Genomic DNA, 112,382 nt, shown 5'->3' with positions numbered 1-112,382 from the left:
TGCGCGCAGCATCGCTAAATCCCAACCGTTCACGACCAAAATGCTGGACACGATTGCCCCCATAGCAATGCCGAACCACACCACCCCAGCGTCAAACCACCCATTGCCCTTGGGCAGGATGTCGACGAAATAATGGGCGCCTTTGCGAAGCCCGATTGCGGCCCCGATGAAGATCAGCCACGAAAACAAAAGTTGCGCCACATCGCTGGTCCAGAGCATGGGCAGGGACAGGACGTTGCGCGCAATGACTTGCATTGCAACGGATACGATCATTCCGAAGAACATAACGCCGGTCAGGACTTCGGACGCCCTCATGACCCGGCGGGACACCAGTTCCAACATCGGTTTCGCCTTGGTTCAGGGGTGTTCTCCGACCCGGGTGGGAGGCTTGGGGTGGGCCGGAGAACGGGACATTATTTGCCTTTCAGCAAATTGTACTCGTTAATCAGGTCAAGACGCGTCGCCAAGTCGGTCTGGATCGGTTCAAGTTTCGCAATAAAGGCGTCTTTGTTTGGAATCGACACCGTGACGCCGTGATCGGTTTTCAACGTTTCGACCAAGTCCATGTCGTATTCTTTGGACTTTTCTGCGCCGTAAGTATTGGCGTCGATCGCGGTTTGCATGACGATGGCTTGGAAGTCATCGGGCAGCTTGTTCCAGGTGCGTTGTGAGATCGAGATGTGGTTGATCTGCACAATGTGCTCGGTCAATGAGAGCATCGGCGCAACTTCGTACAGTTTCGAGCCGGTATAGCCGGGCAACGAGCTTTCCATGGCGTCGGCGACCCCGGTTTGCATGGCGGCATACAATTCGCCCCACGCGACCGAGACCGGAAGCATGCCCAACGCGGCCCAAGTTTCGGCATCCATTGGCGATTGGGTGGTGCGCATCCGCATCCCTTCGAGGTCCGAAGGTTCGGTCACGGCTTTGTCGGTGGTGGACAAGTTTCGAGTGCCCGAGACGCCAAGCGCCAACAGTTTCAGTCCGGTGCCACGATCCGCAAAGATCTGTTCGAAGTAAGCTTGAACCGGAGTGCCGGGTTCGACGGTGGCCAAGGCTTCATCCATACCGGAAAAAAGATAAGGCATGGTAAAGATGGCCAGCTCTGGCACTTCTCCGGCGGCGTTGCTGACGGTGGAGATCATCATGTCGATGGTGCCGAGACCAACTTCGCCGATCACGGCGGGATCCTGACCCAACTGACCAGAGTCGAAAATCTTGACCGCGATCTTGTCGCCGCTTCGGGCTTCAAGTTCGGTTTTCATGAATTCGGCCATGTCGTTATAGGGATGCGGGGATTTGACAAGCGTATGAATGCGCAAGTTGTAATCAGCCGCCAGAGCCGCTGATGTGCCAAATAAAGTTGTTGCAAGCGAAAGTGCTAGTGTTGCGCGACGTGTCAAAATCATCCGTTTATCTCCGTGATCAACTGGCCCATCTTTCGATTAGGCCTTTGCTCGGGGATAAAATCAAATACAAAAAGATACCGACTTCATGCATAAGATTTATGACATCAGGTTTCTCAAGGGATTGTGGCCGTGAATGAACGACAGATTAACGCGTTCCGACAGGTGATTCGGCTTGGGTCGGTCACTGCCGCTGCCCGGTCGTTGTCAGTCTCTCAACCGGCTATCAGCCGGTTGATCAGGGATCTTGAGGCCGATCTGGGTTTCGATCTTTTCGAGCGGCGGGCAGGTAAGGTGTTTCCGACCCCGGAAGCGCGCGCCTTCGCGTCCGAGGTGGAGCGGATGTATTATGGCATGGCGCGCCTGTCGCAATTTGCCGAAGAAATGCGGGACATGCATCATGGGGCGTTGAGTATTGCGACCCTGCCGATGGTCAGTTTCCAGATCCTTCCCCAAGCGTTGTCGCAATTCCTGACCACGTTCAATCGGATGCGGGTCACCCACAACGTGCATAACTCGCCGCGGGTGTTGGATATGGTGGCGGCGGGGCAGGCGGATATCGGACTGGCCCAGTCCATGCCCGGGCGGCATGATGTGCGGCGGCTGGCCTCGTGGCGGACCGATTGCGTTGTTGCCCTACCAACGGCACATGCTTTGGCGGGACGCGACGCCCTTGGTCCGACTGACCTGGTGGGGGTGCCGATGGTCGCGCTGTCGCATCAGACCGTGACCGCAGGCTATGTCGCAGAACGTTTCGCCACCGCAGGCGCAGCCCAAACCATTGCGGTAGAAAGTCAGCCGTCTTATTCGGCTTGCGCCCTTGTTTCACAGGGGATTGGGGCCGCGATCGTGGATCCGTTCACGCCGCGCGCCTTTCCGAAAGAGCAGTTGGTTGTGGTGCCGTTCGAGCCGGCGATCCCGTTCGATCTGCATCTGTTGGGCCATGCCGAACAGGCCCCGTCCCGATCTGCGGCGGCGTTTGCCGAGGTCCTGATCGCTGTGATGGACGCAACCCCGGGGGTGCGCCGATTGGATTAGGCGGTGGGGGCCAGTCCAAGATGCTGGGTCAAAGTGGTCACGATCAGATCGTGATCCTCGGCCGAGGTCAGGCCGGAGACCGTGATTGCCCCCACCATCAACCCGCCGGTCAGCCGGATGGGAAAACTGCCGCCGTGATCGGCAAAATCCATCGGATCGATGCCGCGCTCGGGTCCAAGGCTGCCGCCTTTCCGGCGCAGGGATTCGCCCACTTGCATCGACGATTTGTGCAGCCTTAACACGGTGTTGGACTTGCGTCGCGCCCAATGGTCATTGTCGGGGCTGGCTCCGGGCAGGGCGGCGTGAAACAGCACCCGGTCGGGGGTGCGAATGTTGATCACCACCGGCGCCGAGGCGGCCTGCGCCGCAGAGGTCAGGGCGACGCCGATTTGCCAAGCGTCGGCCTCGGTGAAGTCGGGAAAGCGCAGCTGCGTTTCTTGCGCGATGAGGCGGGCGAGCAAGTCGCCAGAAGGGGTCTGTGTCATGCGGGCACCGTGGCGGATTCAGACGCCAAGTCAAGACCATTCCGCGGCCAAAGAACGGGGCGTACGCTGGCTGGGCGAATCGATGGTTAACAACCTGATTTTAGGTCAAAAACCAGTGTCGGACTTTTGTCGGACTTACGTCGGATTTTCGTCGGGCTTACATCCGCCGTTTTCAGGGATAAACCCAACGGGCGCTGTGAGGGCCGCGCGGCTGCAATCGCCGCGCCGGGCACAATTTTTCTGGGCCGGGCACCAAGCAAATTGACCGCAACGTGGCGGGATGGAAAGATTGGCCCGAGGTGCTAAGGACGACGGCAATTGCGAATTCCGCCGCGCGCTGTGCGCTTGCCCTAAACTGAACAAAGGACTGCATTCATGCTGAACGAATTTAAGAACTTCATCGCACGCGGCAATGTCATGGATATGGCGGTGGGGATTATCGTCGGGGCGGCGTTCACGACGGTGGTCGGATCGCTGGTTGAGGACATGATCAACCCGATCATCGGGCTGTTCACCGGCGGCGTCGACTTTTCCGGACTGGGCGTTCGGTTGGGTGAGGGCGAAGGCGCGGCAACCTTTGCTTATGGCAATTTCATCATGGCGGTGATCAATTTTCTGATCGTAGCGTGGGTGGTGTTCTTGCTGGTTAAGGGCGTGAACCGGCTGAAAGAGGCGGCGATGGGCAAGGATGAGGCGAAGCCGGTCGAAGTTCCCGGTCCGACCGAGAAAGACCTGCTGATCGAGATTCGCGACGCCCTGACCTCGCGGCCGCTGTAAGGGCAGGAACAGTCTGAGACAAAGGAAATGACCGTGGAGCGCGGCGTGGCGGGTGGCACCCGATCTGACGGGGCGACCGCATTCGGGCTGGTCGTGGTCTTGTGGATGGCTGGGCTGGGGGCGTCGGGACAGTTCGCCAAAATCTCGGTGATTTTTCCGATGGTGCAGGCGGCCTATCCCGGGTCCGGGGCAAGCTTGGGCTTTGTGGTCTCGGCGCTGAGCCTGCTTGGGGTCGGTCTGGGGCTGGTTGCGGGACTGATCGCGGTGCAGATCGGTTATCGCCGGATGCTATTGGGCGGGCTGATGCTGGGGGCGGCGATGTCGCTGCTTCAGTCGCTGATGCTGCCGCTGCCGGTGATGCTGGTCAGCCGGGTGGTGGAAGGGCTGTCGCATCTGGCCATCATCGTGGCCGCCCCGACCTTGATCGCGGAGGTCACGGCCCTGCGCCATCGTCCGGCAGCGATGACCCTATGGAGCACATTTTTTGCGGTGTCCTTTGCGGCGGTGGCCGTGTTGGGGGTGCCGCTGGCGCGGGCTTATGGTCCGGGGGCGGTGTTTGCGGCGCATGGCCTGTATATGCTGGTGATTGCGGCCCTGCTGTCGGGGCGGTTGCCGCGCCGCAGCCGCACCGCCGATCGGCAGCCCTTGCGGCTGGCCACGGTGCTGGCGCGGCATGTGCAGGTGTACCGGTCGCCCTTTGTGGCGGCCCCGGCTATCGGCTGGTTGTTTTACACGCTGGCTTTTGTGTCACTGCTGACCGTGTTGCCGGGCTTTTTTGCCGCCGAAATCCAATCCTTGGCCGCGGGCACCCTGCCGCTGGCCAGCATCGCGATCTCAATGACGGTGGGGGTTGCCCTGATGCGGATGGTGCCGCCGATCCATGTCGTGGTCTTGGGCTTTGGTCTGGCCTTGGCGGCGGTGATCGCGATGGCGATCTGGCCGGGGGTGCTATGGCCCTGCGTGGCGTTGATGGGGGCGCTGGGGCTGGTGCAGGGGGCAAGCTTTGCCGCCGTGCCGCAGTTGAACCCGTCGGCCGAGGCGCGGGCGCTGGGCAATGGCGCCATGGCGCAGACCGGCAATCTGGGCAATACGCTGGGCACGCCGGTGGTGCTTTTGGCGATTGAGGCGTTCGGTTATGGCGGGCTGATCGGCTTTGCCGCGGCCTGTTTTGGCGCCGGGATCGCGGTGCATCTGCTGTTGATGCGGGCGCGGCGACGGGCCTGAGCGGAGGCGGGCGCAACGGGGTCACGCGCCGGTCACGGCAATACGATCAGACGTGTTCGCGGGGATGCTTCTGTCGGCGGGCGCCGTGACCTAGACGCTGATGGGTTGCGGTTTCACCTGAAAGGACCCCGTTTTATGCTCCATCCTCCCGCCATGCGCCTGTCGCCGGTGCTGCTGTCCATCGCCCTTGCCGGTCTGACCGGAGAAGTTTTGTTCGAGGTCTATGCGTGGGTGATCTCGCCCGCCCTGTTCGGCTTTGCGCTGCAGCCGTCCAATCTGGTGATCGCCATGACTGCGAAGCTGACCGGGATCAGCCTGAGCCATAGCGCGGCCTTCGTGCTGCATGCCCTGATCGGCAGTGTCGGCTTCGGCGCGGTGGTCTATCTGACGCGGCGAGGCTTGGGATTGCCGGTCTGGGCGACGGGTTTGGTGGCGGGGGTGGCCCTGTGGTTCATCGCCCAAGGCCTGCTGGCGCCGTTTATCGGGCGCAGCTTTATGATGGATTTCGGCCCCTACACCCAGTCGTCATTTATCGGTCACGTGGGGATGACGTTGATCATGGCCTATGCTCTGGATGCCCTGCTGACGCGGATGCCGCGCCAGACTGCCTAACGGGGCAGGCCTGAAAAACCACAAAACCCCCGGGCGTGGCCACGGGGGTTTTCAAGGGCGGCAAGCGCCGTAGGCTATCAAGTTTGATCTCAGACGAGACCTTCGCGCTGAAGCTTCTTCCGCGCGAGCTTGCGCGCACGGCGAATCGCCTCGGCCTTTTCGCGCGCTTTTTTCTCGGACGGTTTTTCGAAATGTTGCTTAAGCTTCATTTCGCGGAACACGCCCTCGCGCTGCAATTTCTTCTTGAGCGCACGAAGCGCCTGGTCGACATTGTTATCGCGAACACTGACCTGCATTGTGGTGTCACCACCTTCCTTGTTAGAGTTTCAGTTCTGCAGGAGGTGGCCATATAGCAAAGCGATGGTCGGTTGTCTACCTGCGAAACCAACTTGAACGGAGCCCCCATGGCTGACCAAAAGTCCCTTCCGCCATCCGATGCCGCAGAGGCCTTGTTGCAGGCGATCGTGCCGCATGTGCCCTTTGATGGCTGGACCGAGGCCGCGTTTCAGGCCGCGCTGGCCGATAGCGGGGTGAACCCGGTGGTGGCGCGTGGGGTCTGTCCGCGCGGGGCGCTGGATCTGGCCGTATTGGCGCATCGGCGCGGCGATGACGCGATGGTGGCGCGGCTGGAGGCCGAGGATCTGTCGGCGCGAAAGTTCCGCGACCGGATTGCATTGGCGGTGCGGTATCGGCTGGAAGCGGCGGGCGATCAGGATGTGGTGCGCCGCGCGAGCGCGCTGTTTGCGCTGCCAAATCATGCGCCAGAGGGGGCTAAGCTGGTCTGGGACACCGCGGGCCGGATCTGGACGGCATTGGGCGACACGTCGGATGATGTGAATTGGTACACAAAACGGGCAACCTTGTCAGGGGTTTACGCATCCACGCTGCTGTATTGGCTGGGCGATGACAGTGACGGTCAGGCCCGGACGTGGGATTTTCTGGACCGTCGGATTGCCGATGTCATGCAGATCGAAAAACTGAAGGCGCAGGTGCGCGACAGCAAGGTTCTCAAGCCGTTTCTGGCCGGGCCAAGCTGGGCTTTGAGCAAGATCAAGGCCCCGGCCCGCACCACGAGAAACGACATGCCGGGCCGTTGGAGGACAAGCCAATGAGCGTGGTGCAAGCAATGCCGCAGACCATGCGGGCGGTGGAAATTTCGGCCCCGGGTGGGCCAGAGATGTTGCAATTGACCGAGCGTCCGGTGCCACAGCCGGGACCGGATGAGATTGTGATCAAGCTGGCCTATGCCGGGGTGAACCGGCCGGACGCGCTGCAACGGGCTGGGGCGTATAATCCGCCGCCGGGTGCATCGGACCTGCCCGGGTTGGAGGGGGCAGGCACGGTTGTGGCTGTGGGTGATTCGGTAACCACTTGGGCGGTGGGCGACATGGTGTGCGCCCTGCTGCCCGGTGGTGGCTACGCGGAATATGTGGCGACACCGGCGGCCCATGCCTTGCCGGTGCCAGCCGGCATGGCGCTGGATCAGGCGGCCTGCCTGCCGGAAACCTGCTTCACGGTCTGGTCGAATGTGTTTCAACGGGGCGCTCTGACGGCAGGCGAGGTCTTTCTGGTGCACGGCGGCTCGTCCGGCATCGGAACGATGGCGATCCAGCTGGCAACGGCGTTCGGGGCGCGGGTGTTTGCCACCGCCGGATCGGATGAGAAATGCGCCGCCTGTACCCGCTTGGGTGCCGAGCGGGCGATCAATTACCGGACCGAGGATTTCGTGGAGGTGTTGCGTGCCGAAGGCGGCGCGCATCTGATCCTAGATATGGTCGGTGGCAGTTATATCCCGCGCAACATCAAGACATTGCGCGATGATGGCCGGTTGGTTCAAATCGCGTTTCTGGAAAGCCCGAAGGTGGAATTGAACTTTGCCCAGATCATGATGCGGCGGTTGATGCTGACCGGATCGACCCTGCGCCCGCAATCGACCGAGGCCAAGGCTCGGATCGGCGCGGCCTTGGCGGATCAGGTCTGGCCCTTGCTGGCCGCCGGGACAGTTGCGCCGGTGATGGACAGCGAATTTGCGCTGGCCGATGCCGCCAAGGCCCATACCCGGATGGAAAGTTCGGCCCATATCGGGAAAATTGTTCTGAAAATGTAGGGGAAGGGTGGCCTGCGGGCCGCGTTCACCCAATGTCTAAGGGGCGCGGAAATTTCCGCGCCCCTTAGACTTGATCGGTGGCTGCGCCTTGCGGCGCAACCGGTCGAGATCGACCTTAGAACTGGTAGCTGACGCGCGCCGACACCGTGGTGCCGTCGAGGTCGTAGCCGGAGCCGTCGATGTCATCGAACTGCTGGTACAGAACTTCGCCACCAACAGCGACGTTCTCGCTGACCAAGTACTTAACGCCGCCACCGGCGACCCAGCCCCAATCGTCTCTGCCGCGACCGTTCAGGTCGGTGTCAGCGTAAGCGCCACCTGCGGTTGCGTAGACAAGGGTGCGACCCATGTCATAACCGGCGATGGCTTTGATGCGGCCAATGCCGTTCACTTTGCCAACGTCGTTGTCCAGCTCAATGTCGGCCCAGTCGTAATCGACTTCAGCACCGTAAACGAACTGACCCGAGCTCATCAGGTAACCGGCGTGGACACCGCCCATGACGTCATCGCCCGAGCCTTTTTGGCCGCTTTTGGGGTCAGCGTCCATCCAGCCCCAGCCAAGCTGGGCACCGGCATAACCGCCATCCCAGTTGCCACCGCTAAAGGTGGGAGCGGCGACGACCGGCACGGGGGCTGGTGCGACGGCGGGCTCGGCCATGCTGCCGGCGAATGCCGATCCAGCGAAAATGACAGGGCTTGCGATCAATGCGGTGAAGGCCGCTGCGGAAAGATGCTTCATAACTGTTCTCCGTATCCATGGAACCCGGGCCGGTCGATTGTACGCCAGTCCCGTTGGTGTAGCGCAGATAGGGGTGGGATTATAAAATTGTTAGGCCTTCAACAAAACGTGAGCAGATTCTGTATCATTTCCGCCGAAAACCCTTGTTTTGTGGGCGAAAATCCGCCGGTTCCCTGTCTTTTTGGGTTGTGACGTGAGGTTATTTTTATGTGGTTCCAAGCTGGGCCACGGTCAGCGGATCGGATCGAAAAGGGCATCTTGCAGCCCGCAGTCGCGCCGGACATCTGCGCCGCAGACCCGGGGCGTCAGATCTTTGGTCAAGCAGATCCGCGCCTCTCCGATCCGATTGCTGTCGCAGGTGATGGTGATCATGTCGGCGGTCAGGGTCGGGTTGACCTCAAGGAAGGCGTCTTCGATCACGGTGGCCGGCAAGCTGACGCTGTGGTCAAGCTGGCGCAGCAGGGGGGGGCGCGTGATGCTGTCATAGGCGCGGCGCGACAGGGCGTAATAATTGGGTCCGGTCAGGCCGGAACAGCGGCCATGCTTTTTCCACTGATACCACGCCAGCCCCCCGGACCCCATGATGTCGGCCATGGCATCACTTTGCCGCCGCGACGGGTCGGTTTCGCGCGACACGGTGCAATAATCGGGATAGCCGGATTCATACTGTGGCCAGAGACCGTGCAGGCTCCATCCGGTTTGCTGCCCGGCGGCGCATTGCGGCGCGTCGCGGTCATCGCCTTCCAGCGCACACCATGTCGGGGACCACGACAAGGACAGGACATAATAGTCGAACGCGCCGGGCGCATCGGCCCGTGTCACGGCGGGCAGAAGCGATAGCAGGCAGGACAATGATAAGGCGCGGATCATTTCCTCTTTCCTCCGGTGGGTGCTGAGCGTATATACCATCCATTATTCCCCACAGCGAGAATAGGCGCCACCCCTCCGGCGCAGCCGATTTTCCGGCACGGGGGAGATTTGCGCCGCTCGCAAGGTGCCGAACGTCAAGAAGGAGATGCGACAATGATGGGTAAGCCGATCATGGCCAAGGCGACTGCCGTCTGGCTGGTGGATAATACCACTCTGAGCTTTAAGCAAATCGCGGATTTCTGTGGCTATCACGAGCTTGAGATCCAAGGCATTGCCGATGGTGATGTTGCCGCCGGGGTCAAAGGCTTTGATCCGGTGGCCAACAATCAGTTGGAGCAGTCCGAAATCGATGCCGGCGAGAAAAGCCCAATTCACCGCTTGAAGCTAAAGTTCAATCCGGCGGCGACAGGCGAGGAAAAGCGTCGCGGACCGCGTTATACGCCATTGAGCAAGCGTCAGGATCGTCCGGCGTCCATTCTGTGGTTGGTCAAGTTCCACCCGGAACTGAGCGACGGGCAGATCAGCAAGCTGGTGGGCACCACCAAGCCGACGATTCAGGCCATTCGCGAACGCACCCACTGGAATATCGGCGCGATCCAACCGATCGACCCGGTGGCCTTGGGGCTGTGCCGTCAGTCCGAACTGGATGACGCCGTGCAGAAGGCTGCGGCCAAGAAAGCCCGCGAAGGCGGGGTGATGACCGATGACGAGCGGCGCAAGTTGGTCTCGACCCAGCAATCGCTGGAAATGGACACTGTACCGAAAATGCCGTCGGGCATTGCCGGGCTGGAAACCTTCAGCCTGTCGGATGACAAGTCTGACGACGAGGACGAGGATCGTCATAGCCGCGGGCCGGTGGATGCGGACAGCTTCTTCAACCTGCCCGGCGGCAACGCCGATGACGACGAGTCCCGCAGCTAATCACAGCAGCTTCGGGCGGAAGAATGGCGGCGTGGGCACAACAGCCCGCGCCGCCATTTTTGTCAGCAGGCCCGGTTGCGGCGGGCGCGCACTGCGCCAAGACCGCCAAGGGCACCGATCAGCAGAATGCCAGCCGCAGGCAGAGGAACCGGGGCGGGGGGCGACGCGGTGGTCATGGTGAACCGCGACCGGGCATCAAAATTCAGCCCGGCATTGATCAGCGAATTGGTCGTGATAGCAATCGAATTGTCAGTCCAAGAAATGCCACCAGGATTGACAATAATTCCACCATTATTGACCTGAGTGACGCCGGTAATAATTGCGGTCGGGTCGTCAAAGACCAAGTCGGACAGAACCCAGTTGACCGTAGGCACCACGCTTAGGCTAAGTTCGACTAAGCCCCCGAGTAGCGAGATCCCTTCAAGGCCGAAGACCAGATCAAAGGTATTCTGATCGACCCATTCCACGCCAAGGATACCAAGATTGACGGAGGTCTCCCCAAGAATGGGCAGGTCGAGGCTGACGCCAGCAACGGCCAAGGCAACGTCAGGATCCGCGGCAGTGAGGGCATCGCCCGATTGGTCGAGGGTCAGATTGACCGCCAAGAGGTTTCCGACCTGAAGACCAAGAAGCTCGGTCTCCACATCGAAATTGCTGCCGACTGTGACAGCCTGGGCTGGCTGCATCAAACAAAAAGCCAAACCGGCAGATGCAGATAGAGTTTTCAAGAAAGAGACGGGTGACGTCATAGGCTTTTCTCCATGTTTTATGGAACAAAACTGCTTTCAATCGTTACTTGTAGACACTTAGAAATCAGTGCTCCGGAGCAATTACTCGCACTTAAAGGTCGCCAGAAATCAGAAGATTTCTGTCGGAATTTACTAATAATTCTGGGCCAGTGAGTTAATTGTTAATAATACGTATACAGATCGTCAACATCTGTCAGTCGTTTCTGTCGATTTAAAAACGTGGAAAGATTCAGCAATTTCTGAATCTTGCAGAAATTCTTGAAATGCCACCACCTTGGCGCTGAGGCCCAAATGGCCCATCTTCAGAAGTATGTTCGAATTTGTTTTTGGAAAAAGGGCGCGGACCGGCCTTGAAATAGGCAGTGTCCCGCGCTGATGGGCTTTGTTTTAAAGCGCCCTGCGGGCTTTCAGCGCCGCAGAGATGGTGCCGTCGTCGAGGTAATCCAACTCGCCGCCGATCGGCACGCCCTGCGCCAGCGAGGTCACTGAGACCAGATTGGCCAGCAGGTCTGCGATGTAATGTGCGGTGGTCTGGCCATCGACTGTTGCGTTCAACGCGAGGATGACTTCGGTGATCCCTTCGTCGTCGATCCGGGCGGCAAGGCGGGGCAGGCCCAGATCTTCGGGGCCGACCGCATCGAGGGCCGATAGGGTGCCGCCCAGCACGTGATACCGGCCCTTGAAGGCGGCGCCCCGTTCCATGGCCCACAGGTCGGCCACGTCTTCGACCACACAGAGGATGCCATTGGCGCGGCGCGGATCGGCGCAGATCGGGCAGTGCGGGTCGGTCGCGATATTGCCGCAGGTCACACAATCGCGGACCGTGGCCGCAACCTCGGTCATCGCCTCGGCCAGTGGGGCCAGCAAAGGCCCGCGCTTGCGGACCAGATGCAGGACCGCACGCCGGGCCGAGCGCGGCCCCAAGCCGGGCAGCCGCGCCATCAGGTCGATCAGGGCATCAACGGCTGTGGGCGTCATGGTCATGGCCGCCCGTGCCCGCCCGGATCGGACGGGCCGTTTATCGGGTCGCGTTTCAGAACGGCAGCTTCATATCGGCGGGCAAGCCCAGGCCTTCGGTCAGCTTGCGCATTTCTGCTTGCGAGCGGTCGGCGGCGCGGGCTTGTGCGTCCTTGATCGCGGCAAGGATCAGATCCTCGACCACTTCCTTGTCGTCGGCATTGAACAGCGACGGATCGATGGTCAGCCCGGTCAGATCGCCCTTGGCGGTGGCCTTGGCCTTTACCAGTCCGGCGCCGCTTTCGCCTTCGACGATGATCGCATGCAGTTCTTCCTGCATTTCGGCCATCTTGCCCTGCAAATCCTGCGCGGCTTTCATCATCTTGCCCATATCGCCAAGACCTCCGAGACCGCCTAAACCTTTCAGCATCGTGTCATTCCTTTTGTTATTCGTCGTCAAATGGATCCCAATCGTCGGCGTTGCCATCGGCATCATCGGCGTCGGGAATTTCGGGCAGGGCTTCAGCCGCGGCGCGGGCGTTCAGCTCGGCCTCGGTGCGGATGGTGGAAAGCTGCGCACCGGGAAAGGCCAGAAGCACCGCCGCCACCAGCGGGTGCCGCGCGGCTTGTTGTTTCAGCGCCGTCATTTCGGCATCGCGGGTTTCGGTGATTGTTGGCGCACCGCCGGTGGCGGCAACCGAAATCGCCCACCGAGATCCGGTCCAGCTTTGCAGGCGCGCGCCCAGACGCTGGGCCAGATCGGCGGGGGCCAAGGGACCGGGTTCAAACGCGATCCGGCCCGGGCTGTACGAGATCAGGCGCAGGCTGGATTCGACCTCGACCAGCAGTTTGATGTCGCGCTGACTGCGAATCAGGGCCACCACGGCGTCGAAATTTGGAAAGCGGTCGAGGGCGGAATCCGCGGCGGCCTGCGTGGCCAACGCCGGTCCGGCGGATCGGGGCGCAAAGGAGCGCGGCGCGGCGGCGGGCACCGGCTGGGGCGCAGTTGCCCGCGCGGTGGCACCGGACCCGGACGGGCCTGACGGGGCCGGAGCGCCTGTGCCCGACGGCGATGGTGCCGTGCCGAACTTGCGCATCAATTCTTCCGGGCTGGGCAGGTCGGCCACATGGGTCATCCGGATCACAGCCATTTCCGCTGCCATCATCGGGTTCGGCGCGGTGCCGACTTCGTCCAAGGCTTTCAACAGCATCTGCCATGCCCGGCCCAAAACCCGCTGCGAAAGATGGCTGGCCATTTCGGTGCCGCGCACCCGGGTGTCATGGGGCAGGGTCGGGTCATCGGCCGCATCGGGGGTGACTTTCATCACCGCCAACCAATGGGCAATCTCGGCCAAATCGCGCAGAACGGATTGGGGATCGGCACCATCGGCGTATTGCGCGCCAAGTTCGTCCAGCGCGCCTGCTGCATCGCCGCGCATGATCCGGTCGAACAGATCCAGCACCCGGCCCCGGTCGGCCAGACCCAGCATGGCGCGGACCTGATCGGCGGTGGTTTCGCCGGCACCATGGCTAATGGCTTGATCCAGCAGGGAAGTTGCGTCGCGGGCGGAGCCTTCGGCGGCGCGGGTGATCAGTGACAAGGCGGCGTCTTCGATTTGGGCGGTTTCGGCGTCGGCAATCCGGCGCAGCAGGGCGATCATGTCTTCGGGTTCGATCCGGCGCAGATCGAAGCGTTGACAGCGCGACAGAACGGTCACCGGCACCTTGCGGATCTCGGTGGTGGCGAAGATGAATTTGACGTGGGCGGGCGGCTCTTCCAAGGTTTTCAGAAGGGCGTTGAACGCCGAGGTGCTGAGCATGTGCACTTCGTCGATGATGTAGATCTTAAAGCGCGACGAGGTCGGCGCGTAGGAAATATTGTCGATGATATTGCTGCGGATGTTGTCGACGCCGGTGTTCGATGCGCCGTCCATCTCAATCACGTCCACATGGGTTCCGGCAGCAATTCCAACGCATTGCGGGCAGGTGCCGCAGGGATCGGTGGTGGGTTTGCCGGTGCCATCCGTCCCGGTGCAGTTCATGCCTTTGGCAATGATCCGCGCCGTGGTGGTTTTGCCGGTGCCCCGGATGCCGGTCATGATGAAGGCCTGCGCGATGCGGTCGGCTTCGAACGCGTTGCGCAAGGTGCGAACCATCGCGTCCTGCCCCACCAGATCGGCGAAAGTGTCGGGCCGGTATTTCCGGGCCAGAACCCGATATCCGCCTTGTTCGCTCACGCCTGTTTCCCCCGGATTCGATGCCTTCAAGAACCTAGTCGCTGTGGGGGCCGAGGTCCAGCCATCGCCGCCCAATGCAAGCTGACACTGGCGTCGGAATTGTTTCGGACTTTCGTCGGACTTTTGTCGGACCGTGCGGGTGGGCTGCAAAGGCGCGTCTGCGCCGCCAAGGGCGCACCATTTTCGTCCCGGGGCGGGGCATTGGCTGCATTTAGAAAAGGGGGGGTAAGGTGAGAGGCTGGACAACGACCCAAGCGGGGCTCGTTACGGCTGCTTCCTTCCGGATCTGACCGGGTTGGCGAGGTGCCTGCCCGCGCCAACCTCTCACCCCTCAGATAGACCGAGCGGCGGCAGGTTGCAAGGGGGTGGTCTGGAGGTGGCCTAGACGGCGGCTGTGGCCTCTGCCAAAGACCGGTGATGGACCTTTGGATTATCGCCACATTAGCCGCCGCCCTGTTTCAGACCGCGCGGTTTGCCCTGCAAAAACATCTCAAGACCGCCGGGTTGTCGTCGGTGGGCGCAACATGGGCGCGATTCGTCTGGTCGGCGCCGGTGCTGGGGGCGGCGGTGCTGGGCTATATCGTGACGACGGGCATCGCGGTGCCGCCCTTTACCGGGCGGTTCTGGGGCTTTGCCATGGCGGGCGGCGTGGCGCAGATATTGGCCACCGTCTGCGTGGTGGCCCTGTTTTCGCGGCGCAACTTTGCGGTGGGGATTACCTTCAAGAAATCCGAGGTGTTGCAGACCGTCTTTGTCGGCTGGGCCTTGTTGGGCGAGGGGGTGTCGGACTTGGGCTTTGTCGCGCTGGTCATCGGCTTTTGCGCGCTGTTGGTGCTGTCGGATGTGCCGGGTGATGCGGCGCGGCCCGGCTGGCGCCGGTTTTTATCGCCGAGCGTTGGCTTGGGGCTGACCAGCGGCGCATTTTTTGCGCTGGCGGGAGTGGGCTATCGCGGCGCGGTGCTGGCACTGGGCGATGGTCCTGTGGGGTTTCGGGCCGCCTTGGCCTTGGCGGTGGTGACGTTGGCGCAGTCGGTCGGGATGATGCTGTGGCTTTTGCTGCGCGACCGGCCCCAGATCGGGCGGGTCTTGGCGGCGTGGCGGCCCGGTCTGGCGGTGGGTGCGACCAGCGTGGCGGGCAGCTTTTGCTGGTTCGTGGCCTTTGCGTTGCAGACGGCGGCCTATGTCTATGCGCTGGGTCAGGTGGAGTTGCTGTTCAGTATCGCGGGCGGGGCGCTGTTCTTCCGCGAGCGGCTATCGCGGCGCGAATGGCTGGGGATCGGGTTGCTGATGGCCAGCCTTGTGGTGCTGGTCGCCGTCGCGTGACGGCAGCGATTGCGGAACCCGCATGGCCTGAGCTAAGTTATCAAAGAACAGCCGGAGATGACCGCCATGCGCCTGAGAAACACCCGACGCAGCAGCAATATTGATGACCGACGGGGCCGCGGTGGCGGGGGCGGTCGGATTGGCGGGATCGGCGGACTTGGTCTGCTGGCGGTGTTGGCGATCGGGTATTTCACCGGCATCGACGTGACGCCGCTGTTGCAGGGCACGCAGACTTCGCAGACCAGTGGCGCGCCGGTGGCGTTGTCGCCGCAGGAACAACAAGCCGGAGATTTCGCCGCCCAAGTCTTGGCCACGACCGAAGATGTCTGGGGCGAGGTCTTTCCGCAGTCCACCGGCCAACCCTATCAACCGCCGCAGATGGTTCTGTTCAGTCAGGTCACCCAGAGTGCTTGTGGCGGTGCCTCAGGGGCGACGGGGCCGTTTTATTGCCCCGAGGACAAAAGCGCCTATCTGGATACGGCGTTTTTCGCGGTGCTGTCTGAGCAACTGGGGGCGGAGGGCGATTTCGCTTCGGCCTATGTGATTGCCCATGAAGTGGCGCATCACGTGCAGAACGAAGTGGGAATCCTCGCGCAGGCGCAGGCGCTTCAGGCGGGGGCGCGGGCGCAAGGGATGGAGGCCGACGCCAATTCGATCTCGGTTCGGGTGGAATTGCAGGCCGATTGTTTGGCCGGGGTCTGGGCCGCGCATGTGGACGGGTTGTTGGAGCCGGGCGATCTGGACGAGGCACTGAACGCGGCCCGCAAGATCGGTGACGATTACCTGCAGCGCAATGCCGGACGGGTGCCCAATCCGCACAGCTTTACCCACGGCACCAGCGAACAGCGGGAAAGTTGGTTCGCGCGCGGCTATCGGAATGGCCAGATGGCCGATTGCGACACGTTCAGCGCCGAGACGCTGTAAGCGGCGGCTGATTTTACAAGAACAGACGGAATTGGCGGCCACCATTGGGCTGCAGGTCCAGCGCTTCGATCAGGCGGTCGGGGTCGCCGTGACTTTGCAGTGAGCCGTGCTGCGGGCCGTGGAACAGGGCGGTGGCACCAAGCGGGGAAAACCCCCAGACCGGGGTCAGCTGGATCTGAATGGGGTTGGCGGCACGGGTATAGGCGGTCAGGTTCTCGCGCAGCGAGGCGTCCGAGCGGGCAATGACCGGGGCCGTGCGCACCATGTCGAAATTGCCGCCACCTGCGGTGCGGTAACTGGTGGTGGCGACCAGCACGCGGTCCTCTGGACCGAGGGGCCTGCCGTTCAGGGTCAGGTCCCGGATCCGACTGGGCGGGCTGGTGTCGAGGCGGCGTCCATCCGTCGCCCGATAGCGGGGCGGCTGGCTGAGGTCGATCCGATAGCGCAGGCCGTAGATTTGATCGAAGTTATAGCACGGCGCATCGGGCATCAGCAGCGGCACGTCGCGGGCACCCGGCGCGATGGTCTGAAACAGGGCCGCTGACCGGTCCAGCCACGCGCGAATCTGGGCACCGGTGACCGCGACCACGTCCAGATGGTTTGGGAAGGGCGACAGTTCCGTCAGATGCCCCATGCGCAAGGGGCCCGCTGGGATGTCGGTATAGGCATCACCGCCCGCATGGCCGCCCGCGCGATAAGGCGAGACTGCCGTCAGCAATGGCAGCGCCGCCTCGGGCAGGTCCGCCACCAATTGGCGGGCGCGCCAGAGTTGGGCCTCGGCGGTGAATTGCAGCGCGGGGGAATGCGCGGCGAGGGCGAAGACCCCGTGCAGCCGGGTCAGGCTTTCCCCCAACACCGCGCCACTGTTGCGGCGGGTGGCGTTGTGGGCGGCCAAACTCAGGGCCAGAAGCCGGGGGTCGGCGGCGTCATGGTCGTCGGGCACCCGGCGCAGCGTCGATTGTGACGCCACGGGCCGCCAGCGCCCGCCGCGCTGAACCAGATCAAGGTCGATCAGGCCAAGATACTGCCCCATGGCACCGGCCATCACCGCCGGGATATTGCCGAGACGTCCGCTGTTGCTGTCGATGCCGGGCCGCGCGGCGTGGCCGGGGCCGGGAAAGACCTTGTGGCTGTGGCCGGCAATGATCGCATCAAGACCGGGCAGTGCTGCAAGCGACAGGCAGGCATCCTCGGCCTCGTCCCCCGCATCGGGCGGGCCCAGACCGGAATGGGCCAAGGCCACGATCAGATCGGCCCCGGCGGCGCGCAGGGCGGGCAGTTCGGCCGCGATTGCAGCGCGGATGCCGCAGGCCTGCACCTGTCCGGCCAGTACGGCGCTGTCCCATTCCACGGTTTGCGGCGGCGCGGCCCCGATCACGCCGATCCGCACCAGATGGCGGCTGCCATCGGTGGCCAGCATCTCACGCTCTAGCAACGCTGTGGCCGGAAAGATCCGGTTCGGGGCCGGGTTTTGATCGGTCGGCGGGGCCACCAGATTGGCCGAGAGCACCGGAAACTCGGCCCCGGACAGGGCGGTGTGCAGCGCGGCGAGGCCAAAGTTGAAATCGTGATTGCCAAGCGCGGCAGCGTCATAGCCAAGCGCGTTCATCGCCGCGATCATCGGGTGACGGGGGGCGGCGGGATCGGCTGTGGCAAAGAGATCGGCCAGCGCCGTGCCTTGCAAGAAATCGCCATTGTCCAGCAGCAGCGCATTGTCGGCTTCGGTTCGGGCCGCTGCGATCAGCGGCGCCAGCGCGGCCAATCCGATCCCCGGCCGCGACCGGTCGGCGGCATAGTCAAAGGGCCAGATGGTGCAATGCAGGTCGGTTGTGGCCAGCAAGCGGAGACGGATGAGACGCGGCGCATCCATCGACGGTTGAACTTCGGCTGCGGCTAAAATGACTGGGCCTCCTGAAGCGGTAATGGATCAAGCGTGGCCGGTTGCGCCGTCAGTGGCAACGGACCTGATGCGCAGGGCTGGGGAAATCTGGCAGGTGTTGCGAAATGGTTCGGGCCGCGGGGGCGGGTTTGCATTGGCCGGGGCGCTATGTCATTCGATGAGCCAGCAACAATCGGAGTATATCATGGCGTTCATCCCGGCGACTTCGGTCACGTTTGGCGATAGTGGGCTGGATCGGGCGGGCCATCTGCGTGGCGACGCGGCCCGGCAGGCTGACCTGTGGGCGGATCCGTCCGCGCGGGTATTGCCGCTGTGGAAGAACAAGCCGCTGGTCCGCGGCGAGGACGGTAACGCGCTGGGCTGGCTGGTGCCGGGACATGCCGGTCTGGACAGTGCCCTTGATCCGCCGGTGTTTCTGGGGCTGGACGACGCTGGGCCGCGCTTTGCGCTGGACCTGTCGGGATGGGCGCCGCCCGCCACCGAAGCCGCGCCGGAAGATGGCTTTCGCGATCTGTCGGAACAGGTCCATCCCGATTTCCCGCAGGGCGACCGGTTCATGGAGCTGCGCAATTGTATGACCCAGTTGGATGCGCGCAGCGCCGAACTGGCCGCGGTGGCGCGGGGCATCTTGGGCTGGCATGACCGGCACCGGTTCTGCGCCAATTGCGGATCGCGCTCTGACATGGCGATGGCGGGCTGGCAGCGCGATTGCCCGGCCTGTGCCGCCCATCACTTTCCGCGCACCGACCCGGTGGCGATTATGCTGATTACGCACGGAAATTCGATCTTGCTGGGGCGGTCGCCGCTTTGGCCAGAGAAAATGTTTTCGTTGCTGGCGGGCTTTATTGAGCCGGGCGAGACGGTCGAGGCCGCGGTGCGCCGCGAGGTATTTGAAGAGGCCGGCGTGCGGGTGGGGGCGGTGTCCTATCTGGTCAGTCAGCCATGGCCATTTCCGGCCTCGTTGATGCTGGCCTGCCGGGGCGAGGCTGTCAGCACCGACATCACCGTGGATCCGGTCGAGATCGAGGAGGCCCGTTGGGTCAGCCGCGAGGAAATGATCGAGGTCTTCGAGGGCATCCATCCCGAGATCGCGCCGTCGCGCCCGGGGGCGATTGCGCGCTTCGTGATTGAGCGCTGGCTGGCGGATCGGCTGGACGAGCCGATGGCATGAAGCTGACAGTGTCCGAAGAGGTCGCGGCCTCGCGTCAGGACGTGTTCCAACAGGTGACCGATTTCGACCGGCTTCTCGGTCGCCCTGCTGACGCGAAAACCCAGATCACCCGGTTGGACCATCCGGCCCCGGTGTCAGAGGGCAGCCGTTGGCAGGGGCACTTCGTGCTGCGCGGGCTGCGCCGTGACGGGACGGCGGAACTGGTGTCGTTGCAGGCCCCGGACGGGTACGAGATTCACGGTGAAGCGGATGGGATGCGGGGCCAGTTGACGGTGGCACTGAGTGGCCCGCCAGAGGGGCCGACCCGGTTGGACGTGACGGTTCAGCTTCGTCCCACCAGCCTGACCGGCCGGATGATCGTGCAATCCCTGTCGCTGGTGCGCCAGACCGTTGCCGCGCGCTGCCGCGACCGTCTGCAACACTTCGCCCGCGAGATCGAAAGCCGCCGGACGGGTCCGGCGGTGACGGCGCGCCCGAGCGGCGAGGCCTCAGGTGTGACGACGGGGATCAGCGGGGTAGGTGCCCAGAATCGTCAGGGTTGAGGTGAAATAGGTCAGTTCCTCTAGGGCGCGGGCGACATCCGCGTCATCGGGGTGGCCTTCGATCTCGGCAAAGAACTGGGTCGCGGTGAACGAGCCGTTGATCATATAGCTTTCCAGCTTGGTCATGTTGACGCCATTGGTGGCAAAGCCGCCCATGGCTTTGTACAGCGCCGCCGGAATGTTGCGGACCCGGAACACGAACGAGGTCATCATCCCCGATGTGCCCCGGCGCGAATGGTCGGGCGTGGCGGACATGATCAAAAAGCGGGTGGTGTTGCGGTCGTGATCCTCAATATGGCGGGCCAGCACCTCTAGCCCGTAAATCTCGCCGGCCAGTTCCGACGCCAGCGCCGCCCGCGCGGGAATTCCATCCGCGGCCACCTGCCGGGCCGAACCAGCGGTATCGGCTGCGGTCAGGGTCGTGATGCTGCGGCTGCGCAGAAAGTCCCGGCATTGGCCGAGCAGCACCGTGTGACTCATTGCCTCGGTGATTTGCTCAATTGGAGTGCCGGGCAGAGCCAGTAGATTGATATGCACCCGGACGAACGCTTCGTCGACGATGTGCAGGCCGCTTTCGGGCAGCAGGCTGTGAATGTCGGCCACCCGGCCATAGGTCGAATTTTCCACTGGGAGCATCGCCAGATCGGCCTCGCCGGATCGCACCGCATCAATGGCGTCTTCAAATGTCCGGCACGGCACGGCTTCATAGGTCGGGCGGGCTTCGCGGCAGGCCTGGTGCGAATAGGCGCCGGGTTCGCCTTGAAATGCGATCCGTGTCATGTGTCTGGACTTCCCATCTGGCAGATTGCGTGATTTGGTGACCGCAACGGTCGTTTGGTCGCGGCATCTACACCTTGATGCAGTCAGGGGGAAGCCGCTACACACGGGCAACTGCGATCTGAGAGGCAACCTGATGCTTGATACGATGACTGTGACGAAAGTTGTGGCCGCGCTGTGCGGGTCCCTGCTTGTGTTTCTGCTGGGCGGATGGGTCGGGCAAAGCCTGTTCACGATCGGCGGCGGCCATGGGGACCATGTTCAGGCTTATTTGATCGATACCGGCGACGAGAACGGCGCGGAAACCGCCGAAGAAGAAGTCGATTTTGCGGCTTTGGTGGCTGCGGCTGACGTCGAGGGTGGCGCGCGCGTGTTCGGTAAATGTGCGGCTTGTCACAAGGTTAACGGCGAAAACGCAACCGGTCCGCATCTGGACGGTGTTGTCGGACGTCACATCGGATCGGTCGGGGACTTCGCTTATTCCGACGCTCTGGCCGATCTGTCGGCAGAAACCTGGACCCCGGAACATCTGAGCGATTTCTTGGAAAACCCCAAAGGTTGGGCCAAGGGCACGAAGATGAGCTTTGCGGGTCTGAAAAAGGACAGCGACCGGGCCGATGTTGTGGCCTATCTGATCTCAGAATCGCCTGATTTCGTGTTCGACGCTTCGGCGGTGGATGCCGATGATGCGGCCGATTCTGCGGTGGTGCCGGAAGCGGAAGCCGCGGAAGAAGAGGCCAATGCGATTGACGAGGAAGCCCCCAAGCAGGCAACCGGCGAAACCGCGGAACAAGCTGAAGACGAAAATCTTGACGGCGCTGCGGAAGAGGCCCCCCAGCAATAGGGGGCACTGACGCGATCCAAGTTTTGGGCCGTGCAAACGATCAGGACCGCTCCTTCGGGGGCGGTTTTTTGTTGGGTGCAAGCTCACAGGCAATCACAGCTTTGCAATCGCGGCTTGAATGTCCCATGACGCAGGCCGTAGCCTGTCGGAACTTCGACCGACGCCTTATCCAGACCGGAGACACAGATGACGCCACCCCGTGCCGCCCGCGCCGTCACCGCACCCCTTGCGCCCCTGTCCCATTGGGGGATTGGCGCGCTGTTGATCCCAGGCCTTGTGCTGCTGGCCTCGGCCCTGCCGGTGAAGTCTCAGGATGCGGACGTGCCGACCGTGGTCAGCCATGGCTATTCCAATTTCGGCACCCTGAAATACCCGGCGGATGCGGCACATCTGGACTATGTGAACCCGGACGCCCCCAAGGGCGGCGAGATTTCGATCTGGGCGCAGGGCAATTTCGACAGCTTCAACCAATATGCTCGGGCCGGGGTGCCCGCCGCACTGAACACGATCGGCACAGAAAGCATCCTAACCGGCACCGCCGATGACCCGTTTGGTGCCTACTGCTTCTTGTGCACGACGCTGGAATATCCCGAGGACCTGTCTTGGGTGATCTTCAATCTGCGCGATGACGTCACCTTTCAAGACGGCACCCCGATGACCGCCGAGGACGTCGCGTTTTCGCACAACCTGTTCCTGACCCAAGGAATCGTCGAGTACCGCAGTCTGGTTGAAGCCTATTATGGCGAGGTCGAGATTCTTGGCCCCTACCGGATCAAGTTCAATTTCAAGGATGAGGCCCCGTTGCGCGACCGGATCGGGTTTGCCGGTGGCACCCCCGCTTTTTCCAAGGCGTGGTTCGAGGAGACGGGCGCGCGGCTGGATCAAAGCACCAAGACGCCGTTCATGTCGACCGGGCCCTATGTGCTGGACAGCTTCGATTACAACCGCCGCGTGGTCTATGCCCGCAACCCCGATTATTGGGGCGCGGACATTCCGCTTAATGTCGGGCGCAACAATTTTGACCGCATCCGGGTGGAATATTTTTCAGATTCCACCGCCGCTTTTGAAGGGTTCAAATCCGGGGCTTATACCTTCCGCAACGAGACCTCATCGCAGACTTGGGCGCAACAATATGACTTCCCCGGCGTCGAGAAGGGCTATGTGGTGCTGGAAGACATTCCCGATGGATCTGTCGGCACACATCTGTCGTGGGTGTTCAATCTGGACAAGCCAAAGTGGCAGGACCCGCGCACCCGGCAAGCCATCGAGATGATGTTCAACTTCGCTTGGTCGAACCGGACGTTGTTCTATGATTTCTACAAGCAGCCCGCGTCGTTCTGGCCGGGCACCGATCTGGCCGCCAGCGGTGTGCCCTCCGAGGCCGAAGTGGCGCTGTTGCAGCCTTTGGTGAACGAAGGCCTGCTTGAGGCGTCGATCCTGACCGATGAGGTGGCGATGCCGGCGCAACATGACGCCGAGCGGAACCGGCCCGCACGGCAGATCGTGCGGCAGGCCACCCAGTTGTTGAACGATGCCGGATGGATTGCGGGCGATGACGGGATGCGGCGCAAGGATGGGCAGCTTTTGGATCTGGTCATCATTCAGCGCGATCCGCTGTACGACCGGGCGATCAATCCGTTCATCGAGAATCTGAAAGGCATTGGCGTCGAAGGCCGTCTGGAACGGGTCGATACCGCGCAATATGTGGAACGTCGTCGGGCTGGCACCTTTGATTTGGCCAATCAGGGCTTCCAGATGGATTTCGAACCGTCCAGCGGGTTGGAACAGTGGTTTGGCTCAAAAACCGCCGATAACAGCTCGCGCAATCTGATGCGGCTGCGCAGCCCGGCGGTGGACCGGCTGATTGCGTCGGTGGTGGCGGCGGACACGCTGGACGACTTGACCAGTTCGGTGCATGCGCTGGACCGGGTGATGCGGGCGAACCGTTTTGATATCCCGCTGTGGTACAACGACGCCACTTGGGTCGCCTATTACGACATGTTCCGCCACCCCGAGACATTGCCGCCGCTGTCGGTGGGCGAGTTGGATTTCTGGTGGTACGATGCCGAGGCTGCGGCGCAACTGAAATCCGAAGGGGCGCTCTGAGCCATGGGCGCCTATATCCTGCGGCGGATTGCACTGATCATCCCGACCCTGATCGGGATCATGTTGATCAACTTCGTCATGATCCAGTTTGTGCCCGGTGGCCCGGTCGAACAGGTTCTGGCCCGCATGGAGGGGCAGGGCGATGTCTTTGACACCATCTCGGGCGGCGGCGGCGACATGGGCAGCAGTTCCATGGGGCAGGGCGGCGGCAATGACAAATATCTGGGCGCACGCGGCCTGCCGCCAGAATTCATCGCCGAGTTGGAAAAAGAATTCGGCTTCGACAAACCACCGGTGGAACGGTTTCTGATCATGATCTGGAACTATGCCCGGTTCGATTTCGGTGACAGCTATTTCCGGTCAATCTCGGTCGTGGATCTGGTGCTGGAAAAGATGCCGGTCTCGATCAGTCTGGGCCTGTGGTCGACCCTGATCGCCTATTTGATCTCGATTCCCTTGGGCATTCGCAAGGCGGTGAAAGACGGCTCGCGGTTTGATACATGGACTAGCGGTGCCATCATCGTCGGCTATGCCATTCCCGGCTTTTTGTTCGCGATTCTGCTGCTGGTGCTGTTCGCGGGGGGATCCTACTGGCAAATCTTTCCGTTGCGCGGGCTGTATTCGGATAATTGGGCCGAGATGAGCATCCCGATGCGGATCGTCGATTACTTCTGGCATATTGCCCTGCCGGTGCTGGCGTCGACCATTTCGGCATTTGCGACCCTGACTTTGCTGACCAAGAACAGCTTTCTGGAAGAGATCAAAAAGCAATATGTGATGACCGCCAAGGCCAAGGGGTTGACCGAAAGCCGGGTGCTGTATGGCCATGTCTTCCGCAACGCCATGCTGATCGTGATCGCGGGCTTTCCGGCGGTGTTCGTGTCGGTGTTCTTTGGCGGGTCCTTGATCATCGAGACGATCTTTTCGCTGGACGGGCTGGGGCGTTTGGGTTTTGAGGCCGCCGTCAGTCGCGACTATCCGGTGATCTTCGGCACGCTCTATGTCTTTGGGTTGATTGGCTTGCTGATGGGGCTGGTGTCGGATCTGATGTATGTGTGGATCGATCCGCGGATCGATTTTGAGACCCGGGAGACGTAAGCCATGTCCGTCACAGAAAACCTCATGACGGCCGCGCCGCTGCGCAAGGCGTTTTTGTCACCGTTGAACACGCGGCGGCTGCGGAACTTCCGCGCCAATACCCGTGCGGCGTGGTCGCTGGTGATCTTTTCGATCCTGTTCGGCCTGTCGCTGTTTGCCGAGTTTCTGGCAAATGACAAACCGATCCTGATTGAATATCGCGGCAGCTATTTCACCCCGATCTTCAACTTTTACCCCGAAACCGCCTTTGGCGGCGATTTCCAGACCGAGGCGGTGTACCGGGATATTGAGGTACAATGTTTGATTGTCAGCGGTGGGCTTGAGGCCTGCTGGGACGATCCTGAGGGCATTCTGGTGCAGGCCAAGACCGGCATGGTCGATGGTGAGCCGATTGAGAAGGGCTGGATGATCTGGCCGCCGATTCCCTACAGCTATACCACCGTGAACGACATTGACGGCACCGCGCCGTCGGCCCCTGATGCCAACCATTGGCTCGGCACCGACGATACGGCGCGCGATGTGCTGGCGCGGGTGATCTATGGCTTCCGCTTGTCTGTGCTGTTCGCGCTGGTGGTGACGGCACTGACCAGCGTCATCGGCATTGCGGCCGGGGCGGTGCAGGGGTTCTTTGGCGGCTGGGTTGATCTGATCTTTCAGCGCGTGATCGAGTTGTGGGGTTCAACCCCCAGCCTCTATATCATCATCATTATCGCGGCGGTGTTCCAGATGAATTTTTGGCTGCTGGTGTTCCTGATGACCCTGTTTGGTTGGACGGCGCTGGTGGGCGTGGTCCGGGCCGAATTCCTGCGGGCGCGCAACTTTGAATACGTTCGGGCGGCGCGGGCTTTGGGCGTTGGCAACGGCACGATCATGATCCGCCACGTTCTGCCCAATGCGATGGTGGCGACCCTGACCATGTTGCCGTTTGTGATCACCGGCACGTTGGGATCGCTGGCGGCACTGGATTTTCTCGGCTTCGGTCTGCCGTCGTCCGCCCCCAGTCTGGGCGAGCTGACCTTGCAGGCCAAGCAGAACCTGCAAGCGCCGTGGCTGGGCTTTACCGCGTTTTTCACCTTTGCGATCATGCTGTCGCTGTTGGTGTTCATCTTTGAAGGGGTGCGCGACGCGTTCGACCCCAGAAAGACCTTCGCATGAGCGCCGACCTCAGCAAAACCGTTTTGGAGATCGACAACCTTTGCGTCAATTTCCGGCAGGAAGGCAAACTTGTGCAGGCGGTGCGCAATGTGTCGTTCACCGTCGCCAAGGGTGAAACCGTGGCCATTGTTGGCGAAAGCGGCTCGGGCAAGTCGGTGACCGCGCTGAGCACGGTGTCGCTGCTGCCCGACAGCGCCGAGGTCAGCGGCTCGGTCAAATATGCCGGGCGTGAGATGGTGGGGGCCCCCGAGGCCCGGCTGCGCGACATTCGCGGCAACGACATCAGCTTTATCTTTCAAGAGCCGATGACCTCGCTCAATCCGTTGCATCCGATCGAAAAGCAAATCGGCGAAAGTCTGGCGCTGCATCAGGGGCTGACCGGTGACACGGCCAAGGCGCGGATCATCGATCTGCTGGAAAAGGTCGGTATCCGCGATGCGCAAAGTCGCCTCAGCGCCTATCCGCACCAGTTGTCGGGCGGGCAGCGGCAGCGGGTGATGATCGCCATGGCGCTGGCCAATGGGCCGGACCTGTTGGTGGCGGACGAGCCGACCACGGCGCTGGATGTGACCATTCAGGCGCAAATCCTTGAATTGCTGGCCGAGTTGAAGGCGTCCGAGGGGATGAGCATGCTGTTCATCACCCATGATCTGGGCATCGTGCGGCGGATTGCCGACCGGGTCTGCGTCATGAAGGGCGGCGAGATCGTCGAGCAGGGCCCCGCAGCGTCCTTGTTCGCTGATCCGCAGCACCCCTATACCAAGATTCTGCTGGCCGCCGAACCCAAGGGCCGCCCCGATCCGGTTCCCGAGGGCGCACAAGAGGTGATCTCTTGTGAGGACCTGCGGGTCTGGTTCCCGATCACCGCCGGATTGCTGCGCAAGACGGTGGGCCATGTGAAGGCGGTCAACGCGGCCACCTTGTCGGTGCGGCAGGGCGAAACCCTTGGCATCGTCGGCGAAAGCGGGTCGGGCAAGACCACGTTGGCGCTGGCGCTGATGCGGCTGGTGTCGTCCGAGGGGCCGATCAACTTTGAGGGCCACAATATCCACGGTTGGAAGTCGCGGCAGTTGCGCCCTCTGCGCCAACACATGCAGATCGTGTTTCAGGATCCGTTCGGGTCGCTCAGCCCGCGGATGAATGTCGGGCAGATCATCGCCGAAGGGCTGGGGGTGCATGGCACGCCCAAGGGTCAGACGGCGGATCAGATGGTTGCCGATATCCTGACCGAGGTCGGGCTGGATCCGTCGGTGGCGGCCCGCTACCCGCACGAGTTTTCCGGCGGACAGCGGCAACGGATCGCCATTGCCCGGGCGATGATCTTGCGGCCCAAGCTGGTGGTTCTGGACGAGCCGACATCGGCGCTGGATATGACGGTGCAGGTTCAGATCGTCGATTTACTGCGCCATCTGCAACAGAAGTACGGGCTGGCCTATCTGTTCATTAGCCATGATCTGCGGGTGGTGCGGGCGCTGAGCCATAAAGTGGTGGTGATGAAGCAGGGCGACATTGTCGAGGCCGGAACCGGGGCCGAGATTTTCGACAATCCGCAGACCGAGTATACCCGGACCCTGTTGCAAGCAGCGCTGAACATCACGCCGGACGGAGCCAGCGGTGGCCCGGGTGGCGATGCGGTTGCGCCGATCCGGCAAGGCGCCTAGCCTGCGTGCCGTTCAGATCGCTGAACTGTGCCCGGTGTCGGGGGCGGCATAGGCATCAAGGCCATGGGCGATCAGCCGGGTCAGAGGGCGGCCTTCGCGCCGGATGGTGAGACTGCCATCAGGGCCAAGATCGACCACCGCCGCAAAGGTCTGAGCCAGCCCCCGCAGCAGCGGGGTGATTTGACCCAGCGGTGCGCCGGTCTCGGCGCTGATCCGGGCGGGATCAATGGCGAAATTGCACATCAGGCTTTCGATCATCCGGCTGCGCATGCGGTCGTCGGGCGACAGTCGATGGCCCCGGCTGGTGGCCAGCGCTCCGGTTCTGATCTGACGGGTGTAATCGCCCGTGGCGGCGGCATTCTGGGCATAGCCAGCCGGGAATTGCGAAATCGCCGATGCGCCAAGCCCGATCAAGACCGGCGCAGCGTCGTCGGTATAGCCTTGGAAATTGCGCCGCAACTGGCCTTGGCGGGCGGCCTCGGCCAGAGTGTCATGCGGTCTGGCGAAGTGATCAATGCCGATCTCCTCATAGCCGTCCCAGCGAAACAGGCGGCGGGCGGTGTCGAACAGATGCAGCCGGGCCTTGGGGTCGGGCAGGGTATCGGGGTCGATCATCGCCTGTCGCCGGGCCATCCACGGCACATGGGCATAGCCATACAGTGCCACCCGATCCGGGTTCAGGGCCAGCAACTTTTGCACGGTGTCGGTGATGCGGGCCGAAGTTTGGTGCGGCAAGCCGAACAGGATATCGGCATTCAGGCTGGCAATGCCGTGGGCGCGCAGGGCGGCGGCGACATCGCGAGTCAGCTCAAACCCTTGATCGCGGCCAATGGCGCGTTGGATGGCTGGATCAAAATCCTGCACGCCGATGCTGGCGCGGGTCATTCCGGCGGCTTTCAGCGCGGCCATACGGGCGGTGTCGATTTCATTCGGGTCAATCTCAACCGAAAATTCGCCGCCCGGTGCCATTGGCGCAAGATCAGCCAGCGTGGCGGCCAGTTCGGCAATCATCTCGGGGGGCAACAGGGTTGGGGTGCCACCGCCCCAATGCAGGCGCGATAGCCGAATGCCCGGGGCAAGGTGCTGTTTTACCAGCGCGATCTCTGCCTTCAGGGTCTCAAGATAGGCGCGGACCGTGGCCATGTTGCGGGTGCCTTGGGTGCGGCAGGCGCAGAACCAGCATAAGCGGCGGCAGAACGGCACGTGGATATACAGCGAAACCGCACTGCCGGGCGGCACCGCTGCGATCCAACGCGCCATGTCAGCACCGCCGACCCGGTCTGAAAACTGCGGTGCGGTCGGATAACTGGTATAGCGGGGCACCTTGCGGTCGAAAAGTCCCAGCTGAGAGAGTTGCGTTGTGTGGGTCATGACCTTATTTTGAGACCGATGGTTGGTTGGGACTTTGATCCGGATCAAATCGCACACAACTTAGAGGTTCCCCCAATGGCCCAGGCCGCGCAGACCGGCCAATGTGCCGATTGTCCCATCCGGCATCGGGCGGTGTGTTCGAAATGCGATGCCGACGAATTGCGCGAGTTGGAGGCGATCAAGTACTACCGCACCTTCGAGGCCGGGCAGGCGGTGATCTGGGCCGGGGATGACATGGGCTTTGTGGCCTCGGTGGTGAGCGGTGTTGCGACCCTGACCCAAACCATGGAAGACGGCCGGCGTCAGATGGTCGGCTTGTTGCTGCCATCGGATTTCATTGGTCGCCCCGGCCGAACGCGCGCGGCCTATGACGTCACTGCGACCACGCAGGTCATCTTGTGCTGTTTTCGCCGCAAGCCCTTCGAAGCCCTGATGGTGGACACGCCGCATATCGGCCAGCGCCTGTTGGAAATGACGCTGGACGAGTTGGATGTGGCCCGCGAATGGATGCTGCTTTTGGGCCGCAAGACCGCGCGCGAGAAGATCGCGACGCTGCTGGCCATTTTCTTGCGCCGGGGCGGTGGGATCCCGGGCCCGTCGCTGACGTCACGGGAATTCGACCTGCCGCTAACCCGCGAAGCGATGTCGGATTATCTGGGCCTGACCTTGGAAACGGTCAGCCGCCAGATGTCGGCACTGCGCAAAGCTGGGGTAATCGAACTGGTGGGAAGCCGCCATGTGCGCATTCCTGACATCGCCCGTTTGATGGAAGAAACCGGCGATGATTCCGATGGCGGAATGCTGGTCTGACGCATTCCGCCACGGTGGCGGCCATCGTGGTCGCGATCAGTGCGCCATCAGCACAGGAACCGTCGCTTTTTCAAGGATCTCGCGGGTGGCACCGCCAAGGATCGCCTGCCGGAATCGGGAATGGCCGTAAGCGCCGGTGACCATCAGGGTGGCATCGATATCGCGGACATGGGTCAACAGCACATCCGAGACCCGGGGCTGTGTCTTGGCCAGCAAGGCGATCTCGGGTTTGACGCCGTGCCGGGCTAGCATCGTCGATAGTGCCTGACCCGGATCGACCTGTTGCGCCGAGTGTTCGGCTGTATCGACAATCGCGATGCTGGTTCTGTCGGCATCGCACAGCAGCGGCATCGCGGCGCGGATGGCATTCAGTGCCTCTGTCCCGTCATTCCAGCCAATCACAATCCGGCTGCCGAACCCGTCCGGTATGCCGGTTTCCGGCAGCACAAGAACTGGGGATTGGCCCGAGAACAGGGCGGCTTCGAGGATTGCGGCATCCTCAAACCGGGCGGATTCGCCCTGAGGCTTGCCCAGAACCACCAGATCGGCAAATCGGGACATGCTGGAAATGATTTCGCCCAAAGCGCCGATTTGCACCACCACTTCGCGGGCAGACCACCGAATGTCTTCCACCTCAAGCAGCGCTTTTGCCCGGGCCATGGTGGCATCGGCCAGTTTGCGGGTGTTGTCATAGGTGGATTGCTGGACGATTGCGTCAGCCCCGGCGAAATAATAGCCGACCTGCACCGGATCGATCCCCAGACACATCACTTCAAGATGGGCGTCGAATCGTCGGGCCAATTCAATGGCCGAACTGATCATCGACTCGGCCTGATCTTCGCTGCGCAGTACCGTGAGAAGAGTTTTATACGCCATTATCGTTCCTCCTGATCCGCCTCCGTCGCAAAAGCCTGCGACCAACGGTCCGTTACACCATCGTATCCCTGTCACCGGCCCCGCGTACTTGACTTGGATCAAGGTCGCCCTGCCTAAAGTCAGGATAACGCATGGCATAATGCGCGCATCAGTTTAAAAGCTGGGGTTGGCCAGCGCCAAGATCAAGAGCCCGGGTTCGGGATTGTTAAGGGAACCAAGAATGACGGATATTTTCAAGCTCATCCTGCTGGGGGGTGTCACCCTCTGCGCAATGATCGCGGCAAATTATGCCCATGATCCTGCGTATAACCTTCACGCTCTGATCATCATGATGCTGGCCGGGCTCGGGTTCCTGTACACGCTGCGCCACATGGACGAGCCCAAAGCCGTGCCGGATACCTCGGGCTATATGGACGAGGTAATCCGCTATGGCGTGGTCGCGACAGTGATCTGGGGGCTGGTTGGGTTCCTTGCCGGTACCTTCATCGCCATGCAACTGGCATTTCCCGTGCTCAATTTCGAATGGGCCCAACCCTATCTGAATTTCGGACGGCTGCGGCCGCTGCACACCTCGGCGGTGATTTTTGCCTTCGGCGGCAATGCGTTGATCGCCACGTCGTTCTACGTGGTCCAGCGCACCAGCGCGGCGCGCCTTTGGGGCGGAAATCTGGCGTGGTACGTGTTCTGGGGCTATCAGCTGTTCATCGTGATGGCGGCCACGGGCTATGTTCTGGGCGGCACCCAATCCAAGGAATACGCTGAACCTGAATGGTATGTGGATATCTTGCTGACGGTGGTTTGGCTGGCGTATCTGGCCATCTTTGTCGGCACGCTGGTGAACCGGCGCGAAAAGCACATCTATGTGGCGAACTGGTTCTATCTGGCCTTCATCATCACGGTGGCGATGCTGCATGTGATCAACAACATCTCGATTCCGGTGTCGATCTTCGGCTCGAAATCGGTGCAGCTCTTTTCGGGTGTGCAGGATGCCATGACCCAGTGGTGGTACGGCCACAACGCGGTGGGCTTCTTCCTGACGGCCGGCTTCCTTGGGATGATGTATTACTTCGTGCCGAAACAGGCCGAGCGTCCGGTCTATAGCTATAAACTGTCGATCATCCACTTCTGGGCGCTGATCTTTCTCTATATCTGGGCCGGTCCGCACCACCTGCATTACACCGCGCTGCCCGACTGGGCCTCGACCCTTGGGATGGTGTTCTCGATCATGCTATGGATGCCCAGCTGGGGCGGCATGATCAACGGTCTGATGACGCTGTCGGGCGCGTGGGACAAGCTGCGCACCGATCCGGTCATTCGGATGATGGTGGTCTCCATCGGCTTTTACGGCATGTCCACCTTCGAGGGGCCGATGATGTCGATCCGGGCGGTCAACTCGCTTAGCCACTATACCGACTGGACCATTGGTCACGTGCATTCCGGGGCGCTTGGCTGGAACGGCATGATCACCTTTGGCGCGCTCTATTACCTTGTGCCCGCGTTGTGGAAGCGTAAGGCGCTGTATTCGCTGCCAATGGTGTCTTGGCACTTCTGGTTGGCGACAATCGGGATCGTGCTTTACGCGGCGTCGATGTGGGTCACCGGGATCATGGAAGGTCTGATGTGGCGCGAGGTCGATTCAAACGGCTTCCTCGTCAACTCTTTTGCAGACACCGTGGCGGCAAAGCATCCGATGTATGTGGTGCGGGCGTTGGGTGGACTGATGTATGTGGCCGGTGGCGTGATCATGGCCTGGAACCTCTGGTTGACGGTGACCCGTGGCGAGGCGAAAGCCGAAACCTCTGCCGCTGTCGCCGCCGAATAAGGATTTTTGACCATGGCTTTTCTCGACAAACACAAAATCCTTGAAACCAATGTCACCCTTCTGGCGGTGTTCAGCTTCGTTGTCGTTGCCATCGGCGGCATCGTGGAAATCGCGCCGCTGTTCTACTTGCAGAACACCATCGAAAAGGTCGAGGGCATGCGCCCCTACTCGCCGTTGGAACTGACCGGGCGCGACATCTATGTCCGTGAGGGCTGCTATGTCTGTCACAGCCAGATGATCCGCCCGATGCGCGACGAGGTGGAGCGGTATGGCCATTACAGCCTTGCCGCGGAATCGATGTATGACCATCCGTTCCAATGGGGCTCAAAGCGAACCGGGCCAGATCTGGCCCGGGTGGGAGGGCGCTATTCGGATGAATGGCATGTGGCCCACCTGCGCGATCCGGAATCCGTGGTGCCGGAATCGATCATGCCGAAATACGCCTTCTTGGGAAATACGCGGATTGAGGCGACTCATGTGCAGGATCTGCTGAAAACTCACCGGTTGGTGGGGGTTCCCTACACCGATGAGATGATCCAGAACGCCGCCGTCGATTTCCGCAATCAGGCCAACCCGGACAGCGATTATGATGCGCTGCTGGAACGCTATCCGGGGGCGCAGGTTCGCAATTTCGACAATGAGCCGGGCATCTCGGAAATGGATGCCTTGATCGCCTACCTGCAAATGCTGGGCACGCTGGTCGATTTTTCGACCTTCACGCCTGACGACAGCCGATAGGGGGCAGGATGGACACCTATTCCCTTTTACGGCAATTCGCGGACAGCTGGATGCTGCTCTTCATGACGGTGATCTTTGTCGGCATCCTGATCTGGGTGCTGACAGGCCGCAAGCAAAGCTATCGCGACACCGCTAATATCATCTTCCGGCACGATGACGGCCCGGCCGAAACCGCGCCGCAACCCGCTGTGCAGGATCGCGACAAGGAGACCCGGTTATGACTGGCCCCAAAGACACCGGCCCCAAAGACCTCGAGGGCGACGTTCCCACCACCGGCCACAGCTGGGACGGGATCGAAGAATATGACAATCCGATGCCGCGTTGGTGGCTTTATACCTTCTATGCCTGCATCGTCTGGGCGATTGGCTATTCCATCGCCTATCCGGCTTGGCCGCTGATTTCCGGGGCGACCTCTGGTTTGCTGGGCTATTCGACCCGGGGGCAGGTGGCCGATGAAATGGCCAGCGCCGAGGCGGCGAATGCCGAGATCAACGCACAACTGGCGGCGGTGGACCTGCCGGGGATTCTCGAGACCCCGGAATTGCAGCAATACGCCTTCAGCAAGGGCGCTGCGGTGTTCCGGACCAACTGTTCCCAGTGTCACGGTTCGGGCGCGGCCGGAGCCAAGGGCTTTCCCAACCTGCTGGATGACGATTGGCTTTGGGGCGGCACGATGGAGGATATTCACGCCACCGTCACCCATGGCATTCGCAACACCACCGATCCTGAGGCGCGCTATTCCGAGATGCCCGCTTTTGGCGATTTGCTTAGCCGATCGGAAATCGCGGAAGCGGCCAATTACGTGCAAAGCCTGTCGGGGCCGGCAAATGATCCCACGCTGGTCGCGGCCGGTCAGACCGTGTTCGAAGAAAACTGCACCGCCTGCCACATGGATGGCGGCATCGGCAGCCGGGAGTTGGGCGCGCCGAACCTGTCCGACGCGGTCTGGCTGTATGGCGGCGATTACGACACGTTGGTCGCCACCATCACCAACAGCCGTTTTGGCGTCATGCCGGACTGGGGTTCGCGCCTGACCGAGGCCGACATCCGCGCCGTGACGACCTATGTCCACCAACTTGGCGGTGGCGAATAGGCGCAAGCCCTCAGGCGGGTCCCGGTTTGATACAGATCAGGGCCCGTCCTATATGGCGTATGTACCATACGCCATAAATCCCCCCAAAGACCGGACCCCGCCCGATGAGTTCTTCTGATGGCCTTTACGCCGCCCGCGAACCGATTTTCCCGAAACGTGTCTCGGGGCGTTTCCGTCGTCTGAAATGGGCGATTATGGCGGTGACACTGGCGATCTATTACGTGACGCCGTGGATCAGATGGGATCGCGGCCCGGAATTGCCCGATCAAGCGGTTCTGATCGATCTTGCCGGGCGGCGGTTCTTTTTCTTCTGGATCGAGATCTGGCCGCACGAATTTTACTTCGTCGCCGGATTGCTGATCATGGCCGGCTTGGGCCTATTCCTGTTTACGGCGGCCTTGGGGCGGGTGTGGTGCGGCTATACCTGTCCGCAAACCGTCTGGACCGACCTGTTCATTCTGGTCGAGCGTTGGATCGAAGGCGATCGCAATGCCCGCATCCGGCTTTGGCGCGCCGATTGGGATGGCAAGAAGGTCCGCCTGCGGGTGACCAAATGGATCGTCTGGATTCTGATCGCGGTGGCGACCGGCGGCGCGTGGGTGTTCTATTTCGCCGATGCGCCGACACTGTTGCATGATCTCGTCACCCTGACTGCGCATCCTGTGGCCTATACCACCGTAGCTTTGCTGACCGCGACCACCTTTGTTTTCGGCGGGCTGATGCGGGAACAGGTCTGCATCTATATGTGTCCGTGGCCGCGGATTCAGGCGGCGATGATGGATGAAGATACCATCACCGTGGCCTATCGCGATTGGCGGGGCGAGCCGCGCGGACGGCACCGCAAGCGCGACGTTCTGGTGGCCGAAACCACCCGCACCGCCACCCCGGCGGCCCTCAGCCCGGCACCAGTTCTGGCCGAGCCGGGCGATTGCATCGACTGCATGGCCTGCGTCAATGTCTGCCCCATGGGGATCGACATTCGCGACGGCCAGCAAATGGAATGCATCACCTGCGCCCTGTGTATCGATGCCTGCGATGAAATCATGGACAAGGTCGGCAAGCCGCGTGGCTTGATTGATTATATGGCCCTGACCGACGAAGCCCATGAACGGACCGGCGCACCCAGCATTCCGGTCTGGAAACATATCTTCCGCCTGCGCACGATCATCTACACCGCGCTCTGGGGCGGGATCGGGGTCGGCTTGGTGGTGGCGCTGTTCGTTCGGCCAGACCTCAGCTTTACCGTCGCGCCGATCCGCAACCCGGTCTATGTCACCATGTCCGATGGAACGATCCGCAACGCCTATGACCTGCGCCTGCGCAACAAACAGGGCGAGGACCGGCCGTTCCGCATTTCGATCACCTCGGATGCGGCGCTGCGCGTGCAGGCCGAAGGGTCGGATGATGCCATTGTGTCGGTCCCGGCGGACACCACCAAGCAACAGCGGATTTATATCATGGCGCCTCCGGGGGCACCGGCGGCCCTGCGTGACAGCACCGATGTGCGGATCTGGGTACAGGATATGGTCAGCGACGAGCGGGCCGAGAAAGAAACCATCTTCAACGGAACGGGACAGAACTGATGCGCGAGATTACTGGTCGTAAGGTTTTGATTTTCACCGTTGCCGCGTTCGGGATCATCATCGCCGTGAACCTGACCCTTGCCTTTCAGGCCGTGCGGACTTTTCCCGGGCTTGAGGTGAAAAACTCGTATGTCGCCAGTCAGTCCTTCGATGTGGACCGGGCCGCGCAAGAAGCTTTGGGTTGGGATGTTTGGGCTGAGTTCGATGACGAGCAGTTGACCGTGTCCTTCACCCAAGCGGATGGCAGCCCCGCTGATGTGGTCGGGCTGACAGCGCTGGTGGGCTGGGCGACCAGCACCCATGACGACTTCACGCCGGAATTTTCGCGCCGCGATGCCGGGACCTTTGTGGCCCCAGCGGACATGGCCCGGGGAAACTGGAACATCCGGCTCGAGGCGCAGGCCCCGGACGGGACCGTCTTTCGACAGCGGGTCGTTCTGCATGTCGGCATGACCAAGGCCTGACGCCGATGGTTATGGCCTGCCCTGGCTGCGTCGGTGCCGAGGCCGCCGAAAGCCTCGCCCGCCACGGGCTGGGAACGGGCAGCGGCACCGCCCATGTCCTGTCGCTGCCGAGCATCCATTGCGGTGGGTGTATTTCGGCGGTGGAGCGGGCTTTGCTGGCCAGTCCGGGGGTGCGTGAGGCCCGGGTCAATCTGACCTTGAAACGGGCCAGCATCACCGCCGAAGACGACGTGACGGCGGATGCGCTGATCGATGTGCTGAGCCGGGCCGGGTTCGAGGCGCATGAGCTGGATGCGGACACTTTGGGCCAAAGCGGACTTGACCGAGATGGCCGCGAATTGCTGATGCGTCTGGGGGTTGCCGGTTTTGCGGCCATGAACGTGATGCTGCTCTCGGTGGCGGTCTGGTCCGGGGCCGAAGATGCCACCCGCGATCTGTTCCACTGGCTAAGCGCTGTCATCGCCTTGCCCGCCATCGCGTTTTCGGCCCAGCCATTCTTTCGCAACGCCCTGTCGGCCCTCACGCATCGGCGCCTCAATATGGATGTGCCGATCTCGTTGGCCATCTTGCTGGCGGCGGGGACATCGCTGTCGGAAACCATGCAGGGCGGGGCCCATGCTTATTTCGACGCGGCCCTGACCCTGACCTTCTTTCTGCTGGCCGGGCGCTATCTGGATCACCGGACCCGTGCGGTGGCGCGGTCGGCGGCCCGGGAACTGGCGGCGCTGGAACTGCCTCGCGCCACCCGGATCACCGGCGAGCAGGCGGAAACCGTGCCGCTGGGCGATCTGGTGGTGGGTGATCTGGTGCGGGTGCTGCCGGGCAATCGCATGCCGGTGGACGGGATCATCACCGATGGTCATAGCGAATTGGACCGCTCGCTGTTGACCGGTGAGACCCTGCCGGTGCCTGTCGCCCCGGGCGATGCTGTCCGCGCGGGCGAGATCACCTTGACCGGCCCGCTGGTCCTGCGCGCCACCGCGATCGGACGGGACAGCACCTTGCATGCCCTGACCGAACTGGTCGCCGTGGCCGAAGCCGGACGGGCCAATTATTCGCCGCTGGCCGATCAGGCGGCACGGCTTTACGCGCCCTTCGTCCATATCTTAGCGGCACTGTCGTTTCTGGGCTGGTATCTGGCCACCGGCGATACCCGGGTGGCGCTGAACATCGCGGCGGCGGTGCTGATTATCACCTGTCCCTGCGCGCTGGGGCTGGCGGTGCCTGCTGTGACCACGGCGGCCTCAGGGCGGCTGTTCCGGCAAGGATTGCTGGTCAAACATCCCACCGCGCTGGAACGGTTGGCCGAGGTGGACACCGTGGTTTTCGACAAGACCGGCACTTTGACCACCGGAACGCCAGTCCTGTTGGACCCGGCAGGGACGGTGCCGCTGCATCTGGCTTTGGCCGCTGGGGTCGGTGCCGGATCGGCGCACCCGTTGGCGCGGGCGCTGGTCGCCGCCGCCCGGGATGCCGGGATCACGCCCGAAGTGGTGGACGATCTGACCGAGGTGCCGGGCTTTGGGGTGCAGGCAACTTGGCAGGGGCGTGCAGTTGCGCTGGGACGCGCGGACTGGCTGGATGCGGCCGAGCATAGCGACGGCAGCCCCGCGACGTGGCTGCGGATTGGCACAGACCCGGCGGTGCCGTTTGTCTTCGCCGACCGTCTGCGCCCCGGTGCGGCCGCCGCCGTAGCCGCCTTGCAAGCCCAAGGGCTGACGGTGCGCCTGCTGTCGGGCGATACTGAGGCGGTGGTGGCGCGCATGGCGGCGCGGGTCGGAATCGTGGATTGGCAGTCGCGGGCGACACCCGCCGACAAGGCCGCCCAGATTGCCGCGATCACTGCCGCAGGGCACCGGGTTCTGATGGTGGGCGACGGTTTGAATGACACCGCCGCCTTGCGCGCGGCCCATATCTCCATCGCGCCGGCTGCGGGGTTGGATGCCGCGCGGGTGGCCGCCGATATCGTCCTGTTGGGCAACGATCTGTCCACCCTTGCGCCCGCCCGGCAGACCGCTCGGCTGGCGACCCGGCGCATCAAACAGAATTTCCAGATTGCCACCGCCTATAACATCATCGCTGTGCCCCTTGCCGTGGCAGGGCTGGCCACGCCGCTGGTGGCGGCGCTGGCCATGTCGATCTCGTCGCTGACGGTGTCGCTGAACGCGCTGCGCCTTGGGCGGCGAACCGTGCCGACGGCTAAGGCGGCCGGGGCAGGGGAGGGGCAGCGCCAGAGCGCCGATGCCGGAAAGGCAACGACATGGATGTCCTGAGGTTCCTGATCCCGGCGTCGCTGGCCTTGGGCGGGGTCGGGCTGCTGGCCTTCATCTGGACCTTGCGCGGCGATCAGTATGACGATCCCGATGGCGATAGTCGCCGGATTCTGTCTGGGGATTGGGACGATCAGCCCAAGCCAAAACGCGGCGAGGCCCCCGCAACGGCGGAGGCCCCAAACGTGTCGTCAAATTCCGACCCTAACCCGAAAGCGTGACAGGCCGCACGCTGGGACCGGCCCTTGTCGGTTACGGACCGAAGGTGGTGCAGGTCTGGCTGCGGGCTTGCAAGCGCTGGCAGGCCAGCGATGCGCTGCGTTCGTCCAGTCCCACGAAATCTGCAGAATAGCCCTTCTTGGTCTGCACGACCTTGCGCAGGGCCTTGTCTAACGTGCCGATCTCGACCAGCGCGGTTTGCAACAGCACCCGCTCGGCCTCATAGCGGCTGTTATAGTTGCCGACGGTGATGCCCCAATGGCGATCGCCAGAGGTCGAGACCCGCGGCACCACGGTTGCCGCCGGCTGGGCTGCGGCCACTTCGGTGATCGCGGCGCCGCCGCTGGTGCTGCCCATGGTGTCAGAGGACGAGAAGGTGATGATCGCTGGACGTGGCAGCGGCGGCGTGACGGTGGCCACGGCGTATTCCGTTGCGGTTAGCGGCGTCTCGTCCGGGGTGCTTGCCGGGCTGGAGGTCACATCTGGCCGGGCGACCGGCACAACCGCCGCGAGGCTGGCCAGTTGGGTGCCGGTTTGTGCCGGAACTGATGCGGGGACCGCGGCTGTCGAGGCTGCCGTGGCCACCGCGAGATCCTGCAAGCTGTCCTCGATGCTGTCTTGAAGCCCGGCGATGACCGGGGCGCTTGGGGCTGGACTGCGCGACGGGCGCGACACGGGCCGGGTGCTGACGACGACAACCGCAAGGGTGGATGATTTGACCGTAGCGGGTGCAGTACTGCCCGAAGACTTGGACGAGGCCACCAGCATCGGCCCCAGATTGGGTCGGCCGGGGGCGCGGACGCTGGCGCGTTTTGGCGCCTTTTTAAAGCCGACGTCCAGCAGTTCTGCCACCCGGGCATTGCGGGCCGCGCTTGAGGACCCGCCGAACATGGTGGCGATCACGCGCACGTTGCCCCGCTGGGCCGATGCCACCAGGTTGAAGCCCGCCGCCACCGTATAGCCGGTCTTGATGCCGTCAGCGCCTGAATAGGCATCCAACAACCGTCGGTTGGTGTTGTAGACGGTCTTGCCGCCAGCATCGGTGCTGCGGCGCGAGAACAGATTATAATATTCGGGGTAATGATAGAACAGCGCGCGCCCCAAGGTCGTCATGTCCCGCGCCGTGGAATAATGCCCGGTTTGGGTCAGGCCGTGCGGGTTTTTGAAGTTGGTGTTCTTCATGCCAAGGGCTTGGGCCGTCTGTGTCATCCGCTCGGTAAAGGCGGCTTCGGACCCAGAGATAGCTTCGGCCATGGTCAGCGCTGCGTCATTGGCTGATTTCACTGCCGAGGCCCGAATCAGATAGCGCAGCGCGATCTTCTGCCCCGATTTGAGGTACAGTTTCGATGGCGGCTGCGATGCCGCCTTTTTCGAAACGGTCACCTTGGTATCGAGTGAGATTTCGCCGCGCTGGACCGCATCAAAGACGACATAGAGCGTCATCATCTTGGTCAGCGATGCCGGGTGCAACCGGGTGTCGGCGTTCTTGGAATGCAGCACCTCGCCGGTCCGTGCATCGATCACCATCGCCGCATAGGGCGCAGCCTGCGCCGGACCTGATGGCAGTGTCATCGCCAAAATTAAAACCGAAAAACACACCGCCCACAGTGTGGCGACTTGCCTAAGACGTTGCATCACGTCACCTGCCTCTTATTTTCTGCTCACTGCCGATGTTTCGGTCAGTATGGTTGCCTGTGGGTTAACCGTAGCACAGAAAGTAGAAATTCACAGACCTATTGAGCGGAGTTTCCGTCATGGAAGGCAGTGCGCAGATGTAGAAGGCCGTCTCGGGCGCGGCCCTAGATTTGCCTCAGACCTGTTGCAAAAGTGCCGCAAGTCCACCGAGATCGGGCAATTCGAAATAGCGCCGTTGGTCGGTCGGTGGCTCGGCGTGTTCCAAGGCCCAGATCTGGCCTTGCGGCACGAAAACCCCGGTCGCCCCGGCGGCGATGGCGGGCAGAACGTCGGATTTCATCGAATTTCCCACCATCACCGCCTGATCCGTCTGGGCGCCGTGGCGCGCAAAGATGCCGCGATAGACATCGGGCGTCTTGTTGCTGACAATCTCAACGCCGTGGAACAATTCGCCCAAGCCCGATTGGGCCAATTTGCGTTCCTGATCCAGCAGATCGCCCTTGGTAATCAGGACCACCTGACAGGTCTCTGCGGCGGCAATGACCGCTTCCCGGGCATGGGGCAGCAGGTCGATCGGGTGCGACAGCATCTCTTTTCCGGCCTCGACGATCTCGCGGATGATCCGGGCGGGGACGCGATCATCGGTGATCTCGATGGCGGTTTCGATCATCGACAGCACAAAGCCTTTGACGCCAAATCCGTATTGGCCGAGATTGCGTCGTTCGGCTGCAAGCAGGCGTTCGGCCAAGTGGTCGGGGTCGGCATGATCGCGCAATAGATCGGCGAATCGCTGTTCGGTCAGGCGAAAGAATTGCTCGTTGTGCCACAACGTGTCATCCGCATCGAAGCCGACAATGGTTACTGTCACACTGAAGAATCCTTACATTTTTTTCGGAACCCTTCTGGCATTGTCCGCGTAGGCACGTCACCCCCCCTTTTCACTGGCCCATAAGCGCCTATATGCTGATGCCAGACCTTTTGGACCACGACCCGCGGAGTTTTGATTTGCAACCTGTGCCACCGATCCTGTCCGACGGACCTGGGGGAATCGACAGCGAATCCGGGATTGTTACCAAGACCCGGTCTAAAACGCAGCGCCCGCCGCTGTATAAGGTATTGATCCTGAATGACGACTACACGCCCATGGAATTTGTGGTTCATGTGCTGGAGCGGTTTTTCGGGCTGACCCATTCGCAAGCGTTTGAGGTGATGTTGACGGTGCATAAGAAAGGCGTGGCCGTGGTCGGAGTGTTCTCGTTCGAGATTGCTGAGACCAAGGTCGGCCAAGTCATGGATTTTGCCCGTCGTCACCAACATCCGCTGCAATGCACAATGGAAAAGGAATAGCCGGTTCGCCGGCGCTTTAATGGCTGTTTCTCGACTTCTTACAGCGGTTGACCAGGGATTAATGTCCCTCGCGCCGCACATGTCCGTTCTGGTCATCGGTGCTACCGATGGCACCATGTTGTCCGGTCTTCCCACCGAGCGGCTTGTCGTCGTTCAGGGCCAGCGCCCGGATTTTGACCGGCTGGTGGCGGATGGCTTTGCCCCGAAACCGGCACTGGACGGGGATGAGGCCGGGTTCGACGTGGCCGTGGTGATTCTGCCCCGGGCCCGGGCCTTGGCATGGCACTGGATCGCCCAAGCCACCGCGGCTCTCGCGCCCGGCGGGTTGCTGGTGGTCGATGGGGCGCGCACCGATGGAATCGACAGCCTGTATCGGGCCTGCCGTGGCCATCTGGAGGACGGCGATTGCCTGGCCAAGGCGCATGGCCGGCTGTTCTGGGGCCGCCCGGCGGTGGGTGCCTTCGCGGATCAAGCGAAAGACGCGCTGTCAGGCGCGATCATCCCAGACTTTCAGACCGGACCGGGGCTGTTCTCGGCGGATCATGTGGATCCGGGCTCGGCGGCGCTTGCGGCGCAGCTGGACGGCAAGCTGTATGGCAAGGTCGCGGATCTGGGGGCTGGTTGGGGCTATCTCACGGCTGAGATCCTGAAAGCCCCCAAAGTCGTCACTGTGCATGCGGTTGAAGCGGATCATGCGGCGCTGGAAGCGGCCCGGCTTAATCTGTCGGATCCGCGGGTGAAGTTCGATTGGGCTGACGCGACCCGGTGGCAGGGGGCCAGCGGTCTGGATGCGGTGGTGATGAACCCGCCCTTCCATATCGGCCGCAAGCCCGATCCGTCCCTTGGCCGCGCCTTCATTGCGACGGCGGCCCGGGTTCTGGCCCCGAAAGGGGTTTTGTGGATGGTCGCGAATCGCCATCTGCCCTATGAGCCCTGTTTGGAGAGCCTGTTCTCCGAGACCGAAGAACGTCCCGGGACGGCTGCCTTTAAAATTCTCCGCGCCAGCAAGCCGCGTCGCTGACGCTGCCACCAGCTAAGGAATCGCTTACCGTGTCTTTCTCTGTCGACGGAAAAACTGCGATTGTCACCGGGGCTGCAAACGGCATTGGCTTCGCGATTGCCCGGCATCTGCTGGATGCCGGGGCGAATGTCATGTTCGCGGATATGGACGAGGCCCGCCTGAAGGAAGAACTGTCCGGCGAAGAGGACAATCCCAAGGTCGCCTATTTCGCCGGGGATCTGCGCGAAAAGCTGACATTGGCCAATCTGATGTCGGCCACGATCGACGCCTTTGATCGCTTGGATATTCTGGTCAATGCCAGCCGCGAGGTCGCCTTCGTCGACCCGCTAGAGCCGCTGGATGAGATCGTCGAAAACCAGTTGCAACAGAACCTGATGATCAGCTTGCGGTTGTCGCAAATGGCGGCCCGCCAAATGACCGCGCAGGTCGAAGAGGGCGCCCCGGACGGGCCGGTCGGCGCGATCATCAACCTGTCTTCAATTGCAGCGCGGCGGACCCGGCCGGAGCTTCTGGCCTTTTCGGTCTCGACGGCGGCGCTGGACCAGTTCACCCGCTCCTTGGCGGTGGCGCTGGCCCCGCAGCGGATTCGGGTGAACGGGGTGGCCTTCGGATCGGTCATGTCATCCAGCCTGCAAGCAACCCTGAAAGAGAACCCGGATTACCGGGCTGACATTCTGGCGCATACGCCACTGGCGCGGATTGCCAGCGCGGCTGAGGTGTCCGAAACGGTCCGCTATTTGGCGTCGGACGGCTCTGGCTTCATGACCGGGCAAATCCTGACGGTGGATGGCGGGCGCAGCCTGATCGATCCGGTCTCCACGCCGGCGCATTGACGGGCGCGTTACTCGGCGCGCACCGGGTCTAACCGGGGGTGCCGACCGGCGCTTGGCAGGCCTGAACTGGCCCGGCGGTCGCGGTTTGCAATTCGGCCTGCTTGGCCCGCAGAGAGGCCAATTTGCGCCCTTCCTCGGCAGCGTCGATGGCCACGGCCCGCCTTTGGACCCGATTGGTGTCGCCGGTGCAGAACAGAAATCCGCCGCCACCGCCCGTACAAATGTCAAAGCCAATCTGAACCGGGCTGGGTTCCAGCACATAGGCATAGCCACGGGCGATATTGACTTCGGTTTCCGCGATCAGGGCGTTGACGGTGCGCAGATCGGCGGTGGCACGGCGCAGGCAGCGGTCTTCCGGACTGGCGCAGGCAGCAAGACACAAGCAGGACAGCACAAGCGCACGAACCATGACGCGACTCCTTCAGCGGCAGATTGCAGCAAATCTCTGCGGTGTGTGGCACGCCGTCAACCGCTCTGTTACTGGACTGCCAAAACAGGAGTTTCCATGACCGATCCGTTTGACGCGCAGAAAACCCGTGCTTCGGTCTGGTTTCGTGATTTACGCGACCAGATTGTCCATGCCTTCGAGGCCTTGGAAGACCAACAGACCGAGGGGCCGTTCGCCGGGCGCGAGGCTGGCCGGTTCGAGGTCTCGGAAACCCGGCGCGCCGGAACCGCAGGCGAGGATGCCGGCGGCGGGCTGATGTCAGTGATGCGCAATGGCCGGGTGTTCGAAAAAGTCGGCGTCAATGTCTCTACCGTTTATGGCACCTTGGGTGAACGGGCGCAGGCGGCGATGGCGGCCCGCGGCGTGCCGGGCATGGACAGTGATCCGCGGTTCTGGGCTTCGGGGATCAGTCTGGTGGCCCATATGCAGAACCCGCACACCCCGGCGGTGCATATGAACACCCGGATGTTCTGGACCCCGAATGCGGTCTGGTTTGGCGGCGGTGCCGACCTGAACCCCTGTCTGGAATATCCCGCCGACACCGCCGCGTTTCATGCCGCCCTGCAAGGGGCCTGCGATGCCCATGACCCGGCCTATTACGACCGCTTCAAGGACTGGGCCGACCGGTATTTCTTTGTCCCGCATCGGGGCCGGGCACGCGGCGTTGGCGGTATTTTCTATGATGATCTGAATACCGGCGATTGGGAGGCCGATTTCGCCTTCACCCAATCGGTCGGCCGCGCCTTCCTGCCCGCGTTCCTGCCGCTGACCGAGGCGCGCCGCAATATGCCGTGGACCGAGGCGGACAAGGACGCGCAACTGGTGCATCGGGGGCTCTATGCCGAATATAATCTGGTCTATGACCGTGGCACCAAATTCGGTCTGGAAACCGGCCATGACGCCTCTGCCGTGCTGATGAGCCTGCCGCCACTGGCGAAGTGGGTTTAACGTCGGGCTGTCCGCCGCATTCTACGGCGCGGCGGGCAGGCTGATTTCGGCCAACAGGCCGCGATGATCCGAGCCGAGCCCGTCGCCCCAAGGCTCCAGCCGCCGCAATACTGGACCGTCCCGCACCAGAATATGGTCCAGCGGAACCGCCAGCGGCCCAGCGGCGGCAGGCCAAGTGGGGATGGGCCGCCGGGGCAGGGCCAACCCGGTGCTGCGCGCAACCCAGCGCATCCGTTGGCTCCAAGGGGCGCTGTTGAAATCTCCGGCAACAATCAGTGGCCCGTCGATGCCATTTATCGTGGTAAGGACACTGTCCATCTCTACCTCGGTAATGCCATAATACCATGGTTTGATCAGATGCATCGCCGCCAGCGTTAGCGGGGCGCGACCGGGCAGATCCAGTTCCAGCACCATGATCCGGTCCGCTTGCAAGGGGCCGGGCTGAATGCGCACCGTTTTGGCCACCGGGATGCGTGACAAGGCCACAATCCCGCAGGTGGTGTCACACCCCGTCTGATACGGAAATGCCTCGGTCAGCCGGTGCCGGATGCCGCGCAAATAGCCCGGTTCGGCCAATAGCACCACATCGGCTTCCGAGGCGATCAGCGCCGCCACCATCCGATCCGGGTCGGTCGGATTGGTCCATAGCATGTTGTACCACAGCACGGTCAGGTCGTTGCGCGCCGTCGCATCGACAGGCTGGGACATGGCGCGATGCTGGACAACCAGTCCGGCCCCGCCGATCAACGTGCCAAGCAACAGGACAAGCGCCAACAAGCGCCCCCCCAACAGCGCGACCGCAGCAATGACCGGCAAAGCGGCCAAAAGCAGTTGCGGCGCCGCGCTTTCCAGAATCCGCGCTAAGGTTCCGATCAGGGTGAGATCTGGAAAGAATTGCGCGGTGAGGGCGATTGCCGGACCCAAAATGGCGATCGGCGCAAGCACCCCGAGCAGCACAAGACGGGTTTGGTCACGCATTACGCTCGTCAACTCCTGTCACAGGACAGGTGCACACCCGCCATTATCATCATGGCGGGTGTGCCTGATATATCTTAGGAAATCATCAAGAAACCCGGTTAGGTCAGCATCATCTGATAGCTGGATGGCACATAGTGGAAGCCGTCGCCGCGCGTTTCGACATAGCCCATCGCCGGGAAGGGCATGTGATAGCCGATGAACGGGGTTTTGTCGGCGGCCAGCATGCTCAGCACCCGGCGGCGCGATTCGGCGGCGGCGTCTTTCTGGACATCAAAGCTAACCTCCCAATCGGGATAGGCCAAGGACCAGACATAATGATTGGCCAGATCGGCAAACAGCATCAGCTGTTGCCCGCCACTGTCCAGCATATAGCCCATGTGGCCCGGGGTGTGTCCGAACGCGGCCACCGGCGTGATGCCGGGGATGAGCGCGGTGCCATCTTCGACGAAGGTCATCTTGTCGTTCAACGGCACCACTTTGCCGGTGAAGGTGTCGTTCGGGTTCTCGGTCCAGTAGTTATGCTCGACGGCGCCGGTCACGTATCGGGCGTTGGTGAAGGTTTCGCCGCCATCACCCATCAGGCCGCCGACGTGATCGCCATGCATATGGGTCAGCACGACCGTGTCGATTTGGTCTGGGGAATAGCCCGCTGCGGCCAGCACGCCGGTGATCCCTTCAGGGTTGAGGCCGGTGTCGAACAGCACCAATTCCGTGCCGGTATTCACCAGCGTCGGGGTAAAGAAGAACTGCGCCTTGTCGGTGGGAATGAAATTCGCCGCCGACACCTCGGCAAAGTCCTCGTCCGAGGCGTTCAGGCCGAAAATCTTGTGCGGCTCGGGCACGGTGCGGGTGCCGCCCAGCAGGGCGGTGACTTCGAAATCCCCCAGTACAAAGCGATTGAAGGTCGGGGATGCGGCCCCCAACATTTCGCCCGAGGCGTGGACTTGCGAAGCGGCGGTGGCGGCCAATGGCAGGGCGGCTGTCGCGGCAAGGGCGTGGCGGCGCGTCATCAGGGTCATTGTGGCTCTCCAAGGAAATGTGCATGGCAAGAGTTAGCCAGATCGCACCAGTTTTCTAGCAGAATTCGCCGCCCGGACAAAGCGCCGGGTCACAATTGCGTGGGTCACTCCCACCAGCGGTCGATCCGGGCAATGTCGTCATCCGACCAGCCCAGATGATGGGCCAGTTCATGCACCAATACATGGGTCACCAGATCGCCAAGGCCCACATCGCCGCGCGCGACCCATTCATCCAGAATGGCGCGGCGAAACAGCCAGATCACGTCCGGCCCGTTCGGCTGGTCCATCACCGACTTTTCGGTCAGGGGGATGCCATCATAAAGCCCGGTCAGCGCAAAGGCATCCTCGATCTCCAAGGCCTCCAGCATGGCGTCGCTGGCGAAATCCTCGACCCGCAGCACGATGCCTTGCGCGGCCGCAGCAAAGGCCGGTGGCACGCTGGCCAGCGCCGATCGCGCCAAGGTGTCGATCAGGTCAAGATCCGGGGCTGTGGCCTCGGCAAGCGGATGGGGCGTGGGGTCGGTCATGGCCGTTCTTATGGACAAATCCGCGCCGGTGTGGAAGAGCATCGCGCGAAGGAGACCCCCAATGACCACCACCCGTTTTGCCCCGTCGCCCACCGGCTATATCCATGTTGGCAACCTGCGTACCGCGCTGTTCAACTACATGATCGCGCGCAAGTCGGGTGGCACGTTTATTCTGCGGATCGACGACACCGATCCCGAGCGGTCCAAGCAGATCTATGTCGATGCGATTCAGGAAGACCTGGAATGGCTGGGTCTGACCTGGGACCGGATGGAACGGCAGTCAGAGCGGCTGGACCGTTATGCCGAGGCCGCCGATCAGCTGCGCGCCAATGGCCGGTTCTATGAGGCGTTTGAAACCCCGACGGAATTGGATCTCAAGCGCAAGAAGCAGCTGAACATGGGCAAGCCGCCGGTCTATGACCGCGCCGCGCTGGCCCTGAGCGACGATCAGAAAACCGCCCTGCGGGCCGAGCGTGGCGGGCACTGGCGCTTTTTGCTGAACCAGTCCCGCATCGAATGGCCCGACGGCATTCTGGGCGACATCTCGATTGATGCGGCGTCGGTGTCAGACCCGGTGCTGATCCGGGGCGACGGGCAGGTGCTGTACACGCTGGCTTCGGTGGTGGACGACACCGAAATGGGCGTCACCCATGTGGTGCGCGGCTCGGATCACGTGACCAACACCGCCACCCAGATTCAGATGATCGAAGCGCTGGGCGGGACGGTGCCGCAATTCGCGCACCACTCGCTGTTGACCGGTCCGCAGGGCGAGGCGCTGTCCAAGCGTCTGGGGGTTCTGGCCTTGCGCGATCTTCGCGAGCAAGGGGTCGAACCAATGGCGCTGCTCAGCCTGATGGCGCGGCTTGGCTCGTCCGACCCCGTCGAAGTGCGCAGCGACCTGCAAGAGCTGATCGACGGCTTCGAGTTGGATCATTTCGGGTCCGCGCCGACCAAGTTCGACGAAAAAGACCTGTTCCCGCTGACCGCCCGGGTGCTCAGCGCCAAGCCGCTTGCGGCTGTGGCCGACCACATCAAGGCCGCTGGGGTGCCTGACCACTTGGCCGAACAGTTCTGGACCGTGGCGCGTGAAAACATCACCACCACTGCCGATCTGGCGGGATGGTGGACGGTGCTGTCCGAAGGGGCCGAGCCGCTGGTCGCGGACGAAGATGCCGCGTTCGTGGCCGAGGCGTTGGCCCTGTTGCCGGACGGCCCCTATGACGCGGGCAGTTGGAAAGCGTGGACCGATGCCGTGAAGGCGGCCACCGGGCGCAAGGGCAAGGGCCTGTTCATGCCGTTGCGCAAGGCGCTGACCGGCCGGGAACGCGGGCCAGAGATGGCCGATTTCATGGCTCTGATGCAGGCGCGGCCCAAGGCCAGCTAAACCCTGTACATGCCCGGCGCGGGCGTCGTCCCGCGCCATGGCGTCTGTGCCCTGTGGTCGCCGCTGTGCGAGCGCAGGGGGCGCTACAGCGGCTTCAGGACTGCTGGCACGCCGGTCAGCGCGGTATCGACTACCGCCCGCTCCGCGTCGGTCAGCACCCTGTGGCGCGGATATAGCGGGTTGGCGCGATCATCCAAGATCACCCGGTCCCAGCCATCAGTGGTGGCAAAGAAGGCCGCGGCGCCCGCGGGTCCATAGCATTGCAGAAATCCCTGCACGACCACATCCAGATAACTCAGCAGGATATGTCCGCCGTGCCCCGGGATGCTGGCGTCGGGAATGGCATAGACCTGTACCTGCGGCGGTGTGGGCAGGGCGTGCTGCACCGCCTCGGTCACCGGATGACGCAGATAGCCGGTCTCGCGGAGGTCAAGCGCCTGCCAGTCGCGCTGCGGCACCGCCGCGATCAGCCCGTCGATGGTGGTGGCAGGGTCCCGGCGCACCGACAAAAACGCCTCGGGCCGCTGATCCGTCAGGCACCAGACCCGTCGCCAGCCCGCCAGACGCGCCAAGCTGGCCTCTGGGTAGTGGTGGGTCGATCGGTTCACCAAGGATCCGTAGCCAAAGAAATAGTCGTCCATATTGCCTCTCGTCGTCCTGTGCGTTGGCCGGGGGGCGATCTTGACGCGCGCCCGCTGGATGCTCACCTAATCTGCAAGGGGCCGTAGCTCAGTTGGGAGCGCGCGTCGTTCGCAAGGACGAGGTCACAGGTTCGATCCCGATCGGCTCCACCATCCCCTTTGCTACAGCCCCTATGGCGGCGCGTCAGCGCTTTTTGACGAATTCGGTCAGGATGACGATGCGCTGTCCTTCGACCCGGCCTTCGATCTGATCCGCGTTGTCGGCGACAAGGCTGATGCGGGGCACGGATGTGCCGCGTTTCGCGGTGAAGCCCGCACCTTTGACGGTCAGGTCCTTGATCAAAGTCACCGTGTCGCCGGTCTCGAGGGTGACGCCGTTGGCATCACGGTGGACCACCCCTGCGTGAAAGCGTCCGGCCTCGGCCCACGCGCGGGTGTCGTCGTCCAGATACAGCATCTCCAGAAGGTCGCGGGTCCAGACTTCTGATGACAGCCGGTCCAGCATCCGCCATGCCAGAACCTGAATTGCCGGATCTTCGGACCACATGGTCGTGCTGAGGGCGCGCCAATGGGCCGGATCCGGTGTGCCCGCGATCTGATCGATGCAGACAGCGCAAAGTTCGACCTGCCCGGCATGGGGCGAGGGGCCGACGGTATAGGGCAGGCAGGCGGCGTCGGTGGCGCAAAGGGGGCAGGTCATGGCAAGGGTCCTTGATCGAAATGGGGCAAACACGCGGGATCAGGGGCGCCCGCCCAGCCCCCATATTATGGCGGCTGTCAGACATGCCCGGCGGATCTGACCCGTTATGTGAAGGCTTCAAACATGCGCCCCGGATCAGATCAACCCAATTCAAGGTCGCGCCCGGACTGATCCGGGGCTGCAAGACGGCCTCAGATCGGTTTCTTGTGCGCAGGAAGGGGCCGCACGGGCCCGACGAAAGTCCGATAAAAGTCCGACGATTGTCCGACGCCGCCAAGCCGGCCAAATTCCGCCGACCCGCCCCGGGATTTTCATTGCATTTGAACGATGCGCCCGCTGGTTCGAAACCGCCGGGAAACCTTTCCGTCTTAGTCCCAAACCCAGGCAAACACTGTGCAGGAAAGGCGGCAGACGTCATGGGACTCTTCAGTCAGTTGGGAAATGCGGTCAGCCAAATCTTCGATAACGACGACGATATGCGCCTGATTAGGGACGCCGGCACCGGCAGTCCGGTCAATAACGACAAGCTCGCAGCCGCCTATTGGCGGAAATATTTCGGGACTTATCAAGAGACTGAGCTATGGCGCACCATGTCGCGCGCCCAGCGTGACGCGGTCTATCGCCGGCGCCTGAAGTTGAAAGTTGCGTTCAGTCAGTTCAGTGCGCTGCAAAAAGAATGGGTCACCGAATTGCAGCCGCCAAAGCCAGATGACTGGCCGCCAAAGCGTTTGCCTGCGTCCGAATGGGACTAGGTTAAGGGCGATCATCTGACAATTTTCCCACAGTCCAACCTGCCCCGGCGCGCTGCCTCTGGGCCCCCTCTTGATTTTGACGGGGAGAGAGCAGAAATCAGAGGTGTAGAACGACACTGAAATGACCCATCGCCACAGTTCCCTCACCCAGGACCCCGGACAATGCCCCAACCCGTTCCTCCCTCCGCCCCGACATCAGCCAAGCCGCCGCTGACGCCGCTGCCTGCGCCGAAATCCAGCTTTTCTGATTGGGCTCAGATTTAAGTCACGCTTGGCAAAGTTTGCAGGGCGACGACGGTGTCAGCCCTGCATGCTTTCCGCATCGGGCACTGGACGGGGGCGCCCCTCTTCGTCAATGGCAACAAACGTGAACGTGCCTTCGGTCACTTTTTCGCGCGCGCCATGGCGATTGCGCAGGACCCAAGCCTCTAATGCTATGCCCATGGATGTGCGTCCGACCCGGTCAACCCGGGCATAGATGCACAACACATCGCCAACCTTGACGGGGCGGATGAATTTCATGGCATCGATGGCAATTGTCGCGACGCGCCCCTGAGCCCGGGTGCCGCCGACAATACCGGCCGCGATATCCATTTGGCTTAGAACCCATCCGCCAAAGATATCGCCGTTGACGTTCACATCCGCCGGCATGGCCAGCGTCCTCAGTGTCAGTTCGCCTTGGGGCGCGCCATCAGTATCCATCTTGGTCCCTTTTGATCGGATCGCTGTGACACTATCGGGACGGACCAGCAAGGCAAGACCCAGTTGGCCGTGCCGAGGCGCGGCGCGTTGATATCACCCGCAAACACAGGGGTCTTGGTCGTCCCGCACGGTGCAGTTGCCGCATTTTCTGTTTACAAAACACCGAGAATCTGACACAAGAATCGCGCGAACGTTACCGCCTCGACCCACTGTCTCCGTTCTACCGGCCGTCAGTTATCGATTCGCCAAGACTGACGCCGAGTTGCCGCAAATCGTGGGCAGCAAACCAAACTAGGAGACCACGGAAATGGCCAATGGCACCGTGAAATGGTTCAATACCACTAAAGGCTACGGCTTTATCGCACCTGATTCCGGCGGAAAAGATGTGTTCGTGCACATTTCTGCTGTAGAACGTTCTGGGCTGACCGGCCTTGCCGACAACCAGAAAGTGACCTTCGATATCGAATCCGGTCGTGATGGTCGCGAAAGCGCAATCAACTTGTCGCTCGCCTAATCCGAACATCATCGGAACGGGAATTGTCGGGGGCCCTTGGGCCCCCGTTTCAGTTTCTGAGCGGTCTTTACAGGCAGAACTGTCCCTTGCGGGGGGGGCATCTCTTGGGCAGACCTTGGTCACAGCCTCCTTGGGAAGGCGTGCATCAGTTGAGGGCAAGGACCGCCAAGACCTCATCGGTCAGCGCGGAAATCTCGGCCGCAGCCACGCCGCCCCGGGTTTTTTCGGTGACGCCCAGTCCTTCACCAAGCACCTCGGCAAAGATCACCCGGTTGCCCAAGACTGTCGCGGCACGCGGCACTGACAAGCCGTCCAGAATCGCGGAGACTTCTGTGGTCAGATTGGCCCGACTTGAGGCCCGGTTGAGCACCAGAAGCACCGGCCGGTCGACGCGTTCGACCATCTCCAGCACACTTTCCGTGGCCCAGAGATCCATATGGCTGGTCGCCACCGGAACCAAGACCAGATCGCTTTCCCGCAACGCCGGACGCAGATCGCTGTCAATTTTTGGTGGCGTATCGATGATCACGAAATCATTGTTCTTCTTCAATTTTTCGCATTCATAGCCGACGCCCCAAGCGCTGGACGTGGCAAACTCCAAGCCCGGCTCATTCGCTGTCCGCGCGCGCCGGGTCATGAACCATCGCCCTAACGAGCCTTGCGGATCGGTATCCAGCACGGCAACCCGGTATCCACGCCCCAATAATTCAATGGCCAAATTGGCGGCCAGTGTCGTCTTGCCGCTTCCGCCCTTTTGCTGCGCTACCGTGATTGTCGTTCCGTTCATCGTGGCTCCAATTGGACCAGTGGTTGTGGATGCAGAACCCGTGCGTACAAGTTGTAGGTGAGCTGAGGTTCGCCGTCCAGCATTTCAACTTCGGTCTGTGCGCAACCGGCGCGTCCTAACCGCTTGCGGTCGCAATCTTGACCCGTGTTCGGACCACGCCATAGGAATCGCGCCATTGACCGTTCCCCGAATCCACAGCATATGCAGACTATGACAGAGCTTTCACGCATCCGGAACTTCTCCATCGTTGCCCATATCGACCACGGGAAATCCACCCTGGCCGACCGTCTCATTCAACTCACCGGCACCGTTGCCGAGCGGGACATGAAGGCGCAAATGCTCGATTCAATGGATATTGAGCGCGAGCGGGGCATCACCATTAAGGCCAATACGGTGCGGATCGATTATCCCGCCAAGGATGGTCATACCTATGTTCTCAACCTGATCGACACCCCCGGCCACGTTGATTTCGGCTATGAGGTGTCCCGGTCGATGCGGGCCGTCGAAGGCTCGCTTTTGGTCGTTGATGCCAGCCAAGGGGTCGAGGCCCAGACCCTTGCCAACGTCTATCAGGCGATCGAAGCCAACCACGAAATCGTGCCGGTCCTGAACAAGGTTGACCTGCCTGCGGCCGACCCCGAGCGGGTGCGCGCCCAGATTGAGGACGTGATCGGCATCGAAGCCCATGATGCGGTCGAGATTTCAGCGAAAACCGGGATCGGCATTCCAGACGTTCTGGAAGCCATCGTGACCCGGCTGCCCCCGCCCAGCAGCGGCGATCCAGATGCGCCGCTCAAGGCCATGTTGGTCGACAGCAAATACGACACGTATCTCGGGGTGATTGTCATTGTCCGGATCATCGATGGCGTCCTGAAAAAGGGCGACCGCATCCGCATGATGAAGACCGGTGGCATCTACGACGTTGATGATGTGGGCGTCTACCGCCCTTCCATGACCTCGGCCAAGTCGCTGGGGCCGGGCGAGATCGGCTATCTCAATGCCTCCATTAAGCAGGTTCGCGACACCCGGGTCGGCGATACCATCACCCATGATAAACGCCCGTGTGATGCGGCATTGCCGGGCTTTAAACCCTCCCAGCCGGTGGTGTTTTGTGGCCTGTTCCCTGTCGATGCGTCAGAGTTCGAAGACCTGCGCGATGCCATTGAGAAACTGGCCCTGAACGATGCCAGCTTTTCCTTCGAGATGGAAACCTCAGCCGCCTTGGGCTTTGGCTTTCGCTGCGGTTTCCTCGGGCTGTTGCATCTTGAGGTGATCCGCGACCGGATCGAACGGGAATATGACATTGACCTGATCACCACCGCACCATCGGTGGTGTACCGGATCTATCAGCGCGACGGCACGATGACTGAGTTGCATAATCCGGCCGACATGCCCGATCCCGCCAGCATCGACCGGGTCGAAGAGCCGCGCATCAAGGCAACCATTCTGGTGCCGGACGAGTATCTCGGCGATGTTCTGAAGCTGTGTCAGGACCGCCGCGGTATTCAGCAGGACATGACCTATGCCGGGACCCGCGCCATGGTGGTCTATGATCTGCCGTTGAATGAGGTCGTCTTCGACTTCTACGATCGCCTGAAATCGGTGACCAAAGGCTATGCGTCGTTCGACTATCAGATGGAAGGCTACCGCGAAGACTTCCTTGTGAAGATGCAGGTGCTGGTCAATGATGAGCCCGTGGATGCTTTGTCGATGATGGTCCACCGGGACCGGGCCGAACAACGCGGCCGCGCCATGTGCGAGAAGCTGAAAGAGCTGATCCCGCGCCATATGTTCAAGATTCCGATCCAAGCCGCCATCGGTGGCCGTGTCATCGCCCGCGAGACCTTGTCTGCGATGCGCAAGGACGTGACCGCGAAATGCTACGGTGGTGACGCGACGCGAAAGCGCAAGCTGCTGGATAAGCAGAAGGCCGGTAAGAAGAAGATGCGCCAGTTCGGCAAGGTCGAGATTCCGCAGCAGGCGTTTATCTCTGCGTTGAAAATGGACGAATAGACCAAAGGCCGCCTGCGACTGTTACCCAAACCCCAGACCGGTCCGGTCTGGGGTTTGGTGTTTTATCAGCCGACACAATGATAACACGCTCGCGCTGCGGTGGCTGTAGGCCAAGCAGCGCGATGCACCGTCGTTTGATCGCAACGTCAATTTTTCAGATAATTTGGTCTGCCTTGGGTCGGTCAGGCAGTGCGCGCTGGAGGCTTATTTTGCCCCGATGCGTCTGTGTGTGTCCAGTTGCCGAGGCCACGCGGGACACTCGGCAACTGAAATTTTCTTAAGATTAGCGCGCGAACTTTTTAAAGCGAATGCGCTTTGGTTCCACTGCGTCGGCACCGAGGCGCCGCTTCTTGTCTTCTTCGTATTCAGCGAAGTTGCCTTCGAACCATTCCACATGGGCGTCGCCTTCGAAGGCGAGGATGTGGGTGCAGATCCGGTCGAGGAAGAAGCGGTCGTGCGAGATGACCACGGCGCAGCCCGCGAAGTCCACCAGCGCGTCTTCCAGCGCCCGCAGGGTCTCAACGTCGAGATCGTTGGTCGGCTCATCGAGCAGCAGGACGTTGCCGCCCTCGCGCAGCAGACGGGCCATGTGAACGCGGTTCCGCTCACCCCCCGACAGAAGGCTGACCTTTTTCTGCTGGTCCGAGCCCTTGAAGTTGAAGGCCGAGCAATACGCGCGGGCGTTCACTTCGGCGTCGCCCAGTTTGATCACGTCCAGACCGTCAGCGATGGCTTCCCAGACGTTTTCGTTCGGATCGAGGTCGTCGCGGGCCTGATCGACGTAAGACAACTGCACCGTGTCCCCGAATGTAACAGTGCCTTCGTCGGGCTGCTCTTGTCCCGTCAGCATCCGGAAGAGCGTGGTTTTACCTGCGCCGTTCGGGCCGATCACGCCAACAATACCGCCGGGGGGCAGAGCAAAGGTCAGGTCTTCGATCAACAGCTTGTCGCCCATGTGCTTTTTCAAGCCCTCGACTTCGATCACCTTGCCGCCAAGGCGCGGGCCGTTCGGGATGACGATCTGCGCATTGGCCAGCTTTTCGCGCTCGGACTGACCCGCCATTTCGTTATAGGACTTGATCCGGGCCTTGGATTTGGCTTGGCGGGCTTTCGCGCCTTGCCGCATCCATTCCAGTTCCCGTTCCAGCGTCTTTTGCTTGGATTTGTCGTCACGGGATTCCTGCATCAGGCGTTTGGCCTTGGCTTCCAGCCACGTGGAATAATTGCCCTCGTTCGGAATGCCGCGACCACGGTCCAACTCAAGAATCCACGACGTGATGTCATCAAGGAAATAGCGGTCGTGGGTGACGATCAGGATCGTGCCTTTATAGGCGATCAGGTGGTTTTGCAGCCAGGCGATGGTTTCGGCGTCAAGGTGGTTGGTCGGCTCGTCAAGCAGCAGCATGTCGGGCGCATCAAGCAGCAGCTTGCACAGCGCGACCCGGCGCTTTTCACCGCCTGAAAGCGATGTGACGTCGGCATCATCAGGGGGGCAGCGTAGGGCTTCGAGGGAAATGTCGACCTGACTGTCGAGGTCCCAAAGGTTGCCTGCGTCGATTTCATCCTGAAGCGCCGCCATTTCATCGGCGGTCTCGTCCGAGTAATTCATCGCCAATTCGTTGTAGCGATCCAAGATGGCCTTTTTGTCGGCGACACCCAGCATGACGTTGCCGCGCACGTCGAGACTGGGGTCCAGTTCCGGCTCCTGCGGCAGATAGCCGACCCGGGCCCCCTCGGCGGCCCACGCTTCCCCGGTGTAATCTTTGTCGAGTCCGGCCATGATCTTCATCAGGGTGGATTTCCCCGACCCGTTCACGCCGACGACGCCGATTTTGACGCCGGGCAAGAAGTTCAGGCGAATATTCTCGAAGCATTTCTTGCCGCCGGGATAGGCTTTAGAGACGCCATCCATGTGATAGACGTACTGGTAGGCTGCCATTGAAGTGACTCCGCTGAAAGTGATCGCCTCTTCTTACAGGTAGGGGGCTGCGGGTTCAATCGGGGCATCAGACAGGGATGTTCAGCGTACCTTCGGTCAGCATCCGCGAGAATGGGCGCGGATCGGCTGGCCGGGTGGTGGTCAACGCTGCGGACTGGGTTTCAGGCGCCGTCGCGGCAGGCGGCGTTGGTGGGGCGGCAGCTTGCTGTGCCGCTGCCGGGGGGATCGACCGGCGAATCAGTGCGGTATTTTCGCGGCCCACGGCCTCTAGTTGATCGGTGAATCTGTTGATCTGTTCGCTTTTATCCCGCGACCCGCGGGAAGAGCCGAATTCAAAGGCGAAGGCGTCACTGAACATTTTCAGAAGGGCCCCAGCAATGGTGGTGATCAGGCCGAATGCCGCGTTGTTATCACCGACCCCGCCCGGACGGGCGATCACGAAGATGCAGACGATCAGGCCGAGAACGACGGCCCCAAGCATCAGGTTCGCGCGCATGCGCCCATCCGCCCCCACCGTGGCCTGATAGTCGCGTGCGCTTTGGCGGTCTGCCAACTCACGTGCGCTTTCTTCGGCGTCGAGCATCGACAGCTTGATCTGAAGCTCCTGCTGGGCCTGCTGGTCATCGCGTAGTTTGGAAATCACCTCTTCGACACTGGCGTCCGGGCCGAGACTGGCCGTTGTCAAGGCCGCTTCGACGATCTGTTCCGCGACCGTACCTGCATTCTTGCCGCCGATCTTTGTGGCAAGGGTCGGAAAGAATTCTGCGGCGATTTTGATCGCTGAGGAAATCAATAGAGCCTGAATCATTTATGCGCCCACCGTGTTCAAGTAATGGCTGCAATCCACGTCCAACGCCGCGCACAGGGCGGCGTCGATTTCGCCGGTCTGGGGCATCCCGTTGCTGGACTGGAACTTGCGGATTGCGGTCTGGGTTTTGGGGCCGATCCAGCCATCTGTGGCAAGGCCGGCGTCGATGGCAATATTGAGGGCAGCCTGCAGACCCGCCAAATCGCCGCGTTCCAGTGCGAAGGTACCTTTTCCGGCTTCCTCTTGGGCAATCATGGAATGTTTGCGGAACTCCTGCGCCAATTTGGTGTCGTATTTGTTTTTGGCATAGTCGCGGCCATTATAGCGCAGGGCGAAATCAGCCCATTTGCCACTGCGTAACTCATCGCCGAGCTTCTTGGCTTCGATGAAGGATACGAAGGCCTCCAAGTGGTAATCTTCACCCATGGACATCCAATCGACGAACTCGGTCACGGTGCTGTAGCCCGCATCGCGATGATTGAAACCCATGATCTGGAACATCCCCCATGACGCAGATTGCAAGGCCGGATCGGGGACGTTGTGGTTAAGTTCAATGGCCGTTTTTAGGCGGGCGTATTCGCCGGTTTCGTTGCGGTAGTTCTTGGTGGTCCATTTCGGATAGGAAATAGACGGGGCTTTGTGATCGAAGACCCCGCCGGTCAGACGACTGAAATGGTGGCCTTCGAACAGGATTTTCGGAAGATCAGTTCCGTTGATAAAGCCGCTGCCCCGGCCTTCGACCGCAGCCACTGCCTTTATGACGGCCAAAGAAACCCCCAAACGTTCGGCGGCTTTCAAAAAATCAGCACGGGAGATCAGACTGTATGTGAATGCCATGAAGCGCTCTCGGCTTGGACGCTGCGGCCATGCAGTGGCCGGAGGTCGTTACGGGAGTGCAGATAAAACACGTTAAGCATTAAGATGGCGTTTACTATGACCTAACGTCACCTTTCTGGCAACACGTGTGTGAGGTGGGACAAGCACCATTGACGTTGACATTCGTTCTGATGGAACGATGCTGCGCCCAGACCGAGGGCGGGTGCGTCCGCCTTGCCAATTTGCAGGAGAAAATGTCGATGTCCTACTCGCCCGCCTCTGACCGCTATGAGAAAATGGTGTATCGCCATTGCGGCAAATCTGGATTGAAGCTTCCCGCGATCTCTTTGGGATTGTGGCATAACTTCGGGCACGACCGCCCGCATGAATTGAAGCAGTCGATCTGTCGGACCGCCTTTGATCACGGCATCACGCATTTCGATCTGGCCAATAATTATGGTCCGCCTGCAGGCAGCGCCGAAGAAGCTTTCGGCGAAATTCTGAAGACCGATTTTGCGGGCTATCGGGACGAACTGATCATTTCGTCCAAGGCCGGCTATCGGATGTGGCCGGGGCCCTATGGCGAAATGGGAAGCCGGAAGTACCTGATCGCGTCTTGTGACCAATCGCTCAAGCGGATGGGCGTGGACTATGTCGATATCTTCTATTCGCATCGCTTTGATCCGAACACCCCGTTGGAAGAAACCATGGGTGCGCTGGATCACATCGTGCGGTCGGGTCGGGCGCTTTATGTCGGGATTTCATCCTATAACTCAGATCGCACCCGCGAAGCCGTGGCGATCCTGAAGGACCTGGGCACGCCCTGCGTGATCCACCAGCCGTCCTATAACATGTTGAACCGTTGGGTCGAGCGGGATGGGTTGAAGGACACCCTGACCGAACTCGGCGTCGGGTCGATCGCCTTCACGCCTTTGGCCCAAGGGATGCTGACGACCAAATATCTGAAGGGTGTTCCCGAAGGTAGCCGCGCCACGCAGGGCAAATCCCTGAAGCGTGACTTTCTGTCCGACGCGGCGATCGACAAAATTCGCGGCCTGAATGCCATCGCCGAATCGAGGGGGCAAACCCTTGCTCAGATGGCGCTTGCTTGGGTGCTGCGCGATGGCGGGATCACCACGGCACTGATCGGTGCGTCGAAGCCCGAACAGGTGGTCGACTGTGCCGGTGCCGTTGAAAATCTTGAATTTACCGCCGCCGAACTGGCTGAAATCGACACCTTGGCCACGGACGAAGAGATTAACCTCTGGGCAAAATCCTCCGAAGAGGCATAACCGCGTCAGATCACAAAACTTGTTTGTCTGACGTGGCTCCGCGTCAGAGGAACGGGCCCTTCTCATGGCAATACATGGGGAGGGCCCGTTGCTATTTCTGAGGTGGCTATTGGTTCTCGTAAGTGATTGGTGTCGTTAACTATAATCCTAAATATGGGTCCAAGACCCCCTCGACTTCGTGAGCCGGAGAACTCTATTGAAATGGCATAAATGCATCCATTTCTCAGACTCTGCGGAGAGCGACCATGACTTTTATTCCTGTTCAGCGTGCCTGCCAAATATTTACATCGGCGGCGATAATCGCCGTGTCGGCAGGAGCCGTTTCAGCAGCCTCGATGTCGGTCCAGCACGCGTTGATGCAGTTCAACGGCGTCACCGAATCTAATTTTAACTCCAATCAGGAAGTCGAAGGCCGGCTGTATGTCGGTGGTGACTTGACCGGGTCGACCCTGCAAGTCGGGATCACACCGCCCGTGTCCAGTTCCTATGATGCGTTGGTCGTTAACGGCCAGTCCAGTATCGGGACGATCAATGTCTTGAATGGGAACGACATCACCGTGCGTGGGGCGGTCAATTCGAACGTCAACATGAATGGCAACGGCGAAGCACATATCGGTGGTACACAGGCTGCGGGGAAGCATTTCAACGGCGGCACCAAGCTTGAAAATCAGTCCGCAACTGACCCGGCGTTTGATGCGCGCTTTCCAAGCATTGATTTTGCGACGTTCATCGATGAGGCCAATTATCTCAGTACGTTGTCCGGTGTGGCCCCGAACCTGTCTGATCACAACAACAAGAAATTTGTCGCGGGCACCCCGGATTCTTCCGGCTTGTTCGTGTTCAACACAACTGCGGCGGCACTGAGCGGGGGTGGCCTTACCCTAACACCCGGTGCGGCCACCACTATGTTGATCAATGTGTCTGGGGTCTCGGTCACGGTCGCAGGTAATGTTTTGGGCGGGTTCGCCGGCGCGCCCAACATCCTATGGAATTTCTATGAGGCGACGACAATTGCGGTCAACACCAAGATCGTCGGATCAGTTCTTGCCCCACTGGCCCATATGTCCGGCTTCTCTGGCTCAACCGAAGGGTCTGTCATTGCCAAATCAATCAACCTGTCTAACGGCGAGTTGCACAGTCAGCCATTTGCAGGGATCGTCCCGACCGCGAAACCGCTGCCTGCGCCTGTTCCCACCGTTCCGCTTCCTGCGGCCTTGCCGCTGCTTCTTGGGGGCCTAGCGGCGATTTCCGGGCTGAGACTGCGCCGGAAGATTGCGGCCTGATTTCAGACCGCAAGATTAGAATGAATGTGGAAACGGGGCGCCAGTGTGCGCCCCATTGATCTGCGATCGCTGTGGTTCGGTGGGTGTTACGGGCTGAAAAGACACGCTGCTTATCGGATTTTTGGCGCTTTCGGCGCACTTGTTGACTCGTAGTCGGGTGGCCGTGAAGATGGACCACCCGCCGGATGTCGGTGGGCGCGGTTTGGGACATGAGCCAATGACACATCGGTGGATGAATTGGGCGCGTCGAGCAATTTCCACACACTGCAGGGTCGTTCTGGTGCCTGTTGCGCTATTGGTCGGACAGGCGCCGTCCGCCATGGCGCGGGATCTCGATATCGATTTCAGCTCTGAAAACGGGCAGGTCACGGCTGCATTGGCCGCGTTGGGCTTTGCTGTTGTTCCTAATCCCTATTCATCGCTGTTGTCGGTGGAATCGACCCGAAAATCTGACATCCGGTTTCGGAATGGCCAACTGGGCGGTGGCCGCAGACTTCAGTCCGACCGACCGCTCTATTTTGAAGGCTATGTCGCGTTTCAGAACTACGCCCCGGAATACAGTTCGGTCGATGGCGCAAGCGATGACTCTGCTGATGTGCGCTGGACCAGCTTTTCCTCAACCCTTGGTGTGGGCTGGGAATTCCCCTTGTTGGAGGGGCTTGTCCTTCGTCCCACGCTGGATGTTGCCCTTGGCCGGATCACCAGCAGCGCGGACGTGTCCGACGACAATGAAGACGTCACGGATTATATTGCCGGTGACGGCATGTATGCAGGCGGCTATGGCGGCGCGCTGACGCTGGATTACAAGTACCGGGCCGTCGACAAAGAGATCGATCTGATCCTGCGGACTACTGCCATGCGGCTGGTGCCGCTCGGTGATTTTTCCGATGTGGATGTCAGCGCCAATGTGGCGACCACTGCCGGTGTGGCGCGGCTGCGCCGCCCAATCCGCGGCTGGTCCCAGTTCGGCGGTCCGGTCCGCAGCGTTTATGAGGCCAGCTATGCCGCATATACGGGCGATCAGGGCGAAGTTTTGGATATTCCATGGCTGGCGCGGGTTGGGGTCGGGCTGGAATTCGAAACTGGGCATCTGGCCCGATATGCGCCCTCGCGCACGCGGGTCATGTTTCGTGTCGTGTCCGGTGATAATGGATTTACGGCGCTAACATTTGGCGCCGGTATCTCGTTCTGATCCGGGATCAGGTCGTGGCGAGGCGGGCGTTCAGCGGAACCTCGCGGATTGGCAGATGCAAGATTGCCGACAGGGCCCCGACGCCAATGCCCACCCACCAGACCAAAGTATAGCCCCCGGTCAAATCATAGAGCCGCCCGCCGAGCCAAACCCCAAGGAAGGATCCAAGCTGGTGGCTGAAAAAGACGATGCCATAAAGGGTCCCCATGTAGCGCAGGCCATAGATGTGCGCCACAAGCCCCGAGGTTAGCGGCACCGACGCGAGCCAGAGGGCGCCCATCAAGGCAGAAAAGATCAGCACTGTTGTCGGGGTGATCGGGGTCAGAATAAACCATGCCGAAATCAGCGTGCGCCCGGTGTAAATCCCGGCCAGAAGGTATTTTTTCGGCAGGCGTTTGCCCAGCCAGCCCGCGGTTAGGGTGCCGACGATATTGGCAAGGCCGATCAGGGAAAACGCAACTGCGCCCAAAATGGATGTGCTGGTAATCCCGAGCGAGGGTAGCAACCCACCTGACGCGATCGGGCCGCAAAGCTCTGTCACAAATGCCGGGAAATGCGCTGTCATAAACCCAAGCTGATAGCCGCAAGAGAAAAACCCCAAGAAGATCAGGCTATAGGACGGGTCGCTGAAGGCCTGTTTCAGGATGGTGCTCATCGGCGCATCCAACGCCGAACGCGGGGCCATTGTGGTCCGAAGCATAGGCAGAAACAGCAACGCGGCAAGGATGGCACCGGCGAAGGCCAGAAATACCGATTGCCACGGCATGATGTTGAGCAACACTTCGGCAATGGGCGGGCCAAAGACCTGCCCGGCTGATCCGGCTGCGGTGGCAATGGCCAGAGACATCGACCGGTTCTCATCCGATGCGGCGCGTCCAACCACAGCCAGAATGACCCCGAATCCGGTGCCAGCAATGCCGAAGCCCACCAGAACTTCGTAGGCCTGATGCCCGCCCGGGGTGACAGCGAAACTGGACAGGATCAGACCTGCGGCATAGGTCAATGCGCCGATGATGATGGCTTTTCGATCGGTGAACCGTTCCGCGATGGCGCTGAAGATCGGCTGGCCTATCCCCCATGCGAGATTCTGAATGGCGATTGCCATGGAAAACTCGGCCCGGGCCCAGCCGAATTCCGAGGCAATGGGAATTTGGAAGATCCCAAACGACGATCTAATCGAGAAGCAGATCAACAAGATCATCGATCCGGCTAGCAGGACCGGTGTCAAAAGGCGGGTTTGTGGCATGGTACGCTCCTCGATTCGACCTAGGGGATCCGGACGGGATAGGTCAAACAAAGGTTTGTGATGATCAGGATCACGGGCGGAACTGTCGGGGGTTTATTCGAAAGGCTTTCGTGCAATCTTGACCGCGGTTCTGGCAGCGGGTCAGCGGCCAAGAGCGGGAATATTTGTGAGGACGCATGGTGTGGAATAGGTCAGTGGCGCGGCAGAGGCAGGTGCGCTTGGTTTGTGGGATTTTCAGTCGGCGCTGGCAGATGGGGCTGGCCCTTATTTTGGGTTTGGCGCTGGCAGGATGTGGCGCGTCGGTATCACCCAAAGCAGGCGGCAACAGTTGCAGCGCGCCGTTGATTGGTAAGGCGCAGCCGATCACCGGCGAGTTGGCGGTTGATTTTCGCAAATCAGCGCCCAGTGACGGTTTGGATGCCGAAGAACGCGCAGTCTATGACCGGATCATGGCCGAACGGGCGGCCCGCGGTCTGCCTCGCATTCCGTTGTCGAAAAGCTTGTCTTTGGTGGCGGCGCGCCATGCCACTGACATGTCGCGGAATTTTCTGGGCGGGCCGCAACAGTTTCGCCCCGGCACCAGTTACCACAGCTGGAGCGATGCGCCCTATCCGACCAATCACGATTTCCCCGAAGCGATGTGGCAGGCGCCGCGCCGTTTGGGCACCGCCTATTGCGGCAACGGCTACGAAATTCTGGCATGGGGCTATGCCACTGGTGATGCGGCAGTCGACAGCTGGATGACATCGGCCAGTCACGCGCCGGTGATCCTGAATCGGGGCATCTGGGCGCGGTTTGACTGGAAGGCGGTGGGTGTCGGCATCGTGCCCAAAACCGATGCCGGTCCGGCGGTCTATATGGTCTGGTTCGGGGCTGAACCTGATCCGGCAGGGCCGCCTGTGGCGCACCGATGACCGCGCGCTATCGGGGCAGGGTATGCGCGGCAAAGCGGCCTGTTTCGGCAGACGCGCGTCCGCGCTAAGCAGCATCCATGGCCGAACTTAAAGACATCTACGCCGCCCGCGTCGCCGAAGGCGCCATCCGTCCCGATCCAGCGCAGGAAGCGGTCCTGCCAGAGCTGGAGCGAATCTGTGTTGACTTGGCCCGGCCCGTGCCGAAGCCGGGTTTTTTCGGCCGCAGAAAGCCGCCAGAGCCAGTGCAGGGCCTCTACTTATGGGGCGGGGTCGGTACCGGGAAATCCATGCTGATGGATTTGTTCGTGGCGGCAGTGCCAGTGCCCAAGCGCCGGGTGCATTTCCATGCGTTCATGCAAGAGATTCAATCCGGGTTGCATGAGGCCCGCAAGCGCGGCGTTGACGATGCGATAGTGCCGGTGGCCGATGCCATTGCGGCCGAAGTGCGGCTGCTGGCGTTTGACGAGATGCAAATCACCGATATCACCGATGCGATGATCGTTGGGCGACTTTTCGAGCGGCTGTTTGCGGCGGGCGTGGTGGTGGTGACCACATCAAACAGGCCGCCGGAAGACCTTTATAAGGATGGTTTGAACCGGGCGCTGTTTGTGCCGTTTATCAATGAAATTAAGGCCCGATTGCGGGTCTGGGAAATTCAGGGCGAAACGGATTACCGGCAAGGGCGGATGGCCGGGGCGGCGGTTTACTTTACGCCCGCCGATGCCGAGGCCCGCGCAGCGCTGGATGCGATCTGGGCCGACCTGACGCAACTGGGCGCGAACGATCCCGTAAAAGGCCTGCACCTGCGGGTGAAGGGACGGATGGTGGATCTGCCACGGTTCCACAATGGCGTCGCCCGGGTCAGTTTCTGGGATTTGTGCGGCCAGCCCTTGGGGCCGGCGGATTATTTGGCGGTGGCCGATGCGGTGCGGGTGCTGATCCTTGAGGATGTTCCGCAACTGGCTGAGGGTAATTTCAATCAAGCCAAGCGGTTCGTGACGCTGGTAGACGCACTCTATGAAGCCAAGGTGCGTCTGGTGATGTCCGCAGCGGCGCTGCCGGAGGATTTGTACACGCTGGGAACGGGATCGTTCGAGTTTGAGCGCACGGCAAGCCGCCTGCGCGAGATGCAGGGCGCCGGGTGGGGCGGATAGGGCGACTGGGGGGCTTGGGGCCTTGGCTGCGGGCAATTCCGCCTTACGCCGGGTTGCATTCGATCCCGGCTGTGGGTAGCAGATCAGCAAGTAAGCGCGGGGGCCCCGATGGACGATCTTCGGAATAAATATCTGATGGCGATTGCAGCAGCGGCGGACGAAGCTGCGCTAGAGGCGCTGCGCCTGCAGGCGATCGGCAAGAAGGGCGAGGTCGCCCTGATGATGCGCGGTCTGGGGAAGATGGACCCAGAGCAGCGCTTGGTCGAAGGGCCGAAACTCAATGCGCTGAAGGACGAGATCACCTCGGCACTGGCGGCCCGCAAAGCCGCACTGGCCGATGCAGCGCTGGAAGAGCGTTTGGCCAGTGAATGGCTGGACGTGACGTTGCCGGGGCGCAGTGCCGTTCGGGCACCCGGAACGATACATCTGGTCAGCCAAGTGACCGAAGAGGTCACCGCGATCTTCGCTGATATGGGCTTTGTCGTGGCCGAAGGGCCGCAGATTGAGACCGATTTCTATAATTTCGACGCGTTGAACATCCCCGGCCACCATCCGGCACGGCAAGAGATGGACACATTCTATCTTCAGCGGGCTGAGGGCGACGAGCGGCCACCACATGTGCTGCGGACCCATACCAGCCCGGTGCAAATCCGGTCGATGCAAGCCAATGGCGCGCCGATCCGCGTGATTGCGCCGGGACGGGTGTATCGCGCCGATTACGACCAGACCCACACCCCGATGTTCCATCAGATCGAAGGTCTGGCGATCGGCAAAGACGTTTCCATGGCCAATTTGAAATGGGTTTTGGAACAGTTTTTTGCCGCGTTCTTCGAAGTCGACGGCATCAAGACCCGGTTCCGCGCCAGTCACTTCCCTTTCACTGAGCCGTCCGCTGAGGTCGACATTCAGTGTTCTTGGGTCGATGGGCAGTTGCGCATCGGCGAGGGCGACGGCTGGCTAGAGGTTCTGGGCTCGGGCATGGTGCACCCGCATGTGCTGCGTTCGGCCGGGGTCGATCCAGAGGAATGGCAGGGTTTCGCCTTTGGGATCGGCATCGATCGTCTGGCGATGCTGAAATATGGCGCGCCGGACCTGCGGGCGTTCTTCGATAGCGATCTGCGCTGGTTGCGTCATTTCGGTTTCTCTGCGCTGGATGTGCCGACATTGCACAGAGGGCTAAGCCGTTGAACTATGACAGTGACCTTGAAAAGCGCATTCTAAACCGCTTGGCAGAGCGTGAGAACGATCCGGAGCAGGACGACCACGCCTTTGCTATGACCTGGGAGGCGGCTCCAGAAGCTTTTGGCATGCCGCATGGCAGCGATGCTGACGTCTCGGCAAGTTGGGAGGCGTTGTTCACCCAACTTGAAGAAATGCAGCGCCGCCGGCTGGTGTCTGGCACGGTCTATATGAACCGGATTGCGGATCTAAAACTTGAATATCGCGGCTATGCCGTCCTGCGCGCCAATCTGGAACAGGTCTTTCGCGAAGATCACGAACGGCTACTGGCCGGTTATGAAAAATTGCGCCGGGATAACGACGCGCTTCGGGCCGATCAGAACACTGCGATGACCGAGATCCGTAACGAAATTACCGCGCTGCGCGATGCCGCGATGGCCCCGTCTGTGCAGGCACCGGCTTGGGGCAAGATGATGCTCCCGGCCATAGTTTTGCCGGTACTCGTGACCGTGGCGACCATTGCGGTGGTGCATTTTTCGGGGATGACGCCCCACTAAAGTCAGGCGCTGCGTGCCTATGGCATGGCGGGTTGCTGGCGGGTCTCGGAATTCGAGGCCGAGTGTGAAGATGACAGGGGCTGGGCCGGGCAGAAGCGGCCAGACCACGCCCGAAACGTCCGAACAGCGGACACGGATGGATAGAAATCGATGAAATTCACCCTCTCTTGGCTGAAAGAGCACCTCGAAACCGACGCCAGCGTCGAGGACATCACCGAGGCCCTGACTGATCTGGGGTTGGAGGTCGAGGGGGTCGAAAACCCGGCGGCGGCGCTGTCGGCGTTTACGCTTGGCTATGTCCAATCCGCCGAAAAGCACCCCGAGGCCGACCGCTTGCAGGTCTGCATGGTCGAAACCGGCGACGGGGTCCAGCAGATCATCTGTGGTGCGCCCAATGCGCGGGCCGGGATCACCGTCGTGGTCGCCAAGCCGGGAACCTATATTCCGGGGCTGGATATCACCATTTCGGTCGGCAAAATCCGGGGCATCGAAAGCTTCGGGATGATGGCCTCTGAGCGCGAGTTAGAACTTAGCGAAGAACATGACGGCATCATTGAATTGGCCTCGGGGGCTGTCGGCGATAGCTTTGCCAACTGGCTGGCGATCAATGATCCGGTTCGGGTCGATCCGGTTATCGAAATTGCGATCACGCCAAACCGGCCCGATGCGTTAGGTGTGCGCGGGATTGCCCGCGATCTGGCTGCGCGGGGGCTGGGCACACTAAAGCCCGCACCGGATGTTGTGGTGCCGGGCGCGTTTCCCTGTCCGGTGTCGGTGCAGATTGACGACGACACGCTTGAACAGTGCCCGGTCTTTTACGGCCGCCTGATCCGCGGTGTCAAAAACGGCCCCTCGCCGGAATGGCTGCAGCAACGCCTGCGCGCGATTGGCTTGCGTCCGATCAGCTTTCTGGTCGATGTCACCAACTTCTTCACCTTCGACCGCAACCGGCCACTGCATGTGTTTGATGCCGACAAGGTCCGGGGCGGGCTGCGGGTGCATCGCTCCGTCGGCGGTGAGACATTAGTCGGGCTGGACGAAAAGACTTATACGTTCGAACCGGGCATGACCGTGATTTCCGACGACGATGGCATCGAAAGCATCGGCGGCGTGATGGGCGGCCTGCACACGGGCGTCACCGAAGACACCGTCAATGTGTTCGTCGAGGCGGCCTATTTTGCGCCGGTCCAGACCGCGATGACCGGCCGCAAGTTGCGGATCAACTCGGACGCGCGCTATCGGTTTGAACGCGGCATCGACCCGGCATGGACCCCACATGGGCTGGAAGCGGCCACCAAAATGATTTTGGACATCGCAGGTGGATCGCCCTCTGAGGTGGTCGTAGCCGGCTCTGTTCCTGACACATCGCGCAGCTATCCGCTGAACACCGACCGGGTTCAAAGCCTTGTTGGCATGGAGATTCCGGCCGAAACGCAGGTGGCCACGCTGGCGGCTTTGGGCTTTGTTGTGGACGGGGATCAGGTCGCGGTTCCAAGCTGGCGGCCTGACGTGCTGGGCGAGGCTGATCTGGTCGAAGAGGTGGCGCGGATTGCCTCTCTCACAGGTCTGGAAGGCCGTCCGTTGGCGCGGATGTCCGCTGGGGTGCCACGTCCGATCCTGACGCCGGTGCAGGTCCGCGAAGGGCTGGCGCGGCGGACAGCGGCGTCGCTGGGCTACAACGAATGCGTCACCTACAGTTTTATTGATCAGACCTCGGCGGCATTGTTCGGCGGCGGGACCGAGGCCACACGGTTGGCCAATCCGATCTCCAGTGAGATGAGCCATATGCGTCCGGCGTTGTTGCCGGGGCTTCTGGCCGCAGCGGCCCGCAATCAGGCGCGGGGGATCACCGACATGGCCCTGTTCGAGGTCGGCCCTGCCTTTGAGGGTGGTGAGCCTGGCGAGCAAGAGCTTCAGATTGCTGGGATTTTGGTGGGCCAGACCGGGCCACGCAACGTCCATGGTGGTCGCAGGCCGGTGGATCTGTATGACGCCAAGGCGGATGCCGAAGCGGTGCTGGCGGCGGCTGGTGCGCCGTCCTCGGCCAAAGCGCTGCGGAAGATGAATGCGTGGTGGCACCCAGGCCGGTCCGCCCGGTTCTGCCTTGGGCCGAAGTTGGCTCTGGCCGGATTTGGTGAGCTGCATCCCAAAGTTGTCGAGGCGATGGGGGTCAAAGGCCCGGTCGTGGCTTTCGTGGTGCATCTGGAGCGGATTCCGCAGCCAAAATCCCGTCAAACCACCCGTCCGGCGCTAAGCTTGAGCAGTTTGCAGGCCGTGGAGCGGGACTTTGCATTCGTGGTCGACGCCCAAGTCGAAGCGGCGACCTTGATTCAGGCGGCACAGGGCGTTGACAAAGTTCTGATCGCAGATGTCGTTGTTTTTGACGAATTTTCTGGCGCTAAGGCTGAGGCGCAGATGGGCGAGGGCAAGAAATCTTTGGCGATTTCAGTGCGGTTGCAGCCGCGTGACAAGACCCTGACCGAAGCCGAGATCGAAGCGGTCAGCAGCAAAATCGTGCAGAAGGTGATGGCCGCGACGGGCGGAAGCCTGCGCGCCTGAAGCGACACAATCGGGAGGATATAGCATGACATTGAAGGTTTATCTGTCGGGCGAAATACACACGGACTGGCGCGAACAGATCGTGGCAGGCAGCGCCGATTTGGACGTGTCCTTTGATGGTCCTGTGACCGATCACGCCGCAAGCGATGATTGCGGCGTGGCGATTTTGGGCGCGGAATCAAGCAAGTACTGGCATGATCACAAGGGCGCAAAGCTGAATGCGATCCGCACCCGCAAGGGGATCGAGGACGCGGATGTTGTGGTTGTGCGCTTTGGCGACCAGTACAAACAATGGAACGCCGCGTTTGATGCCGGCTATGCGGCGGCGCTTGGAAAGGCGCTGATCGTGCTGCATGGCGCGGCGCACCAGCATGCCCTGAAAGAGGTCGATGCGGCGGCGCTGGCAGTGGCTGAGACGCCTGAACAGGTGACTGCGATCCTGCGGTATGTCTTGACCGGCGGCCTGCCCGGAGGGGCGGCATAAGCGCGAAATTGCGGTTCGGAATAACGTCGGACTTTCATCGGACTTTTGTCGGACCGTGATCACGGTGCATTATCGGAATTGAAAGGGTCGTCGCGACGGTGTTCGCGGCGGCCCTTTGTCGATTCTGGGTCAGGATGACAGTGGTTTTGCGCGCTTCGCCTACGTGGAGGCCGCGCCAAGATCTGGGCGCAGCCAATCGCGGCGCATAAAAAAACGCGGGTGCCGTTCAGGGCACCCGCGTCGGATCTGGTATATTTTAGTGCGCCGTCAGACCAGTCGCGACACATCCTTGGCGGCCCGCACGAAGTCGGCGAACAAGGGATGCGGGGCGAAGGGCTTGGATTTCAGTTCTGGGTGGAACTGCACGCCGATGAACCACGGGTGGTCCTTCACTTCGATGATCTCGGGCAATTTTGCGTCGGGCGACAGGCCCGAGAAGATCATGCCGTGATCTTCCAAAGCGTCCCGATAGGTCATGTCGACCTCATACCGATGACGGTGCCGTTCCTCGATCGAGGTGGCGTTGTAGATGTCCGAGACCTTGGAGCCGGGGGTCAGTTTGGCGGTGTAGGCCCCAAGACGCATGGTGCCGCCCTTGTTGTCGCCGACCTTGCGCGCCACGGTGTGGTTGCCCTGCACCCACTGCTTGAGGTGGTAGACGACCGGGGTAAAGCGCCGCTCGCCGGACGATTCGTGGTCGAACTCTTCCGAGCCGGCATCGGGCAGGCTGGCAAGGTTGCGGGCGGCTTCGATCACTGCCATCTGCATCCCAAGGCAGATGCCAAGATAGGGGATCTGGTGTTCGCGGGCGTATTGCGCCGCCTTGATCATGCCTTCGGTGCCCCGTTCGCCGAAGCCGCCGGGCACGAGAATGGCATGCAGGCCTTCCAGCATGGGCGAGGCGTCTTCACGGCCGAAGATCTCGGCGTCGATCCATTCGGCGCGAACCCGGACACGGTGGGCCATGCCACCATGGGTCAGGGCCTCGACGATGGATTTATAGGCGTCTTCCAGCTGGGTGTACTTGCCGACGATGCCGACGCGAACTTCGCCCTCGGCATGGGTCAGGCGGTCCATGACATCGTCCCAGCGCGACAGGTTCGGGCGTGGGGCGGGCGAGATGCCAAACGCGTCCAGCACGGCCTGATCGAGACCTTCGCGGTGATAGGCCAGCGGAGCCTCATAGATCGACTTCAGGTCGTAGGCGGCGATGACGGCTTCTTTGCGGACATTGCAGAACAGGCCGATCTTCTCGCGCTCGCGGTCGGGAATCGGGTGTTCCGAACGGCAGACGAGGACATCGGGGGCGATGCCGATGGCGCGCAATTCCTTGACCGAGTGTTGGGTCGGCTTGGTCTTCAACTCGCCGCTGGCGGCCAGATAAGGCAGCAGGGTCAGGTGCATGAAGATACATTGACCGCGCGGCTTGTCTTGGGAAAACTGGCGGATCGCTTCGAAGAAGGGCAGGCCTTCAATGTCGCCGACGGTGCCGCCGATTTCGCAGAGGCAGAAATCAACCTCGCCATCACCGATATTGATGAAATCTTTGATTTCGTTGGTGACGTGGGGGATCACCTGAATGGTTTTGCCCAAGTAATCGCCGCGACGTTCCTTTTCCAGCACTGTGGAATAGATCCGGCCAGACGAGACGGAGTCAGTGCGCCGGGCTGACACGCCGGTGAAGCGTTCGTAGTGGCCAAGGTCCAGATCGGTCTCGGCGCCGTCGTCCGTGACAAAGACCTCGCCATGTTCGAAGGGCGACATCGTGCCGGGATCGACGTTGAGATAGGGGTCGAGCTTGCGCAGGCGGACGGTAAAGCCGCGGGCCTGAAGCAGCGCGCCAAGTGCCGCCGATGCCAAGCCTTTTCCAAGCGAAGACACCACGCCGCCGGTGATGAAAATATAACGGGTCATGTCTGGGTGCCTTTCCGTGACAGCATGGGTCAGGCCGCGTCGGGCCGGGCCCGGAAACGCAGTCTCACGGGACTATGGCCATACAAGATTCGGCGGTTTCCCGCAACATCCTGTGAACAGCGTCGAGAAGAAACTATAGGTTGTAGGGATCAGTCCGCACGCGGGGGCGCCAAGGGGGCGTTACCCGTAGTGGGAGGCAACAGGTCCGTGCCCAGCGGTTGGTTCGGTGTTGTCGGTGCGGGAATCGAAGGGGCCGCGCCGCCGAACCGGTCAAGGATAGAGCTGTCCGCCGAATTCCGTGCCGCCACGATGGTCAGGGCGACCGACGTGCCGATAAAGGCAATTGCGAACATCCATGTCAGCTTCCCAAGGGCGGTCGCTGCACTGCGTCCGCTCATGGCACCACCACCACCGCCACTCCCCATGCCAAGACCACCCCCTTCGGAGCGCTGCAACAGCACGACCCCAATCAGGCACAGAGCCAGAATCAGGTGGACGATGAGGATGATGTTTTCCATCGGGCGGACCTTGGTGTTATTCGATGGTGTCACCTAAAGGCTGTAGCGCCTGCCTGCAACCCCCGACCCGCGCGACAGGCTGACCTTGGGCCAATTCCGAGCCATTTGGGCCGGGTGGGCAGGGGCCGCATCGCGCGCATCAGGGGGGGTAGGTGGGTTACGACACCGATTTGAGATAGGCGATCAGGATGTCGCGCGCGGCTGTCAGATCCGCGATGTCGACCATTTCCGTGACCGTGTGGATATAGCGGGTGCCAACCACGATGCCGATGGCGCGGGCCCCGGCAGCCGATTGTTGCGCCGCAGCGCCGTCTTGGCCGCCTGCGCGCAGCATGGTGCGCTGATAGGGGATGCTTTCGGCTTCGGCTAGCGCGGCGAATTCTGCCACCAGAGCGCGGTCGGCAATGAACGAGCTGTCGCGCACATGCAGGCCGAAACCCTTGCCTTGGATGGTGGTGGCGTCCTGTTCCGGCACGCCGGGGGTGTCGCAGGCCAAGGTGGTGTCGATGCCGATGCCGATATCGGGCTGGATGGCAAAGGCGGCGGTGCGGGCGCCGCGCAGGCCGACTTCTTCCTGACAGGTGAAGGCGACGTGAATTTCGGCGGCGCCGCGTTGGTCGCCCAAGGCGCGGATGGCCTCAATCCCCAGCCAGCAGGCGACGCGGTTGTCGAGGGCCTTGGATACCACCTTGTCGCCCATTTCGACGAAGGGTTCCTCCATCACCACCATGTCACCGACATTGACCTTGTTGGCGGTGTCTTTGCCGAGGCCGAGATCGACGAAGAACTCACTGACTTCGGGAACTTTTTTGCGGTCCTCGGGCGAGGCGATATGGACGGGGCGGCCGCCGGGGTTCATCACGCCGGGCAGGTCGCCGCCCTCTGTGCAGACCCGAACCCGGCGGGAAAACAGATTGCGCGGGTCAAAGCCGCCCACCGGTTGCAGATAGCAAAAGCCCTTTTCGGTGATGTGGCTGACCAGAAAGCCAATCTCGTCCATGTGGCAGAGCAACATGATCTTGGTTGGGGCGTCGTCGGTGCCGTCGCGGCGGCACAGCAACGAGCCCATGGCGTCGGTTTCGACATGGTCAAACAGGCCGTCGATTTCGCTGCGGATCAGGTCGCGGACGCGGTCTTCTTGTCCGGGGACGCCCGCCGTTTCGCAAAGCCGTTTCAGAAGGTCGAGATTCAGGGTCATGGCAGGGGCCTTTCAGGTCACGGAAGGGGGGGCGGCGGCATGCGCCTTAGCGGTTATCCACGTCATCCACGTCGATTTGGCCGGACATGCGACGGCGGATCAGGCTCCAGCTGAGGCCGGTGCCCAGCACGACCGACAGGCCAACGATGGCCAGCCATTCGGTGGCGGCGCGGTTGGTGGTGCTGAGCCAGTCTTGATCGAACAGCACCCAGACAAGGGCGGCGAAGATCGCGCCGACAAGGCACATGCCGAACACGCCAAGCGCCCGCACGCTGGCCCGGACGAAAATAATCCAGCCGGAGAACAGCAACAGGCCCATTAGGGCCACGATGGGCATTTGGGTTTGGTAATTGTCCATGGCCCAGCTCATGAAGCTGAAATTGGTCGGATTGGCGGTGGCTGCAACCAGCGCGAAGGCGAACAGGCAGCGAATAAAAATGTCCAAAGGGGGTCTCCGGCGCGGAATGGGGCCCGGGTTTGGTGCCTGACATTGGCGGCGCTGTCCAGACCGGTCTGGATGCCAGATTAGGATCGCGGCGTGTGCCAGCCCGGCTCGGCCATGGCTTCGATTTCCTGCGCGAGGTCTTCGCCCATGGCCAAGGTTGCGGCGCGGTGGCTGGGGATCTGGCCATAGGCGCTGAGCCCCATCAAGCGCACTTGCAACCGGCGCGCCAACGCCTGCGGATCGGCATCGGCCCGCAGTTGGCCTATGGCTTGGGCCTCGGCAAAGCTTTGGGCGATGCTGGCTTCGTTTTGGCGCAGAATCTCGGCCAAGGTCTCGGTGATCGGGCCGGGGGTGCCGCCGATTTCCAATGAGGTGCGTGCCAGCATACAGGCCGGAATGGGCGCGTCGTCGCACATCACCGGGTGGGCTTCGCGTAGGAACCGGGCGAGACCGTCTAGCGGGCTGGCGGCGGTGTCACTGATCGCGGCCCGTGCGGAACCCAGTTGGGCGAAGTAGCGTTGCAACGAGAGACAGAACAGCATCTCTTTGCTTTGGAACGCCGCATAAATGCTGCCCGGGTGCATCCCCAACGCGGCCTCAAGATGCTTCATCGATGTGGCGCCATAGCCCTGCTTCCAGAACAGGGTCATGGCCTTGTCCAGCGCTTGGTTGCGGTCGTGATGCGGGGTGCGGGTCAACATTATGCGATCGAATATAACGCCTTTTGCGGAATTTCCCAGAGACGGAGGCGGATCGTGGGGCAGAAAGCGCCCTGTTTCGGGCCGATTTCCCTCACGTTTGAGTGATTGCTCAATCAGGGGCTTGAGCAATCGCTCAAACATCATAGGTAGAGGCATGTTCCGCACGACGGTTCTGACCGAAATTGAATGCAAGGAGCCATATCATGGCCGACTTCACCCTCCACACCGCCGACACCGCCCCTGAGGCCAGCCAGCCGCTGATCGAAAAGTCGAAAAAAGCGTTTGGCCGTCTGCCCGGGCTGCACGCGGTAATGGCCGAAGCGCCGGGTCTGCTGGAATCGTATCAGGTTGCCCACACTGCCTTTGCCAACAGCAGCTTCGATGCTGACGAGACGACCGTGGTCTGGCAGACGATCAACGTCGAGCATGCGTGCCATTATTGCGTGCCGGCCCATACCGGGATCGCGCTGAGCATGGGCGTCGATGCATCGCTGAACGATGCCCTGCGCGACGAGACGCCGCTGCCGACCGCCCATCTTGAGGCGCTGCGCACCTTTACCCTTCAGGTCGTACGTCAGCGCGGCGAAGTCTCGGACGAGCAGGTTCAGACCTTCCTTGATGCCGGTTATACCAAGCGTCAGGTGCTGGAAGTGGTGCTGGGTGTTGCCCAGAAGGTGATGAGCAACTTCACCAACCATCTGGCTCAAACCCCGATCGACGAGCCGTTCCGCAAATTCGCTTGGGAAAAGAAGTCTGCTTAACACCATCTGAGCCGACGAATTGAGACCCGGAAGTTTCCGCGCTGCGCCATTGCCAGCGCGGGGACTTGCGGGTCTTCGCGTTTGGGGGGTTTCGCCGCACTGTCTGGCAAGCTATCACGTCCCCGGCGCTGCGCGACGCGGTGGCAAGACAGGAGACGGGCATGGCCAATGTGGTAGTGGTAGGCGCTCAATGGGGCGACGAAGGCAAAGGTAAGATTGTCGATTGGCTGAGCGAGCGTGCCGATGTGATCGCGCGCTTTCAGGGCGGTCACAATGCCGGGCATACGCTGGTCATTGACGGCAAGGTGTTCAAGCTGTCGTTGCTGCCCTCTGGCATTGTCCGCGGCGGCAAGCTGAGCGTGATCGGCAATGGCGTGGTTCTGGACCCGTGGCATCTGGTCAAGGAAATCGCGCAGTTGCGCAGCCAGGGCGTTGAAATCAGCCCCGAAACCCTGATGATCGCCGAAAACGCGCCACTGATCCTGCCGATTCACGGCGAATTGGATCGGGCCCGTGAAGACCAAAGCGCGGTGGCCAAGATTGGCACCACCGGTCGCGGCATCGGGCCTGCCTATGAAGACAAAGTCGGACGCCGGTCGGTTCGCGTGGCCGATCTGGCCGATGATGCGACGCTGGTGGCGCGGGTTGACCGGGCGCTGGTGCACCATGATGCGCTGCGCCGGGGTCTCGGCCTTGAGCCGGTGGACCGTGATGCGCTGATCGCCTCCCTGCGCGAGATCGCCAAAGAAGTGCTGCCCTATGCGGCGCCGGTTTGGAAAGTGCTGAACGAAAAGCGCAAAGCCGGAAAGCGGATCCTGTTCGAGGGGGCGCAAGGCGCGCTGCTTGATATCGATTTCGGCACCTACCCGTTCGTAACATCGTCGAATGTGATTGCGGGTCAGGCGGCAACCGGCACCGGCATGGGGCCGGGGGCGATTGATTTCGTCTTGGGCATCGTCAAAGCCTATACCACCCGGGTTGGCGAAGGCCCGTTCCCGGCCGAATTGCACGATGCGGACGGTCAGCGTCTGGGCGAGCGCGGCCATGAGTTTGGCACCGTCACCGGGCGCAAGCGGCGCTGCGGTTGGTTCGATGCGGTTCTGGTGCGCCAGACCTGTGCGACCTCGGGCGTGTCGGGCATCGCGCTGACCAAGCTTGATGTGCTGGACGGCTTTGAAGAGCTGAAGATCTGCACCGGTTATATGCTGGACGGCGTGCAGATCGACTATTTGCCGACGGCTGCAGATCAGCAGGCTCGGGTGACGCCGATCTACGAGGTCATGCCGGGGTGGTCCGAAAGCACCGAAGGCGCACGGTCTTGGGCCGATCTTCCGGCGGCGGCGATCAAATATGTCCGTCGTGTCGAAGAATTGATCCAGTGTCCGGTCGCCTTGCTGTCGACCTCGCCCGAGCGTGAGGATACGATTCTGGTCACCGATCCGTTCGCGGATTGATCAGGCACGCGATAAAGGAGAGGTCATGTCTCTAAGCTACAAGGCACGACGGCGTTGGTCGTTGGTTATTCTGCTGGTGGGACTGCCGCTATATGTCGTGGCGGTGGTCACGGTTCTGGCCTTGTTGCCACCGCTGCCGTTTCTGGTCGAGTTGCTGGTCTATATCGTCCTTGGGGTGATCTGGGCCTTCCCGTTCCGGGCGGTGTTCCGGGGCATTGGACAGGTCGATCCGGCGGCGCGGGGGGCGGATGACTGACCTATCCCACCGCAACGGCCCGACCCCGATCTTAAGCGCGGACGTGCCGGTCACCTTGGCTGGCGGTGGCGATTTGCTGAGCAGCGATCTGCGTGATTGTCTGGCGCTGGCGCCGCGCCTTGTCGCGGCGGATGGCGGGGCGGACCGGCTGTTGGTGCTGGGCGCGTTGCCTGAGGCGGTGATCGGCGACATGGATTCGATCTCGAAGGCGGGGCGGGCGGCGCTGCCACGGGATGTCTTATATCCGGTGGCGGAACAGGACAGTACCGACTTCGAAAAATGCCTGACCCGGGTGCACGCGCCGATCATATTGGCGCTTGGGGTTTTGGGGCCGCGCAGCGATCATGCGCTGGCGGCCTATAACACCTTGGTGCGCCACCCCGACCGGCGCTGCATTCTGGTTGATGACAGTGATATCGTCCTGCTTGCGCCGCCATCGCTGTCGTTGGATCTGGCGCCGGAGACGCGGGTATCGCTGTTTCCGATGGCGCCGCTTGGCGGGCGCAGCACCGGTTTGTTCTGGCCGATTGACGGGCTGGAGTTTGCACCAAACCTGCAAACTGGCACCTCGAACCGGGCCACCGGACCCGTGCGGCTTGAATTTGATGCGGCAGCAATGCTGCTGATCCTGCCGCGCGCTATGCTGCCCGCTTTGATTGCCGCTGTACTGGCCGCGCCGGGCTGGCCCGCGATCCAGTCCGACCGGTAATCCTGAGGATTCCGGTTTTCTTCTCGCAGCGCCGGGCTGCGTTGCCTATACATTGACCCGAATGAAGAGGAGTCGTCCATGGCGATCAAGTTGTCGGATGCAGACGCGGGCAAGTTTGCCGCTGCGAGCCGGGCCATCGCGTTTGTCGAAGACGGGATGCGGATCGGTCTTGGCACCGGATCCACGGCGGCGTGGATGGTGCGAGCGCTGGCGGCGCGTGTCGAACGTGAAGGTCTGATCCTGACCTGCGTGCCGACCTCAACGCGGACAGCGCGGCAAGCGCGCGAGCTTGGCCTGACCGTTGTGACCTTGGACGAGGCCGGTTGGCTGGACCTGACCATTGACGGTGCCGATGAATTTGACCCCGATCTGAACCTGATCAAAGGTGGCGGCGGCGCGCATTTGCAGGAAAAGATCGTCGCGGCGGCCTCGGACCGGATGATTGTGATTACCGATCCCAGCAAGGCGGTGGCGCAGCTTGGGGCCTTCCCGTTGCCGGTCGAGGTGATCCCGTTTGGCTTGGATGCCACCCAGCGGATGATCGACGAGGTGCTGACCGGGGCCGCTGTCGGGGGCCGGGATTGTTCGATCCGTATGAATGGCGAGGAGCGATTCTTTTCTGACGAGGGCAACCACATCATCGATCTGCATCTGGCACGGATCGACGATCTTTGCGAGCTGTCGCAGGCCTTGATGCGGGTGCCGGGCGTGGTGGAAACCGGGCTTTTCCTTGGGATGTGCAACGCGGTGGTGATCGGCCATGCCGATGGCCGGACCGAAACGCGCTTTGCTGATGAGACGCCGGACGAGGCGGGGCAGGTCGATCTGGCCGAGGCCGACGATTTGCCCGTTGAGGCGTGACCGAAAGGATTTTGAGATGAGCTTTGATTTTGATCTTTTCGTGATTGGCGGCGGATCGGGTGGGGTGCGTGCGGCTCGGGTTGCTGCCGCGACCGGGGCCAAGGTTGGACTGGCCGAAGAAAGCCGGATGGGCGGCACCTGTGTGATCCGGGGCTGCGTGCCCAAGAAGCTGATGGTCTTCGCCTCCAGCTATCGCGAGGTGTTCAACGATGCCCGCGGCTATGGCTGGGATGTCACCAACGGTGAGCTGGACTGGCCGGCGTTCAAGAGCAAACTTGAGGCCGAGCTGGACCGTCTGGAAGGCGTCTATCAGAAGCTTTTGACCGGCTCAGGCGTCAAATGGTACGCAGCACGCGCCGTATTGGATGACCCGCACACGGTGCGTCTGGACAGCGGCGAGGTCTTCACTGCCAAGCATATTTTGGTCGCCACCGGCGGACGGCCGTTTGTGCCGGACATGGACGGTTGCGAGCAGGCCATCACCAGCAACGAGATATTCCACCTGAAAACCTTGCCGAAATCGATCCTGATTGTCGGCGGAGGCTATATTGCGTCGGAATTTGCCTGTATCCTGAACGGATTGGGCGTAGAGGTGACGCAATTCTACCGTGGGGCGCAGATTCTGCGCGGCTTTGATGATGAAGCGCGCGGTCTGGTGGCGGAAAAGATGCAAGAGAACGGCATCGCGCTGTGCACCGGTACCAATGTGGTCGAGATGGAGGCCCGCGGCGAAGCGGGCACGTGGGTCAAAGGCACCGACGGCTCAGAGCGGGTCTATGATCAGGTGATGTTCGCCACCGGGCGCACGCCCAATACAGGCGGACTGGGCTTGGAAGACCTTGGCGTAGAGCTGGGCCGTCGCGGCGAGATCAAAGTTGACGCCTATAGCCAGACGGCGGTGCCGTCGATCTATGCGGTGGGCGACGTGACCGACCGGGTCAATCTGACGCCGGTTGCTATTCGCGAGGGCATGGCCTTTGTCGAGACGGTGTTCAACGGCAATCCGACGGCACCGGACCATGACCTGATTGCCAGCGCCGTCTTTACCCAGCCGGAACTGGGCACCGTCGGGCTGAGCGAAGAGGCTGCGGCCGAACAAGAGCCGATCGAGGTCTATTGCACCTCGTTCAAGTCGATGCAGCAAAGCTTTGCTGGTCGCGATGACCGGGTGCTGATGAAACTGATCGTCAGTCAGGCCACCCGCAAGATTCTGGGGTGCCATATCGTGGCCCCACAGGCCGGAGAGATGATCCAATTGGTCGGCATCGCCGTGAAGATGGGCGCGACCAAGGAAGATTTCGATCGCACCGTAGCGGTGCATCCGACCATGGCGGAAGAGTTGGTGACAATGAAGACACCGACACGCACCGCTTGAATTTGACAGGTTCACGATCATTTAGGATGAGTGACCCGAACGACGAAGAGGATTAAAGGACCAGATGGCAGGAAACAACGGAGGTCCCTGGGGGGGCGGTGGCGGCCGCAATACAGGTGGTGGTGATGGCGGTGATAATCGCGGCACGGGCGGAGGCGGACGACGCCCACCGGGTGGCGAGGGCCCGCAGATTCCCGAGATAGATGAACTGGTCAAGCGCGGTCAGGAACAGCTGAAGGTCCTGATGGGCGGACGGCGCGGCCCGGGCGAGGGCGGTGGACCGGGCGGCGATGGCCCGAAGATCACTCGTGGCATGGTTATTCTTGGCGCCATCGCGATGGTTGGGGTCTGGGTCTTTTCCTCGCTCTACACGGTCAAGCCAGACGAACGCTCGGTTGAATTGTTCTTGGGCAAGTACAGCCAGACCGGCAACCCGGGTCTGAACTTTGCGCCATGGCCGCTGGTGTCCTATGAGGTTCTGCCGGTCACTCAGGAACGGTCGGAAGATATCGGCGTGGGCCGGGGCGATTCCCGCAGTGAAAACGGCCTGATGTTGACCACGGACGAGAACATCGTCGACATCGACTTTCAGGTTGTCTGGATCATCAACGATCCGGCCAAGTTCCTGTTCAACCTACGCGATGCGCGCCAGACGGTTCGCGCCGTGTCGGAATCGGCCATGCGCGAAGTCATTGCGGCGTCGACGCTGGCACCAATCCTGAACCGGGATCGTGGCTTGATCGCGGACACCGTTCGGGAAAACATTCAATCGACGCTCGACAGTTATGAGAGCGGCATCAGCGTGGTGCGTCTGAACCTCGACAAGGCTGACCCGCCGAACGAAGTGATCGACGCGTTCCGTGAAGTGCAGGCTGCCGAACAGGAACGGGACCGCTTGGAGCGTCAGGCTGACGCCTATGCCAACCGTGTTCTGGCCGGTGCACGCGGGGAATCCGCACAGCTTCTGGAAGAGGCCGAAGGCTATCGCGCGCAGGTCGTCAACGAAGCCGAAGGTGATGCCAGCCGGTTCTTGGCGGTGCTTGACGAGTATCGCAACGCGCCGGAGGTGACGCGCAAGCGTCTCTATATCGAAACCATGGAGAAGGTTTTGGGCGGCATGGACAAGGTCATTCTGGATGAAGGCGTGAATGGCAACGGCCAAGGCGTTGTGCCTTATCTGCCGCTGAACCAGTTGCGGACCGGCACAGACACCTCAACCGAAACCCGGGGGAACTGAGCCATGAACAAGCTTTATCTTTTGCTCGCAGCCGTCGTGGCGGTTGTTGTCGTCGTGGCCTCGTCGATCTTTATCGTAGACGAGCGCGAAAAGGCGCTGGTCTTGCAGTTTGGTCAGATCAAGGCCGTCAAAGAAGAGCCGGGCCTTGGCTTCAAGGTGCCGTTCATTCAGGATGTGGTGAAATACGATTCGCGCATTCTGTCGATCGACACCGTGCCGATCGAGGTAACGCCGTCGGATGACCGCCGTCTGGTGGTTGATGCCTTCGCGCGGTATCGCATCGCCGATGTCGTCGTCTTCCGTCAGGCTGTCGGCGGCGATGGTCTGGCCGGTGCAGCCAACCGTCTGGAAGGCATTCTTAATCCGCAGATCCGTGAAGTTCTGGGTTCGGATGGTGTCACGTCAAATACCATTCTGTCCGCGGACCGGTCGATACTGGCCACACGGATCAAGGAACGGGCCCAAACCCGTGCCGCAGCCCTTGGGTTGGAAGTGGTCGACGTTCGGCTAAAGCAGACCAATCTGCCGGTGCAGAACTTGGACGCGACCTTCGCCCGGATGCGGGCTGAACGGGAACGGGAAGCGGCGGACGAGATCGCGCGCGGCAACGAAGCGGCACAACGGGTGCGGGCGCAAGCCGACCGGACCGTGGTTGAGCTGGTGTCTGAAGCCAACAAAAACAGCGAAATCACCCGCGGTGAAGCTGACGCGCAACGGAACCGGGCCTATGCCGACGCCTATGGTGAAGATCAGGAGTTCTTTGAATTCTATCGCTCTTTGACCGCTTACGAGCGGGCGTTGAAAGGGTCCAACTCGTCCATGGTCATCACGCCGGATAGTGAATTTTTCAACTATCTGAACGGGCCGACCTCGCGCGCCAGCGCGGCGCAGTGAGACCTGCATGAGCACGTTGCTCATGGCTGCAGGGATTGTTCTGATTGTGGAGGGGCTGGTGTTCGCACTGGCCCCTTCGCGCGTTGAGGACATCTTGCGCATGCTGGCCGCCTTGCCCCTAGAGGCGCGGCGGCTTCTTGGTCTCATCGCCCTTGCCGGTGGGACTTTCCTTATCTTTTTAGCGCGCTATCTGTCAGGATTGTGAGTGTCCCGGGCCCGCGCGGCCCGGTTCACATTGCCTTAGCGGATGAGTGGTCATGACTGAGCCTTTCAAATCATTTCGGATACCTATTTTGGCCGTCTTGGCCACGTTGGGGTCTGCGCTGGCTGTCACCGCGCAGGGACAAGGGCCAGACAGCCCATGGCGGCGCGGCGTCAACGCCGGTGCGGCCACCTATTTGGAACGGGATCTGGATGGTGGCGGCAGCTTTTCCAACACCCGCGGCGTGGTCAGTTTTAACGTGACCCACGGGACCAGTTTTCGCGAGTCGGTTGGGGTAAGTTTGAGCCTTGGCCACAGTGCCTATGACTTCAGCGATACCATCGCCCCTTGGGGGGATATTAACGATTACGCCCTGTCGGTGCCGATCACCTTTGGCCTGAGTGACCAAGTCACCGCCCTTGTGGTGCCGTCGCTGCGGTTTGACGGTGAGGACGGGGTGGATTTCGACGATGGTCAGACCGGCGCGCTTATTCTTGGCGCAGCGTGGCGCATTCGGGACGGTCTGACCTTGGGTCCGGGCCTTGGGATGCAATCGACGCTGGACGACGACGTGACGCTGTTTCCATTCCTGCTGATCGACTGGGCGATCACCGATCGGGTCAATTTATCAACCGGGCGCGGGCTTGGGGCGTCGCGCGGGCCGGGTCTGACCCTCAGCTACGCGGTCAGCGATGCGCTGAGCCTTGGGATCGCCGGTCGCTATGAAGATGTCGAGTTCCGGCTGGATGAGGATGGCGTGGTCCCCGGCGGGATCGGGCGGGATCGGGCCACGCCGGTGGTGGCAACGCTGGGCTGGCAGCCGTCACGGGCGGTCAGCGTGAACGCCTTTGCCGGGATGGCATTTGGCGGGTCGTTGCAGGTGAAAGACAGCAATGGCCGCACGATCGATTCCCGCGATTACGACCCGACGCCTCTGTTCGGCGGCAGTGTCGATTTCAGTTTCTGAGCGGTCGCAGGCGGGGCTGGGCAGACCGACCAATCGCCTGAGACCGCGCTGCGAGCTTTCCCTGGTGTCACAACAGTGTGACGGAACGCGAGCAGTGGCCGGGTTGGCATTTCCGAAAGGATATCGCCATACTGCCGGTCAAGCGTCGCTTTGACGATGCGAGCGAACCACAAGAGGAGCGTGGCGTGCGGATTACAAACATATCGAACCTCCGTCGGGTGCGGGCAGCAACGATGGCCCTTGGATTGGGCGTGGCTGTGGCGATGGGCCAAGCGGCGCCAGTTATGGCGCGCGGCGCCCCTGAAAGCTTTGCCGATTTGGCCGAACAGGTCAGCGATGCGGTTGTGGACATCACAACCTCGACCAACATGGCCACGGCAAGTGCGCCGGCCACGCCGACCGTGCCAGAGGGCTCTCCGTTTGAGGATTTCTTTCGCGACTTCATGGATCGCAACGGCGACTCGCCAGAACGCCAGCGGCGTGGGGCGGCGTTGGGGTCGGGATTTGTCGTCTCGGAAGACGGCTATATCGTCACCAATAATCACGTCATCGAAGGCGCTGACGAGATTATGATCGAGTTCTTTAACGGGCAGGAACTGCCAGCGACGGTGGTGGGCACCGATCCCAACACCGACATTGCGCTGCTGAAAGTCGACAGCGACGCGCCACTGCCGTTCGTGACTTTTGGCGACAGCGATCAGATGCGCGTCGGCGATTGGGTCATGGCCATGGGCAATCCGTTGGGGCAGGGGTTTTCGGTGTCGGCGGGGATCGTCTCGGCCCGGGGCCGCGCCTTGCAAGGCAGTTATGACGATTACATTCAGACCGATGCCGCGATCAACCGGGGCAACTCGGGCGGTCCGCTGTTCAACATGGATGGTCAAGTTATCGGGGTGAACACTGCCATCCTGTCGCCCAATGGCGGCTCCATCGGCATTGGCTTTGCGATGTCCTCGGCGGTGGTGGGCAATGTGGTCGATCAACTGCGTGAGTTCGGGGAAACCCGTCGCGGCTGGTTGGGCGTGCGCATTCAGGACGTGAACGCCGATCTGGCCGATGCGCTGGGGCTGGATGCGGTAGCGGGGGCCTTGGTGACCGACGTGCCAGAAGGACCGGCGGCGATTGCCGGGATCGAATCCGGCGACGTGATCCTGTCCTTCGATGGCGGCAGCGTTGCGGACACGCGCGAACTGGTGCGCCGGGTTGGCAACACCGCGGTCGGTAAGGCCGTGCGGGTGACGGTGTTCCGCGATGGCCAGACCGAGACGCTTCAGGTGACGCTTGGTCGCCGGGAAACGGCCGAAGCCATTCCGGCGTCGGCGGTGCCGAATGAACCCATCGAGGATAGCTTTCTGGGCATCACGGTTAGCGGTCTGAACGACGATCTGCGGGCCGAATACCAGATCGGTGCCGATGCCACCGGCGTCGTGGTGACCTCTTTGGATGAAACCTCGGACGCGTTCGAAAAAGGCCTGCGTCCGGGTGATGTGATCGCTGAGGCGGGGCAGAAGAAGATCGACTCGCTTGAGGATCTGAATACCCAGATCGCGGACGCGCGCGATGCGGGACGTAAATCTCTGCTGTTGCTGGTGCGGCGCGGCGTCGATCCACGGTTTGTGGCGCTGTCGCTGGACTGATCGATCCGATTTGACGTGGGAACAGGGCGCCTTCGGGTGCCCTGTTCTGTTTCAAGACCGGGCAGTTCCGCGCGGCGCCACCCGGCTGATGCCCTGATGACCTGCGGCGGCTGCGTGCCCTTCCCAAAGCCGACCGGCGGTGCAATAGTCTGATATGGGCGCGATTTCTGGGGAGGGATCGATGAACACGCTGGGCGAAACGCCGTTGGTGGACGCAGGCCGGACGGAGTTCACATCGGCCGAACTGGGTGCATTGGCGCATCTTTATCGCGGTGAGGTCTATCGCAGCACTTTGTGGCGATCCCGGTTGGATCAGACCACCAACTGGTCGGTCGTGACCACGGGGCTGGCCCTGTCCCTGACCTATGCCGGACCCGACGCCTCGCCACTGCCGTTGATCCTTGTCGGGCTTCTGGTGGTGGTGTTCCTGATGTTCGAGGCGCGCCGCTATCGGTATTTCAACGTTTGGCGGGCGCGCTGCCGGTTGATCGAAACCGATGTCTATGTGCCGATGCTGAACGGTCGCGGGGTCACGATGGATGGCAAGTGGAACACGCTTCTGGCCAATGACTATGCCAAGCCGCGCTTTCATATCAGTTATTTACGGGCCGTGGGGCGGCGGCTGCGCAAGAATTATGCCTATATTCTGGCGGTGCAAGCGGTGGCGTATTTCGGCAAGATGGCGATCCACCCGACCTCGGTGTCCAGTTGGGAGGTCTTTCTGGACCGCGCCGCGATTGGCCCGATCCCGGGCGGATATGTCATCATGGCCGGGGTGCTGTTCCACAGCAGCTGGATCTTGCTGGCGCTGGTGACGCTAAGGATTGAGAAGCACCACCGATCAACCCGCCAGCTGATCTCTATCGCGTGATGGCGGTGGTGCCGTGGGGCGCAGCGATCTGGCTGGCGCAGGGCGGGTTAATTCATCCAGCATCGGCGAGATGTCCTCGATCTGTTCAGCGATCACGTGTGCCACAGCGTTGTCGCGCTGCAATCGGCCGGTGACCCGCAACAACCGCCCGGCGATGACCGCCCGGCGAAACTGTTCGAACACTGTTTTCCAGACGATGACATTGACCACGCCGGTTTCATCTTCCAACGTGAGGAAGATCACACCATGTGCGGTGCCGGGCCGCTGGCGCACCAGAACCAGCCCGGCGACGCTGACCCGGGCCATATTCGGCGGCCGGTCCAGCCAGATAGCAGGCAGGCACGAGGGCGGGCGGGGCCAGTCAGAGCCCCGGCTCTGACCCAAGGCGGCATGGGACGGGGAAAAGACCTGCATAGAACAAAAATAGAACATATGCGCGTGTAGGCAAGTCTTTTCTGTCCTATGGCAAAATCAGCCCCCTTGTCCTATGTCCCCGGGCAGGACAGTGTGATGCGAAGACGAAGGACCGACGATGCCAAAAATCACTTATATCGAGCATAATGGAACCGAACATGTGGTTGAGGTGCCGCTGGGACTGACCGTTATGGAAGGGGCGCGGGACAACAATATTCCCGGAATTGAGGCCGATTGCGGTGGCGCCTGTGCCTGCTCGACCTGCCATGTCTATGTGGCCGACGCATGGGCCGACAAACTGCCGGCGATTGATCCGATGGAAGAAGACATGCTGGATTTCGCGTTTCAGCCCAAGCCGGGCCAGTCGCGCCTGACGTGCCAGTTGAAAGTCACCGACGCGCTGGACGGTTTGGTTGTCACCATGCCGGAAAAGCAAATCTGATGCGGCGGCTGGCGGCCAGTCTGGGGTTGTTCACCCTGCTTTCCGCCAGCCCCTCCAGCGCCGAGATCGTTGCGGCGCGCTATGCCGATCCGACGACGCGCTATGCGCATGGCGTTTTGGGCGACGCTATTGAATACGGCACGCTGGAACTGACCCTTGACGATGGCCGGACCTTGCGGCTGATCTTGCCGGAGAGCCGGGTGTTCGAAGATACCGCGCCACGTCTGGCCGATGTCGATGGCGATGGCCACCCTGAGGTGGTGGTGGTGGAAACCGACAGCGCACGCGGCGCCCGGCTGGCGATTTATGGCGAGACCGGGCTGCAACTGGCCACCCCCTTTATTGGTACCCGGTTCCGCTGGCTCGCCCCCGCTGCGATTGCTGATTTGGACGGCGACGGCGCGGTGGAACTGGCCTATGTCGAGAAGCCCCATTTGGCCAAAACGCTGCGGGTCTGGCGGGTCAGCCCGGCGGGCTTTCGGCCGGTCGCGACGCTGGCCGGGGTCAGCAACCACCGGATCGGCGATCCTGAAATCTCGGGCGGGTTGCGAGAGTGCGGCAATGGCCCGGAGATGATTGTGGCCAGCGGCGATTGGACCAGTGTCATGGCCGTCACTTTGGCCAACGATGCCCTGACCGCCCGCCGTTTGGGTGATCTGGTCGATGCCGATAGCTTTGCTGCGGCCATGGATTGCAAGATGTAAGCCATGACCGCCCTTCCGTTTCCATCGCGCCTGACCGCGCGCTTTAAGGTGGCTCCTCGATGAAACTGATTAAAACGACGTTGCTTGGCGGTGTCCTGTTCCTGATCCCGCTGGTGTTCATCGTGATCATTCTGGGCAAGGCCTATGAGTTCAGCACCGCAGTTGCCGGTCCGACCGGGCAGTTGTTGGGCATGCAGGAAGGGGTCGATGGGTATTTTCTGGTCGAGGGGCTGTCGATTCTGCTGATCGTGGCCTTGTGTCTGATCGCGGGCTTGGCGGCACGGCTGCACATCATCCGGCGGCAGGTCGATCGGTTGGATTCGATCCTGATCGAGCTAATCCCGGGCTATTCCATCGCCAAAAGCATGGTCGGCGGCATGGCGTCCGGCACCGATGCCATGGCAACGCTGAAGCCGGTACTGGCCCGGTTCGACGACAATGCCCAGATTGCGTTTGAAGTGGATCGCACCGATACCGTGGTCGTGGTCTTTCTGCCCGGTGCGCCGGGGGCATGGTCGGGCACCTCGGTCGGGATGGAGCCGTGGCGGGTGACGCCGCTGGATCTGCCGCCGCATCAGGCGGCAGGCTTGCTACGGGTTCTCGGGCGCGGATCGGCGGCCCTTATGGTGCCGGGGATGGCCGCGCCGTTGCGCGAGGATTGACCAGCGCGATCCACAGCGCGGCGCCGGTGATCAGGGCCGCGCCGATCAAACTGGCAACGGGCGGCATGTGGCCGAACAGGAAAATGTCGAACCCCAGCGCCCAGACCATGCCGGTATAATCGAACGGCGCAAGGGTCGAGACCGGGGCGCGGGCGACGGATTCGACCGAACAGATATGGCCAAGGCCGCCCAATAGACCCGAGGCCACCAGCCAGACCAGCACCTCGGGCGGGGTTTCGGCCCATCCGAAGGGCAGGGTCGCCAGCCCCACAAGCGACGAGATCACCGCAAAGTAGAACGCCACTGTGGCGGCGGATTCGGTACGGGTCATCGCTTTGATATGCACCCGCACGAAGGCCATGGTGACCGCATAGGTTAGGCCCGCCGCGATTCCGATCAGGGCGCCGTTTCCGGGCAGGCTGAACAGGTTCCACAGCATCACCATGACCCCGGCAAAGCCCGCGGCAGTGGCCAGAATGACCGGACGCGAGACATGCTCGCCGCCCAAGACCGCCGCCAGCGGCAGGCTGAGCAGGGGCGCCAGATAGGCCAGCGCTTGCGCATTGGCCACGGCCAGATAGGTGAGCGAAATGAACGACATCGCCATCGAAAACACCCCGAACAGCCCGCGTGTCAGATGCAGGCGCGGGTGGCGGGTTTTCAGGGCGGCCGGCAGTTGGCGGCGCAGGGCCATATAGATCAGGATCGGTCCCAGTGCGACGATCGACCGCCAGAAGATCATCTGCCCCAATGGCACCACCTCGGCGATCTGGTGGATCGTTGCCAGCATTGCCGTCATCAGAAAGGTGGTCAGCAGGCGCAGCCCAATGCCGTGTCGGATGCCGTGGGCTGCGTCTTGGGGGGCGTCAGTCGTGGGCTTAGTGCCCACCACTGAACACCAAAGTTTTGACGGGCATCAACAGGGCCTGCACCCGCAGCAGTGCCGCATGGGCGATGCCGACCGTATCCACCGCGTGCAACGAAATGCGGGTCAAAAACGGCAGGTCCTCTGTCTCTAACCGGTCGTGATTGCTGGTGTAGACATTGGCGGCGCAAGCACTGCCCGGTGGGATCGCATTGGCCTGTCCTTCGTAGAGCGGGATCATGGTCACCGTGACGCTTCCCGGTGCGGTTGGGGTGGCGACATCGATCAGTTGATCGGTGGGCCGAAACTGCCCGGCGGCAATCGTGCCCTGCTTTTTGGTCACCACCATAGGAATGATGGTGAAGGGCAGGCTGGCACAGGTCATTTCGCCGATCATGCCCGGATGGATGATCTGGGCCGACAATTGCCCGAAACCGGCCTGAAAGCGCCGGTCGTCCGTGGTCTGCGGGATCAAGATGCCCGCGGGGCGCAGGATCGGGCTGACGTAATCGCCGGGCTGCAAGGCAAGCTGCTGGACTGTGCCGGTGATGCCTGCATAGACAACCATTTTCGACTGAAGAACCTCGGCTTGCGCCAGGGCAGCTTCGGCGCTGGCCTTTTGCGCTGGCAACAGGGTTTCGATTTTGGCATCGACCGCCTCTTTCTGGGCGAGGGCGGCGTGCTGGGCGCCTTCGCGCCCGTCGACGGCGATCTGAAGGCGGTCAATCTCGCGCTGGGTGACGACATTGGCGTTGCGCTGTTGCAGCTCAAGCTTGGTGTCCAGTTCTTCCTGGGCTTGGCGCACCGCGCCGGTGGCTTGCTCTAGCGTGCCGATGGCAGCGGCCAATTCCGATTGGGCCACGATCTGGGCGGCGTCGATTTCGGTCACCTGACGGCGGGCGGCTTCGACATTGGCTTGCTGAATGCTGTCATCCATCCGAAACAGCGGATCGCCAGCCTGAACCACCTGATTGTCGGTGACCAGCACCTCGGTCACGCGGCCACCTGTTTCTGGCAGGATGGTGATGGTGCGGAAATAGCCGGTGACACTGGTGCTGCTGGGATGGAAAAAGAAGATCACCGTGATCAGGGTCACCGTCAGCATGAAGCAGGTGACGATGCCCCAGCGCAGTTCGTACCACATCGAAAACAGCGTGATCTCGCGGCCGATGCGCTTGTCCTGCACATAGCGGCGATACAGATAATCGGGCAGCAGGGTCAGCATGGAGCAGAGCAAGAATTCCAGCATCGCTCAGTGCTCCTTCTCGGCGGGACCGGCGAGGTCGGGCTGCCGGTCGCGACGTCCTGCTTCCAACGATCGTGCGATCGACGTCAGCGGGGTGACGATGTCGGGAAGTTGAATGGTCACCAGCAACAGCGCCGCCACCCAGAACAGGTTGTTATGGGTAAACAGGGCCAGCAGGGTCAAAATTCCGACCACCTGAAGCTGGGTACTGTTGGCGCGGTGCGCCAACCGGTCGGGAAGCGAGTGCAGGTGCAGATAGAAATGGCCGATCACCAGAATTAGCAGCACGACAAAAATGCCGACGCCCTGAAACAGCCAATCGCTTTGACCCGGTCCAGTGATGAACCCGGGAATATGATCGACGACTAGTCCTGCGGGCAAGTCGGGGGATATATCTGCCATTTTGGTCCTCTTAGGGTCGAATACGCTTATATCAGCGTCTGTCGGCAATCCATTTTTATCGACCGGACCACAGTGTCAGTTGGACGCGGTGTCCGGGGCCAAGGCGCGCCAGCCAATATCGCGGCGGAAGACGCCTTCGGGCCAGTCAATGCTATCCACCAATCGATAGGCCCGATCCCGGGCCTCGCGCAGGGTCGTCCCGCGGGCGGTGACGTTCAGCACGCGTCCGCCATTGGCGACGATCTGGCCGTCTGCCTGCGCGGTGCCAGCATGAAAGGTCATCTGGTGGCTGTCTTCGGTCAAGCCGTCCAACCCGCGGATCACGCTGCCCTTGGTATAGTCCCCGGGATAGCCCGCGCTTGCCATAACGACCGAGATGGCATGATCATCGGCCCAATGGACCTGCATATCGGCCAAACGCCCTTCGGCGCAGGCATGCATCAGGTCCAGCGATTGCGCCCCAAGCCGCAGCATCAGCGCCTGACATTCAGGATCGCCAAAGCGCACATTGTATTCGACCAGACGGGGAATGCCGTTTTCGATCATCAGCCCGGCATAGAGCACCCCTTGATAGGGGGTGCCGCGTGCCACCATTTCCGCCAAAGTCGGGCGGATGATGGTGTCCATCGCCAGTTCGGCAAGGGCATCGGTCAGGATCGGGGCCGGGGAATACGCGCCCATGCCGCCGGTATTGGGTCCGGTGTCGCCCTCGCCGATCCGCTTGTGATCCTGCGCGGTGCCCACGGGCAGGGCGGTGACCCCGTCGCAAAGCACGAAAAAGCTGGCCTCTTCGCCGGACATAAATTCTTCGATCACCACTTCGGCCCCGGCGCCGCCAAAGGCGCCGCCGAACATGTCATCCACGGCGGCCAGCGCTTCGTCCTCGGTCATGGCGACGATGACGCCCTTGCCTGCGGCCAGACCATCGGCCTTGATGACAATCGGCGCGCCCTGTTCCCGGATATAGGCGCGGGCCGGGTCAAGTTCGGTAAAGCGGGCCCATGCGGCGGTGGGTGCGCCTGCGGCATCGCAAATCTGCTTGGTGAAGGATTTCGAGGATTCCAGATGCGCCGCATCCGCTGACGGGCCAAAGCACAACACGCCCGCAGCGCGCAGATCATCGGCGACCCCCGCAGCCAGCGGCGCTTCGGGGCCGACGATGACAAAATCGATGGCGTTATCGACGGCGAATTGCGCCACGGCGGTGCCATCTTCGATGTCGAGGGCCGCGCATTCAGCAATCGCAGCGATCCCGGCATTGCCCGGCGCGACGATCAACCGATCGCATTTTGGGTTCTGCATCACGGCCCAAGCCAGACTATGTTCGCGACCACCGCCGCCCAAGATCATGATGTTCATTGCCCAACTCCTTGGCCTTCCCGCGTCCGCGTTCTAGGATGGCCGCAGCACAATCGCAAGCGAGCACCGATGTCCGACCTGTTCGAAGACCCATTCGATGACGCCGCCCCCGGCGACAATGCCCCAGAATTCACCGTTTCCGAGATTTCCGGAGCGGTCAAGAAAACCATTGAAGGCGGATTCGCGCGGGTTCGGGTCCGGGGCGAGATGGGGCGGGTGTCGCGGCCGCGCTCTGGCCATATCTATCTCGACCTCAAGGATGACCGCTCGGTGTTGGCCGGGGTGATCTGGAAGGGCAACGCCGGAAAGTTGACGGTGCAGCCCGAAGAAGGGCTGGAGGTCATCGCCACGGGGCGTCTGACCACCTTCCCGGGCCAGTCCAAGTATCAGATGGTGATCGACAGCATCGCCCCTGCCGGGGTCGGTGCCCTGATGGCGATGCTGGACAAGCGCAAGAAGATGCTGGAGGCCGAGGGCCTGTTCGCGCCCGAACGCAAGCGCCCGCTGCCGTATCTGCCTGAGGTGATCGGGGTGATCACCTCGCCGTCGGGGGCGGTGATCCGGGATATTTTGCACCGGTTGCGCGACCGCTTTCCCCGCCGGGTGCTGATCTGGCCGGTGGCCGTGCAGGGCGAGCGTTGTGCGCCCGAGGTGACCCGCGCGATCCAAGGCTTCAATGCGATGACGCCGGGCGGCGCACTGCCACGGCCTGACCTGCTGATCGTGGCGCGCGGTGGCGGCTCAATCGAAGATCTGTGGGGCTTTAACGAAGAAAGTGTCGCCCGGGCCGCTGCGGCCTCTGAGATCCCGTTGATTTCGGCGGTGGGACACGAAACCGACACGACCCTGATTGACTATGTGGCCGACCGGCGTGCGCCGACCCCCACGGCTGCGGCAGAACTGGCCGTGCCGGTTCGGGCGGATTTGCTGGCATGGACTGCCGAGCAGGGATCGCGCCTGACCGGCACTTTGGTGCGCGGCATGTCGATCCGGCGGCAGCAGTTGCGCGATCTGGCGCGGGTGTTGCCCCGGCCTGAGGAATTGACCCGTCCCGCCAGTCAGCGGTTGGATATGCTGTCCGACCGCTTGCCGCGGGCGCTGCGTGGCCGGATCGATCAGGGGCAAGTCCGGCTGGGCAAGGCGGCGGGGGCGCTGCGCCCGTCGGTTCTGACCAGCCGCCTTCGGACCGAGCGGCAGCGTCTGGCCCAACTGGACAAGGACCTGACCGCCGCAATGGCCGAGATCACCCGTGCGCGGTCCCGGGCCCTGTCTGAACGCGCGGCACGGCTGTCGCCGGGGATGACCCGGCAGGTGTCGCGGCATCGGCTGGCCCTGACGCAAACCGGGGCGGGCTTAAGCTTGCGCCCGGTGCGCCGCGCCCTGACCCGGGCACCGCAAGACGTGACGGCCTTGTTCGATCGGGCGCGTTTGAGCCATGCCACCGGGCTGGAGCGGCGGCGTCAGCGCTTTGATGGGGTGGTCCGGCTGTTGGCTAGTCTGAACTACAAGGCGACGCTGGCCCGTGGCTATGCCGTGGTGCGCGCCGGCCCGCGGGTGCTGACATCGGCGGCCAGCGCGGCGACAGAGCAGCGGCTGGAACTGGAATTCCACGATGGTCCGTTGGTGGTGATGGTTGGGGATCAGGGGACTGCCCCCTCGACAGGTGCGGCACCAAAACCCGCGCCCGCTGCCCGAAGCCGGACAAAGAAACAGCCCCCGCCGATCCAAACCTCGTTGTTCGACGACGAGGGCGGCTGAGGTCAGCTGCCGACCAAAGGCCCGGCGCAGCGCAGGGGTTCCGCGCTTTGTCGGGTCTCGTACAAGGTGGTGCCGGGGCCGTCTTGGTCAAAGAATTGCGCGGTCAGCCCGGCGCCGTTGCGAAAGAACAGCCAGCATTGCGGGGCCGTCCAGGTCGTGTCCTCATAAACAAAGCAGATCGCTGGACCGTCAGGATACCAGCGGCCATCGATACATTGATCGTCAAGAAACGACCATTGGACCCTGCGATCCGACAAATAGGCCTCAATGCCGTAATTCACGCCATCTTGGGCGAAATAAAGGGTTTTCCCGGCGGTATAGGCGTCAAATTCCTTGGCCGTCATTGGGGATTGGCCCATTGCGGTGCCTGCACAGACGGCCCATAGCGTGCTCGCCCAAAGCGAATGTGTGACATAGCCCATGCAGCCCTCGATCTCGGTTGGCGTGCTGTTCGATCCTCTCTCTAGTCTGGCCGCTCTGCGCGGGTTAGGAAAGGTTAAAGCGACAGAAACGCAGTCGGCGCGGGGCTGATGGTGTTTGAGGGGGGCAGGAAGACATGGCGGCAGATCAGAATGCGGGCGTCTGGAAACCGGGGCGCGGCAAGGGCCGTTCGGGTCCCAAGGGGCGGCAACTGGATGACACCGCTCTGGCCGATGTTCGCGCCTTGCTAGGGGACCGTCCGCGTCGCCGCGACCTGCTGATTGAGTATCTGCATCTGATCCAAGACGCCTATGGCCACCTCTCGGCGGCGCATATGCGGGCATTGGCCGAAGAGATGCGCCTTGCCATGGCCGAGATCTGGGAGGTGGCCAGCTTTTATGCGCATTTCGATCTGGTGACCGAGGGCGGGGCGCCGCCGCCCCCTCTCACCATCCGGGTGTGCGATAGCTTGTCTTGTACCTTGGCGGGGGCGCAGACGCTTATGGCGTCGTTGCGTGACGGGCTGGACCCGGCGCAGGTTCGGGTGCTGCGCGCGCCCTGTATGGGCCGGTGCGACACGGCCCCCGCGCTGGAACTGGGTCACAACCATCTGGATCACGCCACGTCCGAGGCAGTTCAGGCCGCCATTTCTGCGGGGCAGACTCATCCTCGCATCCCAGACTATGCGCCGCTGACCATTTATCGGGCGGCGGGCGGGTATGAGACCTTGATCGCCCTGCGGGCAGGTGGGGACCCCGACGCGGTGCAAGACCGGATCCTTGCCGCCGGGCTGCGGGGGCTGGGCGGCGCCGGGTTCCCATCGGGCAAGAAGTGGTCCTTTGTGCGGGCCGCTGCCGCGCCGCGGTATCTGGCGGTGAATGGCGACGAGGGCGAACCGGGAACCTTCAAGGACCGCTATCATCTAGAGCGCGAGCCGCATCTTTGCTTGGAAGGGATGCTGATTGCCGCGTGGGCCATCGCGGCGGACACCGTGTTTATTTACATGCGGGATGAATACCCGGCGGTGCTGGAAATCCTGCGGCGGGAAATTGCTGCGCTGGAACAGGCGGGCCTGATTGCGCCGGGCTACCTTCAGCTACGGCGGGGGGCGGGTGCGTATATCTGCGGCGAGGAAAGCGCCATGATCGAAAGCCTCGAAGGCAAACGCGGTCTGCCGCGTCACCGTCCGCCCTATGTGGCTGAGGTCGGGCTGTTCGGGCGGCCGACCTTGGTCCACAATATCGAAACCCTGCATTGGGTGGCGCGGATCTGTCGCGAGGGCCCTGAAATCCTGTCCGGCGTCGCCAAGAACGGGCGCATTGGCTTGCGCAACTATTCGGTGTCAGGACGGGTCGCGCGGCCGGGTGTTTACCTGCTGCCTGCGGGATCGACGATCACCGATGTGATCGCGGCTGCAGGCGGTATGGCCGAGGGCCATGTGTTCAAAGCCTATCAGCCGGGGGGGCCGTCGGCTGGGCTGCTGCCCGCGGCATTGGCGGATGTGCCGTTGGATTTCGATACGTTGCAACCGCATGATACCTTTATCGGATCGGCGGCCATCGTGGTGTTGTCGGATCAGGACAGTGCGCGGGGCGCGGCCCTGACCATGCTACAGTTTTTTGCGGATGAAAGTTGCGGCCAATGCACCCCCTGCCGGGCGGGGTGTGAGAAGGCAGTACAACTGATGCAGCAGCCGCAATGGGATCAGGCGTTGTTGGGCGAGCTGTGCGCGGTCATGGCTGATGCGTCGATCTGCGGGTTGGGTCAGGCGGCGCCGAACCCGATCCGTCTGGTGATGCGGCATTTCCCGGACGAGGTCTGACACCGCTCTGTCCGCGCAGGGTCTTCCATCCTGTTGATGAGCGGCGTAGGGAAAGAGCGCGGAAAGTCACGAGGCCCAGCCATGTCGTTTTTCAAGAAACTCAAGGATCGTTTGACCCGGTCGTCATCGAAGATCGAGGACGGGCTCAGTTCCATCGTCAGTTCGGGTGCCGATGAGGCCCCCGATGACCATGATCTGCCAGACACGCAAACTGGCGCGCCTGAGGTTGCACCTGCGCCTGCGCCTGTGCCGGTTGCGCCGCCTGCTGTAACGCCCCCGTCTGCTACGCCCGCGCCTTCGGCGCCGGTGTTGGACCCTGTTCCGACCGCGCCTGCGCCAGAACCTACTCTCGCGCCCATTCCTATCCCCGCTGCGCCAATGCCAGACGCCGCCGCGCCCGCACCGCGGGCCGGGCTGTTGGGGCGGTTGACCGGTCGTCAGGATCGCAGCGGCGAAGCGCGCCGGGCGCTGGATGACGAGATGCTGGAACAGATCGAGGATCTGCTGATCGGTGCCGATATGGGCGTGGACACCGCCTTGCGTGTGACCTCGGCCATGGCGCAGGGGCGTATGGGGCAACGGCTGTCCGCAACAGAACTGCGCAATCTGATGGCCAAAGAAATCGCCACGATCATGGAGACCGTCGCCCGCCCGCTGCCGATCTACAACAAGCGCCCGCAGGTGGTGCTGGTGGTTGGGGTGAACGGCTCGGGCAAGACCACCACCATTGGCAAGCTGGCATCACAGTTCCGCGCCGCTGGGAAGTCGGTGGTGATTGCGGCGGGCGACACCTTCCGCGCCGCGGCTGTCGAGCAATTACAGGTCTGGGGTGACCGGGCCGGGGTGCCGGTGATGACCGCGCCGGAAGGGTCTGATCCGGCCTCACTGGCGTTTGATGCCATGGTCCGGGCCGAAGCTGATGGGGCTGATCTGCTGCTGATCGATACGGCAGGCCGGTTGCAGAACCGTGCCGACCTGATGGAAGAACTGGCCAAGATCGTCCGGGTGATCCGTAAGAAAGACCCTGATGCGCCGCACAATACCCTGCTGGTGTTGGATGCGACCACGGGCCAGAATGCCTTGCGACAGGTCGAAATTTTCCAGAAGCTGGCGCAGGTGTCGGGGTTGGTGATGACCAAGCTGGACGGCACGGCCAAGGGCGGGGTTCTGGTGGCGCTGGCTGATAAGTTCGGTCTGCCGATCCATGCCATCGGGGTGGGCGAGCAGATCGATGATCTGGCACCGTTCGATCCCGAGGAATTTGCCGCCGCCCTGACCGGGACCAATGGCAACGATGGGTGATCTGTCAGTCGTTGGAGGGGTCGTCGAACGACATGGCACCAAGAACGGACAGGATGATCACGCACAGCACCGTGGCCAGCGCAGCCAGTCCAAGGCTGCCGACGCCGCAGGCCAGACCGATGGCGCCTGCCATCCACATCCCGGCACCGGTGGTCAATCCTTTGATCTTGCCGCCTGACGTAATGATCGACCCGGCGGCGAGGAACGCGACGCCTGCGGTCACGGCTTCGATCAAACGGAGTGGGTCGAGGCGCAGGTCGGTTTCGGTCTCAATGCCGAAGTTCATCAAATCAATGGCGATTAGCGCGAACAGACAGGCGGCGACAGACACCAACATATGGGTGCGCAACCCCGCAGGTTTGGTGCGCACTTCGCGGTCAATGCCGATAACGCCGCCAAGGATCAGCGCTGCGATCAACCGCAGACTGGCGGTCCCGAGGCCGACCACTTGGAATGGATTGCGCAGATCGGGGGGCAGGTTGGCGAGGGCGGCTTCAAACATTCACGCATTTCCAGACAAGGCCAGAGGCAACGTCTCATCCTCTGACTTGGTTCCAGCATGAGCGCGTGGCTGATCTCGTTAGAGGGAACCGCCGAGGGCACCCATCTGGCGATGATCCTCGCCCTGTCGGCGGCGTTCCTGCATGCGGTTTTCGGGGCGTTGCAAAAAGGCCGGCATGATCCGTGGCTGACCCGGGGCGCGATTGATGCCTCGTACGCGCTGATCGCCCTGCCGCTTGCGCTGTTTGTGGTGCCGTGGCCCGAACCGCATATGTGGCCGATCTTGGCCGGGGCATTTGTGATCCATGTGGCTTATAAGGTGCTGCAGGCGATGGCCTATCAGCGCGGGGCCTATACCGTGGTCTATCCGGTGGTGCGTGGCACCGGGCCACTGGTGGCGGTGATTGGGGCGTCGCTGTTTTTCGGCGAGCATTTTTCGGCGGTGCAGTGGTTTGGCGTGGCGGTGTTGCTATCGGGCATTTTCGGGCTGGCCGCCTATAATCTGGTTCACGTCACCCTCGAGCGCGAGACGCTGGTGCCGGCCTTGTTGCTGGCCGTTGCATCGGGTCTGTTTGTGGGGCTGTACACGGCCTATGACGCCTTTGGCATCCGGGCCACTGCCGATCCCTTCACGTTTCTGGCGTGGTTTTTTCTGATCGACGGCCTGTTCATGCCGGTGATCGCGGTGATCCATTGGCGGCGATTGGATGTGCGCCCGGCGTTGCCACCCTTGGCCCTGCGCGGGGTCATTGGCGCCTTGGTCGCCTTCGGCAGCTTCGGCGCGGTGATGCTGGCCACACGGTTGGGCACTGTCGGTGAAGCGGCGGTGCTGCGTGAGACGTCGACCGTATTTGCGGCCTTGATCGGCTGGCTGGTGTTGAAGGACACCGTCGGACCGCGCCGGATCGCCCTGATGGTGCTGATTGCGCTGGGCGCGGTGATCGTTCAGGCTGGCGGCTGAAACCTCGCTGGTATTTCGGCCGCTCAGCCATTACATCCACCCGGACACCGTCAAGAGGATGCCCATGACCGCGCGCACTGTGAACCCGATCGTCAAGATCGCCCTAGAGTTCGGCCCGATCGTCGCCTTCTTTATCGGATACACCCGGCTGAAGGATCAGATCTTCACCATCGGCGGCACCGAATATTCCGGTTTCATCGTGGTGACCGCGATCTTCATACCGGTGCTTTTGGCCTCTATCGGGGCGCTTTGGGCGCTGACGGGCACGCTGTCAAAAATGCAGGTGGTGACGGCGGTCTTGGTGGTGGTGTTTGGCGGCATGTCGATTGCCTTCAACGACGAGCGCTTCTTCAAGATCAAGGTTAGCATTATCTATGCGCTGTTCGCGATTGTGCTGGGTTTTGGCCTACTGCGCGGGAAAAGCTATCTGAAATACGTCATGGAAGAGGTCCTGCCAATGCAGGAGGAAGGGTGGATGATCCTGACCAAACGGGTCGCCCTGTTCTTCGCCGGGTTGACGATTGCCAATGAGGTGGTCTGGCGCAGCATGAGCACCGAGACATGGGTCACGTTCAAGACCTTCGGCTTGCCGGTGGCGACAGTGGTGTTCTTTGCCATGCAAAGTCGGCTGTTCAACAAATTCGGCATCGAAGACGTCAAGGATGACGCGGCTTAACGCGTATCGGGCCGGTTAAGTCGCGCCTTCGACAAGGCCGGCTGCTGCGGCTGGGCGGGGCAGGGCAAACAGGCGCGACCAGCGGGGCGCGATCCTGTGACTTGCTTCGATACGCATCCGTGACAGCGGCGTTTCGGTCGGACGGATCAGCATGTCCCTGTAGAGATCGAATGTGCCGGGTCGCAAATACAGGCTCCAGTGGCAAACCCGGCGATCTGGTGGCGGGACGCTATAGCCGAGCGAGGCAAGCCGCGATAAGGTGATGGAGTTGTCCAAGGGCAGGTCCAGCCAGCGCGGCCCAGCCTTGGGCAACCCGTTGCCAAGCGTCTTCAGCGGCATCGTTCCCAAGGCGCGTTCTAACAGGAAATCGAACAGGTCGTTCTCGCGGCTGGTGACATTCACGACTTCGACTTTGCGGCCAGCGGGGCTGTCCAGCGCATGACGGCAGGCCGACTGCACTTCGGCGGCGGCCAGCATAACAATACGATCAATCGCAGTGTCCGCCGACAACACCGGCAAGGCCTGCAGGGCCACCCGCGCCCCAAGCGAATGGGTGAGCACGGTGATCGGGCCAGAATGGCTGCGCCGCAGCACGCCGATCAAACCGGCCAATGCCCGTCCAGTGCGCTCGGCTGCGCCGTAAGCCCGCCAAATCGACCCGAGTGACGGCCAGCCTAACGAAATTGCCAGACCGGGGGCTGCATTTGGACCGGTCAAGCCCAATGCCGTTGGCCAGGACAGCGCTTTCCAACAGTCAATCGTCGGTGTGGCCGACAGGATGTGTTCGTGTGGGTCGTCGGACGGGACCGAGGGTGAGAAGCGGAAGCCATGGATTAGGATCACGATCGGCGCGCCCTTCGGCAAGTCAGTCAGTGACACCTGCAGGGCTGGGATCAAAGCCCCGCCTGCGCGTGGAATAATCCCGTCATCGGTCACGTTCAGGGCCAGAAGCGCCATGCCGAACTCCGCTCTGTTGTCTCGTGGGTTTGATGCACGATGATTGCGAAGCTTGGGTAAAACTGAGGTTACACCACCGTGACGGTGCTTGACCGCAACAGTGTGGTGCTCTAGGCGCTGGGCACTCTTTTTCCCGCGGCCATTCGGGCCCCGTCCCGGTCGCGCCCTTTTCCGCCATGACCAGAGGCCCCTGATGCCCGACGATACCCGTTCTACCCCCGCCCGTTCCCCGTCGTCGTCCGCCCCGTCGAAAGAGGCGATGCAGGACTGGAATACCCGGACCAAAATGGTTCACGCCGGAACGCGTCGCAGTCAGTATGGCGAGGTGTCCGAGGCGATTTTCCTGACGCAGGGCTTCGTCTATGACACGGCCGAACAGGCGCAGGATCGGTTCATCCAGACCGGCGATGATGAGTTTATCTATGCCCGGTATGGCAACCCCACCGTGCGCATGTTCGAAGAACGGATTGCGGCGCTGGAAGGGGCGGAAGACGCCTTTGCCACCGCCTCCGGCATGGCAGCGGTCAGCGGCGCGCTGATTTCGATGCTGAAAGCGGGCGATCATGTGGTGTCGTCCCGGGCGCTGTTCGGATCGTGCCTGTACATCCTTGAGGAAATCCTGACGCGCTTTGGGGTCGAGGTGACGTATGTCGACGGCCTTGACCTTGACGCATGGGCCGCAGCAATCCGTCCCGATACCAAAGCGATTTTCCTTGAAGGCATCTCGAACCCGACGCTGGAAGTGATCGACCTGCGCGCGGTGTCGGAACTGGCCCATGCCGTTGGCGCGCTGGTGCTGGTCGACAACGTCTTCGCCACCCCGATCTTCCAACGCAGCCTCGATCTGGGCGCGGATGTGGTAATCTACTCGGCCACGAAGCATATCGACGGGCAGGGCCGGGTGTTGGGCGGGGTCATTCTTGGCACAAAAGACTTTATCCGCAAGACGGTCGAGCCCTATCTGAAACATACCGGCGGCTCCATGAGCCCGTTCAGTGCATGGGTCTTGCTGAAAGGCATGGAAACCCTTGATCTGCGTTGCAGGGCCCAAGCCGCGACCGCGCTGGACGTCGCCACGGCGTTGGACGGTCACCCGAAATTGGCGCGCGTGATCTACCCGGGGTTGGAAAGCCATCCGCAGCACGCGCTGGCGATGACCCAGATGGACTGCGGGGGCACTATGTTGTCGATTGACGTGTCAGGCGGCAAAGAAGCGGCGTTCTCGGTGCTGAATGCATTGAAGATATGCACGATTTCCAACAACCTTGGGGATGCAAAAAGCATTGTGACCCACCCCGCCACGACCACCCACCAGCGGCTGTCCGAGGCGCAGCGCGAGACGCTGGGGATTACGCCGGGGATGATCCGGATCAGTTGCGGGTTGGAAGACAGCCGCGATCTGATTGCGGATTTCATTGCCGCCCTCGACACGATCTGACACCATGACCTGCGCGGAACTTCCGCGCGGGTGTGGACAACCGACCTGCAAAGTACATCTGTTGCCTGTGCGCTGCGTGAAGGGAGATCGCCATGACTGTCCATTCGTCCAAGATCGACCGGCTACCAACCTGCGATGAGGCGGCGCAGGCACTGGCCCTTCTGCAACGCTGGGCCGGTGCGGTGTCTGCCGCAGATGCGGCGGCATTGGCCCCTGATCTTGCACGGGTGTTGGCGGCGCAAACCGGGGCGACCTATCCCGAGTTGACCCGAGAATATCCCGATGGGTTTCAGGTCTCGCCCGAGTATATGAACAGCCTGCCGGACCTTCAGAATGGTCCATCCAGCCTGATCCGGGGTGCCCACCAGCCTATCCAGCATGTGGGAATATCGAATTTTCGTCTGCCCGTACGGTATCGCACCCGTGGCAAGGGCGATCTGACGCTGGAAACCAGCGTCACCGGCACGGTCAGTTTGGACGCCGAGAAAAAGGGCATCAACATGTCCCGGATCATGCGCAGTTTTTACCGGCACGCCGACGAGACATTCAGTTTCGACCTGATGCGCCGGGCGATTGACGCCTATAAGGCCGATTTGGACAGTTTCGACGCCCGGATTCAGATGCGGCTGTCGTTTCCGATGCGGACCGAAAGCCTGCGCTCGGGTCTGACCGGATATCAGTACTATGATCTGACGCTGGAACTGGTGGAGCAGGGCGGGGTGGCGCAGCAAATCCTGCATCTGGACTATGTATATTCTTCGACCTGTCCGTGTTCGCTGGAATTGTCCGAGCATGCGCGCCGCACGCGCGGCCAACTGGCGACGCCGCATTCGCAACGCTCAATCGCACGGATTTCGGTCGAAATATTGGGCGGGGCGTGCCTGTGGTTCGAGGACGTGATCGACATGTGCCGCGCCGCAGTGCCCACCGAAACCCAAGTCATGGTGAAACGCGAGGACGAACAGGCCTTTGCTGAACTGAACGCCGCGAACCCGATCTTCGTTGAAGACGCGGTGCGGTTGTTTTGCGCCGGGCTGCAAGGTGATCCGCGGATCGGCGATTTCCGCATCGTCGCCAGCCATCAGGAAAGCCTGCACAGTCATGATGCGGTCAGCGTTCTGGCCCACGGTCCGACCTTTGCCTCTGGCAGTCTGGAACCGCGCCTGTTCAGTAGCCTCTATCTTACAGGCTGACCCAAGGCGGCGGGTCAGTCCACCTGACGCGCGTCGGCCATGCTTTGGGCTTTGCCGATCAGGTCATGAATGAAAGCCAGCTTTTTGTTCACTGGTTTGGACAACACAAACGGGTACATTTCCGGCTGGCCAATGCTGCGATTGAGGCAATTCAGAGCAACGGTCAGCGGCACCCAATCCTCGAGCAAATCATCCATCGACCCGCCGACATAGGGGTTGATCTCGACCTTGATATTCTCACCGGGCAAGGTCCGCAGCGACATCCCGAAGGCATGGGCCGTCTCCGAAGCATCGACAATATGGATGTAATGTGCCCAAGTTTCGGCGAAATCCTCCCAGGGATGCGAGGCCGCGTAGGAGCTGATAAAGCTGTTTTGCCAATCCGGCACCGGGCCGTTTGCATAATGGGCCTTCAGTGCGTCGCCGTAATCGGCCCGTTCGTCGCCAAAAATCTCACGGAACCCGTCGATGCGCCCACCGCGACGAACCAGAAGTTCCCAGTAGAAATGACCGACCTCGTGACGCATATGCCCGATCAGGGTGCGATAGGGTTCACCCAAGGCCTGTTTACGCGCGGCGCGGACACTGTCATCGCCCTCGGCCAGATTAAGGGTGATCAACCCGTCGGCATGTCCGGTCATGACCTGCTTGGCCTTGCCGTCTTTGCCGACCGTATCGGCAAGAAAGTCAAAGGCCAGCCCGGTTTTGGGGTCTTCTACCCGGGTTGGATGCGGAAGCCGCCATTTCAGGATCGAATAGAACAAATGCCGTTTTGCCTGTTCGATCTTGCGCCAACTGGGGTTGTTTTCCGGCAAGTCAAAGTCGGGAACGGTCCGATTATGGGCGCAAGCGGTGCAATAGGGCGTGTGCGCCGGGTCGACGAGCCAGTTGCACCCGGCCATGGCCCGGTTTTCGCAGACCTGCGCCTGAGCGGCCTGCGGATCCTTCGAGACGGCCTCAAAGAGTTCGCGCGCACTGTCATAGCCCAACCGCGTTCCGCAAGTCAGGCAGTGGGAATTGTCGAAATGGATCTCGGTCGCACATACCGGACAGGAAAAGCGTTTCATGGCGGAACATCTCTGGAAAAAGAACAATGGCGGATGTGGCCCGTGCCGATAGCGATGTCGGCGAGGCCCGTGTCCGCGTCTGCCAGAGGGTAAGCTTTGTGCGCATGCACCACAAGGGGCGCAGGCATGTCATGCGCGTCACGCGGACGGCTGTTGCCGACAGCCAAGCCTTGACAGGCTTAAGACACGCCGCCACTGCTTCCGAATGATCGATTTTCGCCCTGTTGGATATGTTGTTGGATTGCTGGTCGCCATTCTTGGCGGCACCATGTTGATCCCCATGATGGTCGATCTGGCCGTGGGCAATGACAACTGGTTTGCGATGCTGGAAAGCGCCGTGATCTGTATCACCCTCGGGATGGCGCTGGCCGGGGGCTGCCTGAATGGCGCGGGGGAAAAGCTGACCCTGCAACAGGTGTTTCTTCTGACCACGGCGGTCTGGCTGGCGCTGCCGACATTTGGCGCATTGCCCTTCGTGCTTGGGGCGCCGAATGCCCGGTTCGTCGATGCGTTTTTTGAGGCAATGTCAGGCTTTACCACCACCGGATCGACGGTGTTCGTCGGGCTGGAGGAACTGCCACACGGTACCTTGCTGTGGCGCGGGATGCTGCAATGGTTCGGCGGGGTCGGGATCATCGTCGTGGCCATGGTGTTCCTGCCGGAACTTGGGGTCGGGGGGATGCAGCTGTTCAAGTCCGAAGGGTTTGAAACCGATGGAAAAATCCTGCCTCGGGCGCGCCAGATCGCGTCGCAGGTGTCGGTGATCTATGTGGTGCTGACCGTGGCTTGCGGTCTGATCTACGCCCTTTTAGGAATGTCCGGGTTTGACGCCATCGTCCATTCCATGACCACAATTTCCACCGGCGGGATGGCGAATTACGATTCCTCCTTCGGCGGGTTTTCGGCCGGCGAGCATTATTGCGCCTCGATCTTTATGATTTTGTCGGCACTGCCCTTTGTTCGCTACGTCCAATTCATGTTCGGCTCGCCCCGGTCCTTGTGGCGGGACACGCAGGTCCGAACTTTTCTGATCATCGTTACGGTCATCACCTTGGCGATTACATTCTGGGAATGGCGCCGCGAAGGCTTTGACGAATTGCAGTTCCGCGAGGCGCTGTTCAACACCACCTCGATCATTACCGGGACCGGCTATTCTTCGGCGGACTATCAGTTGTGGGGGACCTTCCCGGTCGTCGTGCTGTTTCTGACCGGGCTGGTGGGCGGCTGCGCCGGATCGACGGCCTGTTCGGTCAAGGTGTTCCGTTATCAGATCCTGTTCGCATCGTTGAAAGCGCAGGTGCGCGGCATCCACTCGCCCAGCGGGATATTTGTGCCGCGCTATGACGGGCGGCCGATCCCGGATGCGGTGCTGTCATCGGTGATGTTCTTCTTCACCACCTTCATCTTGTCGCTGGGAGTGCTGTCGGTGCTTCTGGGCATGACCGGACTGGATTTTGCCACCTCGCTCAGCGGGGCGGCGACCGCCATGGCCAATATCGGCCCCGGTCTGGGCAAAGAGATCGGCCCTTCTGGCAATTTCGCCGGGTTGAACGACACCGCGAAATGGCTGCTTGCGATTGCGATGATGGTTGGACGGCTGGAATTGTTGGCCGTGTTGACCCTGCTGACGCCGCAATTTTGGCGGGTCTAGCAGGGCCAGCGTTAAGGGCGGCGCGGCTTAGCGCCAGCAGGCGACCTGCACCGTCATATCCCGGGCGATGTCATACAACGCCTCGGGCGAGCCGTCGCCCGCACCGGTGGCTTCGGTGATCTGACGCCCGGCCGTGCGCAAGAACGGCAGCACAGCGGCGGTGTTCAGGCTTAGGCGGACATCATCCGGCAGGACGCGGCTATCCCCTGATGCGGTGCCGGCCTTCAACAGCATCCCGACCACAGCGCCGGTGTCGGTCAGAACTGGCCCGCCCATATCTTCTGGGTCGGTCTTGACCGACAGGCGGCTGCGGCTGGGATCGCCGCCCAGATCGACGGCCTCCTCAAACTGTCCATAGGTCAGCGACGCAAAGTCCAGACGCCCGCCATAGGGAAAACCCGCCACGGCGACCTCAGCCCCTGTGAACGGCAGGGTGGGGGTGAACTGGGCGACACTCAGCGGCACCAACGGCGCGCTTGGGCGCAGCAGGCTGAGGCCGAGGGCCGGATCGTCTGCAACTTGGGTGAATGCAATGTCGTCGGGACCGGTCAGGCGGGCGCAACCGGTCGTCAGCGCCGCCGAGGTCAGCACATAGCCATCCCTATCGATGAAGAACCCGGCCCCGGACCGCAAGGGCCGGCGAATGTCGAGACCGGCAAGCTGATCGCGGCTGTTGGCGCGGTCCGGTCTGTCCTGCGGAGAAAGGACCGCGCCGCGCAGCGGCGTGAAACTGGCGCGCATCTGGGTGAGAACGCGGTCGCGCTGCGCCAGATCGTCCGCTGGCCATAGCAGAATGAAGCCTTTGACTTCACCGCCGCCGGTTTCGGCATAGGCATAGGATTGCCGCGTGGCATTGGACCCCATCAGGACGAAGCGATTGTCTTCCAGCTTGCGATAGCCGGTGATGGGGATGATCTCTAACGTCTGAAGCACGTCATAAAGACCGGCCAGCATGGCGCGGTCGCCCGGTTGCGAGATCAACATGACTTCCACCCCGCTGCCGTCGCGGGATGTGTAATGCACGAACGGCGCGTCATAGCGGTCAAAGCTGACGAGCCCTGTGGGCAGGTCCACCGAGATCCCGGCCTGTTCGTCGACCAGACGTTCAAGACCCAGTTCCGCCCGTTCGCTGGTGTGACGGTCCAGCAGCACGCTGCGCTGCTGACTGGTCAGAATGCCGGTGGTGGGATAGCCATTCTGACGCTGCCAATCGCCCATCGATTGGCGGGTGCCGGGGCCGAACAGCCCGTCGATGCTGCCGTCATAGACATTGAACCAGCGCAGGGCCCGTTGCAGATCGCGGCGGTCCTCATTGCTCAGGGCCTTTTCGCTGATGCCGGCTTGTTCCGTGGTCTCATCCGCCAAGACTCCTAAGGGCTGCTGGGTGGTGTTGGGCGTCGCGACCGCGGCAAAATTGGTCTGTGGTTGAACTGCCGCAGCCCCGTTGGGCGGCCAGACCTGCGACCGATAGGTGCCGCCATCGCTGATGAACGCGTCCGCAGGGATCGTTCCGGCCCGGGACAGATCCTGCAACATCCGCTCAGAAACGGTGCGGTCCTGTGGTCCCAGTGACAAAGCAAACCAGCCAGAGGGCAGGGCATAGCCGCGCACCGCGCCTAGGCGCTGTTCAAATTCGCTGGCTTGCGCTTCCATTTGGGTCAGGTTGGGTCGGGCCGCCAGTTGGACCCAAGTGGCCTCTTGGGCATGGGCGACCCCGCTATTGCCGATTCCCACGCAGGCAACCACACCGAGGCACGCCCAAAGCCTGTAAAACACCACACCCATCATCTGATCCCGCTTGCTCCCTGATATTCTGGTCCAAGTTACCAAACATCGCACCGGATGCATTCGCAATCGACGGGGGATGATTGACCCCAACCCGGCTGTTGCCTATTGAGAACGGGTTTTCCCGCATAAGGCCCGACCATGGCATCCGAACCGCTTCGCCCCCGCAGTTTTCAGGAAATCCTGTTGCGTCTCCAGTCCTACTGGGCGGCCCAAGGCTGCGCCGTGCTGCAACCCTATGACATGGAGGTCGGTGCTGGCACCTTCCATCCGGCCACCACCTTGCGGTCACTGGGGCCGAACCCGTGGGCTGCCGCTTATGTGCAGCCGTCGCGCCGTCCGACTGACGGGCGCTATGGCGAGAACCCGAACCGCTTGCAGCACTATTACCAGTTTCAGGTGGTGATCAAACCGTCGCCGCCGGAATTGCAAGAGCTCTATCTCGGCAGCCTTCGGGCCATCGGCATCGATATGGCCCTGCATGACATCCGCTTCGTCGAGGACGATTGGGAAAGCCCGACCCTTGGCGCATGGGGATTGGGCTGGGAAGTGTGGTGCGACGGCATGGAAGTGTCCCAGTTCACCTATTTCCAACAAGTTGGCGGCCACGATTGCGCCCCGGTGGCCGGTGAGCTGACCTATGGGTTGGAGCGTCTGGCCATGTATGTGCTGGGCGTCGATCACGTCATGGACATGCCGTTCAACGATCCCGCCGCGCCGATTGCGCTGACCTATGGCGATGTCTTCCGCCAGACCGAGCAGGAGTATTCCCGCTTCAACTTTGATCAGGCCGATACCGCAAAACTGCTGACGCATTTTGAGGATGCCGAGGCCGAATGCCGGGCCATTCTGGCCGCCCCTGCCGAGGATCCGAAGACCGGCCGTCACATCGTCATGGCGCATCCCGCCTATGATCAGTGCATCAAGGCCAGCCATCTGTTCAACCTGCTGGATGCACGCGGCGTGATCTCGGTGACGGAACGGCAAGCCTATATCGGGCGCGTGCGCACCTTGGCGAAGCTGTGCGCCGATGCGTTCGTGACCACCGAAGCCGGGGGCCGCGCGACCGCGTGACCCGCCGCCCAAGACTGCAGTGACCCATCGGCCCCGGGCGGGCCTAAAATCGCCCCTGAGGACAGCATGAACGGCAAGATTCTTGGAAGTATCATCCTTGGCGCGGCCCTGATCGCGGGGGGCGCACTGTATTACTTTCAGGTCTACTATTTCTACGACCGGCTGGACCCGGCGACGGTGTCAATCGGACTGGTGCCGATTGCGGGCGATGCGTCCGAAGCCATCCCGACGACGGAGTTGCAGGCGATTAACGCGACCAGCTCGCCGATCCGGTTCCGGGCCTGCTTTGCGACGCCGGTGTCGCTGGCCGCTCTTACTGAAACCTACCAGACCTATCCCGCAGCCGAGCCTTTGACCGCGCCCGGCTGGTTCGATTGTTTCAATGCCACAGAAATCGGCACCGCGCTGGAAGACGGCTCTGCGGTGGCGTTTTTAGGGCAAGACGGGATCGGGGATGGGGTTGACCGGGTCATTGCGGTGTTCCCTGATGGCCGTGCTTTTGCGTGGCATCAGCTGAACGAGACCTTCACGGACTAGACGGATGGCGCAGGTTTGCGTCCTTCTGCGATTGCCTTTTGCGCCCTGCCACTGGTATCGGCCTGTTTCATGAGAGGCGCGCTCGATGTGCGCCTTCGGATTTTTCTTCTACGCTAGGGAATGACCATGCCCGACCTTCTGATCGAACTCTTCTCTGAAGAAATTCCTGCCCGGATGCAGGGCCGGGCTGGCGCTGATCTGAAACAGCTGGTCACCAATGGATTGGTCGAGGCTGGTCTGACCTATGCCGGCGCCGCCGCCTTTACCACACCGCGCCGACTGACGTTGACGGTGCAGGGTCTGACCCCGCACAGCCCAACCACCCGGGAAGAGCGCAAAGGCCCGCGCGCCGACGCGCCACAAAAGGCCATCGACGGCTTTCTGCGCGCCACCGGCCTCAGCTTGGACGATCTGGAACTGCGGGACGAGAAGAAGGGCCAGATCTATTTCGCCAGCATCGAAAAGCCGGGCCGTCCCGCAGCTGAGATCGTGGCCGAGGTTCTGGGCGCGGCCATCCGCAATTTCCCATGGCCGAAATCGATGCGCTGGGGCGCGGGCGATCTGAAATGGGTCCGGCCGCTGCATAGCATCTTGTGCATTCTGCATGACGAGGCTGGCGCAGAGGTTGTGCCGCTGGAGGTGGCCCATCTGAGCGCTGGCAACACCACCCGCGGGCACCGGTTCTTGTCGCCCGACGCCTTCACCGTGACCTCGTTCGAGGATTACACCACCAAGCTGGCCCGGGCCCATGTGGTGTTGGATGCCGGGGCGCGCGCCGAGACGATCTGGCACGACGCCACCAATCAGGCCTTCGCCCAAGGGCTGGAAGTGGTCGAAGATAAAGGCTTGCTGGCCGAAGTGGCCGGTCTGGTCGAATGGCCGGTGGTGCTGATGGGCGAGATCGGGGCCGAGTTCCTGGGTCTGCCGCCCGAGGTGCTGCAAACCTCGATGAAAGAGCATCAGAAGTTTTTCTCGGTGCGCAATCCGGCCACCGGACGGATCGAGAAGTTCATCACCGTCGCCAATGTCGCGACCGCCGATCACGGCGCGACCATTTTGGCGGGCAACCAGAAGGTGCTGGCCGCCCGACTGTCGGATGCCAAGTTCTTCTGGGAAAATGACCTGCGGGTGGCGAAGGCGGGCATGACCGACTGGACCGACGCGCTGGCCAATGTGACCTTCCACAACAAACTGGGATCCCAAAAGGACCGGATTGAGCGGATCGCGGCACTGGCGCGCGAGATCGCGCCGCTGGTTGGTGCCGACCCGGATCAGGCCGAACAGGCGGCCCGGATCGCCAAGGCGGATCTGTCGTCGCAAATGGTCTATGAATTCCCGGAATTGCAGGGCGTCATGGGCAAGTATTACGCGCTGGAAGCTGGGCTGGCCCCCGAGGTCGCCGCCGTGGCCGAAGAGCATTACTCGCCGCTGGGCCCATCCGATGGAATGCCGACCGCGCCGCTGTCGGTGGCGGTGGCGCTGGCCGACAAAATCGACACCCTGACTGGGTTCTGGGCCATCGACGAAAAGCCCACCGGATCAAAAGACCCGTTTGCGCTGCGGCGCGCGGCCTTGGGGGTGATCAGGTTGATTTTCGAAAATGGCGTCCGCGTCAATCTATCTACGTTGCTTCGTTCCGGAGTGCGCTCAAATTATTCAGTGCTTGTCACTGAACAACGTTTCTATGCGGTAGTAGGAAACTTGGCTGAAGATGATACAGGTGCTGGATTAACGTACTTCAACGAAAGCACAGAGAGTGACGTGAATATCTCTTATTATTCGCTTCGAACGGCCGCCGCCGCTGACGAAATCAAGACCCTCGAAAGACAAATTCTAGATGAGCGTGGCTTCGCTTGGCCAATCCAAAAAATTGGCTCTGTAGAGTGGGAATTGCTTGCCTTCTTCCACGACCGACTCAAAACCTACCTCCGTGACCGCGACATTCCGCATGACGTCATCGACGCCTGCCTAGCCATGCCCGGCAATGACGACCTGACCCTGCTGGTCAAGCGGGCCGAGGCGTTGGCGGCGTTCCTAAAGACCGATGATGGCGAGAACCTTGTGCAGGGGTTCAAGCGGGCCAACAACATCCTGACGCAGGCCGAGGCGGCGGATGGGGTGGAATATTCGTACGGGCCGGATGTGAAGCTGGCCGAAGGGCCCGAGGAAAAGGCGTTGTTTGCGGCGCTGGACCGGGCGGGGGGGGCGATCTCTCCGGCCATCGAGGCCGAAGATTTCGCGTCGGCCATGGCCAGCATGGCCTCCCTGCGCGCCCCCATCGACGGGTTCTTTGAGGCGGTACAGGTCAATGGCGACAGTCAGATCCTGCGCCGGAACCGGCTGAACCTGCTGTACCGGATTCGCACCACCTGTCTGGCGGTTGCGGATCTGACGCGGCTGGACGGATAGGGCTTTCTAAGCGCAGGGACGCCGAGTAGGCTGGCCGCGCGAAGGAGCGCGGACCGGCATGAAACTGGCGACGTTCAAGGATTTCACCACCATCACCTCCACAGCGTCCCTGTTGGTGGCGCAACATGGTGGCCGGGCGAAATGCCTGCAGCGGTTGGTGCGTATGGGTTTGCCGGTGCCGCGCACTGTCGCCCTG

112 protein-coding genes and 1 other RNA gene (2 of these 113 cut by a window edge) are annotated in these 112,382 nt (G+C 61.8%); 69 read left to right on the top strand and 44 right to left on the bottom strand.

Features of this window, described 5'->3' with window-relative positions:
* Together BV911_RS02160 and BV911_RS02155 are read right to left on the bottom strand one after the other, a co-directional pair.
* Positions 1-342, bottom strand: partial view of a TRAP transporter small permease gene (locus BV911_RS02160; protein WP_086051919.1) — the 5' portion only. The gene continues 129 nt to the left of window position 1, outside the view; 342 of the gene's 471 nt are visible here — the first part of the coding sequence; the start codon lies at positions 340-342; its stop codon lies beyond the left edge, outside the window.
* Between the two features lie 71 nt (positions 343-413).
* The gene (locus BV911_RS02155; RefSeq protein WP_086051918.1) at positions 414-1,409 is read right to left on the bottom strand and encodes a TRAP transporter substrate-binding protein; all 996 of its coding nucleotides are present in this window, start codon (positions 1,407-1,409) and stop codon (positions 414-416) included.
* A 129-nt stretch (positions 1,410-1,538) separates the two neighbouring features.
* On the opposite strand from BV911_RS02155, the gene BV911_RS02150 reads away from it, so the two are divergent.
* Positions 1,539-2,444: a LysR substrate-binding domain-containing protein gene (locus tag BV911_RS02150; RefSeq protein ID WP_139840014.1), complete on the top strand. Its 906-nt coding sequence runs from the start codon at positions 1,539-1,541 to the stop codon at positions 2,442-2,444.
* Here BV911_RS02150 and BV911_RS02145 read toward each other — a convergent pair.
* A complete protein-coding gene (locus BV911_RS02145) occupies positions 2,441-2,929 on the bottom strand; it encodes a heme-degrading domain-containing protein (protein ID WP_086051916.1) in 489 nt (162 codons plus the stop codon). The two genes, BV911_RS02150 and BV911_RS02145, sit on opposite strands and share 4 nt — an antisense overlap.
* 375 nt (positions 2,930-3,304) lie before the next feature.
* Between BV911_RS02145 and mscL the strand changes: the two genes are divergently transcribed.
* The 3 genes from mscL to BV911_RS02130 all read left to right on the top strand — a co-directional run bounded on the left by mscL (position 3,305) and on the right by BV911_RS02130 (position 5,542).
* Positions 3,305-3,706, top strand: coding sequence for a large-conductance mechanosensitive channel protein MscL (gene mscL / locus BV911_RS02140; RefSeq protein ID WP_086051915.1), 402 nt, complete (start codon positions 3,305-3,307; stop codon positions 3,704-3,706).
* A 27-nt stretch (positions 3,707-3,733) separates the two neighbouring features.
* On the top strand, positions 3,734-4,930 hold the full coding sequence (locus BV911_RS02135) for an MFS transporter (protein WP_086051914.1): 1,197 nt from the start codon (positions 3,734-3,736) through the stop codon (positions 4,928-4,930).
* A 135-nt stretch (positions 4,931-5,065) separates the two neighbouring features.
* Positions 5,066-5,542, top strand: coding sequence for a hypothetical protein (locus BV911_RS02130; RefSeq protein WP_240512106.1), 477 nt, complete (start codon positions 5,066-5,068; stop codon positions 5,540-5,542).
* 89 nt (positions 5,543-5,631) lie between these two features.
* Here the strand turns inward: BV911_RS02130 and rpsU are convergent, their stop codons facing one another.
* Positions 5,632-5,838, bottom strand: a complete 207-nt coding sequence (rpsU, locus tag BV911_RS02125) for a 30S ribosomal protein S21 (protein ID WP_086051912.1) — start codon at positions 5,836-5,838, stop codon at positions 5,632-5,634.
* A gap of 108 nt (positions 5,839-5,946) precedes the next feature.
* Here rpsU and BV911_RS02120 point away from each other — a divergent pair, with 108 nt between their 5' ends.
* Both BV911_RS02120 and BV911_RS02115 read left to right on the top strand, forming a co-directional pair.
* The gene (locus tag BV911_RS02120; protein WP_086051911.1) at positions 5,947-6,654 is read left to right on the top strand and encodes a COQ9 family protein; all 708 of its coding nucleotides are present in this window, start codon (positions 5,947-5,949) and stop codon (positions 6,652-6,654) included.
* Between the two features lie 14 nt (positions 6,655-6,668).
* Positions 6,669-7,649: an NAD(P)H-quinone oxidoreductase gene (locus BV911_RS02115; protein ID WP_086052027.1), complete on the top strand. Its 981-nt coding sequence runs from the start codon at positions 6,669-6,671 to the stop codon at positions 7,647-7,649.
* Positions 7,650-7,764: 115 nt separating this feature from the next.
* Here the strand turns inward: BV911_RS02115 and BV911_RS02110 are convergent, their stop codons facing one another.
* Together BV911_RS02110 and BV911_RS02105 are read right to left on the bottom strand one after the other, a co-directional pair.
* Positions 7,765-8,388, bottom strand: coding sequence for an outer membrane protein (locus tag BV911_RS02110; protein ID WP_086051910.1), 624 nt, complete (start codon positions 8,386-8,388; stop codon positions 7,765-7,767).
* A 231-nt stretch (positions 8,389-8,619) separates the two neighbouring features.
* Positions 8,620-9,258 carry a ribonuclease T2 gene (locus tag BV911_RS02105; RefSeq protein WP_086051909.1) on the bottom strand — a complete coding sequence of 213 codons (639 nt, stop codon included), beginning with the start codon at positions 9,256-9,258 and terminating at the stop codon, positions 8,620-8,622.
* Between the two features lie 156 nt (positions 9,259-9,414).
* Between BV911_RS02105 and BV911_RS02100 the strand changes: the two genes are divergently transcribed.
* Positions 9,415-10,179 (top strand): DUF1013 domain-containing protein, encoded by a 765-nt coding sequence (locus BV911_RS02100; RefSeq protein WP_086052026.1) that lies wholly within the window; start codon positions 9,415-9,417, stop codon positions 10,177-10,179.
* Positions 10,180-10,241: 62 nt separating this feature from the next.
* On the opposite strand, the gene BV911_RS19935 is transcribed toward BV911_RS02100, so the two are convergent.
* The 5 genes from BV911_RS19935 to ffs all read right to left on the bottom strand — a co-directional run bounded on the left by BV911_RS19935 (position 10,242) and on the right by ffs (position 14,449).
* Positions 10,242-10,865 carry a VPLPA-CTERM sorting domain-containing protein gene (locus BV911_RS19935; protein WP_240512105.1) on the bottom strand — a complete coding sequence of 208 codons (624 nt, stop codon included), beginning with the start codon at positions 10,863-10,865 and terminating at the stop codon, positions 10,242-10,244.
* A gap of 450 nt (positions 10,866-11,315) precedes the next feature.
* Positions 11,316-11,906: a recombination mediator RecR gene (gene recR / locus BV911_RS02090; RefSeq protein WP_086052025.1), complete on the bottom strand. Its 591-nt coding sequence runs from the start codon at positions 11,904-11,906 to the stop codon at positions 11,316-11,318.
* Positions 11,907-11,961: 55 nt separating this feature from the next.
* Entirely contained in the window at positions 11,962-12,315 is a 354-nt protein-coding gene (locus tag BV911_RS02085; protein ID WP_086051907.1) for a YbaB/EbfC family nucleoid-associated protein, read from the bottom strand.
* A gap of 16 nt (positions 12,316-12,331) precedes the next feature.
* The gene (locus tag BV911_RS02080) at positions 12,332-14,122 is read right to left on the bottom strand and encodes a DNA polymerase III subunit gamma/tau (RefSeq protein WP_086051906.1); all 1,791 of its coding nucleotides are present in this window, start codon (positions 14,120-14,122) and stop codon (positions 12,332-12,334) included.
* Between the two features lie 228 nt (positions 14,123-14,350).
* Positions 14,351-14,449, bottom strand: an RNA gene (gene ffs / locus BV911_RS02075) — signal recognition particle sRNA small type.
* Positions 14,450-14,539: 90 nt separating this feature from the next.
* Here ffs and BV911_RS02070 point away from each other — a divergent pair.
* Positions 14,540-15,445, top strand: a complete 906-nt coding sequence (locus BV911_RS02070) for a DMT family transporter (RefSeq protein WP_086051905.1) — start codon at positions 14,540-14,542, stop codon at positions 15,443-15,445.
* Positions 15,446-15,511: 66 nt separating this feature from the next.
* Complete coding sequence (locus BV911_RS02065; RefSeq protein WP_086052024.1) at positions 15,512-16,369, top strand: neutral zinc metallopeptidase; 858 nt, start codon at positions 15,512-15,514, stop codon at positions 16,367-16,369.
* A 13-nt stretch (positions 16,370-16,382) separates the two neighbouring features.
* On the opposite strand, the gene BV911_RS02060 is transcribed toward BV911_RS02065, so the two are convergent.
* Positions 16,383-18,239: a 5'-nucleotidase C-terminal domain-containing protein gene (locus tag BV911_RS02060; RefSeq protein WP_086051904.1), complete on the bottom strand. Its 1,857-nt coding sequence runs from the start codon at positions 18,237-18,239 to the stop codon at positions 16,383-16,385.
* 214 nt (positions 18,240-18,453) lie between these two features.
* On the opposite strand from BV911_RS02060, the gene nudC reads away from it, so the two are divergent.
* Both nudC and BV911_RS02050 read left to right on the top strand, forming a co-directional pair.
* Positions 18,454-19,440, top strand: a complete 987-nt coding sequence (gene nudC / locus BV911_RS02055) for an NAD(+) diphosphatase (protein ID WP_086052023.1) — start codon at positions 18,454-18,456, stop codon at positions 19,438-19,440.
* Entirely contained in the window at positions 19,437-19,982 is a 546-nt protein-coding gene (locus tag BV911_RS02050; RefSeq protein ID WP_086051903.1) for an SRPBCC family protein, read from the top strand. Before nudC ends, BV911_RS02050 begins: the two co-directional genes overlap by 4 nt.
* Here BV911_RS02050 and BV911_RS02045 read toward each other — a convergent pair.
* Positions 19,929-20,762 carry a prephenate dehydratase gene (locus BV911_RS02045; RefSeq protein WP_086051902.1) on the bottom strand — a complete coding sequence of 278 codons (834 nt, stop codon included), beginning with the start codon at positions 20,760-20,762 and terminating at the stop codon, positions 19,929-19,931. The genes BV911_RS02050 and BV911_RS02045 overlap by 54 nt on opposite strands.
* 133 nt (positions 20,763-20,895) lie before the next feature.
* Between BV911_RS02045 and BV911_RS02040 the strand changes: the two genes are divergently transcribed.
* The 5 genes from BV911_RS02040 to BV911_RS02020 all read left to right on the top strand — a co-directional run bounded on the left by BV911_RS02040 (position 20,896) and on the right by BV911_RS02020 (position 27,623).
* Entirely contained in the window at positions 20,896-21,603 is a 708-nt protein-coding gene (locus BV911_RS02040) for a cytochrome c family protein (RefSeq protein WP_086051901.1), read from the top strand.
* Positions 21,604-21,789: 186 nt separating this feature from the next.
* A complete protein-coding gene (locus BV911_RS02035; protein ID WP_086051900.1) occupies positions 21,790-23,709 on the top strand; it encodes an extracellular solute-binding protein in 1,920 nt (639 codons plus the stop codon).
* 3 nt (positions 23,710-23,712) lie between these two features.
* Entirely contained in the window at positions 23,713-24,807 is a 1,095-nt protein-coding gene (locus tag BV911_RS02030) for a microcin C ABC transporter permease YejB (protein ID WP_086051899.1), read from the top strand.
* 3 nt (positions 24,808-24,810) lie between these two features.
* On the top strand, positions 24,811-25,962 hold the full coding sequence (locus BV911_RS02025; protein ID WP_240512104.1) for an ABC transporter permease: 1,152 nt from the start codon (positions 24,811-24,813) through the stop codon (positions 25,960-25,962).
* Entirely contained in the window at positions 25,959-27,623 is a 1,665-nt protein-coding gene (locus BV911_RS02020) for an ABC transporter ATP-binding protein (protein WP_086051897.1), read from the top strand. Before BV911_RS02025 ends, BV911_RS02020 begins: the two co-directional genes overlap by 4 nt.
* 12 nt (positions 27,624-27,635) lie before the next feature.
* Here the strand turns inward: BV911_RS02020 and hemN are convergent, their stop codons facing one another.
* Complete coding sequence (hemN, locus tag BV911_RS02015) at positions 27,636-28,994, bottom strand: oxygen-independent coproporphyrinogen III oxidase (RefSeq protein WP_086051896.1); 1,359 nt, start codon at positions 28,992-28,994, stop codon at positions 27,636-27,638.
* Positions 28,995-29,069: 75 nt separating this feature from the next.
* On the opposite strand from hemN, the gene fnrL reads away from it, so the two are divergent.
* A complete protein-coding gene (fnrL, locus tag BV911_RS02010) occupies positions 29,070-29,804 on the top strand; it encodes a transcriptional regulator FnrL (RefSeq protein ID WP_240512103.1) in 735 nt (244 codons plus the stop codon).
* A gap of 36 nt (positions 29,805-29,840) precedes the next feature.
* Here the strand turns inward: fnrL and BV911_RS02005 are convergent, their stop codons facing one another.
* Positions 29,841-30,680 carry a universal stress protein gene (locus tag BV911_RS02005; protein WP_086051894.1) on the bottom strand — a complete coding sequence of 280 codons (840 nt, stop codon included), beginning with the start codon at positions 30,678-30,680 and terminating at the stop codon, positions 29,841-29,843.
* A gap of 220 nt (positions 30,681-30,900) precedes the next feature.
* Here BV911_RS02005 and ccoN point away from each other — a divergent pair, with 220 nt between their 5' ends.
* The 8 genes from ccoN to ccoS all read left to right on the top strand — a co-directional run bounded on the left by ccoN (position 30,901) and on the right by ccoS (position 38,871).
* Complete coding sequence (gene ccoN, locus BV911_RS02000; protein ID WP_086051893.1) at positions 30,901-32,502, top strand: cytochrome-c oxidase, cbb3-type subunit I; 1,602 nt, start codon at positions 30,901-30,903, stop codon at positions 32,500-32,502.
* Between the two features lie 12 nt (positions 32,503-32,514).
* Positions 32,515-33,240 carry a cytochrome-c oxidase, cbb3-type subunit II gene (ccoO, locus tag BV911_RS01995; protein ID WP_086051892.1) on the top strand — a complete coding sequence of 242 codons (726 nt, stop codon included), beginning with the start codon at positions 32,515-32,517 and terminating at the stop codon, positions 33,238-33,240.
* Between the two features lie 8 nt (positions 33,241-33,248).
* Positions 33,249-33,461 carry a cbb3-type cytochrome c oxidase subunit 3 gene (locus tag BV911_RS01990; protein ID WP_086051891.1) on the top strand — a complete coding sequence of 71 codons (213 nt, stop codon included), beginning with the start codon at positions 33,249-33,251 and terminating at the stop codon, positions 33,459-33,461.
* On the top strand, positions 33,458-34,333 hold the full coding sequence (gene ccoP, locus BV911_RS01985; RefSeq protein ID WP_086051890.1) for a cytochrome-c oxidase, cbb3-type subunit III: 876 nt from the start codon (positions 33,458-33,460) through the stop codon (positions 34,331-34,333). Before BV911_RS01990 ends, ccoP begins: the two co-directional genes overlap by 4 nt.
* 104 nt (positions 34,334-34,437) lie before the next feature.
* Positions 34,438-35,916: a cytochrome c oxidase accessory protein CcoG gene (gene ccoG, locus BV911_RS01980; RefSeq protein ID WP_086051889.1), complete on the top strand. Its 1,479-nt coding sequence runs from the start codon at positions 34,438-34,440 to the stop codon at positions 35,914-35,916.
* A complete protein-coding gene (locus BV911_RS01975) occupies positions 35,916-36,380 on the top strand; it encodes a FixH family protein (protein WP_086051888.1) in 465 nt (154 codons plus the stop codon). Before ccoG ends, BV911_RS01975 begins: the two co-directional genes overlap by 1 nt.
* 5 nt (positions 36,381-36,385) lie before the next feature.
* Positions 36,386-38,653, top strand: a complete 2,268-nt coding sequence (locus tag BV911_RS01970) for a heavy metal translocating P-type ATPase (RefSeq protein WP_086051887.1) — start codon at positions 36,386-36,388, stop codon at positions 38,651-38,653.
* The gene (gene ccoS / locus BV911_RS01965) at positions 38,641-38,871 is read left to right on the top strand and encodes a cbb3-type cytochrome oxidase assembly protein CcoS (protein ID WP_086051886.1); all 231 of its coding nucleotides are present in this window, start codon (positions 38,641-38,643) and stop codon (positions 38,869-38,871) included. Before BV911_RS01970 ends, ccoS begins: the two co-directional genes overlap by 13 nt.
* Positions 38,872-38,902: 31 nt before the next feature.
* On the opposite strand, the gene BV911_RS01960 is transcribed toward ccoS, so the two are convergent.
* A complete protein-coding gene (locus tag BV911_RS01960; protein WP_086052022.1) occupies positions 38,903-40,441 on the bottom strand; it encodes a D-alanyl-D-alanine carboxypeptidase family protein in 1,539 nt (512 codons plus the stop codon).
* 238 nt (positions 40,442-40,679) lie between these two features.
* Positions 40,680-41,372: an HAD family hydrolase gene (locus BV911_RS01955; protein ID WP_086051885.1), complete on the bottom strand. Its 693-nt coding sequence runs from the start codon at positions 41,370-41,372 to the stop codon at positions 40,680-40,682.
* Between the two features lie 98 nt (positions 41,373-41,470).
* Between BV911_RS01955 and clpS the strand changes: the two genes are divergently transcribed.
* The 3 genes from clpS (at position 41,471) to BV911_RS01940 (ending at position 43,705) form a co-directional block, all read left to right on the top strand.
* Positions 41,471-41,851, top strand: coding sequence for an ATP-dependent Clp protease adapter ClpS (clpS, locus tag BV911_RS01950; RefSeq protein ID WP_086052021.1), 381 nt, complete (start codon positions 41,471-41,473; stop codon positions 41,849-41,851).
* 61 nt (positions 41,852-41,912) lie between these two features.
* On the top strand, positions 41,913-42,872 hold the full coding sequence (locus BV911_RS01945; RefSeq protein WP_240512102.1) for a class I SAM-dependent methyltransferase: 960 nt from the start codon (positions 41,913-41,915) through the stop codon (positions 42,870-42,872).
* A 29-nt stretch (positions 42,873-42,901) separates the two neighbouring features.
* On the top strand, positions 42,902-43,705 hold the full coding sequence (locus BV911_RS01940) for an SDR family NAD(P)-dependent oxidoreductase (RefSeq protein WP_086051883.1): 804 nt from the start codon (positions 42,902-42,904) through the stop codon (positions 43,703-43,705).
* A gap of 28 nt (positions 43,706-43,733) precedes the next feature.
* Here the strand turns inward: BV911_RS01940 and BV911_RS01935 are convergent, their stop codons facing one another.
* On the bottom strand, positions 43,734-44,114 hold the full coding sequence (locus tag BV911_RS01935) for a hypothetical protein (RefSeq protein WP_086051882.1): 381 nt from the start codon (positions 44,112-44,114) through the stop codon (positions 43,734-43,736).
* 96 nt (positions 44,115-44,210) lie between these two features.
* Here BV911_RS01935 and hemF point away from each other — a divergent pair, with 96 nt between their 5' ends.
* Positions 44,211-45,101, top strand: coding sequence for an oxygen-dependent coproporphyrinogen oxidase (gene hemF, locus BV911_RS01930; RefSeq protein ID WP_086051881.1), 891 nt, complete (start codon positions 44,211-44,213; stop codon positions 45,099-45,101).
* Positions 45,102-45,122: 21 nt separating this feature from the next.
* On the opposite strand, the gene BV911_RS01925 is transcribed toward hemF, so the two are convergent.
* From BV911_RS01925 to BV911_RS01915, 3 genes are all read right to left on the bottom strand, one after another.
* Entirely contained in the window at positions 45,123-46,079 is a 957-nt protein-coding gene (locus tag BV911_RS01925) for an endonuclease/exonuclease/phosphatase family protein (RefSeq protein ID WP_086051880.1), read from the bottom strand.
* 98 nt (positions 46,080-46,177) lie between these two features.
* On the bottom strand, positions 46,178-47,098 hold the full coding sequence (locus tag BV911_RS01920) for an MBL fold metallo-hydrolase (protein ID WP_086051879.1): 921 nt from the start codon (positions 47,096-47,098) through the stop codon (positions 46,178-46,180).
* Between the two features lie 104 nt (positions 47,099-47,202).
* A complete protein-coding gene (locus tag BV911_RS01915) occupies positions 47,203-47,625 on the bottom strand; it encodes a metallopeptidase family protein (RefSeq protein ID WP_086051878.1) in 423 nt (140 codons plus the stop codon).
* Positions 47,626-47,686: 61 nt separating this feature from the next.
* On the opposite strand from BV911_RS01915, the gene gltX reads away from it, so the two are divergent.
* A complete protein-coding gene (gene gltX, locus BV911_RS01910) occupies positions 47,687-49,009 on the top strand; it encodes a glutamate--tRNA ligase (RefSeq protein ID WP_086051877.1) in 1,323 nt (440 codons plus the stop codon).
* A gap of 83 nt (positions 49,010-49,092) precedes the next feature.
* Here the strand turns inward: gltX and BV911_RS01905 are convergent, their stop codons facing one another.
* Complete coding sequence (locus BV911_RS01905) at positions 49,093-49,650, bottom strand: gamma-glutamylcyclotransferase family protein (RefSeq protein WP_086051876.1); 558 nt, start codon at positions 49,648-49,650, stop codon at positions 49,093-49,095.
* Between the two features lie 184 nt (positions 49,651-49,834).
* Positions 49,835-50,350, bottom strand: a complete 516-nt coding sequence (locus BV911_RS01895) for an alkylphosphonate utilization protein (RefSeq protein ID WP_086051875.1) — start codon at positions 50,348-50,350, stop codon at positions 49,835-49,837.
* A gap of 260 nt (positions 50,351-50,610) precedes the next feature.
* On the opposite strand from BV911_RS01895, the gene BV911_RS01890 reads away from it, so the two are divergent.
* Positions 50,611-51,102 (top strand): hypothetical protein, encoded by a 492-nt coding sequence (locus BV911_RS01890; protein WP_139840013.1) that lies wholly within the window; start codon positions 50,611-50,613, stop codon positions 51,100-51,102.
* 300 nt (positions 51,103-51,402) lie between these two features.
* Here the strand turns inward: BV911_RS01890 and BV911_RS01885 are convergent, their stop codons facing one another.
* Positions 51,403-51,804, bottom strand: a complete 402-nt coding sequence (locus BV911_RS01885; protein WP_086051873.1) for an acyl-CoA thioesterase — start codon at positions 51,802-51,804, stop codon at positions 51,403-51,405.
* 307 nt (positions 51,805-52,111) lie between these two features.
* Between BV911_RS01885 and BV911_RS01880 the strand changes: the two genes are divergently transcribed.
* The gene (locus BV911_RS01880; RefSeq protein ID WP_086051872.1) at positions 52,112-52,318 is read left to right on the top strand and encodes a cold-shock protein; all 207 of its coding nucleotides are present in this window, start codon (positions 52,112-52,114) and stop codon (positions 52,316-52,318) included.
* Positions 52,319-52,463: 145 nt separating this feature from the next.
* Here BV911_RS01880 and parA read toward each other — a convergent pair whose 3' ends face one another.
* Positions 52,464-53,105 carry a ParA family partition ATPase gene (parA, locus tag BV911_RS01875; RefSeq protein ID WP_086051871.1) on the bottom strand — a complete coding sequence of 214 codons (642 nt, stop codon included), beginning with the start codon at positions 53,103-53,105 and terminating at the stop codon, positions 52,464-52,466.
* A gap of 210 nt (positions 53,106-53,315) precedes the next feature.
* Here parA and lepA point away from each other — a divergent pair, with 210 nt between their 5' ends.
* On the top strand, positions 53,316-55,118 hold the full coding sequence (lepA, locus tag BV911_RS01870; protein WP_168183955.1) for a translation elongation factor 4: 1,803 nt from the start codon (positions 53,316-53,318) through the stop codon (positions 55,116-55,118).
* A gap of 283 nt (positions 55,119-55,401) precedes the next feature.
* Here lepA and ettA read toward each other — a convergent pair whose 3' ends face one another.
* The 3 genes from ettA to BV911_RS01855 form a co-directional block, all read right to left on the bottom strand.
* Positions 55,402-57,057: an energy-dependent translational throttle protein EttA gene (ettA, locus tag BV911_RS01865; RefSeq protein WP_086051869.1), complete on the bottom strand. Its 1,656-nt coding sequence runs from the start codon at positions 57,055-57,057 to the stop codon at positions 55,402-55,404.
* A 67-nt stretch (positions 57,058-57,124) separates the two neighbouring features.
* On the bottom strand, positions 57,125-57,865 hold the full coding sequence (locus BV911_RS01860; protein ID WP_086051868.1) for a hypothetical protein: 741 nt from the start codon (positions 57,863-57,865) through the stop codon (positions 57,125-57,127).
* The gene (locus BV911_RS01855; protein ID WP_086051867.1) at positions 57,866-58,702 is read right to left on the bottom strand and encodes an N-acetylmuramidase domain-containing protein; all 837 of its coding nucleotides are present in this window, start codon (positions 58,700-58,702) and stop codon (positions 57,866-57,868) included. It lies immediately after the preceding gene.
* Between the two features lie 239 nt (positions 58,703-58,941).
* Between BV911_RS01855 and mgrA the strand changes: the two genes are divergently transcribed.
* The 3 genes from mgrA (at position 58,942) to BV911_RS01840 (ending at position 62,448) form a co-directional block, all read left to right on the top strand.
* A complete protein-coding gene (gene mgrA, locus BV911_RS01850) occupies positions 58,942-59,973 on the top strand; it encodes an L-glyceraldehyde 3-phosphate reductase (RefSeq protein WP_086052020.1) in 1,032 nt (343 codons plus the stop codon).
* 245 nt (positions 59,974-60,218) lie between these two features.
* Positions 60,219-61,256 carry a choice-of-anchor A family protein gene (locus BV911_RS01845; RefSeq protein ID WP_086051866.1) on the top strand — a complete coding sequence of 346 codons (1,038 nt, stop codon included), beginning with the start codon at positions 60,219-60,221 and terminating at the stop codon, positions 61,254-61,256.
* Between the two features lie 280 nt (positions 61,257-61,536).
* Positions 61,537-62,448: a hypothetical protein gene (locus BV911_RS01840; RefSeq protein ID WP_086051865.1), complete on the top strand. Its 912-nt coding sequence runs from the start codon at positions 61,537-61,539 to the stop codon at positions 62,446-62,448.
* A 7-nt stretch (positions 62,449-62,455) separates the two neighbouring features.
* Here BV911_RS01840 and BV911_RS01835 read toward each other — a convergent pair whose 3' ends face one another.
* Positions 62,456-63,694: an MFS transporter gene (locus BV911_RS01835; RefSeq protein WP_086051864.1), complete on the bottom strand. Its 1,239-nt coding sequence runs from the start codon at positions 63,692-63,694 to the stop codon at positions 62,456-62,458.
* 251 nt (positions 63,695-63,945) lie between these two features.
* Between BV911_RS01835 and BV911_RS01830 the strand changes: the two genes are divergently transcribed.
* The 6 genes from BV911_RS01830 (at position 63,946) to BV911_RS01805 (ending at position 70,541) form a co-directional block, all read left to right on the top strand.
* Entirely contained in the window at positions 63,946-64,608 is a 663-nt protein-coding gene (locus tag BV911_RS01830) for a CAP domain-containing protein (RefSeq protein ID WP_139840012.1), read from the top strand.
* Between the two features lie 77 nt (positions 64,609-64,685).
* Positions 64,686-65,762 carry a cell division protein ZapE gene (gene zapE / locus BV911_RS01825; protein ID WP_086051862.1) on the top strand — a complete coding sequence of 359 codons (1,077 nt, stop codon included), beginning with the start codon at positions 64,686-64,688 and terminating at the stop codon, positions 65,760-65,762.
* A gap of 108 nt (positions 65,763-65,870) precedes the next feature.
* Positions 65,871-66,950: a phenylalanine--tRNA ligase subunit alpha gene (pheS, locus tag BV911_RS01820; RefSeq protein WP_086051861.1), complete on the top strand. Its 1,080-nt coding sequence runs from the start codon at positions 65,871-65,873 to the stop codon at positions 66,948-66,950.
* Positions 66,947-67,498 carry a hypothetical protein gene (locus tag BV911_RS01815; protein ID WP_086051860.1) on the top strand — a complete coding sequence of 184 codons (552 nt, stop codon included), beginning with the start codon at positions 66,947-66,949 and terminating at the stop codon, positions 67,496-67,498. The genes pheS and BV911_RS01815 overlap by 4 nt, the downstream gene beginning before the upstream one ends.
* 150 nt (positions 67,499-67,648) lie before the next feature.
* Positions 67,649-70,057, top strand: coding sequence for a phenylalanine--tRNA ligase subunit beta (gene pheT / locus BV911_RS01810; RefSeq protein ID WP_086051859.1), 2,409 nt, complete (start codon positions 67,649-67,651; stop codon positions 70,055-70,057).
* 25 nt (positions 70,058-70,082) lie between these two features.
* Positions 70,083-70,541 (top strand): YtoQ family protein, encoded by a 459-nt coding sequence (locus BV911_RS01805; protein WP_086051858.1) that lies wholly within the window; start codon positions 70,083-70,085, stop codon positions 70,539-70,541.
* A gap of 267 nt (positions 70,542-70,808) precedes the next feature.
* Here BV911_RS01805 and BV911_RS01800 read toward each other — a convergent pair whose 3' ends face one another.
* From BV911_RS01800 to BV911_RS01780, 5 genes are all read right to left on the bottom strand, one after another.
* Complete coding sequence (locus tag BV911_RS01800; RefSeq protein WP_086051857.1) at positions 70,809-72,455, bottom strand: CTP synthase; 1,647 nt, start codon at positions 72,453-72,455, stop codon at positions 70,809-70,811.
* Positions 72,456-72,604: 149 nt separating this feature from the next.
* Positions 72,605-72,973, bottom strand: a complete 369-nt coding sequence (gene secG / locus BV911_RS01795; protein ID WP_086051856.1) for a preprotein translocase subunit SecG — start codon at positions 72,971-72,973, stop codon at positions 72,605-72,607.
* A gap of 157 nt (positions 72,974-73,130) precedes the next feature.
* Positions 73,131-74,165: a M42 family metallopeptidase gene (locus BV911_RS01790; protein WP_086052019.1), complete on the bottom strand. Its 1,035-nt coding sequence runs from the start codon at positions 74,163-74,165 to the stop codon at positions 73,131-73,133.
* 52 nt (positions 74,166-74,217) lie between these two features.
* Positions 74,218-74,616 carry a DUF6524 family protein gene (locus BV911_RS01785; RefSeq protein WP_086051855.1) on the bottom strand — a complete coding sequence of 133 codons (399 nt, stop codon included), beginning with the start codon at positions 74,614-74,616 and terminating at the stop codon, positions 74,218-74,220.
* An 80-nt stretch (positions 74,617-74,696) separates the two neighbouring features.
* Positions 74,697-75,317 (bottom strand): TetR/AcrR family transcriptional regulator, encoded by a 621-nt coding sequence (locus BV911_RS01780; RefSeq protein ID WP_168183954.1) that lies wholly within the window; start codon positions 75,315-75,317, stop codon positions 74,697-74,699.
* 203 nt (positions 75,318-75,520) lie between these two features.
* Between BV911_RS01780 and BV911_RS01775 the strand changes: the two genes are divergently transcribed.
* From BV911_RS01775 to BV911_RS01720, 12 genes are all read left to right on the top strand, one after another.
* Positions 75,521-76,078, top strand: coding sequence for a carboxymuconolactone decarboxylase family protein (locus BV911_RS01775; RefSeq protein WP_086051853.1), 558 nt, complete (start codon positions 75,521-75,523; stop codon positions 76,076-76,078).
* Between the two features lie 161 nt (positions 76,079-76,239).
* Positions 76,240-77,532 carry an adenylosuccinate synthase gene (locus BV911_RS01770; protein WP_086051852.1) on the top strand — a complete coding sequence of 431 codons (1,293 nt, stop codon included), beginning with the start codon at positions 76,240-76,242 and terminating at the stop codon, positions 77,530-77,532.
* 25 nt (positions 77,533-77,557) lie between these two features.
* A complete protein-coding gene (locus BV911_RS01765) occupies positions 77,558-77,788 on the top strand; it encodes a DUF2842 domain-containing protein (protein WP_086051851.1) in 231 nt (76 codons plus the stop codon).
* Complete coding sequence (locus tag BV911_RS01760) at positions 77,781-78,497, top strand: thiamine diphosphokinase (RefSeq protein ID WP_086051850.1); 717 nt, start codon at positions 77,781-77,783, stop codon at positions 78,495-78,497. Before BV911_RS01765 ends, BV911_RS01760 begins: the two co-directional genes overlap by 8 nt.
* 78 nt (positions 78,498-78,575) lie before the next feature.
* Complete coding sequence (rpiA, locus tag BV911_RS01755; protein ID WP_086051849.1) at positions 78,576-79,358, top strand: ribose-5-phosphate isomerase RpiA; 783 nt, start codon at positions 78,576-78,578, stop codon at positions 79,356-79,358.
* Between the two features lie 16 nt (positions 79,359-79,374).
* Positions 79,375-80,733, top strand: a complete 1,359-nt coding sequence (gene gor, locus BV911_RS01750) for a glutathione-disulfide reductase (RefSeq protein WP_086051848.1) — start codon at positions 79,375-79,377, stop codon at positions 80,731-80,733.
* A gap of 64 nt (positions 80,734-80,797) precedes the next feature.
* Complete coding sequence (gene hflK / locus BV911_RS01745; protein WP_086051847.1) at positions 80,798-81,970, top strand: FtsH protease activity modulator HflK; 1,173 nt, start codon at positions 80,798-80,800, stop codon at positions 81,968-81,970.
* A gap of 3 nt (positions 81,971-81,973) precedes the next feature.
* Complete coding sequence (hflC, locus tag BV911_RS01740) at positions 81,974-82,864, top strand: protease modulator HflC (protein ID WP_086051846.1); 891 nt, start codon at positions 81,974-81,976, stop codon at positions 82,862-82,864.
* A gap of 7 nt (positions 82,865-82,871) precedes the next feature.
* Positions 82,872-83,069 carry a DUF2065 domain-containing protein gene (locus tag BV911_RS01735; protein WP_086051845.1) on the top strand — a complete coding sequence of 66 codons (198 nt, stop codon included), beginning with the start codon at positions 82,872-82,874 and terminating at the stop codon, positions 83,067-83,069.
* A 52-nt stretch (positions 83,070-83,121) separates the two neighbouring features.
* Positions 83,122-84,033 (top strand): hypothetical protein, encoded by a 912-nt coding sequence (locus BV911_RS01730; RefSeq protein ID WP_086051844.1) that lies wholly within the window; start codon positions 83,122-83,124, stop codon positions 84,031-84,033.
* 233 nt (positions 84,034-84,266) lie between these two features.
* Entirely contained in the window at positions 84,267-85,670 is a 1,404-nt protein-coding gene (locus BV911_RS01725; protein ID WP_086051843.1) for a Do family serine endopeptidase, read from the top strand.
* A 181-nt stretch (positions 85,671-85,851) separates the two neighbouring features.
* Positions 85,852-86,541, top strand: coding sequence for a DUF2270 domain-containing protein (locus BV911_RS01720; RefSeq protein ID WP_086052018.1), 690 nt, complete (start codon positions 85,852-85,854; stop codon positions 86,539-86,541).
* Here the strand turns inward: BV911_RS01720 and BV911_RS01715 are convergent.
* Entirely contained in the window at positions 86,512-86,955 is a 444-nt protein-coding gene (locus BV911_RS01715) for an OB-fold nucleic acid binding domain-containing protein (RefSeq protein ID WP_240512116.1), read from the bottom strand. The genes BV911_RS01720 and BV911_RS01715 overlap by 30 nt on opposite strands.
* 118 nt (positions 86,956-87,073) lie before the next feature.
* Between BV911_RS01715 and BV911_RS01710 the strand changes: the two genes are divergently transcribed.
* The 3 genes from BV911_RS01710 to BV911_RS01700 are packed head-to-tail and all read left to right on the top strand — an operon-like array spanning position 87,074 to position 88,763.
* Complete coding sequence (locus tag BV911_RS01710; protein ID WP_086051841.1) at positions 87,074-87,397, top strand: 2Fe-2S iron-sulfur cluster-binding protein; 324 nt, start codon at positions 87,074-87,076, stop codon at positions 87,395-87,397.
* Positions 87,397-88,101 carry a VCBS repeat-containing protein gene (locus BV911_RS01705; protein ID WP_086051840.1) on the top strand — a complete coding sequence of 235 codons (705 nt, stop codon included), beginning with the start codon at positions 87,397-87,399 and terminating at the stop codon, positions 88,099-88,101. Before BV911_RS01710 ends, BV911_RS01705 begins: the two co-directional genes overlap by 1 nt.
* Positions 88,102-88,160: 59 nt before the next feature.
* The gene (locus BV911_RS01700) at positions 88,161-88,763 is read left to right on the top strand and encodes a hypothetical protein (RefSeq protein ID WP_086051839.1); all 603 of its coding nucleotides are present in this window, start codon (positions 88,161-88,163) and stop codon (positions 88,761-88,763) included.
* Here the strand turns inward: BV911_RS01700 and BV911_RS01695 are convergent.
* The 4 genes from BV911_RS01695 to purD all read right to left on the bottom strand — a co-directional run bounded on the left by BV911_RS01695 (position 88,723) and on the right by purD (position 92,635).
* Positions 88,723-89,652, bottom strand: a complete 930-nt coding sequence (locus BV911_RS01695) for a DMT family transporter (protein WP_240512101.1) — start codon at positions 89,650-89,652, stop codon at positions 88,723-88,725. The two genes, BV911_RS01700 and BV911_RS01695, sit on opposite strands and share 41 nt — an antisense overlap.
* Positions 89,642-90,877, bottom strand: a complete 1,236-nt coding sequence (locus tag BV911_RS01690) for an HlyD family secretion protein (protein ID WP_086051838.1) — start codon at positions 90,875-90,877, stop codon at positions 89,642-89,644. The genes BV911_RS01695 and BV911_RS01690 overlap by 11 nt, the downstream gene beginning before the upstream one ends.
* A 3-nt stretch (positions 90,878-90,880) precedes the next feature.
* Complete coding sequence (locus tag BV911_RS01685; RefSeq protein WP_086051837.1) at positions 90,881-91,276, bottom strand: hypothetical protein; 396 nt, start codon at positions 91,274-91,276, stop codon at positions 90,881-90,883.
* 75 nt (positions 91,277-91,351) lie between these two features.
* Positions 91,352-92,635, bottom strand: coding sequence for a phosphoribosylamine--glycine ligase (gene purD, locus BV911_RS01680; protein ID WP_086051836.1), 1,284 nt, complete (start codon positions 92,633-92,635; stop codon positions 91,352-91,354).
* 69 nt (positions 92,636-92,704) lie between these two features.
* On the opposite strand from purD, the gene xseA reads away from it, so the two are divergent.
* Positions 92,705-94,393, top strand: a complete 1,689-nt coding sequence (gene xseA, locus BV911_RS01675; RefSeq protein WP_086051835.1) for an exodeoxyribonuclease VII large subunit — start codon at positions 92,705-92,707, stop codon at positions 94,391-94,393.
* Between the two features lie 2 nt (positions 94,394-94,395).
* On the opposite strand, the gene BV911_RS01670 is transcribed toward xseA, so the two are convergent.
* The gene (locus tag BV911_RS01670) at positions 94,396-94,752 is read right to left on the bottom strand and encodes a hypothetical protein (protein WP_086052016.1); all 357 of its coding nucleotides are present in this window, start codon (positions 94,750-94,752) and stop codon (positions 94,396-94,398) included.
* Between the two features lie 197 nt (positions 94,753-94,949).
* Between BV911_RS01670 and BV911_RS01665 the strand changes: the two genes are divergently transcribed.
* Complete coding sequence (locus BV911_RS01665; protein WP_086051834.1) at positions 94,950-96,635, top strand: NAD(P)H-dependent oxidoreductase subunit E; 1,686 nt, start codon at positions 94,950-94,952, stop codon at positions 96,633-96,635.
* Between the two features lie 81 nt (positions 96,636-96,716).
* Positions 96,717-97,937: a signal recognition particle-docking protein FtsY gene (gene ftsY / locus BV911_RS01660; RefSeq protein WP_086051833.1), complete on the top strand. Its 1,221-nt coding sequence runs from the start codon at positions 96,717-96,719 to the stop codon at positions 97,935-97,937.
* 4 nt (positions 97,938-97,941) lie between these two features.
* Here the strand turns inward: ftsY and BV911_RS01655 are convergent, their stop codons facing one another.
* Positions 97,942-98,439, bottom strand: a complete 498-nt coding sequence (locus BV911_RS01655; RefSeq protein ID WP_086051832.1) for an MgtC/SapB family protein — start codon at positions 98,437-98,439, stop codon at positions 97,942-97,944.
* A gap of 57 nt (positions 98,440-98,496) precedes the next feature.
* Between BV911_RS01655 and BV911_RS01650 the strand changes: the two genes are divergently transcribed.
* Together BV911_RS01650 and BV911_RS01645 are read left to right on the top strand one after the other, a co-directional pair.
* Complete coding sequence (locus tag BV911_RS01650; protein ID WP_086051831.1) at positions 98,497-99,399, top strand: EamA family transporter; 903 nt, start codon at positions 98,497-98,499, stop codon at positions 99,397-99,399.
* Positions 99,400-99,463: 64 nt separating this feature from the next.
* Positions 99,464-100,075: an inner membrane-spanning protein YciB gene (locus BV911_RS01645; protein WP_086051830.1), complete on the top strand. Its 612-nt coding sequence runs from the start codon at positions 99,464-99,466 to the stop codon at positions 100,073-100,075.
* Positions 100,076-100,090: 15 nt separating this feature from the next.
* Here the strand turns inward: BV911_RS01645 and BV911_RS01640 are convergent, their stop codons facing one another.
* Positions 100,091-101,032: an alpha/beta hydrolase gene (locus BV911_RS01640; RefSeq protein WP_086051829.1), complete on the bottom strand. Its 942-nt coding sequence runs from the start codon at positions 101,030-101,032 to the stop codon at positions 100,091-100,093.
* Between the two features lie 259 nt (positions 101,033-101,291).
* Here BV911_RS01640 and metZ point away from each other — a divergent pair, with 259 nt between their 5' ends.
* Both metZ and folE2 read left to right on the top strand, forming a co-directional pair.
* Positions 101,292-102,470, top strand: a complete 1,179-nt coding sequence (metZ, locus tag BV911_RS01635) for an O-succinylhomoserine sulfhydrylase (RefSeq protein WP_086051828.1) — start codon at positions 101,292-101,294, stop codon at positions 102,468-102,470.
* 92 nt (positions 102,471-102,562) lie between these two features.
* Positions 102,563-103,663 (top strand): GTP cyclohydrolase FolE2, encoded by a 1,101-nt coding sequence (folE2, locus tag BV911_RS01630; protein WP_086051827.1) that lies wholly within the window; start codon positions 102,563-102,565, stop codon positions 103,661-103,663.
* A gap of 14 nt (positions 103,664-103,677) precedes the next feature.
* On the opposite strand, the gene BV911_RS01625 is transcribed toward folE2, so the two are convergent.
* Positions 103,678-104,730: a putative zinc-binding metallopeptidase gene (locus BV911_RS01625; RefSeq protein ID WP_086051826.1), complete on the bottom strand. Its 1,053-nt coding sequence runs from the start codon at positions 104,728-104,730 to the stop codon at positions 103,678-103,680.
* A gap of 205 nt (positions 104,731-104,935) precedes the next feature.
* On the opposite strand from BV911_RS01625, the gene BV911_RS01615 reads away from it, so the two are divergent.
* A complete protein-coding gene (locus BV911_RS01615) occupies positions 104,936-106,381 on the top strand; it encodes a TrkH family potassium uptake protein (protein ID WP_086051824.1) in 1,446 nt (481 codons plus the stop codon).
* 27 nt (positions 106,382-106,408) lie between these two features.
* Here BV911_RS01615 and BV911_RS01610 read toward each other — a convergent pair whose 3' ends face one another.
* On the bottom strand, positions 106,409-108,169 hold the full coding sequence (locus BV911_RS01610; RefSeq protein WP_205963782.1) for a serine protease: 1,761 nt from the start codon (positions 108,167-108,169) through the stop codon (positions 106,409-106,411).
* 138 nt (positions 108,170-108,307) lie between these two features.
* Between BV911_RS01610 and BV911_RS01605 the strand changes: the two genes are divergently transcribed.
* The 4 genes from BV911_RS01605 to BV911_RS01590 form a co-directional block, all read left to right on the top strand.
* Positions 108,308-109,240: a glycine--tRNA ligase subunit alpha gene (locus tag BV911_RS01605; protein ID WP_086051822.1), complete on the top strand. Its 933-nt coding sequence runs from the start codon at positions 108,308-108,310 to the stop codon at positions 109,238-109,240.
* A gap of 66 nt (positions 109,241-109,306) precedes the next feature.
* Positions 109,307-109,777 (top strand): DUF6446 family protein, encoded by a 471-nt coding sequence (locus BV911_RS01600; protein ID WP_086051821.1) that lies wholly within the window; start codon positions 109,307-109,309, stop codon positions 109,775-109,777.
* A gap of 126 nt (positions 109,778-109,903) precedes the next feature.
* The gene (gene glyS, locus BV911_RS01595) at positions 109,904-112,186 is read left to right on the top strand and encodes a glycine--tRNA ligase subunit beta (protein ID WP_086051820.1); all 2,283 of its coding nucleotides are present in this window, start codon (positions 109,904-109,906) and stop codon (positions 112,184-112,186) included.
* Positions 112,187-112,244: 58 nt separating this feature from the next.
* Positions 112,245-112,382, top strand: the start of a protein-coding gene (locus BV911_RS01590) for a putative PEP-binding protein (protein WP_086051819.1). The gene runs 2,409 nt beyond the window's last position; only the first 138 of its 2,547 coding nucleotides appear in the window; the start codon lies at positions 112,245-112,247; the stop codon falls past the right edge of the window.

It is taken from the genome of Pseudoruegeria sp. SK021, from assembly GCF_002119405.1.
Lineage (GTDB): Bacteria > Pseudomonadota > Alphaproteobacteria > Rhodobacterales > Rhodobacteraceae > Meridianimarinicoccus.
The sequence above is the reverse complement of the archived record's forward strand: the minus strand, read 5'-3'. Positions and strand labels throughout refer to the sequence as shown.

Excerpts from the sequence above, each read along its gene's own strand:
- BV911_RS02155 (WP_086051918.1), bottom strand. The coding sequence starts at position 1,409 with ATGATTTTGACACGTCGCGCAACACTAGCACTTTCGCTTGCAACAACT.
- BV911_RS02145 (WP_086051916.1), bottom strand. The coding sequence starts at position 2,929 with ATGACACAGACCCCTTCTGGCGACTTGCTCGCCCGCCTCATCGCGCAA.
- mscL (WP_086051915.1), top strand. The coding sequence starts at position 3,305 with ATGCTGAACGAATTTAAGAACTTCATCGCACGCGGCAATGTCATGGAT.
- BV911_RS02135 (WP_086051914.1), top strand. The coding sequence starts at position 3,734 with ATGACCGTGGAGCGCGGCGTGGCGGGTGGCACCCGATCTGACGGGGCG.
- BV911_RS02130 (WP_240512106.1), top strand. The coding sequence starts at position 5,066 with ATGCTCCATCCTCCCGCCATGCGCCTGTCGCCGGTGCTGCTGTCCATC.
- rpsU (WP_086051912.1), bottom strand. The coding sequence starts at position 5,838 with ATGCAGGTCAGTGTTCGCGATAACAATGTCGACCAGGCGCTTCGTGCG.
- BV911_RS02120 (WP_086051911.1), top strand. The coding sequence starts at position 5,947 with ATGGCTGACCAAAAGTCCCTTCCGCCATCCGATGCCGCAGAGGCCTTG.
- BV911_RS02115 (WP_086052027.1), top strand. The coding sequence starts at position 6,669 with ATGCCGCAGACCATGCGGGCGGTGGAAATTTCGGCCCCGGGTGGGCCA.
- BV911_RS02110 (WP_086051910.1), bottom strand. The coding sequence starts at position 8,388 with ATGAAGCATCTTTCCGCAGCGGCCTTCACCGCATTGATCGCAAGCCCT.
- BV911_RS02105 (WP_086051909.1), bottom strand. The coding sequence starts at position 9,258 with ATGATCCGCGCCTTATCATTGTCCTGCCTGCTATCGCTTCTGCCCGCC.
- BV911_RS02100 (WP_086052026.1), top strand. The coding sequence starts at position 9,415 with ATGGGTAAGCCGATCATGGCCAAGGCGACTGCCGTCTGGCTGGTGGAT.
- BV911_RS19935 (WP_240512105.1), bottom strand. The coding sequence starts at position 10,865 with ATGCAGCCAGCCCAGGCTGTCACAGTCGGCAGCAATTTCGATGTGGAG.
- recR (WP_086052025.1), bottom strand. The coding sequence starts at position 11,906 with ATGACGCCCACAGCCGTTGATGCCCTGATCGACCTGATGGCGCGGCTG.
- BV911_RS02085 (WP_086051907.1), bottom strand. The coding sequence starts at position 12,315 with ATGCTGAAAGGTTTAGGCGGTCTCGGAGGTCTTGGCGATATGGGCAAG.
- BV911_RS02070 (WP_086051905.1), top strand. The coding sequence starts at position 14,540 with ATGGACCTTTGGATTATCGCCACATTAGCCGCCGCCCTGTTTCAGACC.
- BV911_RS02065 (WP_086052024.1), top strand. The coding sequence starts at position 15,512 with ATGCGCCTGAGAAACACCCGACGCAGCAGCAATATTGATGACCGACGG.
- BV911_RS02060 (WP_086051904.1), bottom strand. The coding sequence starts at position 18,239 with ATGGATGCGCCGCGTCTCATCCGTCTCCGCTTGCTGGCCACAACCGAC.
- nudC (WP_086052023.1), top strand. The coding sequence starts at position 18,454 with ATGGCGTTCATCCCGGCGACTTCGGTCACGTTTGGCGATAGTGGGCTG.
- BV911_RS02050 (WP_086051903.1), top strand. The coding sequence starts at position 19,437 with ATGAAGCTGACAGTGTCCGAAGAGGTCGCGGCCTCGCGTCAGGACGTG.
- BV911_RS02045 (WP_086051902.1), bottom strand. The coding sequence starts at position 20,762 with ATGACACGGATCGCATTTCAAGGCGAACCCGGCGCCTATTCGCACCAG.
- BV911_RS02040 (WP_086051901.1), top strand. The coding sequence starts at position 20,896 with ATGCTTGATACGATGACTGTGACGAAAGTTGTGGCCGCGCTGTGCGGG.
- BV911_RS02035 (WP_086051900.1), top strand. The coding sequence starts at position 21,790 with ATGACGCCACCCCGTGCCGCCCGCGCCGTCACCGCACCCCTTGCGCCC.
- BV911_RS02030 (WP_086051899.1), top strand. The coding sequence starts at position 23,713 with ATGGGCGCCTATATCCTGCGGCGGATTGCACTGATCATCCCGACCCTG.
- BV911_RS02025 (WP_240512104.1), top strand. The coding sequence starts at position 24,811 with ATGTCCGTCACAGAAAACCTCATGACGGCCGCGCCGCTGCGCAAGGCG.
- BV911_RS02020 (WP_086051897.1), top strand. The coding sequence starts at position 25,959 with ATGAGCGCCGACCTCAGCAAAACCGTTTTGGAGATCGACAACCTTTGC.
- hemN (WP_086051896.1), bottom strand. The coding sequence starts at position 28,994 with ATGACCCACACAACGCAACTCTCTCAGCTGGGACTTTTCGACCGCAAG.
- fnrL (WP_240512103.1), top strand. The coding sequence starts at position 29,070 with ATGGCCCAGGCCGCGCAGACCGGCCAATGTGCCGATTGTCCCATCCGG.
- BV911_RS02005 (WP_086051894.1), bottom strand. The coding sequence starts at position 30,680 with ATGGCGTATAAAACTCTTCTCACGGTACTGCGCAGCGAAGATCAGGCC.
- ccoN (WP_086051893.1), top strand. The coding sequence starts at position 30,901 with ATGACGGATATTTTCAAGCTCATCCTGCTGGGGGGTGTCACCCTCTGC.
- ccoO (WP_086051892.1), top strand. The coding sequence starts at position 32,515 with ATGGCTTTTCTCGACAAACACAAAATCCTTGAAACCAATGTCACCCTT.
- BV911_RS01990 (WP_086051891.1), top strand. The coding sequence starts at position 33,249 with ATGGACACCTATTCCCTTTTACGGCAATTCGCGGACAGCTGGATGCTG.
- ccoP (WP_086051890.1), top strand. The coding sequence starts at position 33,458 with ATGACTGGCCCCAAAGACACCGGCCCCAAAGACCTCGAGGGCGACGTT.
- ccoG (WP_086051889.1), top strand. The coding sequence starts at position 34,438 with ATGAGTTCTTCTGATGGCCTTTACGCCGCCCGCGAACCGATTTTCCCG.
- BV911_RS01975 (WP_086051888.1), top strand. The coding sequence starts at position 35,916 with ATGCGCGAGATTACTGGTCGTAAGGTTTTGATTTTCACCGTTGCCGCG.
- BV911_RS01970 (WP_086051887.1), top strand. The coding sequence starts at position 36,386 with ATGGTTATGGCCTGCCCTGGCTGCGTCGGTGCCGAGGCCGCCGAAAGC.
- ccoS (WP_086051886.1), top strand. The coding sequence starts at position 38,641 with ATGGATGTCCTGAGGTTCCTGATCCCGGCGTCGCTGGCCTTGGGCGGG.
- BV911_RS01960 (WP_086052022.1), bottom strand. The coding sequence starts at position 40,441 with ATGACACTGCCATCAGGTCCGGCGCAGGCTGCGCCCTATGCGGCGATG.
- clpS (WP_086052021.1), top strand. The coding sequence starts at position 41,471 with ATGCCAGACCTTTTGGACCACGACCCGCGGAGTTTTGATTTGCAACCT.
- BV911_RS01945 (WP_240512102.1), top strand. The coding sequence starts at position 41,913 with ATGTCCCTCGCGCCGCACATGTCCGTTCTGGTCATCGGTGCTACCGAT.
- BV911_RS01935 (WP_086051882.1), bottom strand. The coding sequence starts at position 44,114 with ATGGTTCGTGCGCTTGTGCTGTCCTGCTTGTGTCTTGCTGCCTGCGCC.
- hemF (WP_086051881.1), top strand. The coding sequence starts at position 44,211 with ATGACCGATCCGTTTGACGCGCAGAAAACCCGTGCTTCGGTCTGGTTT.
- BV911_RS01925 (WP_086051880.1), bottom strand. The coding sequence starts at position 46,079 with ATGCGTGACCAAACCCGTCTTGTGCTGCTCGGGGTGCTTGCGCCGATC.
- BV911_RS01920 (WP_086051879.1), bottom strand. The coding sequence starts at position 47,098 with ATGACCCTGATGACGCGCCGCCACGCCCTTGCCGCGACAGCCGCCCTG.
- BV911_RS01915 (WP_086051878.1), bottom strand. The coding sequence starts at position 47,625 with ATGACCGACCCCACGCCCCATCCGCTTGCCGAGGCCACAGCCCCGGAT.
- gltX (WP_086051877.1), top strand. The coding sequence starts at position 47,687 with ATGACCACCACCCGTTTTGCCCCGTCGCCCACCGGCTATATCCATGTT.
- BV911_RS01905 (WP_086051876.1), bottom strand. The coding sequence starts at position 49,650 with ATGGACGACTATTTCTTTGGCTACGGATCCTTGGTGAACCGATCGACC.
- BV911_RS01895 (WP_086051875.1), bottom strand. The coding sequence starts at position 50,350 with ATGACCTGCCCCCTTTGCGCCACCGACGCCGCCTGCCTGCCCTATACC.
- BV911_RS01885 (WP_086051873.1), bottom strand. The coding sequence starts at position 51,804 with ATGGATACTGATGGCGCGCCCCAAGGCGAACTGACACTGAGGACGCTG.
- BV911_RS01880 (WP_086051872.1), top strand. The coding sequence starts at position 52,112 with ATGGCCAATGGCACCGTGAAATGGTTCAATACCACTAAAGGCTACGGC.
- parA (WP_086051871.1), bottom strand. The coding sequence starts at position 53,105 with ATGAACGGAACGACAATCACGGTAGCGCAGCAAAAGGGCGGAAGCGGC.
- lepA (WP_168183955.1), top strand. The coding sequence starts at position 53,316 with ATGACAGAGCTTTCACGCATCCGGAACTTCTCCATCGTTGCCCATATC.
- ettA (WP_086051869.1), bottom strand. The coding sequence starts at position 57,057 with ATGGCAGCCTACCAGTACGTCTATCACATGGATGGCGTCTCTAAAGCC.
- BV911_RS01860 (WP_086051868.1), bottom strand. The coding sequence starts at position 57,865 with ATGATTCAGGCTCTATTGATTTCCTCAGCGATCAAAATCGCCGCAGAA.
- BV911_RS01855 (WP_086051867.1), bottom strand. The coding sequence starts at position 58,702 with ATGGCATTCACATACAGTCTGATCTCCCGTGCTGATTTTTTGAAAGCC.
- mgrA (WP_086052020.1), top strand. The coding sequence starts at position 58,942 with ATGTCCTACTCGCCCGCCTCTGACCGCTATGAGAAAATGGTGTATCGC.
- BV911_RS01845 (WP_086051866.1), top strand. The coding sequence starts at position 60,219 with ATGACTTTTATTCCTGTTCAGCGTGCCTGCCAAATATTTACATCGGCG.
- BV911_RS01835 (WP_086051864.1), bottom strand. The coding sequence starts at position 63,694 with ATGCCACAAACCCGCCTTTTGACACCGGTCCTGCTAGCCGGATCGATG.
- BV911_RS01830 (WP_139840012.1), top strand. The coding sequence starts at position 63,946 with ATGGGGCTGGCCCTTATTTTGGGTTTGGCGCTGGCAGGATGTGGCGCG.
- zapE (WP_086051862.1), top strand. The coding sequence starts at position 64,686 with ATGGCCGAACTTAAAGACATCTACGCCGCCCGCGTCGCCGAAGGCGCC.
- pheS (WP_086051861.1), top strand. The coding sequence starts at position 65,871 with ATGGACGATCTTCGGAATAAATATCTGATGGCGATTGCAGCAGCGGCG.
- pheT (WP_086051859.1), top strand. The coding sequence starts at position 67,649 with ATGAAATTCACCCTCTCTTGGCTGAAAGAGCACCTCGAAACCGACGCC.
- BV911_RS01805 (WP_086051858.1), top strand. The coding sequence starts at position 70,083 with ATGACATTGAAGGTTTATCTGTCGGGCGAAATACACACGGACTGGCGC.
- BV911_RS01800 (WP_086051857.1), bottom strand. The coding sequence starts at position 72,455 with ATGACCCGTTATATTTTCATCACCGGCGGCGTGGTGTCTTCGCTTGGA.
- secG (WP_086051856.1), bottom strand. The coding sequence starts at position 72,973 with ATGGAAAACATCATCCTCATCGTCCACCTGATTCTGGCTCTGTGCCTG.
- BV911_RS01780 (WP_168183954.1), bottom strand. The coding sequence starts at position 75,317 with ATGTTGACCCGCACCCCGCATCACGACCGCAACCAAGCGCTGGACAAG.
- BV911_RS01775 (WP_086051853.1), top strand. The coding sequence starts at position 75,521 with ATGGCCGACTTCACCCTCCACACCGCCGACACCGCCCCTGAGGCCAGC.
- BV911_RS01770 (WP_086051852.1), top strand. The coding sequence starts at position 76,240 with ATGGCCAATGTGGTAGTGGTAGGCGCTCAATGGGGCGACGAAGGCAAA.
- BV911_RS01765 (WP_086051851.1), top strand. The coding sequence starts at position 77,558 with ATGTCTCTAAGCTACAAGGCACGACGGCGTTGGTCGTTGGTTATTCTG.
- BV911_RS01760 (WP_086051850.1), top strand. The coding sequence starts at position 77,781 with ATGACTGACCTATCCCACCGCAACGGCCCGACCCCGATCTTAAGCGCG.
- rpiA (WP_086051849.1), top strand. The coding sequence starts at position 78,576 with ATGGCGATCAAGTTGTCGGATGCAGACGCGGGCAAGTTTGCCGCTGCG.
- gor (WP_086051848.1), top strand. The coding sequence starts at position 79,375 with ATGAGCTTTGATTTTGATCTTTTCGTGATTGGCGGCGGATCGGGTGGG.
- hflK (WP_086051847.1), top strand. The coding sequence starts at position 80,798 with ATGGCAGGAAACAACGGAGGTCCCTGGGGGGGCGGTGGCGGCCGCAAT.
- hflC (WP_086051846.1), top strand. The coding sequence starts at position 81,974 with ATGAACAAGCTTTATCTTTTGCTCGCAGCCGTCGTGGCGGTTGTTGTC.
- BV911_RS01735 (WP_086051845.1), top strand. The coding sequence starts at position 82,872 with ATGAGCACGTTGCTCATGGCTGCAGGGATTGTTCTGATTGTGGAGGGG.
- BV911_RS01730 (WP_086051844.1), top strand. The coding sequence starts at position 83,122 with ATGACTGAGCCTTTCAAATCATTTCGGATACCTATTTTGGCCGTCTTG.
- BV911_RS01725 (WP_086051843.1), top strand. The coding sequence starts at position 84,267 with ATGGCCCTTGGATTGGGCGTGGCTGTGGCGATGGGCCAAGCGGCGCCA.
- BV911_RS01720 (WP_086052018.1), top strand. The coding sequence starts at position 85,852 with ATGAACACGCTGGGCGAAACGCCGTTGGTGGACGCAGGCCGGACGGAG.
- BV911_RS01715 (WP_240512116.1), bottom strand. The coding sequence starts at position 86,955 with ATGCAGGTCTTTTCCCCGTCCCATGCCGCCTTGGGTCAGAGCCGGGGC.
- BV911_RS01710 (WP_086051841.1), top strand. The coding sequence starts at position 87,074 with ATGCCAAAAATCACTTATATCGAGCATAATGGAACCGAACATGTGGTT.
- BV911_RS01705 (WP_086051840.1), top strand. The coding sequence starts at position 87,397 with ATGCGGCGGCTGGCGGCCAGTCTGGGGTTGTTCACCCTGCTTTCCGCC.
- BV911_RS01700 (WP_086051839.1), top strand. The coding sequence starts at position 88,161 with ATGAAACTGATTAAAACGACGTTGCTTGGCGGTGTCCTGTTCCTGATC.
- BV911_RS01690 (WP_086051838.1), bottom strand. The coding sequence starts at position 90,877 with ATGCTGGAATTCTTGCTCTGCTCCATGCTGACCCTGCTGCCCGATTAT.
- BV911_RS01685 (WP_086051837.1), bottom strand. The coding sequence starts at position 91,276 with ATGGCAGATATATCCCCCGACTTGCCCGCAGGACTAGTCGTCGATCAT.
- purD (WP_086051836.1), bottom strand. The coding sequence starts at position 92,635 with ATGAACATCATGATCTTGGGCGGCGGTGGTCGCGAACATAGTCTGGCT.
- xseA (WP_086051835.1), top strand. The coding sequence starts at position 92,705 with ATGTCCGACCTGTTCGAAGACCCATTCGATGACGCCGCCCCCGGCGAC.
- BV911_RS01670 (WP_086052016.1), bottom strand. The coding sequence starts at position 94,752 with ATGGGCCAATCCCCAATGACGGCCAAGGAATTTGACGCCTATACCGCC.
- BV911_RS01665 (WP_086051834.1), top strand. The coding sequence starts at position 94,950 with ATGGCGGCAGATCAGAATGCGGGCGTCTGGAAACCGGGGCGCGGCAAG.
- ftsY (WP_086051833.1), top strand. The coding sequence starts at position 96,717 with ATGTCGTTTTTCAAGAAACTCAAGGATCGTTTGACCCGGTCGTCATCG.
- BV911_RS01655 (WP_086051832.1), bottom strand. The coding sequence starts at position 98,439 with ATGTTTGAAGCCGCCCTCGCCAACCTGCCCCCCGATCTGCGCAATCCA.
- BV911_RS01650 (WP_086051831.1), top strand. The coding sequence starts at position 98,497 with ATGAGCGCGTGGCTGATCTCGTTAGAGGGAACCGCCGAGGGCACCCAT.
- BV911_RS01645 (WP_086051830.1), top strand. The coding sequence starts at position 99,464 with ATGACCGCGCGCACTGTGAACCCGATCGTCAAGATCGCCCTAGAGTTC.
- BV911_RS01640 (WP_086051829.1), bottom strand. The coding sequence starts at position 101,032 with ATGGCGCTTCTGGCCCTGAACGTGACCGATGACGGGATTATTCCACGC.
- metZ (WP_086051828.1), top strand. The coding sequence starts at position 101,292 with ATGCAGGACTGGAATACCCGGACCAAAATGGTTCACGCCGGAACGCGT.
- folE2 (WP_086051827.1), top strand. The coding sequence starts at position 102,563 with ATGACTGTCCATTCGTCCAAGATCGACCGGCTACCAACCTGCGATGAG.
- BV911_RS01625 (WP_086051826.1), bottom strand. The coding sequence starts at position 104,730 with ATGAAACGCTTTTCCTGTCCGGTATGTGCGACCGAGATCCATTTCGAC.
- BV911_RS01615 (WP_086051824.1), top strand. The coding sequence starts at position 104,936 with ATGATCGATTTTCGCCCTGTTGGATATGTTGTTGGATTGCTGGTCGCC.
- BV911_RS01610 (WP_205963782.1), bottom strand. The coding sequence starts at position 108,169 with ATGATGGGTGTGGTGTTTTACAGGCTTTGGGCGTGCCTCGGTGTGGTT.
- BV911_RS01605 (WP_086051822.1), top strand. The coding sequence starts at position 108,308 with ATGGCATCCGAACCGCTTCGCCCCCGCAGTTTTCAGGAAATCCTGTTG.
- BV911_RS01600 (WP_086051821.1), top strand. The coding sequence starts at position 109,307 with ATGAACGGCAAGATTCTTGGAAGTATCATCCTTGGCGCGGCCCTGATC.
- glyS (WP_086051820.1), top strand. The coding sequence starts at position 109,904 with ATGCCCGACCTTCTGATCGAACTCTTCTCTGAAGAAATTCCTGCCCGG.